At 40.8% G+C, this 115,343-nt stretch carries 86 protein-coding genes and 22 pseudogenes; 62 read left to right on the forward strand and 46 right to left on the reverse strand.

What is annotated here, in order from left to right; genetic code table 11:
- From dnaA to KA717_00025, 5 genes are all read left to right on the forward strand, one after another.
- Positions 1-1,368 carry a chromosomal replication initiator protein DnaA gene (dnaA, locus tag KA717_00005; GenBank protein UXE61458.1) on the forward strand — a complete coding sequence of 456 codons (1,368 nt, stop codon included), beginning with the start codon at positions 1-3 and terminating at the stop codon, positions 1,366-1,368.
- Positions 1,369-1,483: 115 nt separating this feature from the next.
- Positions 1,484-2,587 (forward strand): calcium/proton exchanger, encoded by a 1,104-nt coding sequence (gene cax, locus KA717_00010; protein ID UXE61459.1) that lies wholly within the window; start codon positions 1,484-1,486, stop codon positions 2,585-2,587.
- 183 nt (positions 2,588-2,770) lie between these two features.
- Entirely contained in the window at positions 2,771-2,962 is a 192-nt protein-coding gene (locus KA717_00015; protein ID UXE61460.1) for a hypothetical protein, read from the forward strand.
- 27 nt (positions 2,963-2,989) lie between these two features.
- A complete protein-coding gene (cobQ, locus tag KA717_00020; protein ID UXE61461.1) occupies positions 2,990-4,492 on the forward strand; it encodes a cobyric acid synthase CobQ in 1,503 nt (500 codons plus the stop codon).
- On the forward strand, positions 4,492-4,731 hold the full coding sequence (locus KA717_00025; protein UXE61462.1) for a (2Fe-2S)-binding protein: 240 nt from the start codon (positions 4,492-4,494) through the stop codon (positions 4,729-4,731). Before cobQ ends, KA717_00025 begins: the two co-directional genes overlap by 1 nt.
- 6 nt (positions 4,732-4,737) lie before the next feature.
- On the opposite strand, the gene KA717_00030 is transcribed toward KA717_00025, so the two are convergent.
- On the reverse strand, positions 4,738-5,832 hold the full coding sequence (locus tag KA717_00030) for a TIGR00303 family protein (protein UXE61463.1): 1,095 nt from the start codon (positions 5,830-5,832) through the stop codon (positions 4,738-4,740).
- 658 nt (positions 5,833-6,490) lie between these two features.
- Between KA717_00030 and KA717_00035 the strand changes: the two genes are divergently transcribed.
- The 5 genes from KA717_00035 (at position 6,491) to KA717_00055 (ending at position 14,500) form a co-directional block, all read left to right on the forward strand.
- The gene (locus KA717_00035; GenBank protein ID UXE61464.1) at positions 6,491-7,633 is read left to right on the forward strand and encodes a response regulator; all 1,143 of its coding nucleotides are present in this window, start codon (positions 6,491-6,493) and stop codon (positions 7,631-7,633) included.
- A gap of 9 nt (positions 7,634-7,642) precedes the next feature.
- Entirely contained in the window at positions 7,643-8,002 is a 360-nt protein-coding gene (locus KA717_00040) for a response regulator (GenBank protein ID UXE61465.1), read from the forward strand.
- 54 nt (positions 8,003-8,056) lie between these two features.
- The gene (locus tag KA717_00045; GenBank protein ID UXE61466.1) at positions 8,057-8,527 is read left to right on the forward strand and encodes a CheW domain-containing protein; all 471 of its coding nucleotides are present in this window, start codon (positions 8,057-8,059) and stop codon (positions 8,525-8,527) included.
- A 17-nt stretch (positions 8,528-8,544) separates the two neighbouring features.
- The gene (locus KA717_00050; protein UXE61467.1) at positions 8,545-11,544 is read left to right on the forward strand and encodes a methyl-accepting chemotaxis protein; all 3,000 of its coding nucleotides are present in this window, start codon (positions 8,545-8,547) and stop codon (positions 11,542-11,544) included.
- 130 nt (positions 11,545-11,674) lie between these two features.
- The gene (locus tag KA717_00055) at positions 11,675-14,500 is read left to right on the forward strand and encodes a hybrid sensor histidine kinase/response regulator (protein UXE61468.1); all 2,826 of its coding nucleotides are present in this window, start codon (positions 11,675-11,677) and stop codon (positions 14,498-14,500) included.
- A gap of 16 nt (positions 14,501-14,516) precedes the next feature.
- Here KA717_00055 and KA717_00060 read toward each other — a convergent pair whose 3' ends face one another.
- The 3 genes from KA717_00060 to KA717_00070 all read right to left on the reverse strand — a co-directional run bounded on the left by KA717_00060 (position 14,517) and on the right by KA717_00070 (position 17,216).
- Complete coding sequence (locus tag KA717_00060; protein UXE61469.1) at positions 14,517-15,839, reverse strand: S41 family peptidase; 1,323 nt, start codon at positions 15,837-15,839, stop codon at positions 14,517-14,519.
- 215 nt (positions 15,840-16,054) lie between these two features.
- Positions 16,055-16,519, reverse strand: a complete 465-nt coding sequence (locus tag KA717_00065; protein UXE61470.1) for an NUDIX hydrolase — start codon at positions 16,517-16,519, stop codon at positions 16,055-16,057.
- Positions 16,482-17,216, reverse strand: a complete 735-nt coding sequence (locus tag KA717_00070) for a hypothetical protein (GenBank protein ID UXE61471.1) — start codon at positions 17,214-17,216, stop codon at positions 16,482-16,484. Before KA717_00070 ends, KA717_00065 begins: the two co-directional genes overlap by 38 nt.
- 153 nt (positions 17,217-17,369) lie before the next feature.
- Here KA717_00070 and folD point away from each other — a divergent pair, with 153 nt between their 5' ends.
- From folD to KA717_00140, 14 genes and pseudogenes are all read left to right on the forward strand, one after another.
- Positions 17,370-18,245, forward strand: a complete 876-nt coding sequence (folD, locus tag KA717_00075; GenBank protein UXE61472.1) for a bifunctional methylenetetrahydrofolate dehydrogenase/methenyltetrahydrofolate cyclohydrolase FolD — start codon at positions 17,370-17,372, stop codon at positions 18,243-18,245.
- Positions 18,246-18,324: 79 nt separating this feature from the next.
- The gene (locus tag KA717_00080) at positions 18,325-18,915 is read left to right on the forward strand and encodes a Maf-like protein (protein ID UXE64927.1); all 591 of its coding nucleotides are present in this window, start codon (positions 18,325-18,327) and stop codon (positions 18,913-18,915) included.
- Positions 18,916-19,073: 158 nt separating this feature from the next.
- Positions 19,074-19,592: a hypothetical protein gene (locus KA717_00085; GenBank protein ID UXE61473.1), complete on the forward strand. Its 519-nt coding sequence runs from the start codon at positions 19,074-19,076 to the stop codon at positions 19,590-19,592.
- Positions 19,593-19,705: 113 nt separating this feature from the next.
- Positions 19,706-21,307, forward strand: a complete 1,602-nt coding sequence (gene murJ, locus KA717_00090) for a murein biosynthesis integral membrane protein MurJ (protein ID UXE61474.1) — start codon at positions 19,706-19,708, stop codon at positions 21,305-21,307.
- 27 nt (positions 21,308-21,334) lie between these two features.
- The gene (gene serS / locus KA717_00095) at positions 21,335-22,621 is read left to right on the forward strand and encodes a serine--tRNA ligase (protein ID UXE61475.1); all 1,287 of its coding nucleotides are present in this window, start codon (positions 21,335-21,337) and stop codon (positions 22,619-22,621) included.
- Between the two features lie 74 nt (positions 22,622-22,695).
- Positions 22,696-24,492, forward strand: a complete 1,797-nt coding sequence (locus KA717_00100) for an SWIM zinc finger family protein (protein ID UXE61476.1) — start codon at positions 22,696-22,698, stop codon at positions 24,490-24,492.
- A gap of 77 nt (positions 24,493-24,569) precedes the next feature.
- Positions 24,570-25,214: a 2OG-Fe(II) oxygenase gene (locus KA717_00105; protein ID UXE61477.1), complete on the forward strand. Its 645-nt coding sequence runs from the start codon at positions 24,570-24,572 to the stop codon at positions 25,212-25,214.
- Positions 25,215-25,432: 218 nt separating this feature from the next.
- A pseudogene (locus KA717_00110) lies at positions 25,433-25,636 on the forward strand (IS5/IS1182 family transposase).
- 340 nt (positions 25,637-25,976) lie between these two features.
- Positions 25,977-26,348: pseudogene (locus KA717_00115) on the forward strand (transposase).
- A gap of 140 nt (positions 26,349-26,488) precedes the next feature.
- On the forward strand, positions 26,489-26,950 hold the full coding sequence (locus KA717_00120) for a hypothetical protein (GenBank protein ID UXE61478.1): 462 nt from the start codon (positions 26,489-26,491) through the stop codon (positions 26,948-26,950).
- Between the two features lie 66 nt (positions 26,951-27,016).
- Positions 27,017-28,298, forward strand: a pseudogene (locus tag KA717_00125) (ISKra4 family transposase).
- Positions 28,299-28,358: 60 nt separating this feature from the next.
- Positions 28,359-29,471, forward strand: coding sequence for an IS630 family transposase (locus KA717_00130; GenBank protein UXE64928.1), 1,113 nt, complete (start codon positions 28,359-28,361; stop codon positions 29,469-29,471).
- A gap of 15 nt (positions 29,472-29,486) precedes the next feature.
- Positions 29,487-30,083, forward strand: a pseudogene (locus tag KA717_00135) (transposase).
- Between the two features lie 528 nt (positions 30,084-30,611).
- Positions 30,612-31,634 carry an IS110 family transposase gene (locus KA717_00140; GenBank protein ID UXE61479.1) on the forward strand — a complete coding sequence of 341 codons (1,023 nt, stop codon included), beginning with the start codon at positions 30,612-30,614 and terminating at the stop codon, positions 31,632-31,634.
- 67 nt (positions 31,635-31,701) lie between these two features.
- On the opposite strand, the gene KA717_00145 is transcribed toward KA717_00140, so the two are convergent.
- From KA717_00145 to KA717_00155, 3 genes are all read right to left on the reverse strand, one after another.
- Complete coding sequence (locus KA717_00145) at positions 31,702-32,772, reverse strand: TIR domain-containing protein (GenBank protein UXE61480.1); 1,071 nt, start codon at positions 32,770-32,772, stop codon at positions 31,702-31,704.
- Between the two features lie 218 nt (positions 32,773-32,990).
- Complete coding sequence (locus KA717_00150) at positions 32,991-33,170, reverse strand: DUF2949 domain-containing protein (GenBank protein ID UXE61481.1); 180 nt, start codon at positions 33,168-33,170, stop codon at positions 32,991-32,993.
- Positions 33,171-33,506: 336 nt separating this feature from the next.
- Positions 33,507-33,833, reverse strand: coding sequence for a DUF3155 domain-containing protein (locus tag KA717_00155; GenBank protein ID UXE61482.1), 327 nt, complete (start codon positions 33,831-33,833; stop codon positions 33,507-33,509).
- A 232-nt stretch (positions 33,834-34,065) separates the two neighbouring features.
- Here KA717_00155 and KA717_00160 point away from each other — a divergent pair, with 232 nt between their 5' ends.
- From KA717_00160 to KA717_00200, 9 genes and pseudogenes are all read left to right on the forward strand, one after another.
- Positions 34,066-35,406 carry an ATP-binding protein gene (locus tag KA717_00160; protein ID UXE61483.1) on the forward strand — a complete coding sequence of 447 codons (1,341 nt, stop codon included), beginning with the start codon at positions 34,066-34,068 and terminating at the stop codon, positions 35,404-35,406.
- 100 nt (positions 35,407-35,506) lie between these two features.
- Positions 35,507-36,697: an ABC transporter substrate-binding protein gene (locus KA717_00165; GenBank protein UXE61484.1), complete on the forward strand. Its 1,191-nt coding sequence runs from the start codon at positions 35,507-35,509 to the stop codon at positions 36,695-36,697.
- Positions 36,698-36,709: 12 nt separating this feature from the next.
- The gene (locus KA717_00170) at positions 36,710-37,660 is read left to right on the forward strand and encodes a branched-chain amino acid ABC transporter permease (protein UXE61485.1); all 951 of its coding nucleotides are present in this window, start codon (positions 36,710-36,712) and stop codon (positions 37,658-37,660) included.
- A 44-nt stretch (positions 37,661-37,704) separates the two neighbouring features.
- A complete protein-coding gene (locus tag KA717_00175) occupies positions 37,705-38,640 on the forward strand; it encodes a branched-chain amino acid ABC transporter permease (GenBank protein ID UXE61486.1) in 936 nt (311 codons plus the stop codon).
- Between the two features lie 38 nt (positions 38,641-38,678).
- Positions 38,679-39,104 carry a clan AA aspartic protease gene (locus KA717_00180; protein ID UXE61487.1) on the forward strand — a complete coding sequence of 142 codons (426 nt, stop codon included), beginning with the start codon at positions 38,679-38,681 and terminating at the stop codon, positions 39,102-39,104.
- Positions 39,101-39,877 carry an ABC transporter ATP-binding protein gene (locus tag KA717_00185; protein ID UXE61488.1) on the forward strand — a complete coding sequence of 259 codons (777 nt, stop codon included), beginning with the start codon at positions 39,101-39,103 and terminating at the stop codon, positions 39,875-39,877. Before KA717_00180 ends, KA717_00185 begins: the two co-directional genes overlap by 4 nt.
- 125 nt (positions 39,878-40,002) lie before the next feature.
- A pseudogene (locus KA717_00190) lies at positions 40,003-40,299 on the forward strand (transposase).
- Positions 40,300-40,586: 287 nt separating this feature from the next.
- Positions 40,587-42,072: pseudogene (locus tag KA717_00195) on the forward strand (IS1380 family transposase).
- Between the two features lie 216 nt (positions 42,073-42,288).
- Positions 42,289-43,265: pseudogene (locus tag KA717_00200) on the forward strand (IS5 family transposase).
- Between the two features lie 229 nt (positions 43,266-43,494).
- Here KA717_00200 and KA717_00205 read toward each other — a convergent pair.
- Positions 43,495-44,832: pseudogene (locus KA717_00205) on the reverse strand (IS5 family transposase).
- A gap of 124 nt (positions 44,833-44,956) precedes the next feature.
- Here KA717_00205 and KA717_00210 point away from each other — a divergent pair.
- The 3 pseudogenes from KA717_00210 (at position 44,957) to KA717_00220 (ending at position 46,745) form a co-directional block, all read left to right on the forward strand.
- A pseudogene (locus tag KA717_00210) lies at positions 44,957-45,340 on the forward strand (transposase).
- Between the two features lie 205 nt (positions 45,341-45,545).
- Positions 45,546-45,854, forward strand: a pseudogene (locus KA717_00215) (transposase).
- Positions 45,855-45,866: 12 nt separating this feature from the next.
- Positions 45,867-46,745 (forward strand): annotated as a pseudogene (locus KA717_00220) (ISAs1 family transposase).
- A gap of 11 nt (positions 46,746-46,756) precedes the next feature.
- Here the strand turns inward: KA717_00220 and KA717_00225 are convergent.
- From KA717_00225 to KA717_00240, 4 genes and pseudogenes are all read right to left on the reverse strand, one after another.
- A pseudogene (locus tag KA717_00225) lies at positions 46,757-46,996 on the reverse strand (transposase).
- Between the two features lie 113 nt (positions 46,997-47,109).
- Positions 47,110-47,768 (reverse strand): annotated as a pseudogene (locus KA717_00230) (IS630 family transposase).
- Positions 47,769-47,817: 49 nt separating this feature from the next.
- On the reverse strand, positions 47,818-48,888 hold the full coding sequence (locus KA717_00235; GenBank protein UXE61489.1) for an IS1634 family transposase: 1,071 nt from the start codon (positions 48,886-48,888) through the stop codon (positions 47,818-47,820).
- A 143-nt stretch (positions 48,889-49,031) separates the two neighbouring features.
- Positions 49,032-49,571 (reverse strand): annotated as a pseudogene (locus tag KA717_00240) (IS1 family transposase).
- 305 nt (positions 49,572-49,876) lie between these two features.
- Between KA717_00240 and KA717_00245 the strand changes: the two are divergent.
- Together KA717_00245 and KA717_00250 are read left to right on the forward strand one after the other, a co-directional pair.
- Positions 49,877-50,554 (forward strand): hypothetical protein, encoded by a 678-nt coding sequence (locus tag KA717_00245; protein ID UXE61490.1) that lies wholly within the window; start codon positions 49,877-49,879, stop codon positions 50,552-50,554.
- A gap of 74 nt (positions 50,555-50,628) precedes the next feature.
- Positions 50,629-51,099, forward strand: a complete 471-nt coding sequence (locus tag KA717_00250) for a helix-turn-helix domain-containing protein (GenBank protein ID UXE61491.1) — start codon at positions 50,629-50,631, stop codon at positions 51,097-51,099.
- Here the strand turns inward: KA717_00250 and KA717_00255 are convergent.
- A pseudogene (locus KA717_00255) lies at positions 51,066-52,391 on the reverse strand (IS4 family transposase). The gene KA717_00250 and the pseudogene KA717_00255 sit on opposite strands and share 34 nt — an antisense overlap.
- Before the next feature lie 103 nt (positions 52,392-52,494).
- Between KA717_00255 and KA717_00260 the strand changes: the two are divergent.
- On the forward strand, positions 52,495-52,899 hold the full coding sequence (locus KA717_00260; protein ID UXE61492.1) for a hypothetical protein: 405 nt from the start codon (positions 52,495-52,497) through the stop codon (positions 52,897-52,899).
- A gap of 674 nt (positions 52,900-53,573) precedes the next feature.
- Here KA717_00260 and KA717_00265 read toward each other — a convergent pair.
- From KA717_00265 to KA717_00280, 4 genes and pseudogenes are all read right to left on the reverse strand, one after another.
- A pseudogene (locus tag KA717_00265) lies at positions 53,574-54,713 on the reverse strand (IS5 family transposase).
- A gap of 210 nt (positions 54,714-54,923) precedes the next feature.
- Positions 54,924-55,127 (reverse strand): annotated as a pseudogene (locus KA717_00270) (IS5/IS1182 family transposase).
- A gap of 443 nt (positions 55,128-55,570) precedes the next feature.
- Positions 55,571-57,061, reverse strand: a complete 1,491-nt coding sequence (locus KA717_00275) for an AAA family ATPase (GenBank protein UXE61493.1) — start codon at positions 57,059-57,061, stop codon at positions 55,571-55,573.
- Positions 57,062-57,110: 49 nt separating this feature from the next.
- Positions 57,111-58,784, reverse strand: coding sequence for a serine/threonine-protein kinase (locus tag KA717_00280; GenBank protein UXE61494.1), 1,674 nt, complete (start codon positions 58,782-58,784; stop codon positions 57,111-57,113).
- A gap of 316 nt (positions 58,785-59,100) precedes the next feature.
- On the opposite strand from KA717_00280, the gene pheT reads away from it, so the two are divergent.
- On the forward strand, positions 59,101-61,527 hold the full coding sequence (gene pheT / locus KA717_00285) for a phenylalanine--tRNA ligase subunit beta (GenBank protein UXE61495.1): 2,427 nt from the start codon (positions 59,101-59,103) through the stop codon (positions 61,525-61,527).
- Here the strand turns inward: pheT and KA717_00290 are convergent.
- The 12 genes and pseudogenes from KA717_00290 to ruvX form a co-directional block, all read right to left on the reverse strand.
- Positions 61,516-62,049: a DUF29 domain-containing protein gene (locus tag KA717_00290; protein UXE61496.1), complete on the reverse strand. Its 534-nt coding sequence runs from the start codon at positions 62,047-62,049 to the stop codon at positions 61,516-61,518. The genes pheT and KA717_00290 overlap by 12 nt on opposite strands.
- An 88-nt stretch (positions 62,050-62,137) precedes the next feature.
- Complete coding sequence (locus KA717_00295; GenBank protein UXE61497.1) at positions 62,138-62,503, reverse strand: HNH endonuclease; 366 nt, start codon at positions 62,501-62,503, stop codon at positions 62,138-62,140.
- Complete coding sequence (locus KA717_00300) at positions 62,496-62,870, reverse strand: hypothetical protein (GenBank protein ID UXE61498.1); 375 nt, start codon at positions 62,868-62,870, stop codon at positions 62,496-62,498. The genes KA717_00295 and KA717_00300 overlap by 8 nt, the downstream gene beginning before the upstream one ends.
- Positions 62,839-63,318, reverse strand: coding sequence for a hypothetical protein (locus tag KA717_00305; protein UXE61499.1), 480 nt, complete (start codon positions 63,316-63,318; stop codon positions 62,839-62,841). The genes KA717_00300 and KA717_00305 overlap by 32 nt, the downstream gene beginning before the upstream one ends.
- Before the next feature lie 107 nt (positions 63,319-63,425).
- The gene (locus KA717_00310) at positions 63,426-63,602 is read right to left on the reverse strand and encodes a hypothetical protein (protein ID UXE61500.1); all 177 of its coding nucleotides are present in this window, start codon (positions 63,600-63,602) and stop codon (positions 63,426-63,428) included.
- Positions 63,603-63,842: 240 nt separating this feature from the next.
- Positions 63,843-64,160 (reverse strand): DUF4351 domain-containing protein, encoded by a 318-nt coding sequence (locus KA717_00315; protein UXE61501.1) that lies wholly within the window; start codon positions 64,158-64,160, stop codon positions 63,843-63,845.
- Between the two features lie 113 nt (positions 64,161-64,273).
- Positions 64,274-65,555: pseudogene (locus KA717_00320) on the reverse strand (ISKra4 family transposase).
- Between the two features lie 66 nt (positions 65,556-65,621).
- Entirely contained in the window at positions 65,622-66,101 is a 480-nt protein-coding gene (locus tag KA717_00325) for an Rpn family recombination-promoting nuclease/putative transposase (GenBank protein ID UXE61502.1), read from the reverse strand.
- A 110-nt stretch (positions 66,102-66,211) separates the two neighbouring features.
- Complete coding sequence (locus KA717_00330; GenBank protein ID UXE61503.1) at positions 66,212-67,036, reverse strand: DUF2887 domain-containing protein; 825 nt, start codon at positions 67,034-67,036, stop codon at positions 66,212-66,214.
- Between the two features lie 100 nt (positions 67,037-67,136).
- On the reverse strand, positions 67,137-67,490 hold the full coding sequence (locus KA717_00335; GenBank protein UXE61504.1) for a type II toxin-antitoxin system PemK/MazF family toxin: 354 nt from the start codon (positions 67,488-67,490) through the stop codon (positions 67,137-67,139).
- A gap of 1 nt (position 67,491) precedes the next feature.
- Entirely contained in the window at positions 67,492-67,746 is a 255-nt protein-coding gene (locus tag KA717_00340; protein ID UXE61505.1) for a ribbon-helix-helix domain-containing protein, read from the reverse strand.
- 218 nt (positions 67,747-67,964) lie between these two features.
- A complete protein-coding gene (ruvX, locus tag KA717_00345; protein ID UXE61506.1) occupies positions 67,965-68,393 on the reverse strand; it encodes a Holliday junction resolvase RuvX in 429 nt (142 codons plus the stop codon).
- A 193-nt stretch (positions 68,394-68,586) separates the two neighbouring features.
- Between ruvX and KA717_00350 the strand changes: the two genes are divergently transcribed.
- A complete protein-coding gene (locus tag KA717_00350; GenBank protein UXE61507.1) occupies positions 68,587-69,072 on the forward strand; it encodes a DUF3479 domain-containing protein in 486 nt (161 codons plus the stop codon).
- Here the strand turns inward: KA717_00350 and KA717_00355 are convergent.
- Positions 69,046-70,125 carry an IS1 family transposase gene (locus KA717_00355; GenBank protein UXE61508.1) on the reverse strand — a complete coding sequence of 360 codons (1,080 nt, stop codon included), beginning with the start codon at positions 70,123-70,125 and terminating at the stop codon, positions 69,046-69,048. The genes KA717_00350 and KA717_00355 overlap by 27 nt on opposite strands.
- 151 nt (positions 70,126-70,276) lie before the next feature.
- On the opposite strand from KA717_00355, the pseudogene KA717_00360 reads away from it, so the two are divergent.
- From KA717_00360 to KA717_00375, 4 genes and pseudogenes are all read left to right on the forward strand, one after another.
- Positions 70,277-73,573: pseudogene (locus KA717_00360) on the forward strand (cobaltochelatase subunit CobN).
- A gap of 244 nt (positions 73,574-73,817) precedes the next feature.
- Positions 73,818-74,945, forward strand: a complete 1,128-nt coding sequence (locus tag KA717_00365) for a hypothetical protein (protein ID UXE61509.1) — start codon at positions 73,818-73,820, stop codon at positions 74,943-74,945.
- Positions 74,946-74,966: 21 nt separating this feature from the next.
- Positions 74,967-76,073 (forward strand): hypothetical protein, encoded by a 1,107-nt coding sequence (locus KA717_00370; protein UXE61510.1) that lies wholly within the window; start codon positions 74,967-74,969, stop codon positions 76,071-76,073.
- 22 nt (positions 76,074-76,095) lie between these two features.
- Complete coding sequence (locus KA717_00375; GenBank protein UXE61511.1) at positions 76,096-77,328, forward strand: hypothetical protein; 1,233 nt, start codon at positions 76,096-76,098, stop codon at positions 77,326-77,328.
- Between the two features lie 10 nt (positions 77,329-77,338).
- Here KA717_00375 and KA717_00380 read toward each other — a convergent pair whose 3' ends face one another.
- On the reverse strand, positions 77,339-79,501 hold the full coding sequence (locus tag KA717_00380) for a hypothetical protein (GenBank protein UXE61512.1): 2,163 nt from the start codon (positions 79,499-79,501) through the stop codon (positions 77,339-77,341).
- Between the two features lie 132 nt (positions 79,502-79,633).
- Here KA717_00380 and ndk point away from each other — a divergent pair, with 132 nt between their 5' ends.
- A complete protein-coding gene (gene ndk, locus KA717_00385) occupies positions 79,634-80,083 on the forward strand; it encodes a nucleoside-diphosphate kinase (GenBank protein UXE61513.1) in 450 nt (149 codons plus the stop codon).
- 91 nt (positions 80,084-80,174) lie between these two features.
- Here ndk and folE read toward each other — a convergent pair whose 3' ends face one another.
- Together folE and accA are read right to left on the reverse strand one after the other, a co-directional pair.
- Positions 80,175-80,906: a GTP cyclohydrolase I FolE gene (gene folE, locus KA717_00390; protein ID UXE61514.1), complete on the reverse strand. Its 732-nt coding sequence runs from the start codon at positions 80,904-80,906 to the stop codon at positions 80,175-80,177.
- A gap of 363 nt (positions 80,907-81,269) precedes the next feature.
- Complete coding sequence (gene accA, locus KA717_00395) at positions 81,270-82,244, reverse strand: acetyl-CoA carboxylase carboxyl transferase subunit alpha (GenBank protein UXE61515.1); 975 nt, start codon at positions 82,242-82,244, stop codon at positions 81,270-81,272.
- 228 nt (positions 82,245-82,472) lie between these two features.
- Between accA and pgl the strand changes: the two genes are divergently transcribed.
- Both pgl and KA717_00405 read left to right on the forward strand, forming a co-directional pair.
- Positions 82,473-83,216, forward strand: a complete 744-nt coding sequence (gene pgl / locus KA717_00400) for a 6-phosphogluconolactonase (protein ID UXE61516.1) — start codon at positions 82,473-82,475, stop codon at positions 83,214-83,216.
- Between the two features lie 8 nt (positions 83,217-83,224).
- Positions 83,225-84,043: a Cof-type HAD-IIB family hydrolase gene (locus KA717_00405; protein UXE61517.1), complete on the forward strand. Its 819-nt coding sequence runs from the start codon at positions 83,225-83,227 to the stop codon at positions 84,041-84,043.
- A 40-nt stretch (positions 84,044-84,083) separates the two neighbouring features.
- Here the strand turns inward: KA717_00405 and era are convergent, their stop codons facing one another.
- The gene (era, locus tag KA717_00410; GenBank protein ID UXE61518.1) at positions 84,084-85,022 is read right to left on the reverse strand and encodes a GTPase Era; all 939 of its coding nucleotides are present in this window, start codon (positions 85,020-85,022) and stop codon (positions 84,084-84,086) included.
- Between the two features lie 118 nt (positions 85,023-85,140).
- Here era and KA717_00415 point away from each other — a divergent pair, with 118 nt between their 5' ends.
- The 4 genes from KA717_00415 to KA717_00430 all read left to right on the forward strand — a co-directional run bounded on the left by KA717_00415 (position 85,141) and on the right by KA717_00430 (position 87,871).
- Positions 85,141-86,277 carry an AAA family ATPase gene (locus KA717_00415; GenBank protein UXE61519.1) on the forward strand — a complete coding sequence of 379 codons (1,137 nt, stop codon included), beginning with the start codon at positions 85,141-85,143 and terminating at the stop codon, positions 86,275-86,277.
- Positions 86,278-86,961, forward strand: coding sequence for a hypothetical protein (locus tag KA717_00420; protein UXE61520.1), 684 nt, complete (start codon positions 86,278-86,280; stop codon positions 86,959-86,961).
- Positions 86,962-87,232: 271 nt separating this feature from the next.
- Entirely contained in the window at positions 87,233-87,520 is a 288-nt protein-coding gene (locus KA717_00425) for a hypothetical protein (protein UXE61521.1), read from the forward strand.
- A 129-nt stretch (positions 87,521-87,649) separates the two neighbouring features.
- The gene (locus tag KA717_00430; protein UXE61522.1) at positions 87,650-87,871 is read left to right on the forward strand and encodes a type II toxin-antitoxin system HicB family antitoxin; all 222 of its coding nucleotides are present in this window, start codon (positions 87,650-87,652) and stop codon (positions 87,869-87,871) included.
- 905 nt (positions 87,872-88,776) lie between these two features.
- Here the strand turns inward: KA717_00430 and KA717_00435 are convergent.
- The 3 genes and pseudogenes from KA717_00435 to KA717_00445 all read right to left on the reverse strand — a co-directional run bounded on the left by KA717_00435 (position 88,777) and on the right by KA717_00445 (position 92,159).
- Positions 88,777-89,226, reverse strand: coding sequence for a hypothetical protein (locus KA717_00435; protein ID UXE61523.1), 450 nt, complete (start codon positions 89,224-89,226; stop codon positions 88,777-88,779).
- Positions 89,227-89,265: 39 nt separating this feature from the next.
- Positions 89,266-90,351: an IS1 family transposase gene (locus tag KA717_00440; GenBank protein UXE61524.1), complete on the reverse strand. Its 1,086-nt coding sequence runs from the start codon at positions 90,349-90,351 to the stop codon at positions 89,266-89,268.
- A 470-nt stretch (positions 90,352-90,821) separates the two neighbouring features.
- Positions 90,822-92,159, reverse strand: a pseudogene (locus KA717_00445) (IS5 family transposase).
- Positions 92,160-92,630: 471 nt separating this feature from the next.
- Between KA717_00445 and KA717_00450 the strand changes: the two are divergent.
- From KA717_00450 to yidD, 3 genes are all read left to right on the forward strand, one after another.
- Positions 92,631-94,871 carry a hypothetical protein gene (locus KA717_00450; GenBank protein UXE61525.1) on the forward strand — a complete coding sequence of 747 codons (2,241 nt, stop codon included), beginning with the start codon at positions 92,631-92,633 and terminating at the stop codon, positions 94,869-94,871.
- Positions 94,872-94,970: 99 nt separating this feature from the next.
- Positions 94,971-95,531 carry a hypothetical protein gene (locus tag KA717_00455; protein UXE61526.1) on the forward strand — a complete coding sequence of 187 codons (561 nt, stop codon included), beginning with the start codon at positions 94,971-94,973 and terminating at the stop codon, positions 95,529-95,531.
- Between the two features lie 289 nt (positions 95,532-95,820).
- Entirely contained in the window at positions 95,821-96,045 is a 225-nt protein-coding gene (yidD, locus tag KA717_00460) for a membrane protein insertion efficiency factor YidD (GenBank protein ID UXE61527.1), read from the forward strand.
- A 31-nt stretch (positions 96,046-96,076) separates the two neighbouring features.
- Here the strand turns inward: yidD and KA717_00465 are convergent, their stop codons facing one another.
- From KA717_00465 to KA717_00475, 3 genes are all read right to left on the reverse strand, one after another.
- Positions 96,077-96,550, reverse strand: a complete 474-nt coding sequence (locus KA717_00465; GenBank protein ID UXE61528.1) for a low molecular weight phosphotyrosine protein phosphatase — start codon at positions 96,548-96,550, stop codon at positions 96,077-96,079.
- Positions 96,551-96,630: 80 nt separating this feature from the next.
- On the reverse strand, positions 96,631-97,539 hold the full coding sequence (locus KA717_00470; GenBank protein ID UXE61529.1) for an RluA family pseudouridine synthase: 909 nt from the start codon (positions 97,537-97,539) through the stop codon (positions 96,631-96,633).
- Complete coding sequence (locus tag KA717_00475) at positions 97,511-98,749, reverse strand: hypothetical protein (GenBank protein ID UXE61530.1); 1,239 nt, start codon at positions 98,747-98,749, stop codon at positions 97,511-97,513. Before KA717_00475 ends, KA717_00470 begins: the two co-directional genes overlap by 29 nt.
- A 74-nt stretch (positions 98,750-98,823) precedes the next feature.
- On the opposite strand from KA717_00475, the gene rpmF reads away from it, so the two are divergent.
- The 3 genes from rpmF to KA717_00490 all read left to right on the forward strand — a co-directional run bounded on the left by rpmF (position 98,824) and on the right by KA717_00490 (position 101,148).
- Positions 98,824-98,991 carry a 50S ribosomal protein L32 gene (gene rpmF / locus KA717_00480; protein ID UXE61531.1) on the forward strand — a complete coding sequence of 56 codons (168 nt, stop codon included), beginning with the start codon at positions 98,824-98,826 and terminating at the stop codon, positions 98,989-98,991.
- Positions 98,992-99,224: 233 nt separating this feature from the next.
- The gene (gene folP / locus KA717_00485; protein ID UXE64929.1) at positions 99,225-100,010 is read left to right on the forward strand and encodes a dihydropteroate synthase; all 786 of its coding nucleotides are present in this window, start codon (positions 99,225-99,227) and stop codon (positions 100,008-100,010) included.
- A 13-nt stretch (positions 100,011-100,023) separates the two neighbouring features.
- Entirely contained in the window at positions 100,024-101,148 is a 1,125-nt protein-coding gene (locus KA717_00490) for an aldo/keto reductase (protein ID UXE61532.1), read from the forward strand.
- 467 nt (positions 101,149-101,615) lie between these two features.
- On the opposite strand, the gene KA717_00495 is transcribed toward KA717_00490, so the two are convergent.
- The gene (locus KA717_00495) at positions 101,616-102,533 is read right to left on the reverse strand and encodes an RNA polymerase sigma factor, RpoD/SigA family (protein ID UXE64930.1); all 918 of its coding nucleotides are present in this window, start codon (positions 102,531-102,533) and stop codon (positions 101,616-101,618) included.
- Between the two features lie 751 nt (positions 102,534-103,284).
- Here KA717_00495 and priA point away from each other — a divergent pair.
- Positions 103,285-105,777 (forward strand): primosomal protein N', encoded by a 2,493-nt coding sequence (gene priA / locus KA717_00500; protein UXE61533.1) that lies wholly within the window; start codon positions 103,285-103,287, stop codon positions 105,775-105,777.
- A gap of 337 nt (positions 105,778-106,114) precedes the next feature.
- On the opposite strand, the gene KA717_00505 is transcribed toward priA, so the two are convergent.
- Entirely contained in the window at positions 106,115-107,614 is a 1,500-nt protein-coding gene (locus KA717_00505) for a hypothetical protein (protein UXE61534.1), read from the reverse strand.
- A gap of 183 nt (positions 107,615-107,797) precedes the next feature.
- Positions 107,798-108,052, reverse strand: a pseudogene (locus KA717_00510) (ISAs1 family transposase).
- 151 nt (positions 108,053-108,203) lie between these two features.
- Here KA717_00510 and KA717_00515 point away from each other — a divergent pair.
- Entirely contained in the window at positions 108,204-109,283 is a 1,080-nt protein-coding gene (locus KA717_00515) for an IS1 family transposase (protein UXE61535.1), read from the forward strand.
- Positions 109,284-109,573: 290 nt separating this feature from the next.
- Here KA717_00515 and KA717_00520 read toward each other — a convergent pair whose 3' ends face one another.
- Entirely contained in the window at positions 109,574-110,440 is an 867-nt protein-coding gene (locus KA717_00520) for a fructosamine kinase family protein (GenBank protein ID UXE61536.1), read from the reverse strand.
- Positions 110,441-110,637: 197 nt separating this feature from the next.
- A complete protein-coding gene (locus KA717_00525) occupies positions 110,638-111,771 on the reverse strand; it encodes an IS4 family transposase (protein UXE61537.1) in 1,134 nt (377 codons plus the stop codon).
- A 73-nt stretch (positions 111,772-111,844) separates the two neighbouring features.
- Here KA717_00525 and KA717_00530 point away from each other — a divergent pair, with 73 nt between their 5' ends.
- Positions 111,845-112,087 carry a hypothetical protein gene (locus KA717_00530; GenBank protein ID UXE61538.1) on the forward strand — a complete coding sequence of 81 codons (243 nt, stop codon included), beginning with the start codon at positions 111,845-111,847 and terminating at the stop codon, positions 112,085-112,087.
- A 49-nt stretch (positions 112,088-112,136) separates the two neighbouring features.
- Here the strand turns inward: KA717_00530 and KA717_00535 are convergent.
- Positions 112,137-113,418: pseudogene (locus tag KA717_00535) on the reverse strand (ISKra4 family transposase).
- 75 nt (positions 113,419-113,493) lie between these two features.
- Here KA717_00535 and KA717_00540 point away from each other — a divergent pair.
- Complete coding sequence (locus KA717_00540) at positions 113,494-114,351, forward strand: ISKra4 family transposase (protein ID UXE61539.1); 858 nt, start codon at positions 113,494-113,496, stop codon at positions 114,349-114,351.
- Positions 114,352-115,343 lie beyond the last annotated feature (992 nt).

A 115,343-nucleotide genomic window follows, 5' to 3' on the forward strand; every position in this document is an offset into this window, starting at 1 on the left:
ATGCTGATACCTCCTCCCCCATCCCTCTGGCCAGACGCGCTAGAATGTCTGCGATCGCGGTTAACGCCTCCAGCTTTTGACACCTGGATTCAAACGGCCAGTTTGCAAGCGGTTCAGGACAATTATGTTGTCATTCAAGCGGCCAATCCCTTTGTCTTAAATCATTTGCAAAAACACTATATTCCCCTATTAGTGGAAATTTTTAGTGATCTATTGGGCTGTGCAGTAGAGATTCAATTAACCACAGTGGATCGTGAAAATATTGCTATTGTCAATGGTAATGAAAAAAAACCTGGGGTAAACCGAGAAGATATTCTGAAAAATCCCCAATTAAACCCTAAATATACCTTTTCCCGCTTTGTCGTTGGCCCCACTAATCGCATGGCCCATGCTGCCTCCCTCGCAGTAGCCGAGTCTCCTGGGCGAGAATTTAATCCCCTTTTTCTCTGTGGTGGGGTGGGTTTAGGAAAAACTCATTTAATGCAGGCGATCGCTCATTACCGACTAGAAATGTTTCCTGATGCCAAAGTATTTTATATTTCGACGGAACAGTTTACTAATGATCTGATTACCGCTATTCGTCAGGACAGTATGGAACGGTTTCGGGAACATTATCGTTCGGCGGATTTTTTACTAATTGATGATATTCAATTTATTGAAGGCAAGGAATTTACCCAGGAAGAATTTTTCTATACCTTTAATACGCTGCACGAAGCCGGAAAACAGGTGGTGCTGGCCTCCGATCGCGCTCCAAAACGTATTCCTTCTTTACAGGATCGGCTGATTTCTCGCTTTTCGATGGGATTAATTGCCGATATTCAAGTCCCCGATCTGGAAACTCGCATGGCCATTTTACAAAAGAAGGCTGAGTATGAAAGTATGCGACTCCCGAAGGAAGTGATTGAATATATCGCTACCAATTACACCTCCAATATTCGAGAATTAGAAGGGGCCTTGATTCGCGCGATCGCCTATACCTCCTTGTCTGGTGTACCAATGACGGTTAAAAATATTGTGCCAGTCTTAAATCCGCCTGTGGAAAAAATTGCCGCGTCTCCCATCGCCATTCTACAAACCGTTTCCCAAGCCTACAATTTAAGCGTTGAAGATTTACAGGGCACTTCCCGTCGTCGAGAGATTAGTTTAGCCCGCCAGGTGGGCATGTACTTGATGCGTCAACATACGGATCTGAGTTTGCCCCGCATTGGCGAAGAATTTGGCGGTAAAGACCATACTACGGTGATGTACAGTTGCGACAAAATTACCCAACTGCAACAAAAAGATTGGGAATTAAGCCAAACCCTCTCCGAACTCAGCGATCGCATTAATATTGCCAGTCGTAAAATCAAACCAGAAATTGATCCCTAGTCAAAATTTAGGCTTAATGAGTCGAGACAAGACGATGGACTCCAGTGCGGTAAAATCAACTTAAAGCCAATAAATTTTAGTCTGAATCTTCCAGTTTATTTAACTTATTTAACCCTTGTTTAACCTCAATTTTGAAAAGATCATTGCCGCCCTACTGGTAATTTTTATCCCTCTGTCGATCGCGGCAGACTGGTTGCAATGGGGCAGTAGCTACGTTTTTATCTATTCGGCCTGTTCCATTATTCCCCTTTCCATTGTCCTTAGTACTGCTACCGAAAAAGTGGCAGTGGTGACCGGGCCATCCCTAGGCGGCTTAATTAATGCTATTTTTGGCAGTGCGACAGTTTTGATCATCGCCCTCATTGCCCTGCGGGAAGGCTTAGTTGATATTGTTAAAGCTAGTATTACCGGCAGTATTTTAAGTGACCTCTTACTTTTCCTCGGATTGGCGATGTTAACCGGTGGTCTGCGCTACAAAGAACAGGAATTTCAACCAATTTTAGCGCGAGTCAATGGTTTATCTATGACCCTAGCGGCCATTGCGATCGCCTTACCGACCTTAGTGATTAACACCTCTAATATGGTTAATGGAAAGGTGATTAGTCATTTATCGATCATCGTGGCAACAGTTTTAATTATTGTTTATGGCTTAACTTTATTATTCTCGTTAAAAACCCACAGTTATCTCTATGATGTGGGACTAGCCATTAAACGATCCCCTCATTCTCCTGCCGAAAAACCAGAAGAGGACGAACGCGATCGCCTTAGTTTCTGGATCATTATTTTACTGACTGCCACGATTGCTGTGGCCTTTGAATCCGATTTATTTGTCAATGTCATTGATTCTGTCACCGATGGTTTAGGTTTGACTCCGCTATTTACTGGGGTTATTTTGCTGCCTCTCATTAGTGATGTGGCCGGCATTGTCATTGTCATTCGCTTAGCTTTAAAAGATAAAATGGATCTAGTTGTTGCTACCGCAACGGGTGATAGCCTCTTAGTTTCTCTTTTTGTTGCACCGATTTTAGTCTTAGCCGGATTGATTATTCATCAAGGCATGGATTTGAATTTTAATCCGTTTGAAGTCGTTGCCTTAGCCGTTGCCGTTACTGTCACTAATTTAATTAGTTTTAGCGGACGATCTAATTGGTTGGATGGAACGCTACTATTAGCCACTTACACAATTTTAGGCGTTGCTTTTTTCTATCATCCTGCTTAATAGTATGGTTCTTCGGTATTTGTTATGCTAAATATGAGGTTATCTACTCCAAAACCTATGCCAAGAAAGGGAAACCCTTTCTTTACACTCAATTCATGCCAAATTAACTGACAGTTTTAACCGAAAACCTTATATAGCAAGGATTTTAGGAATTGATAAAATGACTGAGCATAGTAACTACCGATGAACCAAATAAAAACTTTAAAGCCAGAAGCTCGACGGATGGCTGTAAGGTTGAAAAAAGTTATTCGTATTGCCTCACAAATACAAGAAAATTTAAGTTCAAATCTGATCACTAAGGTCGAACTAGATCTTCGTTTAGCTGATGCCGAATCCGCCTTAGAATACTATCATGAAATAGTTGAGAAACAATAGAATCTCCAAATCCAAATTCAGATATTTATGAAAGCAATTATGGTAGTGGGGACGACCTCCAGTGCAGGCAAGTCTTTTCTCACAACAGCCCTTTGTCGTCTATTGGCCCAGCAAGGTTGGCAGGTAAGTCCATTTAAAGGGCAGAACATGGCCCTCAATGCCTACGTTACCTTAACCGGAGGCGAAATGGGCTATGCTCAGGCAGTTCAGGCTTGGGCAGCGGGCGCAACACCCAGAGTCGAAATGAATCCTATTTTACTTAAACCCCAGGGTGATATGACTTCCCAGGTCATTATTAAAGGGCAGGTTGTCGGCACCACTGGAGCCAGTGAATACTATGAAAAATATTTCGATCGCGGTTGGCAGGCCATTACTTCCTCTCTCGATCGCCTCAAGGAAGAGTTTGATGTCGTTGTCTGTGAGGGAGCGGGTAGTCCGGCGGAAATCAATCTCAAACATCGAGATTTGACCAATATGCGGGTTGCTAAATATCTCAAGGCAGCAACGGTGTTAATTGTGGATATTGATCGAGGTGGGGCCTTTGCTCATGTCGTTGGCACTCTTGCTCTTTTGGAGCCGGAAGAACGTCAACTGATTAAAGGAATTGTTATTAATAAATTTCGGGGCCAGCGATCGCTCCTAGAGTCAGGGATCACTTGGCTAGAAGATTATACTGGCATTCCCGTGCTAGGGGTTATCCCCTATACCAATACATTTTTTCCGGCGGAAGATTCCCTCAGCCTTTTTGAGCATTCTACCCGTCCCAAGGAATCAGATCTAGAAATTGCTATTATTCGACTGCCTCGGATTGCAAATTTTACCGATTTTGATCCCCTAGAGTCTGAACCGAATGTTTGTTTGCGCTACGTTAATCTCAATAGTTCTTTCGGCTATCCCGATGCAGTGATTTTGCCAGGCTCTAAGACCACGATCGCGGATTTAACGGCTCTACATGAGAGTGGCATGGCGGAAAAGCTTAAAAATTATGTGGCAGCAGGTGGAACAGTATTAGGATTGTGTGGTGGCTATCAAATGTTGGGCCGACAAGTACATGATCCCGATGGTTCAGAAGGAGGCAAAGAACGGTGTGCCGGTCTTAACTTTTTACCAATGGAAACCCTCATTTCCCGTGAGAAAATCACCCGACAACGCCAATCGATCTCTCTCTATCCTCAATCCGGTTTACCAGTTTTAGGTTATGAACTTCATCAAGGCATTACCCGTTTGATCCGCTCCTCTGATCAAGAAATTTTAAAAGATTTCCATCCTATTTTTGAAGATGATAATCTAGGAATTGTCAATACCAGTCAATCGATTTGGGGCTGTTATTTACACGGGATCTTTGATAACGGTTCTTGGCGACGGTCTTGGTTAAATGTTCTGCGTAAACGTCGCGGTTTACCCACGTTACCAACGGGTATTAGCAATTATCGAGAACAGCGTGAAGTGATGTTAGACAGTCTGGCTGAGTTAATTAAAGAGTTTGTCAATTTGTCTCCTTTAATTCAATACCTGGGAGAAGAAGATTAATGAGTGTCAATGTTCATTTTCTCCCTGATGATATTACCATTATTGCTGAAGCAGGAGAACCGATTTTAGACGTGGCGGAACGGGCCGGCGTATTTATTCCCACCGGCTGTTTGTTGGGTTCTTGTCATGCTTGTGAGGTGGAATTAGAGGATGGAACCCCTATCTGCGCCTGTTTAAGTGCTGTACCTAATGATGTCAAATCCCTTAGATTAACCCTTTATGCTGATCCGGTTTGGTAAACAAGACTAGGAATTAATTTTGTGGCTTGTATCTAATAAATTTTCAATTTGTTTAACCAATGTGTCATTGTCCCAGTTTTGATATAAATGGGCGGCGATCGCGGCGGCTCCAGCCCCAACCCCTTCCTTCACAAAGCCCTCTTCATAGATCTGTAATTGAGGATAACGAGAATGACTAAAATTGAGTTGAGTTGCCATTAAACAGACCGGCGCAAGTAATGTTGCTAAACTCACCGTATCTCCGGTTGGATCTTCTGCCACCCAGCGTGTAGTTCCGACGACAATTTTAGCCAGATTAACTAGAATTTTTCGTGTCTTTAAAATGGCCTGAATAAGGGCATAAACCGCTAACATTTGGGTTCCGCCTGCCAAGATCAACCCCACTGTTTGACTCGCCGCGATCGCCATTCCTGCACAGACAATTTGCATCGGATCGCCCACGGCGGCCACAATGTTGAAAGGATCGGATAAATCCTGGGCTTTTTGTAAACCTTGTTGAACAATGTCCCATTTTTGTTGATGGTTACACTGGGGATGACTACTATTCACCTTACCCAAAGCATCTATCCCCAAAGCGGTTAAAACGGCTAGAGCGGTGGTTGTTCCTCCGACCACACATTCACTTAAAATTAGATAACTTTCTGGACAATTCTGGGCTAATTGTTGACCCCACATTAAACCCTGCTCAAATAAATATTCCACTGTCGCCAATGGTAAGGCCTGACCAGTGGATAAACAGTTAGCGGCTAATCCTCCCAAATCAATACTGGGAACAGTCGGGGCGATCGCCAAACCCGTATTGAATAAATGGACTGGAATTTGTAACCTGTCCACTACGGCACGGGTAATCAGGACGGGAGAAACCCCAACTGTCAATGGTGGCAAAGGATAGGTAGGATTAGGTAAATAACCATTCATTAAAAATTCTGCATCGGCGATCGCGGTATATTGACGATCCTGGGGAGTCGCTCCTGCGGCTGAAATCCCAGGAATCAGACCAGTAGCCGTAAATCCTAATAGACAGACAAAATGGGGACAGCAACCTTGATACCGTTGTAGCCAGGCTTTTCCTAATGAGACTTGAGTATAAATCTTGATCATCTAAATGTCGTTAATAAATGATGATTCCTCAAAACACTGTAATCTAGAATACTCTTAAGGCTCTATAAATCCGTTAGTGTCTTTATTTATTCGCGCTCCAGATTTAGGCTTTCTGAAACCCTTATACAGTAAGGCTCGATTTTTTATCTTTGACCCAGCGTGAAAGATTCGTGACACTAACATAAATCTACTATTATGGGTAAAAACTATATCTAAGTGTCACTAACCCCGTCCTAAAGGTGCGGGGCCTGCCCAGACCAATCTAGGCGACGCAAGTAGCGACTACCGCGTCGAGACACAGCTTGGAACAGACTTCCGAATACTTCCCTAGTTCGGACTATCTCTAAGCCTTATTGGTAAGGTGTTGTCAGACAAGGCATCTTAGCTGTGTTGCGGGAAGGGACTTAGACAAGTTTGCTGGTTCTTGCCCTTATCGGGATTTTCAAAAACTTCCCGCAAGGGAAAACAAAGTAAAGCCGTCCTAGAAAGACGGGGTTTCAAACCCATTTTTTTCGATAACACAAATACGTCAGATAGTTAATAACACAAATACGTCAAGTAGTTATTTCAATACTTGGAACTAATTACTTTTTTTTTCAATAACCCCTAAATACGATAATTTATACAGTAAGGTAATCAAATATTGGTTGTGACGACTATGACCCCGCCCCAACTCAGCCCCCCGAACCTGGCCCAACCTGAGGGAAGCCTGTATAAGGTTCTGCAAAAACTGATTGTCAATCAAGCTTCTGGAAAGTTAATTATCCATAATCCCCAGGACAACTCTATCCATTGGCGTATTTACCTAGGTAATGGCAGAATTCACTTTGCAGGCAGCGAAACTGGTCATTCGGAACGTCTTAACTACTTATTAGGACGTTATGTACCGGACAAAAACTTTAGTTTGCCTGGCAACGTGGCAGATGATTATCAGTACCTTTGTGAACTATGGCAATCTGGAGAATTTAGTTTTCAACAAATCCGCTCGATTTTAGCAAAGTTTACCCAGGAAGCTTTGATTCAAATTCTTTCTCTAAAACAGTCTCTTTGTTATTTTGAAAATATCGTTGGATTAGAGCATCTTTTACTGTACCTTAATCTCAAAAAATTAATGCTGCCAGTAGAGCAGCAAATCAGACATTGGTTTACCTTACGAGAGGAAATAGGTTCTCCTTTTCAACGTCCTCGAATTGTCAATCAAGATAAAATACGTCAGTGGGGTGAACGCCATTTCCAAGCCGAAACCCAGAAATTAGGACAATTTCAGCGATTCCAAGAACTTCTTGAGCAGCAACAGTGTCTTTATTTCCTCGCAAGTCGTACCAATACAAGCACAATTAATTTAGCTGTCACCTTGCAACCTTTGATCAAAACAGGTTTGGTCGAAATGCAACCCTATGTTTTGACCCAAAGTGATGATCGTCCCGTTGTTGCTTGCGTTGATGATAGTCCTGCTATCCAACGAGTGGTTAAATTTACCTTAGAGGCTAGTGGGTATCGAGTGGTAAATATTAAGGAACCATTCAAAGCCCTAACAACCCTACTACATGCCAAGCCGGATCTAATTTTAATGGATATTAATATGCCTGAGATTGACGGATATCAGCTTTGTAGTTTGTGTAATAAATCTTCTGCCCTGAAGGATATTCCTATTATCATGCTCACAGGCAGAAGCGGAATTCTTGACCGGGTTAAAGCTAAAATGGTCGGGTCAGTCGGTTATATTTGTAAACCCTTTCTTCCCCAGGAATTAGTGCAAGCAATTAATTCCTATGTACCTGTAAATCTTCATTCCGCTTAGGGGTAATCCATGAAAAGAATTTTAGTCGTAGAAGATTCCAAGTCTGAACAGCTTTTGATCTCAGGGTTGTTGAAACCGTTGGGAGAGGTTGTTGCTTTCGACAATGGTGAAGCAGCTTTAGTTTGGCTAGAAGAAAATCCTAGTCCAGACTTGATTTTTTTAGATATTGTAATGCCCGATATCAGTGGTTACGATCTTTGTCGAAGGATTCGTAACAAGCTAGAGAATGTTCCTATCGTTTTTTGTTCTACCAAGAGCGAGGATTATGACAAGTTCTGGGCCTTGCGACAAGGAGGAAATGCCTACGTAACCAAACCCTATAGTCCTAGTGATCTTGTTAAAACCGCTAAGGATTATTTAACAAAATAAAGAAAAAATCTTGAGTCGATGACGTTTGGAACAGTAATCCCTCAATTTAAGCTTATGTTGGTAGATTTTTTTCAGGTTGAACTCGATCAATCTCTTGTCTTGGCAATTCCCTTAGAAAGAACAGCAGAAGTTTTGACAATGCAATGGTCTGAGCTTTGTCCCATTCCAGGAATCTGTCCAGAATTATTAGGGGTTAGTAATCAGCGGGGACGGTTGCTCTGGATGCTGGATTTAATGTATCTGTTAGGTCTGAAATTAAGTGAACAGCGTCTCGTTCGGACAGAAAAATTAACTTCAATTGTTTTAACCAGAGATAACCTACGGGTTGCCGCTTTTGTTTCCAAGCTCAAAGGTATTATTAGTCTCGATCAAAGTAATATTCAGTCTCATCATCATCCTTGTTTTATCGGTCAAGCTGCTGTAGAAACAGAAGCAAGATTAATCCCGATCTTGAATGTTGATGTGGTATTTCAAGCTTTGCAGGGAAACACTCTCAATTCATCATCCTTAGTCCCCTTAACTTAAGCTCCCTTAGCATAACTATGACTGCGATTCAATCTCTTCCATCTGAACAAGCTTTTCCAGCAGAAATCTTGGAATTGCAAGCCAATGTTGCCCAAAATCCTGAAGATTTGGTGGCTAGAATTACTCTGGCTAGTGCTTTAGAACAAGCTGGTTTTTTATCAGAGGCCGCTCTACAGTATCAAGCTATTCAATCCTTAGATACCGATCAAATTTTTACTGCAACGGCAGAGAAGGCGATCGCGGGCATTAATGCTAAGTTGGAGGAAGTTAAGCAGCCCTTATCCTCAGAGAGCTCTAGACACTCTTATCGTCAGGGCAATGGGGAGAATAAAGCCAATACTTTTCAAGGGAATGAAGCAGATGTCGTGCTCACGGCAGCAAACTCAGATTCAGAACGTTTTTATCCCGACGAAGTTCTCGTGTTGCAGACTGCTGCGGCAGAAAATCCTTCGGACTTGGTGGCTAAAATCACCTTAGCCAATGCCCTAGAGCAAGCTGGCTTTTTAGCAGATGCAGTCCTTACCTATCAACAAATCAAAGCTCTTGATGGTGAAGGTATCTTTAGTGGCACGGCCGACAAGGCCCTAGCCGATCTTCAAATCAAATTAGATCGGCTTGCCGAGGAAAAACAAGTTCGCCGTTCCTATCGTCAGGGACGCATTGATTCAGGCTCAGAAGAAGAACTAGCCGCCCTAGAAAGTCAATACGATGAGATGGTCGCGAAGGGGCAACAATCAACGCCCCTGAACTTAGTTCAAAGTCTTAAAAATCTACCGATCGCCTCGAAACAATTTGTTGCCTTTTTAAGTTGTAGTACTATTTCTGTTGTTGCCGTTGTGGGAGCCGGGATGGCAATCTCGCTATTAGCAGGACGAACCCAATTACGGAGTCAGGCTGAGGCTGAATTAGCCGTTACCCAGGGCAACTATGCCATTAAAATTAACCAAATGGGTTTTGGTTTTCGGGGACAATCCGATAACCCCGCGATTATTGCCGCCGCTCAATTCTATAGCCAGGGTCAACCTGTGCCTGAGTCTCTTCAGAAACAAATCAGGGGCATTCTGAAGAATGAAGTAACCTCGCGGGTCATTGAATACGCCACCCTAGTCGGGCCAGATAAAAAGATTATTGTGAATGCCAATACGAATCGTCAGGGACAAACCTTTGATCCAAATGGTCTGGTTAACTTAGTCTTAAAAAATCAGTCTAGTCGGCAGCTAAAAGCCAGTGCCACTGTTGACCCAAAAGAGGTGGAACAGGAATCGCCACCGATGCTGCCAGAATTTAGCAAACAAAATAACCTGATCCGCTACACCATTACACCCGTTCGTGATCCCAATACGCAGCAGATACTGGCTGCCCTAGTTTCGGGGGATATTGTCAATGGCAAGGAGCCTATTGTCAAAGGAACAATTGATGCTTTTGATGGCGGATATAGTGCCATTTACTTTGCTAATCCCAATGGTCAACTAGACCTAGCGACCTCAATACTCGGTGAGTCAGCCCGCACAGCCAATAATTCACCCCAATTCCTCAAAAATATTCCCCTGCCGGATCTATCTCTTGTTAAACAGGCCCAAAAAGACCCAGAGAACAATGTTACTGGACGGCTCAAAATTCAGAATCAAGACATGACAGTCGCTGTCAAGGCAATTCCCGATGCGGAGGGCAAACCCGTCGCTTTTCTAGTCAGAGGAACACCAGAGACGAATTTAGATACGCTATTAAAAGGAACCTTTTTGTTGCAATTGACGGTCGGGTCATTAACCTTAATCTTTTCTGCCTTAGTAGCCTTGGTTTTGAGCCGAACTTTGACCAAACCGTTAAAAGAACTTCAGGTCACGGCTCAACGTTTGGGGGCTGGAGAAACAGGGATTCGAGCTAATATTCAATCGGAAGATGAAGTAGGACAACTGGCCGCTACCTTCAATGAAATGGCAGATCGGGTCGAAACCTATACCCAATCGATTCAAGAAACCGCTCAACAACGTCAGCAAGAAGCAGAATCCCAACGCCGACAAAAAGAAGAGCTTCAGCAGGGGGTAATTCGGCTTCTCCTTGATATTGAAGAAGCTTCTAAAGGGGATTTAACGGTTAAGTCCCAGGTAGAAACGGGAGCGGTGGGTTCCATTGCCGATGCTTTTAATGCCACGATCGCCGGATTACGTCGTCTGGTAGAACAGGTATTAAAAGCGGCAAGTCAGGTGAATACTGGAGCACAACGGAACAGTAATTCGATTACCAACCTTTCCTATAAAGCTATTTCCCAAGCCCAATCCATTGAATCAGCCACCCAATCCGTAGCAGAAATGGCCCAATCCATTGAATCGGTTTCCGATACTGCCCAGAATGCAGCGGCGATCGCCAGACAGGGCAACGAAGCCGCTCAACAGGGTCAGGTAACGATGGATCAAACGGTAAACAGTATCTATAAAATTCGCGGTCGGGTTGCCGAAATTTCCAAAAAATCGAAACGCTTGGCAGAATCTTCCCAGGAAATTTCCAAAATTGTTAGTATTATCGCTGGCATTTCGGAAAAAACCAACTTACTCGCCTTTAACGCTTCCATTGAGGCAGCCAGGGCAGGTGAAAATGGTCAAGGTTTTCGGATCGTAGCCGATGAGGTACGACGACTAGCGGAAATGGTGACAGTGTCGGCTCAGGAAATTGAACAGGTTATTCTTCGGATCCAAGAAGAGACTGCCGAAATGACCAAGATGATGGAAGAAAGCACCTCAGAGGTGGTCACGGGGACTCAACTCGTTCAAAACACCAAAGAAACCCTACAAAATCTGACGCAAATTAGCCAGGAAATTGACTCTCTCTTAGCGTTAATTTCTAGTAATACTGAAAGCCAACGCTTAACGTCAAAAAATATCACTGAGACCATGCAGAAAATCGCCAACGTTTCTAAAGAAACCTCTGAACGCTCTCAAGTCGTGTCTGAATCCCTGCAAGACCTCGTTAATATCGCCTTAGAGTTACAGAATTCTGCGTCCCGCTTCAAGGTGGAATAATTGGGGTGAAACGTTGATAGTTAAAGTTTAATAGTACTTAAACTCTCTGGGCTAAAACCCTGCCATCTAAACAACCTGATCTCCAAACTGCCGGATCTCTAAACCCTGACCTTTAAACCCTGAAACCAAAATGCTAGATGCCGCAACATTAGAAGCAATTACCCAGGAAGCGCGACAGGCCTTTTTAGATGAGGATGCACCCGAATGCTTAAGTTTACTGACAACTGGGCTTCAGCAATTAGAAGGAGCATTATTAAATGCCAGTGCAGGGACACTCAGGCTCATCTATAAAGATTTAAGTCGGGCGGCTCATTCCCTTAAAGGGGGAGCTGGGATGGCAGCTTTGCCAACATTGCAGCAGCTTTGTCATGGCATGGAAGATCTATTTGATGCCTTGGAAAAGGGGCAAGGGTCGGATACAGCCACGGCTTTAGGACTTTTAAGTTTAGCCACCGAGGAGGTCCAGAATCTTATCGATTTGGCTATGACGGGACAGATTGATTCTGGAGATGGCCCACCCCCCGAAATCGCTGTCGCCCTAGCCGAATTTTTGACGACCTGTACTTCTCCAGGGGAGGAGGATATGAATATAGGGGAAGTCAGTGATTTTATTAAAACGGCCTTAAGCCTTGAATTGGAAGCTTGCTTAGAGAGAGTTGAAAAGGTTTTAGTCCCCAATACTAATCCAGGTTTGTTGAAAGAACGGTTTAAGGTATTGGCGGAAGAATGTACGCTATTAGGTCAGGCTTTGAGTTGTCCCTGGTTAGAGCAAGTCATTACCCATAGCCATCAGATACAATCCCAAGGCATTCTCTCCTTAGCAGAATTAACCCCTTTGGCGATCGCCGAACTGCGTCGATTACGTTTCCAATTTTTAGCGGGGCAGGAACCGAGCCTATCCGTTGAGTTCCAAAATCTCTTGTTCCATTCGGAGGGGATGCTAGAGCCGGTTGAGGGAATACCGACCATAGCAGAGAGTCCCAGGACGGTTCCATTAAAAACGATGCTTCCCGCCGACCAGCCCCTCATTCCCGTCTTCTCCCGACCGGTCTCCACTCCCTCAGAGATTACCGAAACTCTCTCTCCAATTCCCAATCCCGAATCCGTAATCGGACGACAGAATTTACGCATTCCCCTAGAACGGGTCACTCGCATGAGTAATACCATCAGTGAGTTACTCATTAACCATGAACGTCTTTTGATCTATGACAAACAGCTTCGTCAGGCCAGTCGTAATCTTAAACAACGCAGTCAACAATTGGTTCCTATCCGTGAACAAGTGGAATCCTTGTACGACGAATTAACCTTTTCGGAACAGACTAGCAGTAGTAGCAGTATTAAAACCAATAGGTTGAGTGAACTGGCGGAATTTGATGCCCTAGAATTTGATAGTTATACCAGCGTTCATACCATCTTGCAACGCTTTCAAGAATTGATGGTGCAGGTACAAGAAATTCAAGAGGATATTGATCTCGTAGAACGGGATCTTCAGGAAACCCTGATCCATGTCCGTCAATCTCTAGATAGCTTAGATGGGGATTTAACCCAATCTCGCCTCGTTCCCTTTGGAGCTTTAGCAAAATCCTTTATCCAACCCCTCGAAAAACTCAGCCAGCGTCACCAAAAGTCTGTCCGTTTGGAAATTGCGGGAGAGACTATTCTGGTCGAATTGGTCATTCTAGAACAATTGCGGACTCCTCTAACTCATTTGATCCGTAATGCGTTTGATCATGGTTTAGAATTTCCGAAGGAACGGCAAGCCTTAGGCAAGAACAAAGAGGGTACTATTACCCTAGCCGCCTCGATCGCCAGTAATCAGGTGATGTTAACCATTACCGATGATGGTCGAGGGGTTAATCTGGCTAAAATCCGTCAACGAGCGATCGCCCTAGGTTTAATTTCAGAGAACGATACGGTAGAGAATAGTCGAGAAAAGCTGCTGGATTGTATCTTCTCACCGGGTTTTTCTACCGTCACTAATGTTAGTGAATTATCTGGTCGAGGCTTAGGGCTAGACATTGTTACGCATCTGGTGGAAAGTCTGCGTGGAACGATCCGTTTGGAAACCCAGGAAGGGAAAGGTAGCCGCTTTATCATTCGTATCCCTTTAACCCTCAATATTCTGTCCGTTCTGCTGGTGCGATCGCAGCAGAAAGTTTTGGCCCTGCCCTCTCAAAGTGTCTTGCGGATGTTGCCCCTGGGAGACTTTCCCCTCACGGATGGCTTCATTGAATGGGAGAATCAACGTCTATTAGTCCATTCCCTTCACGAACTGTTAAGCTATTCGCCATTACATCGCCTAGAAAGCAAGCAAGTCCAACCCAACAATGTGGGCTTAATGGTGGTTGTTAATGGCCAGAACGCCGTTATTGCCATTGAGGAAGTGATCGATGAACGTCCTCTGGTGGTCAAAGCCCTAGATCCCATTACTCCCTTACCGGCCTTCCTAACGGGTTGTGCTGTCTTAGGAACAGGGGAAGTTGTCCCTATTTTAATTCCAGAAAACTTTGATAGTCTCTGGCAGCAACAGACGAGTAATGAGACTCGCAACCCTCCTCATCCCGATCCGGATTCCCGTAACCATCAACGTTCTATTTTGATTATTGACGATTCGATTACGGTACGGCGAACACTGCAACGTATTCTGACCCGCTCTGGTTATGAAATTATCCAATGTCGAGATGGAAAGGAGGCCTGGGAATTATTAAACCGACAAAACGAGAGCATTGATCTGGCCATTTGCGATCTGGAAATGCCGAATATGGATGGTTTCTCCCTGTTGCAACTGATTCGGACTCATGCCGTTTGGAAATCGTTACCGGTGGTCGTGTTAACTTCGCGGGAGAATGATTTACATCGTCAACGGGCGATGGGTTTGGGAGCAAACAATTATCTAACCAAACCCTTTCAACCGAATAAGTTACTAGAATTGGTGGGTACTTTTATTAAAGATTAATCAGAAACGCCTAACCTTATTCTGGTAAGGCACCGACGGGTTTCGGACTCGTTATCGGTTGGCTAAGATTAGAACTGTAATGTTGTAGTACCGCGATCGCCTTAATATATTGCGGATCCGCGTTGGTTCCTATCAAAGTCGGATCATTGCGAAGGCGTAACTGCTCATCGACTGATAGATCCAGATAGACATCGGGACTAATACCCTTGTGATTAATATCAGTACCACTGGGAGGATAATAACGGGCGATCGTCACCGCTAAACCAGAGCCATCGGATAAAGAATGAACGGATTGGACTAGTCCCTTGCCGTAGGTAGTGGTGCCGACAATGGTGGCTCGTCCGTTTTCCTTGAGGGCCCCTGTTAAAATTTCGCTGGCACTGGCCGATCCCTGATTCACTAAAATCACTAGGGGCAAATTGGTGATCTCTGTGCCATTGGCCGAAAAATGGCGATCACCGCCCTTGCGATCAATGGTGCTAACAATCTCACCTTTTTTGAGCCACATCCGCGCAATATCCACACTGGCAAACAGTAGTCCCCCTGGATTGCCTCGCAGATCAAGCACATAGCCTGAAATTTTCTTTTTGTTCAGATCCTCAATGGCCAACTTCATCTGTTCTGCTGAATGGGAACTGAACTCATCTAGGCGAATATAGCCAACCCGTAAAGGGCCTTCCTGATTAACAGTATAACTGACCGAATCTAATTCAATTTGGGCCCGTTTGAGGACAACATTAAATACACCTTTCCCCTGACGCGCAATTTGGAGATTCACCTCCGTTCCCACTTCACCTTGAATTTCCTGACTGGCCTGATCAAGATTCATCAGGGCTGCGGGCTTACCATTAATCCGCACAATGCGATCGTCAGGTTGAATTCCAGCCTTCATGGCAGGAGAATTTTTGATCGGTTCCAATACCTTTAAATCACTAGTACGTTTATCCAGCACTAAGCGCAAGCCAACCCCAGACATCTCTCCAGATGTTTGATTAGTCAGCATGGCAAAATTATCAGGGTCAAGAAAACGGGTATAGGGATCATCTAACTCCTTCAAGGCCTGGGCGATCGCCTTATAGGCCTGTTGCCGATTCTCATAATGTTGACTGAGTAAATCCTGACGTTTAGCCAACCAATCCGTGTGATTAAACCCCTTATCAACAAATTCATTATTGACGATTTGCCAGACCTCATCCACCACCGCTTTCGGACTATCCTCTAGGACATCCACAGCGCGAGTCGGGTGGGCTTGTTGCTTAACAATGGGCTGAACAGAACGCTCTGTTTTAGGCGTAGTACTCAAGGCGGGAGCCAGAAATGCTCCTAGACTCAAGGCCACCAGGGTCGCTTGAACACAAACTTGAGCAAAAGAAAAAGGGGATTTAATAGACTGGCTCATGGATAGATGAGGGAGGAACCCATAAAAAATTAGTATGACTAGAAAAGCGGCCAAGGGGAAAACACTAGTCTGCTTGAATCATAGCAAAACTAAACTGAAATTAGCAGAGGATTTGTTAAGTTTTGTCTAAGAGAAAATATTTCGCCTTCCTTCTATTAATTTAATCTAGCTTCTAAAAAATCGAGTAGAATTCTCTGGTGTTTTGGCCCCAGGGGACGAGTTTGTTGAGCCTGAGCAGAATAAACTTGACCTGCAATAATAGCTTCTTTGGATACTAAGGCAAAATCCCAACCTTCCTGTAAATTTAATTGCGTGAGAGGAACTGTTAAAGGGGCATAGAAAACATGACGAATTGCTGCCTCATCCTGATAACAGCTAAAATATTGAGGTTGAGTTAACTGGAAAGCAATTTCTTCCCGAATTTCCCGTTTAACAGCAATTTCAGGACTTTCATTTTGCTCTAGATGGCCACCAAACAACGTCCAATAACCTGGATAAAGAATCGTCGGAATATCATCTCGTAACTGTAATAAAAATTCTCCTTCCCGATAGAGAATCGCTAGGGCAACTTCAGGAATGGATTTATTTGCTAAGTTCTTTGTGGGGCAGGAAGCGTTCATCGGGATTAAATTTGACCTTCGATGATGGTTTTGGTGTACTTTGAACCGATATTTGGGGAGAAGATTTCGGTGACGGTTTAATCCCAGGGCTAGGATTAGGAACGGGAATCTTAACAGATGGAGCTCTGGGAGAAGGGCTAGGAGAAGGGCTAGGAGAAGGGGCTGGACTGGGGATCGAACTAGAAGACGGAACAGGTGTGGGACTGGGGGCCAGTTCAATGCTAGAAGACGGAGCCGGTTCGGGACTGGATATCTGAGCTTGTATGCCTGGACTGTGGGTCTGATTGGTAGCAGGTGGCGGCAGAATCACACTAGCGGTTTCTGGTTGCTGTTCAATTTCCAGCACATAGGACTCACCCAATTTGTCCTGACCGATAAAAATGGCTTGATAGGCCAATTCTCCTTTAACGGTTAGGGCCGTTCCTTTTTTCGGCAAGGGTTTATCCGTTTTTATCCAAACCGCTCCAGTCCCATCTTGCAGTTGGTAAGCTCCTCCCTCTAAAAACGGTGCGAGGTTGACCACAATGCCTTTAAGATAGACAACCCGTTGATTACTCAATTGGCTTAAGGTATTGATGCTAACGTATTCCTGGGAAGCCAGACCAAAGGGGTTTAAAGGGCTGCAACTTAACATTAAACCACTGAGCAATAAAGATAAGCTAATTCTGCGCCAAGGCTGATTGAGAAAAACGGTCATGATTCAGTTAAAAATACACCTCAATTAAGTTATCTTAGCGATAGACTGTCCACTCGATTAGATCTAGAAGATTTTGTCATAATTCTTGGGGTCTCTCAAGGGACTGCTTTTTGCTGTTTAATCTTAATGTCCCTTTCTCTGTCCTAGGTAGCCATGAGTCAAATTTTAGATGGTAAAGCCCTTGCCCAAAAACGTCAGCAAGTACTACAGGCTGAAATTCAGGATTTATGGCCACGCTTAGGTCGTCCACCAGGGTTAGCGGTTTTAATGGTGGGAGATAATCCGGCAAGTGCTGTCTATGTTCGCAATAAGGAAAAAGCCTGTGAAAAAATTGGGATGCGTTCCTTTGGTCAACATTTTCCGGCGACGACCACTCAGGCAGAATTAGAGGCCGCTATTCAAGCGTTAAATGAAGATCCTTTAGTGGATGGCATTTTGGTGCAGTTACCTTTGCCGCCTCATTTAGATGCAGTTAAATTGCTACTAACTATTGATCCCGATAAAGATGCCGATGGACTGCACCCTGTTAATTTAGGACGATTGGTGCGGGGTGAACCAGGACTACGCAGTTGTACACCGGCGGGGGTCATGGCCTTGCTGGCGGAGTATGAAATCGAGATTGCTGGTAAACGAGCGGTGGTGATGGGCCGCAGTATTCTGGTGGGTAAACCCTTGGCTTTAATGTTGTTGGAAAAAAATGCAACGGTCACGATCGCCCATTCCCGAACCCAAAATTTAGCGGAACTCACCCGTCAGGCGGATATTTTAGTCGGTGTGATCGGCAAACCAGCTTTGATCACGGCAGATATGGTCAAACCAGGGGCAATTGTTGTTGATGTGGGTATTAATCGGGTGGAACAGCCTGATGGTAAGGGCAAGATTGTCGGGGATGTGGATTTTGAAGCGGTAGCGGCGATCGCGAGTTATATTACCCCCGTGCCAGGCGGAATCGGCCCTATGACAGTAGCGATGTTGTTACAAAATACCGTGGCTAGTTATCGGGCTAGAGCGAACATACTCAAGGTGTAGGTGTGTTGCAAACCGGCTGTCAGGACATGACTTAACCCAAAATGCAGAACACCATCCTACACAAAAGAGAGTGCCCATGATGTTGCCGACCTTTGTTCTTGCCTCTGCTTCTCCTGCCCGTCGTCGTTTATTGCAATCCATTGGCATTGATCCAGTGGTACGTCACAGCAATTTTGATGAGTCCCAGATTGACCATGATGACACAATTACACTTGTGGAAGATCTAGCCCAGGCAAAAGCAGAAACCGTTGCTGTGCAGTTTGAGCAAGCCCTAATCCTTGGCTGTGATTCCTTGCTGCTGATTGAGGGCCAGTCCTACGGGAAACCGAATTCTCCTCAAACCGCGATCGCCCGTTGGCAACAAATGCGGGGAAAAGTAGGAACACTATATACCGGACACGTACTAATTGATCAAGGTCAAGGGAAAATCCTGCGTTGTTGTGGTGTTACCCAAGTGACTTTTGCCAACATTGATAATCAGATGATTACCGCCTATGTGGAAAGTGGCGAACCCTTGCAATGTGCCGGAGCCTTTGCCTTAGAAGGAAAGGGAGGACTATTTATTGAAAAAATTGAAGGTTGTCATAGTAATGTCATTGGTTTGAGTTTGCCCCTACTCCGTCAGATGTTGACTGATTTGGGCTATCGGGTCACGGATTTTTGGCAATAAGTATAAAAGCTTATTTTCCAGCCAAGCAAGTAAACAAATGTAACAAAGAAATGAGCGATTTGGGGAAAATTGTAAAGTTATTTGTCAAAGGAGATTTCCCCTCAAGAATTTTCTCAATAATGAAATTAGACCCATTCTTCATGGTCTAACGAGGAAATATGAACACGCTTACGAAACAACCTGTCGAAAGTTTAAATTGGCCAATGATTGTGGTGCTTACCTTAAGCTTTTGGCTCAGTGCTAGTCTCGTCATTGATTTAGTCGTTATTCCAGGACTATTTGCATCGGGGATGATGCAGGAAGCAGGGTTTTTGGTAGCAGGCTATTTTATTTTTGGTGTTTTTAATCATCTTGAATTGCTCTGTGCTGCCCTGATTCTTTCTGGATTTTTGTTCTTTTACCGTTCTCATCATTTTTCGGCCACCAAGGAAGGCTGGGCTATCTTTTTGGCTGTGTTGCTATTGGCGATCGCCTTAACCGATACTTATGGATTAACCCCCGCCCTCAGTAGTTTCGGTTTCGAGATGAATCTCTTTAATGGCAATCCCACTATGCCCTCTGGCATGATGACCATGCACGGATTTTATTGGAGTTTAGAATTGCTCAAGCTATTGCTAGGGACGACTTTACTCCGTTGGTGCTATCGCGATGTTCTGTTGAGTGAATTGCATAAATAAGATGGATGGTTAGGCGATCGCCGCTTTTAGGATTGCGCTACTGATGCTAGTTACCACAGGAAGTCCACCTCAATGTGACATAATATATCACGTTGTATCAGTTGTATGTCGCAGTGTCTAATTCCGGCAAAGCCACTCGCTCTTTAGCGGGAATCGCAGGGATTGTTGCCTTTGCAACCTTAATCAGCAAATTTTTTGGGCTAGTACGTGAACAGATCATTGCGGCGGCCTTTGGGGTGGGGGCAGTGGTCAATGCCTATTCCTATGCCTATGTCATTCCTGGATTTTTGTTGATCCTCCTCGGTGGCATTAATGGCCCCTTCCACAGTGCCTTAATCAGCGTTCTTTCTAAACGAGATAAATCCGAAGCGGGGCCACTAGTGGAAACCGTCACGACCCTAGTGAGTAGCATTTTACTGGTTGTAACCATTGTTTTAATTATCTTTGCGAGTACTTTTATTGATCTGCTCGCCCCAGGTCTAGATCCCCATTCCAAGGCGATCGCGGTTCAACAATTGCAGATCATGGCTCCCTTGGCATTACTCGCAGGATTAATTGGTATTGGTTTTGGAGCTTTAAACGCCGCCGATCAGTATTGGCTCCCTAGTATTAGTCCTCTACTGTCTAGCATTACTGTCATTTTGCCCTTGGGAATTGCCCTAGCCTATCTCGGCCCCAAATTGAATACGCCCCAATATGCTCTCCTCGGTTCCTTATTATTAGCGGGGGGAACAATGGCGGGCGGCGTTTTACAATGGTTGGCCCAGATTGCGGCTCAGGGTAAAGCAGGAATGGGAAAACTGCGACTTCGTTTCAACTGGAGGACTTCAGGGGTGAGTGATGTCATGAAGGTGATGATTCCCGCTACCCTCTCTTCGGGAATGCTCTATATCAACGTTTCTACTAACCTCTTTTTTGCCTCTTTTATTGAAAACGCGGCGGCATCCATGCGTTATGCCAACTTTATCGCGCTGACTCCTCTGGGGATTATTTCTAACATGATTTTAGTCCCTTTCATGCCAATTTTTTCCCGATTAGCCGCCCCTGAAGACTGGCCAGAACTGAAGCTAAGAATCCGTCAAGGTTTATTGTTAACTGCCTTAACCATGTTGCCCTTGACTGCTATTTTTATGGGACTCTCTGGGCCTATTGTCCGTATTATTTATCAACGTGGAGCCTTTAATGCCGATGCCTCTCGTGATGTCATCCCCGTTTTAATGGTCTATGGCGCAGGGATGTTTTTCTATTTGGGACGAGATGTTTTGGTTCGGGTTTTTTACGCCTTAGAAGACGGCAATCTTCCTTTTCGAGTCAGTGCCGTCAATATTTTTCTCAATGGCTTACTTGATTTTCTGTTTTACAAACCCTTGGGTACATCCGGTTTAGTCTTGGCGACCGTTGGCGTTAACGTTGTTTCTATGCTTATTTTTCTGGTAATTCTGAATCGTCGTCTCAATGGCTTACCCTTTGGAGAATGGTCAATATCCCTTTTGAGTTTGACAGGAATCAGCGCGATCGCGGGACTTGCGGGTTGGGGAGTCAGTGGACAACTCGAAAAAATGCTGGGGACGGGTAATTTAGTTTTAGAATTATTACAGTTGGTCTTATCTTGTACTGTTGTTGTGGGAATTTTTGGTATCTTCGCTATGCAATTGAAGTTGTCAGAAGTGGACATATTAACAGAACGTATCACCAAAAAATTCAAAAAATCCTAGAATTTCCCCAAGGAGGAAAATTTATCCGTGTTAGATATTAAACAAATTCGTGATAATCTCAGTTTAATTGAAGAAAAATTAAATAATCGTAACAGTACGGCAGAATATGGTGAAACACTACAAACCATTTTAAAATTAGACCAACAGCAACGGGAATTAGAAGTAACCCGCACTCAGTTAAATGCTCGGAGTAACGAAATCGGAAAATTAGTCGGTCAAAAAAGTCGTCAAGAAGGAAGTTCAGAAGAAGTTGCCGCACTAAAAATAGAAGGTCAAGAGATTAAAAATCAGGTTGGTGAATTAGACCCCCAGGAAAAAGAACTTAAAACGCAATTAAGAAATTTACTCTTACAATTACCCAATTTACCGAGTGATTCTACTCCCATTGGGAAAGATGAAAGAGAAAATGTAGAAATTCGTCGTTGGGGCGATGAATATTTGCCGACTAATGTTAATATTTTGCCCCACTGGGAAATTGGAGAAAAGCTCGGTATTCTTGACACGAAAAAAGCGGTTAAAGTTGCCCAAAGTCGTTTTGTGAGCTTGATCGGAGCGGGAGCCGCCCTAGAAAGAGCCTTAATTAATTTCATGTTAGATAGCCAAATCAATGCGGGTTATCTGGAAGTTTTACCCCCTATTTTAGTGAATAGTGATTCTCTAGAAGGCACATCCCAACTCCCTAAATTTGCTGAAGATCTTTTTCAATGTAAAGATGATAATTTATGGTTGATTCCTACAGCAGAAGTTCCCGTCACTAATCTTTATCGAGATGAAGTTTTGGAAGCCGATCAATTGCCCATTAAACATTGCGCCTATACCCCGTGTTTTCGTCGAGAAGCAGGGAGCTATGGACGGGATACGAAGGGATTAATTCGGCTACATCAATTTAATAAAGTTGAATTAGTCAAACTGGTTAAACCTGAAAATTCAGCCGCAGAACACGAAGCTCTAGTTCAAAATGCAGAAGCGATTTTACAAGCTTTAAAATTACCCTATCGCGTCATTGAATTATGTACGGGAGATTTAGGCTTCGGGGCGGCAAAATGTTATGACCTAGAAGTTTGGTTGCCATCTTCAGAAAGCTATCGAGAAATTTCCAGTTGTTCTAATTTCCATGATTTTCAAGCTCGTCGTGCTAATATTCGCTACAAGGAAAAAGGTAAAAAAGGAACCCAATTTGTCCATACCTTAAATGGTTCGGGTTTAGCGGTGGGTCGCACCATGGCCGCTATTTTAGAAAACTATCAACAGTCAGATGGTACGGTAAAGGTTCCAGAGGTTTTGCAACCTTATCTAAAACGCGAAACCTTATAAACGGCGATCGCCCCTCAATGCCGAGTTAACCGTAATCCTCTAAAATTAAACTATCTTCAAACTCTTCTCTGGCCATGACCCTTCCCTACTTCAGTGAAGCCATTCTGCAACGCAACGCTAATCCTAAATCCTATCAGCGCGGCGAACAATATTATTTACAAAGGGCTGTGGAGTCTCTGACCCAGCGCGGCCAACTGCTATTGGCAATGGTTGGAGGCAGTGAAGATAATCTCTATCAAGTGACCATCGAGTTTGAGGAAGATGATATTGCCTCGGCCTACTGTACCTGTCCCTATGATTATGACGGTTGGTGTAAGCACATCGTTGCAACTTTACTCACTGCCCTACGTCAGCCCGCTAGAGTAGAGGAACGTCCTACCCTAGAGCAACTTTTAGAGTGTCTTAAACCAGAGCAAATTCCAGATTTACTTCGGGAAATAGCAGTAGATAATCCAGAAATACTCGACAAAATTGATCGGTGGGTCAGTCGTCTATCGGTGGTTCCTACCCCATCCCAGCCGGAATTGTCATCAGTACCGTCAGCCCCAATTCCCAAAATTGATGTGGTTCCTTACCGTCGTCAAGTGCGTCAAATTTTACGGGATGCTATTCGCAATTTGGAGGATGGTTGGGAAGAAGATCCGATTCCTCAAGAACTCTATGAGTTGATTGAAGAAGTCCCAATGTTTTTGGCAAGGGGAGATGGCCAGAATGCGATCGCCATTTTAGAAGCAATTACCGCAGCCTGTGCAGAAAACTGGGACGATGTTGACCAATACGGTGCCGATAATGACGATGTGGTGGCCAGGCTTAATGAAATTTGGGCAGAAGCTTTCCTCCTCACAGAATTGACTCCTTCCCAGAAGACTAAACTGCAAGCGAATCTCAAACAATGGGAAAAAACTTGGCGGGCGGATTTTTCGATGAGTTTGGCAGCATTGCACCAAGGATGGGACGATCCTGATCTCAAGCGGATTTTAAGGGGTGACATTAGAACAACAACAGTTGAACAAGAGGAAGTTCCCGATTATGCGCCCGATCTAGTTCTCATTCGCTTAAAAATTTTAGAAAGTCAACGAAGATATACCGAATATCTCTATCTAGCTGAAGCAGAAGGACAAAATGAAGCTTTTCTGACCATGTTGGCCCGTTTGGATCGCATTGATGCTGTGATGGAAGCGGCTGACACAAAATTGCAAACCATGGAACAGGCTTTGGCGGTGGCCAAGGTGTTGTTAGTGCAGGGAGCACCTGAACAAGCACTTCAGATTGCTCAACGTGGTTTAATTTTGCCAGGTAATTGTACCTACCAATTGGCCAATTGGGTGAGTGAAATGGCTGAGGAGTTAGACCAACCTGACATTGCTCTAGCGGCTAAAATTAAGGCATTCCAAGCACAGCCCAACTTTACTGACTACCATAAAATCGAGAAAATGGCTGGGGAAGATTGGCCTGTCCTCAAAGAAGATTTACTGGATTTTCTCCGCCTCGACAGCAATGACTGGTTTAGTAGCGTCATGGAAGCGAAAGTGAATATTTTTCTGCAAGAAGGATTAGTAGAAGATGCGATCGCCATTGTTACGGAGATGAGTTCTTACCAGTCAACTTTAATCCATCAGGTTATGGATGCAGCGATTGTGGATAACCCGGAATGGGTCATTGCCAATGCTAAACCTCGCGCGGAAAAGATTATGGATGCTAAAAAAGCAGAATATTATGATCAGGCGGCTCAATGGCTCCAAAAGGCGAGAAATGCCTACTATCAAGCAGGAAAACAAGCAGAATGGTCAGCCTATCATAGCGAACTGATGCGAGTTCATAGTCGCAAACCTAAACTAATGGGATTTTTGAAGGAAGCCAAGCTTTATTGATCTAGTAAAAATTTAGTAAACGTCCTGTAAAAATTCTGTAAAAATCAAAGAAAGTTAATCCTTAAAGATTCTAGCCCTTGAGTTATTTTCAGCAATATTCCCAGGTTTTCTCCCCGACCTACCTCAGTCAATTAAAAGGACAAATCCTAAATTGTTCCTATTTTGCAATCAATAATCTCAATCGGGATTTTGTCAAAACGAAAGGCTTTTCTATTGTTTTTCGGCGATCGCACTTATCCTGCGTTGAACAGAATTTTCCTTACTTTAAGCCCTACTTACAGCGTGCGATGTTGCCAGAGTGTAACGCTTTTTATCTTAATCCCTTACTACTCCAAACTGGCTCCCAGGTCGATCCCCATATTGACCGCTCTCTGCGTTCCTATTGTAAAACTATTGCCCCGCCTTTAATGGTTAGTGTTCTCTATGTTGACGTTCCTAATAATTTAATCGGTGGAGAACTCATTCTGCGATCACCTAAACGTCAAGTTGGAAAAATTGCTCCCCAAGTGAATACTCTAGTCTTTTTTCAAGGGGATTTAACCCACTCCGTGAATCCGGTTACTCAAGGACGCGATCGCCTAAGTCTTGTTTGTGAACAATATTGTTTAGATGAATTGGAACTAGCGGAGATTCCAGAATTTCGATTAGAATCGAGGGTAAATCCATCCAACAATAAAATTAAACGGTTAACTCAATCAAACCGAAAACAAAAAAGCCATTAATTAGGGCTTGCTGAAAACCTTACTTTACGAGTAATCCGCTACGCTGAAAATCGAGTTGACGTTGGGGAAAAATGATCAGGCGATCGCTTTACTTAGGGCTTGCTGAAAAAAGCTGAAACCTTTACGGAGAAAAATAGTAGGCGAATTAAGAACCGCTAGAATGCACGAAAATAGGGTAGAATGCCTCAAAACCATTGCATTAAGAAGAGAGAAAGCAGATGTACCGAAAGCAACAGTACTCAATTGAAACACCAGAAAACTTGAAAAATCTGTTCGGCGGGCAGTTAGACGAAGAAAATCGTTGGATAGAAATGTCAAAAATGATTCCCTGGGAAGAATATGAGGAAGAATATGCAAAAAACTTCACAGAAAAAAAAGGAGCCCCAGCCAAATCATTTAGAATGGCATTAGGAGCATTAATTAGGGCTTGCTGAATAAGTATAGAACCCTTGCCAGATAATGCTTTCAAGCATTTTAAAAACGATCAGGTGCAAGGTTATGGCCTTTGGAGGCTCAAAGCCCATGCACGTCGTTGGAAAACTGGGGGTTGAAATTGGAAACTACTCTCTGAAGTCACCATTTTTCGCCTCCTGTGGCATCTAGGTTCGTTTTGTGGACTTTTTCAGCAGACCCTAATTAGGGCTTGCTGAAAAAAGCTGAAACCTTTACGGAGAAAAATAGTAGGCGAATTAAGAACCGCTAGAATGCACGAAAATAGGGTAGAATGCCTCAAAACCATTGCATTAAGAAGAGAGAAAGCAGATGTACCGAAAGCAACAGTACTCAATTGAAACACCAGAAAACTTGAAAAATCTGTTCGGCGGGCAGTTAGACGAAGAAAATCGTTGGATAGAAATGTCAAAAATGATTCCCTGGGAAGAATATGAGGAAGAATATGCAAAAAACTTCACAGAAAAAAAAGGAGCCCCAGCCAAATCATTTAGAATGGCATTAGGAGCATTAATTATCAAAGAAATTTCAGGAAAAAGTGACAGAGAAACAGTAGAACAAATAAAAGAGAACCCTTATTTACAGTACTTTATAGGAATGGAAAGCTATAGTAGCAAAGAAGCATTTAATGCGTCAATGATGGTTCATTTTCATAAAAAAATAGGAATGGAATTAATTAATAAATAAAATTAATAAACTGGACAGTGGGAAGTTCTCGAGCAGGGTAAGTGAGAAAAGAAAATCGGACATGCGATACCCAAGAGTGCCGTTATGTCCGAAACTGGCTGATATAGAAAATCGATAGCCAGTGCTATCTATCAATTATGCAACTATGTCAGCGACTAGAGCAAATCCTAGAGAATCTCCGTCCCGCCTTTAGCCGAGAAGCAACGTACCAATGGTTTATCCTATTAGCCTGGGGAGTAGTGCTCAACAGCCAACCGAGCGCAATAACAAGCTATGTCAATGCCTTAGGGTTAACAGAGAGCTACTACCATCAGGCACTACATTGGTTTGAATCCAAGGCATTTAACGTCAAAGGACTGACCTTGGGATGGTCGAAGTGGGTAAGTCAGCATGAAAATCTATATCGAATCACTAAGTACAGGACAAAAGGCTTGAAAAGTATACGAGAAAGGGGTTTCATGGAAGATGAACGTAATGTAAGAAAACCCATGAACCAATATAACGCATTGAAACAAGCCCTAAAACCCCATTTGGGATGGCATGGTGCCAGACTCTCCTTCCTAGCCTTGTTCTTACTCGCCCTCCTCAAAGGGGTGTGACCTTTAGTTGATGAAGGAAAAGAAAAGTGTTAACATGAGATGAAAAGTGACAAAGAGGAAACAATGATGACAGCAAAACTAATTAATGTAGAGGGTTCAAAGATAAAAATAGAACTAACATTAGAACTAAGTCGTTCAATGTTGGATACAGAAATAAATATTCAAAAAGGCTTAAACGAAGTAGGTTGCATCGCCAGCAAAGAAGCCTTGAAATATTTAGATACAGATGGTTCACCCTTAAAAATCGGTGAAGAAATCTGGAAGAGTAAGGGAGAGCAACCGAAAGAATATCAAACACCTTATGGTGAGGTTATAGTGAATCGTCATGTATATCAGCGTTCACCTTTGAGGAAAAACGTATTGCCCCTTAGAAAGAGAAGCAAGGATAATCATAACATCAACGCCATTATTGGCAAAACAGGTATCCTCAAAAATGTCAGGGATGGCAGGCAAAGAGGTGAAAAATGATTTATTAGAAAATCATGGTAGAAAAGTAGCGCTATCCTATATCCAAAGATTGAGTGAAGCAGTAGGAAGTGTGGTACAGGCAAAAGAAGAAGCGTGGAGTTATGCCCCGCCCAAGGAGGATAGCCAAATTGCAACAGTGGGAATAGGATTAGATGGAACCTGTATGCTGATGTGTGAGGATGGCTACCGTGAAGCAATGGTGGGAACCGTTTCCCTATACGATAGTGAAGGCGAACGTCAACATACAATCTATCTAGGTGCGGCACCAGAGTATGGAAAAAAGAGTTTTCTAGAAAGATTAGAAAGAGAAATTGAGCGAGCGAAAAACCGTTATCCAGAGGCAACATTGGTCGGGATAGCAGACGGGGCAGAATCAAATTGGAAGTTTTTAGAAAAGCAAACGGAAGAACAGATATTAGATTTCTATCATGCCTCTGGTTACTTAGGTGCCTTGGCAGAAGCGTTGCATCCGAATACCGTGTCAAAACAAAAAGAATGGTTGACTGAAAATTGTCGAGAACTCAAGCATGAAAAAGGAAAAGCAGGAGAACTGCTAAATCTGATGAAAGAAGTCAAAGAAGAAAAAAGTCATTCTAAGAATCTTACCGAGAAACTACAAGCGGCGATTACTTATTACGAGAATCATCAGCATCAAATGGATTATGCTGAATACATAGAGAAAAAGTATCCGATTGGTTCAGGTGTTACGGAAGCAGCTTGTAAGACGTTGGTCAAACAACGATTATGTTGTTCAGGGATGCGATGGAAGGAAAAAGGAGCAGGAATTATTTTGAGCCTACGAGCTTTGGTATTGACCAAGGAACGATGGAGTCAATTTTGGGCAAAACTTGATCAATATGGGTTCCCTGTAGAACCCTGATTACAACAGCTTTTATCAACTAAAGGTCGCACCCATATAGACTTACTTTTTTGTATGACTATGCTGACGTTAAACTTCTTAGACCAAAAGACTAAGAAAGAGCTACAAAAAGCCCTTAAAACGGAAGAGCACGCAGTTACAAGAGAGAGAATATTGATTATGTTACTGAGAAATGAAGGAAAAACGTATGATGAAATATCAGGATTATTAGGATGTTGCAAACGACAAGTGTGGTACTGGTGTAATAATGGAAATCCGAAAGAGATAGAAAGCTTAAGAGACAAAAGAAAAAAAGGAAATCACAGGAAAGTAACAGAAGAATACATAGAGAAATTGACGGAGATAATAATCAAAGAGCCTGAAGAGTTTGGATATGAATTTGGACGTTGGACAGTAGCAAGACTATCAACTCATATGGAAAAAGAAACGGGTATATTGTTAGGAAATACACAACTTAGAAATATGCTTAAAAAAAAGCGATTTGTCTACATCTGGGCAAAATATAGTCTAGAAGATAAAAAAGATGAGCAAAAAAGAGAGGAATTTAGAAAGAAAGTTGAAGAGTACAAGAAGCTTTTGAAAGAAAAGCCAGAATCAATCCAGATATGGTTTTGGGATGAAAGTGGCTTCAGCTTAAGAGTAATACGGAGAAAACATTGGACAAAAAAAGGAAAGCGTAAAAAAGTGAGGGGAGATAGAAGAAAAGGAAGAGTCAATGTAATGGGTGGTATTAGATATACTGACAAAAAACGGTGGGTTGATTTGATTCCCACTGGTAACTCTCAGAACTTCAAGAGTGTATTATTAAAATTTTACAAAGACATACAAAGAGAATGGATAGAACAAGGAAATAAAAAAGAAGACTTTGAAAAGAATGGTCCGAAGATTGTGATTATTTTAGATAATGCGAGCTTCCACAAAAAGCAAGAAATTCTAGACGAGAGCACGGAAGAAATGCCAAACATTATTTTGGAGTTTTTACCCCCCTATAGTCCCGATTATAATTTAATGGAATTGGTATGGCATTCAGCAAAAGAATATATTGCAAATAAATTATTCAAATCAATTGAAGAATTAGAATCTCTCATCCATAAACTTCTTAATGAAGGTGGATTGACAATATGTTGGGGACGTAAAATCAAAAACAAGGGCTCAAGTATTATTGCAAGTTAAACTGATGACAGCTTAACGATAGGAAAAGTGTATGAGCAACAGTTAGAAATGTATGAAAAAAAGACAAATAAAGTAGAAAACAGAATCGTGAGTGTAAGCCAACCTCACGTGCGTCCAATAGTGCGTGGAAAAGCGGGAAAAGCAGTAGAGTTTGGAGCTAAAATATCGGCAAGTAATGTGAATGGCTTTGTCTTCTTAGACAAATTAAGTTGGGATAATTACAACGAATCGGGAGATTTACAAGCGCGAATAGAAGAATATAAAAGGGAAACAGGATGTTATCCGGAATCGGTTCATGTGGATAAAATCTATCGAACAAAAGCGAATCGAGCTTATTGTAAAGAAAGGGATATAAGAATGAGTGGTCCCCGATTGGGAAGACCGCCGAAAGAGGTGAGCAAAGAAAAAAAGAAAGAGGCACGCTCAGATGAAAGAGTGCGTAATGCCATTGAGGGTAAATTCGGACAGGGAAAGAGGAAATTTAGTCTTGGTCGAGTGATGGCCAAACTACCTGAGACCTCGGAAACGGTAATTGCGATGAACTTTTTGGTAATGAATCTTTCTACTCTACTTCAGAAGACAAAAAAGAAAACAAAAAGTAAAAAGTTGTAGAGTCGTTTTTCTTGTGAAAAATGGTGTTAATTTTCCTCTCTTTTGTGAGGAGTGATTTGTGTTGACCTTTTTAGACAGAAAGGAACAATAGATTAAACAAAATCTGTATTTTGATTTGTTTCCATAAGGATAAGTTATCTATGCTTTTTCAGTCCATACTTCCCTAACCCACATTTCTTTCGTTTTTTGACTTTTTCAGCAAGCCCCAATTATAAACTGCAAAATAGTTGATCGCCGTCTCAACTCTCATTAAAAAGTGATCGCGCTTTAACCCAACCCAACCTTGTATGTTGGGAATGGAGGATAGGAGCTATCCTAATCTCAAGAAGAACAAGAAAAAGAGTGACTCTGAACCCAACCTAAAGCAAAAAGCTTGCTTCGTAGATAAAGAGCCTCTTATTTGTTCTTCGGAATGTCACCTTCCGCAGACTGGACAGTATCAACGTGGCTTTTCTCAAAAAACCTAGTATTTGCAAGGATAGCGCGGCAGAGTGACAACTATTTTTCTGACTCACAAGGAGTTAAACCATGAGCGAAAAAGAAGCCATTCTCGGCATAGATATTAGTAAAGAAAAATTCTCAGCCGCCTTACTCAAAGGAGAGAAAAAAAGTCAGGTTAAAGAATTTGCCAATAACCTTGAAGGGTTCGAGCAACTCAAAAAATGGTTGGAGCAAAACCAACTTGAAAAAGTTCATGCCTGCTTAGAAGCCACCAGTACCTACGGCCATTCAGTAGCAACTTATTTACACAGTTTAGATCACATTGTCAGTATTGTTAATCCTGCCCGAATTAAAGGATTTGCTCAACGTCGCTTGAGTCGAACAAAAAATGATCAAGCCGATGCCACAACTATTGCACGATTCTGTTTGGCACTTAAACCACAAGCCTGGACACCCCCAAGTCCAGAAATGGCGCAATTACAGTCCTATAGTCGTCGTTTAAGAGCTTTAGAGCAGATGGCAACTCAAGAAAAAAATCGTTTAAAAACAACAGTTGATGAGAGTCTCATAGAAGATATTGAAGCTCATCTTGTGTTTCTAGAAACTCAAATTGACAATGTAAAAAAGCGACAAAAAGAATTGTTGAACGAATATAGTTCTCTAAAAAGTCAAGCAGATTTATTGACTTCGATTGTAGGAATTGGTGAGCCGACAGCAATGACCATTCTGGCAGAAATTGGCGATATTAATCAGTTTTCTTCTGCTCGTCAATTAGCCGCATTTGCGGGTTTAACCCCTCAAGAGCATCAATCGGGAACCTCTGTTAAAGGGAAAACTCGGTTGTGTAAAATTGGTAATCCTCATTTACGTAAGGCTCTTTATTTTCCTGCCTTGAGTTCTATGCGTCATTGTTCTCCCATGAAGGATTTGCGAGAACGGTTTTTAGAGGCAGGAAAAAACAAGATGCAGATAGTTGGGGTCGTGATGCACAAACTCATTCGGATTGTTTACGGGGTTCTCAAGTCAGGGAAACCCTTTGACCAGACTAAGTTGGCTCTTCCTAACGTTGTTTTAGAGGAGGAAACTGATTTTTTGCCTGCTTCCCCTTGACACTTAACACAGTATCTACGAAGCGGTGATCGCACTTATTTCTCTCGAACGGGAGTGAAATCGATTATTAGCCATTTTCAATTTTCTCAATTAATGAATTTGCCAATTCATTTGTAGAACATCTCCTGAGATCAATATACGCAACATTTGAGGACAACCCCACGATTGTCACATCATCAATCTTTACTGGAAGTAAATACGTTTCTGTGCGTTTTCCTCTCGCATCCTTGCCTATCTCAAGTTCAAAGTTAGTCCAGTCTTTTTCTCGGTAATGCTCGGATAAGAAGATAACCATATACTGTGCATCATTGGCATATACATCTGATAATTTGATTCTAAGGTCTGTTCCCCATAGCTGGTGTTGAACATCAAAATCATAAAAGACAGTGTAACCAGCATTATTTAGTATGTCTTTGAACTCCTCTACAATAGCTCTATCTTCACCTGCAAACGAAACCGCAACGTCCCATGGGCAACCAGTACACCTTAACTTTATAGATTGTCCTATCTCGTCAAGATCAATTAAACTTAAATATAACCCGAAAGATGGATCTTCAATAGATATACTTTCAGAATCACGATTAACATAAATTGCATCGTCAAGACCTCTCTCTTCAATTACTGATGGCAAATATTTAAGACAATTATGGAATGATGTTGTCTTCTTCGCCCTTTCTTTTATGTCATCTATTTGAGACAACAACCTCTGCTGAATTTCTTGAAACTGAATTTCTCCCTTGCCAATAATACTGACAATCTTAATTATATCAAAATAAGTATGGTGAACTGACCTGGCTTGCTGCTTACCCTTACATAGGCCAACAAGCTTATTATGATATTTAGCTCTATATATTCTTAGAACTCCGTCTTTTATTTCATCCATTTGGCAAGATATAATTTTGCACTCAGGTTCCGTTTTTAAAACCTTATTTCTTATACAAGCAACTCGACAGATCACCTGAATAGCAGAAGGTATGCCATCTGAAGCTAAAACAAACTGATTGCGCGATTCGTCAGATATTTTAATATTTAAACATTTCTCTCCAAGTTCAATAATTCTTGTGCAAAATTTATCATCCTGTCGCTTCATATCATAAACATCATTCCTAATTCCTAATTCAGAATCAATGTCGAGCATTTGTTTACTAGAACTTGCAATTCCTATTATGAAAAAGCGAATATTTTGCTCATTCCATCTTTTTAATTTGGTAGTGTTCTAAATCTGTAGATAAGTCATTCCCTGATAGCTTAATTCACTACAATTCAAAAAATCAATCCACAGGTTTGCAACATTACCAAACGTTTCTCTAATTTGCGATCCCCTAACTATCAGGAGGGTCAGATTTTCGCTAACCTCTAAAATCGGTCTAACCAGTCTAACATCTGGGCTAATTGTTCAATGTCCACTAAGCCATACTGCCAAAGTAGCATCGGCAACTCAGAAGGGGCTTGCTGAATTTGACGAACTGCTAAATGGATTTGATCCGTGGTGAGATTGAGATCATCAATGAGGAAGGCGATAAATTTCTCCAGCATGGCTATGGTAATTCAATAATTCTTAACGAGGAATTCGACGGGGACTAGCACGATCAATCACAGGAACCGGAATAACTTCAAGTTCCGACTGGGCTTGCTCCTGAGACAATTGCCGTACCACGAATACGATGGCGACAGCTAAAATTGCACAGATGGCACTAAACATCATGATCGAAGTCCTTTTGTAAAGTTATGTAAACAATATTAATCTTTCTCGGCCGCGATCGCAACCCCGACTATGAAGAAAAAATTAAGAAAAAACCCACGTGGACACAGGGTCTAGGTGGGATACAAGGACTTTATTTGGTTTAATTTTAAATATTAGTACGTTAATCCTTAACGAACACTGGAGGCTCCAACCGGCGTTTTGGCCACAGGAGTCGGAGGTTGATATTCCCGTAAACTGGGGAAGAGAAAATGATTCTCTTCAACATACTGAGCACCAAACAAACCCTTCTCGGCCCAGAAATATCTGTCCGTAGTGTGCTCATTTCGTTTTACAATTAACAGGGCAGGAGGCTCGATCCCTAACGTTTGGATATATTTGCGAGCGGCCGTAACAGGCTTATCTTCACCGCTCTCTATACTATGTTGGGGTACGAGTTCTAGGATTTTGCGTCCTTCTTGCCGACGGCGGCTTTTCCGTTTCCGTTTCCGTGCCAACCCAGTTACCTCCTATTTCAGGGATATGGTGTAATCATAGTTACAAAAGCTGTGATGATCATAACCCTTCTCTTCAGGAAAATCAACTTCATCCAAGGAGGGGATCAAAGAAGCAGATATTTCACCAATCGCTTACAGAATAAGGCTTTTGGGAGGTTAACCTCTAGCAAATCTCGCCAATCAAGCTTTAAAAAAATTATTAATTTGTTACAAATAGGGAACCTAAGGGTTAATGTCCTCTCCTCAGCTTCTGTCCTACGCTCCTAGTTCAGCCTTCGTTAGTCTCTGTCAATCTCAAGTGCGGCTTTTGCAACAAGGACTACAGGTAGATTCTTGCGAAGTTTACATAACCCGATCGCCCCAGATGGCAGAAGAGGCAGAATGGGTTCCTGTCGTCAGTTACGCTCAATCCCCTCAGGCTTTTGTTTCTGAGGCTGGGTTCACTAGATTACCACAGCAGGGGAACTCTAATCATTTTTCTGAGTTAGATTGGCATATTTCTTCCTTAACAGAGCGGGAAATGATCACGGGAATGTTACAACCCCTGAGAACTCAGTCACCCCTTGCGGGTCTATCCGCCATTCAACCCTTGGTTTTACCCTTGCTCTATCAAGAGACGATGGTGGGGGTGTTAGTCATTGGTCGAGATACGGCTCTATGGCAATCCCAGGAATTACAGCAGCTTGATCAGATTGCCCAAACCATGGCGATCGCCTGCATTTTAGATCAACGACAAGCTTGGTACGAACAACAATTACAACAGCAGCAAAGCCGTCAACAATGGGAACGGGATCATTGGGATGATCTACTCCACCAATTACGCAATCCCTTAACAGCCCTCCGCACCTTTGGCAAGCTTCTGCTCAAACGCTTAGGCAGTGATCCCAAAAGTCAAACGGTCGTAGAAGGGATAGTACGAGAAGGGGAGCATTTACAGGAATTATTACAAAGCTTTGAAAGTCAAGTTCAAAAAGCTATTCCTTTAGGGATCAATCCTGGTTCAGGGCTAGAGGTTTGGCCAGAAAAGCTATCCTCTGCTATCTCGCCGTTACTCTTACCGAGTCCCCAACTGCCCCTTTCCTCCCTGCTCCTGCAACCGATTCTGACCAATGTTTTACTAGCCGAAACGCCGATCGCCCAGGAACGTCAGATTTGTTTAAATATTGACCTATTAGAGGATCTGCCCCCAGTTTTAGGGAATGCCCAGGCTCTGCGCGAAGTTCTGAGTAATTTGATCGATAATGCCTTGAAATATACCCCCAGCTTAGGAGAAGTTACCGTTCGTCTTGGCATTGAACATCCCACCGATCCCCAACAATGGCAGGGCATTGAAATTGCGGATACCGGTTATGGCATCCCCAGGGAGGATCAAGATCATATTTTTGAACGTCATTATCGAGGGGTGAAGGCCCAGGGAGAAATCCCTGGTACAGGTTTAGGATTGGCGATCGCCCAGGAATTGGTGACATCAATGCAAGGAGAACTACATTTAATCAGCCCCAACCCCAGCAGCCACGATCCCCGTTATCCCGGGTCTATCTTCCAACTATGGCTCAGAATTGCCCGAACCTAGGCAAGGTGTGATAATATCACGGTGATTTTTCTATCTCAGACTCATGCATCAAAAATCATTCCTGCTTCCTCTTTTTGCAGCGTTAACGGCCTTAGGGTTAGTGACGGCCTGTGGCTCAAATAATGCTCCTACCGCCAATAGTCCCAGTTTAGGAACCGCAGCCAATAATACGGCCTCCCCCACTGACAATAATACGAATGCGATTCCCATCGGCATTGGCGTTTCCCAAACTAGCAACGTTGCACTACTCGGACAAGAACAGGTGAGCGGAGCTAAAATTGCAGAAGAAATGCTCAATGCCCAGGGAGGAGTCAATGGTACGCCCATTAAACTGGTTTTTCAGGATACAGCCGGAGATGAGCAATCTGCCATTAACGCTTTTAACACCCTGATTACTCAAGATAAAGTGGTGGGTATTGTTGGCCCCAGTTCCTCTCAACAGGCTTTTGCCGCCGATCCGATCGCCGAACGCAATAAAGTCCCTGTGCTGGCCCCTTCCAACACGGCCAAAGGCATTCCTCAGATTGGAGAATATATTAGTCGGGTTTCTTCCCCTGTTTCCATTGTTGCCCCGATCGCTGTGGCTGAAGCCCTTAAAATTAATCCTCAGATCAAAAAAGTTGCCGTTTTCTTTGCCCAAAATGATGCCTATAGTAAATCGGAAACGGAAATCTTTCAAAAAACCGTTAAAGATAAAAAATTAGATTTGGTTACGGTGCAGAAATTCCAAACAACTGATACAGACTTTCAATCCCAAGCAACCAATGCCATTAATCTTAAACCAGACTTAATTATTATTTCAGGATTAGCAGCCGATGGCGGCAATGTGATTAAGCAACTGCGTGAATTAGGTTATAAAGGCTTAATTATTGGTGGGAATGGTTTAAACACCTCAAATATGTTTCCCGTCTGTCAGAAAAACTGTGATGGGGTGATTATTGCCCAGTCCTATAGTCCCGATCTCAATAATCCCATTAACCAAAAATTTCGCGCTGCCTATAAAGCCAAAAATCAAAAAGAACCGCCTCAATTTGCAGCCCAAGCTTTTACTGGTGTTCAGGTCTTTGTCGAGTCTCTCAATGCGATCGATAAACAAACTAAAGTAAGTTCCTTGCCTTTACCAGAATTGAGAACCAAACTGAACGAGCAAATTCTCAAGGGAACCTACGAAACGCCTATTGGAGAAATTTCTTTTGATCCAGAGGGGGAAGTTAAACAGAAACAATTCTTTGTCGCTCAAATTAAAATGAATCCCGATGGCAAAGATGGCAAATTTGTTTTTCTTAAATAAGATTAGGCCCTAATGGATTTTACCGTTTTCTTCCAACAGTTTCTAAATGGACTCTCCATCGGTAGTGTCTATGCAATTTTCGCCCTGGGCTATACGCTGATTTTTTCCATTTTAGGTATTATTAACTTTGCTCACGGGGCTATTTTTACCCTAGGAGCCTATTTTGTCTATTTTTTAATTGGCGGCAGTTCGGGTTTTAACGGTTGGTTAGCTAATTCTAAATTGCCCTTTGCCCTGCCCTTTGCGATCGCCTTAATCTTAGGGAGTATTTTAGCGGGAATAACCGCCTTAATTGTGGAAAGACTGGCTTTTAGACCCTTGAGAAACAAAAAAGCTGATCCCCTATTAACTTTAGTTTCTAGCCTAGGAGCCGCCGTTTTTATTGTCAATCTTATTCAACTTGTTTTTGGGGCAGAAATTTATACCTTTCCAGAGAATATCTATGGCAATTTACCGGCGGCGATTAACTTTGGTTCAACCGATAAACCGATTTTAATTAGAACTGCCCAAATTGTGATTTTTCTTGTCTCTGGTTTGACGGTGGCGATTCTGACCTATGTCATTAACTATACGAAAATTGGTAAAGCCTTACAGGCCGTGGCTGAAGATCCAATGACGGCCAGTTTATTAGGCATTAATCCCGAACAGTATATTGTTTTAACGTTCTTTCTGAGTGGTTTTCTCGGTGGTATGGCAGGAGCCTTAGTGGGAACCAGTGTCAGCATTGCTGGCCCCTATTTTGGCATTACCTTTGGACTGAAAGGTTTAGGCGTGATTGTGTTAGGTGGATTAGGCAATATTCCAGGTGCAGTCATGGGAGGATTGGTAATTGGATTAGCCGAATCCTTTGTACCGAGTGAATATTCCGGCTATCGAGAAGCAATTTCTTTTACCCTTTTATTTTTAATGTTATTGATTCGGCCCCAGGGTTTATTTGGCCGTTCCCAAACGGCTAAGGTTTAACGTCTTTTTCTTTAAAATTCTCTATTTTTACCAGAGCCAATCAGATGACAGATTTTCTGAATAGCTATAGTTCCTTAATTATCTCCATGTTATCCGGGGCAATTTTAGGATTGTCAGTGTATTTTCCTCTGATGGCGGGGCAATTATCCCTCGCGAGTCCAGGTTTTTATGCCCTAGGGGGTTATATTGCCGCTATTCTTTCGACCAAAGTATTGCCCTTTTCAGGTGAGCTTTTTCCAATACCTTGGTTGGCCTTAGAATTAGTCATTACAGCCATTATTTCCGTCATTTTAGCGATTTTATTAGGCATTCCTGTTCTACGCTTACGGGGAATTTATTTGGCGATCGCCACCATTGCCTTTGTAGAAATTTTACGAATTATCGCGCTTAACCTGGAGATTACGGGGGGAGCCGTCGGTATTTTTGCCATTCCCCAACCTTTTCATTCTCAATTGAGTTATCTCTGGTTAATGTTACCACTTTTAGGCTTAACAATGTTGTTTCTTTACCGCTTAGAAAAAGTTAGGGTAGGACGGGCCTTAAGCGCGATTCGAGAAGATGAATTGGCCAGTGGTGCGATGGGCATTAACCCAACCTATTATAAGGTTTTATCTTTTACCCTGGGATGTGTGTTAGCCGGTTTAGTGGGTGTTATTAACGCTCATTTTTTAAATACCTGGAATGCCCGTCAGGGAACCTTTGATGCCAGTATCATTTTCCTGGCTTTTGTTCTAATTGGTGGTTCTCGAACCTTTATTGGGCCAGTATTAGGGGGTATCATTTTAACCGCTTTACCTGAAGTGCTGAGGGCGATCGCGGGTCTATCTAGTTTACCCGTTGGCTTGGCGACTTTTTTAAGAGATGGTCGTCTGCTCATTTTTGGTTTTTTGATTGTCGTCGGTAGTATTTTCTATCCCCAGGGAATGATCACGCCGGAATTATTAAAAAGTTTAGGGCTTAAATTCAGTTTTAAAAAATAGCTTTATAATTTTTATGTTATCCTCAGAGGCACAAAATAATGGGTCTTGTTTATAGTGATATACAACTCAAAAATCCCAGTCAAACTGGCTTGGCAGCGATCGCCGTTCAAGCCTTAGTCGATTCTGGATCCGTCCATTTATGTATTCCCGAACATATTCAAATTCAATTACAGTTAGCGATCGTGGATCACAAAGAGGTGATTTTAGCCGATGGGAGTCGCCGTTTAATCCCCTATGTTGGGCCGATTGAAATTCATTTTAAAAATCGGGTCGGTTTCGCTGGAGCTTTAGTGCTAGGAGATCAGGTTTTATTAGGAGCTATCCTGCTAGAAGACATGGATTTAGTGATTATTCCCTCGACTAGACAATTAGATGTGAACCAGAATAGTCCTAATATTGCTTTATCGATCGCCAAGGGCTTGCTCCCTTCTTCTTCTACTTTCCCCCATCCTAAAAATCTATGATCCAGGATGCTCAAACCATACTAGAAGTGGATAAAATCACCCGTCGTTTTGGGGGATTGGTTGCCGTTAATGAAGTTTCTTTTACAGTACAAGAGCAGGAAATTTTTGGTTTAATTGGCCCCAATGGAGCCGGAAAAACGACTTTATTTAATTTGATGACGGGTTTAATTCCAGCCTCTGCTGGTAAAATGTATTGTCAAGGGGAATTATTAAATCAATGTCAACCTCATCAAATTGCAGCTAAAGGCATTGCTCGTACCTTTCAAAATTTACGGCTTTTTGCTAATCTTTCCGTCTTAGAAAATGTTAAAATTGCCTGCCATCTCCACTATCAAGCTAATCTTTGCCAATCTATTTTGGGTTTACCCCCCACTGCCCAAGCAGAAAAACAAGTCCAACAAAGTGCATTACAATTGTTAGCCTTGATGGGTTTAGAAACCCAAGCTGATCAGTTAGCCGCTAATCTGGCCTATGGCGATCAACGACGTTTAGAAATTGCTAGGGCCTTGGCTTTGAATCCGCGTATTTTGTTGCTGGATGAACCAGCGGCGGGGATGAATCCCTCTGAAAAGGGAGTTTTAACGGACTTGATTCGCCAAATTCGCAACGATTTTAAACTAACAATTATTATTATTGAACATCATGTTCCCCTAGTCATGGGATTATGCGATCGCATTGCGGTGTTAGATTTTGGACAACTTATTGCTCTGGGACAACCGGAAGTGGTGAGAAAAGATCCCGCCGTGATTGAAGCCTATCTAGGAGATGAATAAGTAGGGCTTGCCAAAAAAGGCTAAAACCCTTATAGAGAAAAGAGTATAGCCATAAAAACAACGTCAAAGATGCAGGAAAATAAGCTAGAATGAGTCGGAAACCTTGCATCCCTCCCCTCAACAGTATGTATCGCAAAGAACAGTACACAGAAAAAACACTGGAAAACTTCAAAAACCTGTTTGAGGGGAAATTGGACGAAGAAAATCGTTGGATAAAAATGTCAAAAATGATTCCCTGGGAGGAATTTGAAGGAGAATATGCTAAAAATTTCAAAGAAGAAAAAGGAGCACCAGCAAAGTCATTTAGAATAGCATTAGGGGCATTAATCATTAAATAAAGGTTAGGAATAAGTGATAGAGAAACAGTAGAGCAAATAAAAGAAAATCCGTATTTACAATACTTTATCGGAATAGAGAGCTACAGTAGCGAGGAGCCGTTTGAACCCGCATTTCTCGCAAAAAGAATGAGTACGAAACCCAGAAACCTTACAGAGTATGGGTTTTGACGGTTTGCTCGCCTTGAAAAAAAAATGACAGTGTGTGATCAGGATTCAACCTAAGAACATCATCAATTAGACATTGAAAAAAGAACAAATTTAAAGCGTATATTTTTGGGCTAATTAATTAATAAATCATTAATTTTAAGCAGAAAAGAGTTAAAAGCTTGCTATAATTTAGTCATTAGAATTATTTAAATTATGTCAAGCTTATGACTCCTAGTTCAGCCCAGTCTCCAGTCAATTACTTAAATTTTGGAAAGCTCAATGGAAGACAAGTAATCGCTAATTTTGAGGGAGGTAGAATCACCTCAGATGCTGGAATTGTGTTGATAGCAGAGTTAGATAAAAAGCTACAAATAACGGCTCGCTTCTCAGAATGTTTTCAAGATTACCGAAATTCATCTTATGTGGATTATTCAGTGAACCAATTACTGGCACAAAGAGTTTATGGCATTATTCTAGGCTATGAGGATGTAAACGACCATGATAAATTACGCTACGACCCCGCCTTAGCGATAGCCTTAGAAAGACTAAATTTTATCAACTCAAACGAAGCAGATTTAGCGGGAAAAAGTACAATTAATCGACTAGAGTATCGTCCAGAAACAGTTATCGAGCAAGAGAAAAGTCGGTACCATAAAATCGAGCATAACCCCAAAGAAATTGAAAAGACTTTTGTGGACATATTTCTAGAATCCTACAAAAAGGCACCGAGACAAATTATTTTAGATATGGATGTAATCGATGACCAAGTGTATGGCTCTCAAGAAGGTGCGTTTTTCAACACGCATTATCAAGGAGTTTGTTATGCGCCTTTATATATTTTCTGTGGGCATCATTTATTAGTAGCGAAACTTCGCTCATAAACATGTCGATCCAGCCGGCGGAGCTTTAGAAGAATTACAGAGAATCATCGGAATTATTAGAGCAGAATAGAAAGAGACTCAAATCATAGTTAGAGGTGATAGTGCATATGCTCGTGAAGATATCATGAAATTCTGTGAAGAGCAAGCTTGTGTTGATTATGTGATAGCGATGGCAAGTAATAGCCAATTAAAACTACGAGCGATGGCTACAATTGAGAAAGCAAAAAGTGATTATGAACAAAGACTGGAACCTGTGACTAAATTAATGGAGACACTATTTTCTCCTGAGGATAAATTAGAAGAAGTCGGTGAATTAGTCCCAGAATCGACTTTTTATCGCTCCCTTTGCTACAAAACTCAAGAATCTTGGAGTTGTTCAAGAAGAGTGGTCACTAAAGTTTGTTATGGTAGTGGCGGATTAAAAATTCGTCATGTCGTCACATCTTTACCCGCTTCAAAAATTCCTCCCTCAAAACTTTATACAGAGAAATATTGTCCGAGGGGCGAGATGGAAAATCGGATAAAAGAACAACAATTAGATTTATTCGCAGACCGCACTTCAACCCAGACATTTGAGAGTAATCAATTAAGACTATGGCTATCCTCAATAGCTTATGTTTTGATGCAAGCTTTCCGTCAAAATTGTTTATCTAAAACGGCTTTTGCGAAAGCAACGGTAGGAACAATTCGCCTTAATTTTCTGAAATTAGGTGCGAGAATTACTGTGAGCGTCAGAAGAATTTTAATCGCCATCGCCAGTTCTTGTCCTTATCAAGATATTTTGGCGATTGCTTATTCTCGAATCCAAGGAATGCCTGCTCCTGGATAAGTCGAATAGTTTTCAAAGAGAACAAAATAATCTTGCCAAGGGCTGCTCATCAATTCAGCCCATTTTGTCATGAGAATTTTGACTAACTAATTAGGGCTTGCTGAAAAAAGCTGAAACCTTTACGGAGAAAAATAGTAGGCGAATTAAGAACCGCTAGAATGCACGAAAATAGGGTAGAATGCCTCAAAACCATTGCATTAAGAAGAGAGAAAGCAGATGTACCGAAAGCAACAGTACTCAATTGAAACACCAGAAAACTTGAAAAATCTGTTCGGCGGGCAGTTAGACGAAGAAAATCGTTGGATAGAAATGTCAAAAATGATTCTTTGGGAAGAATATGAGGAAGAATATGCAAAAAACTTCACAGAAAAAAAAGGAGCCCCAGCCAAATCATTTAGAATGGCATTAGGAGCATTAATTATCAAAGAAATTTCAGGAAAAAGTGACAGAGAAACAGTAGAACAAATAAAAGAGAACCCTTATTTACAGTACTTTATAGGAATGGAAAGCTATAGTAGCAAAGAAGCATTTAATGCGTCAATGATGGTTCATTTTCGTAAAAAAATAGGAATGGAATTAATAAATAAAATTAATAAAGAAATAGAAAAAAAGCGACGGGTGTAGCGTCAGAAAAAAAAGAAAATGAAGGAAAGTTATTGTTAGATGCGACTTGTACACCAGCAGATATAAAATATCCAACGGATATAGGAATATTGAATGATGCCAGAGAAAAAACAGAAAAAATAATAGATAAGCTGTATGAAGAAATAAAAGAGAAAAGGAAAGAAAAGCCGAGGACTTATAGGGAAGTGGCAAGAAAAGAGTACTTAGCCATAGCAAAAAAACGTCGTGTGTCAAAAAAAGAAAGAAGAAAAGGAACAAAAAAACAACTAGGATATATAAAAAGAAACTTGTCTGATATAGAAAAAATGATAGAAGAGGGAGCAAAGTTAGAAAAACTAACGAAAAAAGAGCAAGAAGAGCTTGTAACGATAGGAAAAGTGTATGAGCAACAGTTAGAAATGTATGAAAAAAAGACAAATAAAGTAGAAAACAGAATTGTGAGTGTAAGCCAACCTCACGTGCGTCCAATAGTGCGTGGAAAAGCGGGAAAAGCAGTAGAGTTTGGAGCTAAAATATCGGCAAGTAATGTGAATGGCTTTGTCTTCTTAGACAAATTAAGTTGGGATAATTAGGGCTTGCTGAAAAAGTCAAAAAACGAAAGAAATGTGGGTTAGGGAAGTATGGACTGAAAAAGCATAGATAACTTATCCTTATGGAAACAAATCAAAATACAGATTTTGTTTAATCTATTGTTCCTTTCTGTCTAAAAAGGTCAACACAAATCACTCCTCACAAAAGAGAGGAAAATTAACACCATTTTTCACAAGAAAAACGACTCTACAACTTTTTACTTTTTGTCTTCTGAAGTAGAGTAGAAAGATTCATTACCAAAAAGTTCATCGCAATTACCGTTTCCGAGGTCTCAGGTAGTTTGGCCATCACTCGACCAAGACTAAATTTCCTCTTTCCCTGTCCGAATTTACCCTCAATGGCATTACGCACTCTTTCATCTGAGCGTGCCTCTTTCTTTTTTTCTTTGCTCACCTCTTTCGGCGGTCTTCCCAATCGGGGACCACTCATTCTTATATCCCTTTCTTTACAATAAGCTCGATTCGCTTTTGTTCGATAGATTTTATCCACATGAACCGATTCCGGATAACATCCTGTTTCCCTTTTATATTCTTCTATTCGCGCTTGTAAATCTCCCGATTCGTTGTAATTATCCCAACTTAATTTGTCTAAGAAGACAAAGCCATTCACATTACTTGCCGATATTTTAGCTCCAAACTCTACTGCTTTTCCCGCTTTTCCACGCACTATTGGACGCACGTGAGGTTGGCTTACACTCACAATTCTGTTTTCTACTTTATTTGTCTTTTTTTCATACATTTCTAACTGTTGCTCATACACTTTTCCTATCGTTACAAGCTCTTCTTGCTCTTTTTTCGTTAGTTTTTCTAACTTTGCTCCCTCTTCTATCATTTTTTCTATATCAGACAAGTTTCTTTTTATATATCCTAGTTGTTTTTTTGTTCCTTTTCTTCTTTCTTTTTTTGACACACGACGTTTTTTTGCTATGGCTAAGTACTCTTTTCTTGCCACTTCCCTATAAGTCCTCGGCTTTTCTTTCCTTTTCTCTTTTATTTCTTCATACAGCTTATCTATTATTTTTTCTGTTTTTTCTCTGGCATCATTCAATATTCCTATATCCGTTGGATATTTTATATCTGCTGGTGTACAAGTCGCATCTAACAATAACTTTCCTTCATTTTCTTTTTTTTCTGACGCTACACCCGTCGCTTTTTTTCTATTTCTTTATTAATTTTATTTATTAATTCCATTCCTATTTTTTTACGAAAATGAACCATCATTGACGCATTAAATGCTTCTTTGCTACTATAGCTTTCCATTCCTATAAAGTACTGTAAATAAGGGTTCTCTTTTATTTGTTCTACTGTTTCTCTGTCACTTTTTCCTGAAATTTCTTTGATAATTAATGCTCCTAATGCCATTCTAAATGATTTGGCTGGGGCTCCTTTTTTTTCTGTGAAGTTTTTTGCATATTCTTCCTCATATTCTTCCCAGGGAATCATTTTTGACATTTCTATCCAACGATTTTCTTCGTCTAACTGCCCGCCGAAACAGATTTTTCAAGTTTTCTGGTGTTTCAATTGAGTACTGTTGCTTTCGGTACATCTGCTTTCTCTCTTCTTAATGCAATGGTTTTGAGGCATTCTACCCTATTTTCGTGCATTCTAGCGGTTCTTAATTCGCCTACTATTTTTCTCCGTAAAGGTTTCAGCTTTTTTCAGCAAGCCCTAATTACAACGAATCGGGAGATTTACAAGCGCGAATAGAAGAATATAAAAGGGAAACAGGATGTTATCCGGAATCGGTTCATGTGGATAAAATCTATCGAACAAAAGCGAATCGAGCTTATTGTAAAGAAAGGGATATAAGAATGAGTGGTCCCCGATTGGGAAGACCGCCGAAAGAGGTGAGCAAAGAAAAAAAGAAAGAGGCACGCTCAGATGAAAGAGTGCGTAATGCCATTGAGGGTAAATTCGGACAGGGAAAGAGGAAATTTAGTCTTGGTCGAGTGATGGCCAAACTACCTGAGACCTCGGAAACGGTAATTGCGATGAACTTTTTGGTAATGAATCTTTCTACTCTACTTCAGAAGACAAAAAGTAAAAAGTTGTAGAGTCGTTTTTCTTGTGAAAAATGGTGTTAATTTTCCTCTCTTTTGTGAGGAGTGATTTGTGTTGACCTTTTTAGACAGAAAGGAACAATAGATTAAACAAAATCTGTATTTTGATTTGTTTCCATAAGGATAAGTTATCTATGCTTTTTCAGTCCATACTTCCCTAACCCACATTTCTTTCGTTTTTTGACTTTTTCAGCAAGCCCTAAATACTCACAAACTTGCCTCACTATATGAAGCATTTGAGCCTTCCACGGCTCGTCGTCTAGTCGAACGGTTGGAAATTCACCATACCCCAAAACATGGCAGTTGGCTTAATATTGCTGAAAACGAGCTGTCCGCAATGACTCGGCAATGCCTAGCTCGTCGAATTCCAGATCGGGAAACTTTAGAGCAAGAAACAACGGCTTGGTACACTCAGCGCAATCATTCCCAAAAGTCGGTAGATTGGCAATTCACGACGGCTGAGGCTCGTATCCGTCTCAAGCGTCTTTATCCACAAATAGAAAATTGACAGACCACTAGTCTGAATCCAGAGCAATTTCAAGACTGTTTTCTGCATTGGGTCAAAAGTATAGCGGAGGTAAGTGAAGGGGAAGTGATAGCGATTGACGGCAAAACCCTTCGCCACTCCTATGATAATGCCAACGGAAAGGGCGCAATTCAGATGGTAAGTGCATGGGCAACAGCAAATCGTCTAGTACTAGGACAGTGCAAGGTGGAAAGCAAATCGAATGAAATCACGGCGATACCCAAACTCCTGAAAATGCTAGAGGTCAAAGGTTGTATCGTAACGATTGATGCCATGGGAACTCAGACAAAGATTGCCCAACAGATAGTAGGGCGAGGGGGAGATTATGTTTTGGCATTGAAAGGCAATCAAGGTAATCTATGTGAGGATGTTGAACAATTATTTGCTCATGCTCAATCGGTTAATTTTGCGGGAATTAAGCATGATTTTCATCAAACAATAGACAAGGGACATGGACGGATTGAAATTCGCCGTTGCTGGACGATGGAACAAACAGAATTTTTGCTGGGTGCGGAGAAATGGGCAAAGTTGACGAGCATCTGTATGATTAAAGCGGAGAGACGATTGAAAGACAAAACAGAGTATGAGACTCGCTACTATATCAGTAGCCTGCCGAGTAATGCTCAAAAATTATCCCAATCTGTTCGTAGTCATTGGCTGATAGAAAACTCTTTACATTGGGTTCTAGACTTGGCCTTCAACGAGGATGCTTGTCGCATTCGTAAGGATTTTGCTCCTGAGAATTTAGCCGTCTTACGCCATATCGCTCTTAACTTGCTCACAAAGGAAAATACTCTGAAACTTGGTATCAAGAATAAACGGCTACGCGCTGGTTGGGACGAGGACTATCTCCTTAAGGTTTTACTCGGATAAGATGCGTTTGCCCTGTTGGCTTCTTGGGGTTCAAAGGTCTCATATAAGGCATAGGAAACATGGGTATTCAGGTTGTCGTAAATAAGTGTTATCTTTTCGGCTTCTGGATGATAAATATCGACCAGAGATTTCAGTTGATGAGCATAATCTTTTTTAGTACGACGTTCGGTTACTTCTACGTGTCGCCATCCAGCTAGGGGTTCAGAAAACATAAACAAATTGCTCACCCCATTCCGTTCATATTCGTAGTCAGGCGTTGCTGACTTGAGGTATGAATCTCTAAAGATGCAATTTTTAAAACATTGACTCACACTGGTTTCTAGATGTATGCAAAATTCTATTTCATACCCTGATTAAGCAACGCCTCGTAGTCATACCTTTCTACCTGTCCTGGTTCGGCAACTAAGGGCGTTTTGTTCTCCTTGACCAATTGTTTGTTGGTTTCGTCAAAGCAAACTACGGGATGCTTGGGGTCATAAGGACGTTTGTAAATATCCAGCACATTTTCCATGCAACAGACGAATTCTGCATTGGCTTCGGGGGGAATCACCCAACATTCCTTTAACCAAGGCTTTAGTTCGTTTTTTTTAGAGTTTGACGCACTGTTTCATGGGAAATGCCTTCTACATGACCCAACTCCACCATCTTGTCTGCTAACAATCCCAATGTCCATGCCCCTCTTCCTTCTGGTGCTTCTGTGCAGGCAATTGCAATCAAACAGGCTTCTTTTTCTCCATCTAACAATCGTGGTCTTGCCTTTAAGGGCGTTCGACGCGATAGAGCTGATTCTACGCTTTCTTCTACAAACTTTTGTCGTACTTTTTCTATAGTGCTAACACTGATATCCAGCGCTTCACTGATTTCTTTATCTCTTAATCCTCCTTTTTCCTGATTTATGTCTGCTTTTAGCAGAATACGAGCATGGTTGACTCTATACGCAGGAGATTTTCCTTTGGTTGTTATACTTTCCAATTCTTTTCTTTCTTCTTGCTCCAGAGCAACTATGTATTTTTTTTTAGCCATGATTTCTCTTGAATGTTTAGGTCTTCCCCATTCTCACACTTTTTACCCATCAAATCAAGGATGACTGACTAATAGTCTGAACCTCAACTTGACTGAGTTGATGATAAGTCAAGGTTTTTGGCCAGAGTTGAGCCTCAGTAAGAGCATCGGCCTCACAAGCAAAATTCTGTCCACAAAGTTTCTGCCATTCTTTTTTGACAACTTTATCGGCTTTCTCAATTTTTTGACTTATAGCTTTATTATCGGACTGGAGACGTTGAGCACTTTCGACCACAAGCCATCGTTGCTGTTCACCCCCATATTCCGAAGCCCTCACTTGCCAACGATAACCGTCCTGTTCACCCTGCTGCCATTGGTCTTCTGATATATTTGCCAAAGTCTCAGTGGCTTCTTTCAGAGGGACACGACTTAACCATTGAATTGACCTCGCCATGCCCACATTTTCCGCCGTATAAAAAGCTCCATCCATCACCGATAAACCTTCCATATTCAACGTTTCTTGACAGTCTTTGATTATCTGGGGAAACACCTTTTTATCCGATTCATTGCCATCTCCTAATTGCATAAAGAGAGGGACACCACCATCTCCACTACATATCATATTTAACATAAACTGTTTTAGGTCTGGTCGTTTATCTCTGGAATAACCAAATTTTATTTTTATGGCTTTTGTCTGCTCGTCTTCCTCATCTTCTATCCTTTCCTTATACTTCCCTTGTACAGACATTGAGGTTGAGTCTAAATGCTTTGACTTTTGTTCTATTCCAAAGATTGCTGCCGCTTTTAGGACTATTTTCGTGAACCGGTTTTTTACCCCCACTCCAAATACCTTATCCAATGACCTTCCTAGCTTGTCATCATTTAAATCTTCTGCTTTTATTCCTTCTCCTAATAGGTATTCTAATGCTTTTCCTTTAAAAAACTCACTCAACAAATATAACGGAGCATTGATACATCCTAAGCAGTTTAATATCATTGCTTTTACTATTGTACCTACACTGAGCTTTTCTTGAGGATGAGTTCCCACTTCCTCATCGATAATTTCTACTAAACCCATTTCATCTATAATTCCCGCTACGATTCCTAAGTGGTCGAGGTCTTTAATATTTAGGTTATTCATTTTTACTGTTGATTCTATCTAAGACAAGACTCCATTTTAGAACTTTATTGACATTTTTTATCCTTGCCCGAAATCAATGCACAAGTACCGATACTAGCTCGCGTGAACTAGTGCTCCTCTTCGACAACCTGCGGAATGTGGGTTTCAACATGATTAGTTTGTCCCGTCTCTTTACCGACTGCTCGATGACGTTTACTGGGAATAACTTTCTCAGAAGATACCCAAAAATCCGTGTAAGCAACGGCACATTGTCGGTAAACAGCAGGCAAACTTGCCCAAAGTTTTTTGGCTGATGCACGGCTTCTGTCCCCAATATAACAACCAACAATTTCTCTTGTTGTTCTGTCTATAGCTAACCAGACATAAAACTTATTTTCTTTGGAGAAAACAAATGACCAAAGCTCATCACATTCGATAGTTAATTTTCCTCGCGCTTTTTCTGAAACGCTTATCTGACGAGGTACCGCAGCAAATTTATCATTAACATAATTCTGTAACCATGACCAACTTACTCCTGTGACTCTTTCAATTCCCCGTAGAGAAATTCGCTCTAGTAGGAGCCTATCAATTAATTGTTTTGTCTGTTCTGAAACTCTCTTCTGACTAGAGTTAATAACAAACTGGCGACCACAGTCTTTACATAGATTTTTGGGCTTACCATTATGGGCGGAACCATTCTTAATAGTGTGATAAGAGCCACAACTTGGGCAAGGCTGTTTAAAATTAGTCTTTGAGGGACAATATTTCTCTGCCAATTGCTGTTCTACTGTCAATTGATTTAAGACAAAAAATAATAGCGCAAAAATGTTAGTCATAAAAACGTTGATTTAGGGGATAGATTTGAGAAAAATTTATATTAGTTGATATTCTACATCATCCCTGCCATATAAGCTATTTAGACTACCACTACTCAGCAATTCCAAATTCAAATGGTATAAATAGAGACAGAAAAACTTTGACCTATAGGAAGTTATGAATAAAGAGAAAAATGTCTACTGATTTTGCAGAGAGAAAGATGGAAGTAAACGACCTAAGTTTTGACGGAATCGTTCACTGTTTAAACGAGGTCATTGGGAAGATAGATGACCCCCGTTCGGTTAGTAATGCAACGAAATATAGTCTAAGAGAGGCGATACTGGGGGCATTTGCCGCCTTTTTTATGCAAAATGAGTCATTTTTAGAGTACCAACGTCAGCTTAACAGCCGTTGTGGGCGAGATAATGCTCAGAGCTTGTTTGGACTAGAAAAAATACCAACAGTAGAACAGATTCGCAACATTGTGGATGGGGTAGCAGCGAGTAGTCTATTCCCTTTGTTTGGGTTAATTTACCAAGCATTGAGGAGCATGGGATTCTTGAAAGCCTATGAAATATTGAGGGGAAATCTTCTAGTAGCAATGGATGGGACAAATTACTACAGTTCGGAAAAAGTAAATTGTCCATGCTGTTCAACCAAAACGTCAAAACAGGGAAAAGTCACCTACTTCCATCAGGCATTATTGCCCGTGATTGTTTCCCCAGACCATGAATCAGTTTTTTCCTTACCCCCTGAATTTATTACCCCTCAAGACGGGTCTGAAAAGCAAGATTGTGAGCAAAATGCGGCGAAACGTTGGATAAGTAACCATGCTAGTAGTCTAAGGCGTAAGTTAAGATACTATTATTAGGCAACCGATAAAAAGATAAATATAGGTATATAGGAGAAAAAGTCACGCCCCGATTAGCCCCCAAAGAGTTAAAGTTGGAAGCAAAAGAACGAGAACATCTAGAAAAACTGATAAATCGTCATACAACAGAGCAGCAAATTGCCTTAAGGGCAAAAATAGTGCTTCTGGCAGATGAGGGAGAAAATAATCGAGAAATTGCTAGAAAATTAAAAATCAGCCGAAAAATGGCAAGTCAATGGAGAGAAAGATGGATAGCAGGACAGAAAAGTGAAATAGAAATAACAGAAAGAATCAAAGATGCTGAACGTAGTGGAGCACCCGCCAAGTTTAAACGCGAACAAATCTTGAAGTTGTTCAAATTAGCCTGTGATGACCCAAAGAATTATGAGCGTCCGATAAGTCACTGGACAGGACGAGAATTAGCCGAGGAATTAGTAAAGCAAGGAATAGTGGAAAGTATATCTCCTCGACAGGTAGGAAGATTATGGGAAGAAGCAGATATTCATCCGTGTCAACTTAAAGGAATGGGTTCCCAAATTTGTTGATTGAGAGCGGCCTTTTCTCGATGTCGCTTTCTCTCAGCTTTGACCAAACCAAATAACTTAGCACGTTCAGCCAGATAGGTTACTGTATCAGGCTTTTCTCCTCTAGCAATAGCCTTCGCTACATAGTATAGACTCCGAAACACCATCTCTACTGAGATTTTTTCTTTCGGTTGATTTAGAGCAATCGCCACTTCCCCTACCAATTGATTTAAGACCGTATAGAAAATCAAAGTGCAAATAATCTGGATTTGGACACCATTCTTATTACCTACCCATAAATAGGCTAGTCCTAAAAGTCTTTTCGTTAATAAAAAGGCTTCTTCGATTGTCCATCGTCTTCGATATAAATCACAGACCTCTTCGGCGGACAGTTGTTCGGGAGACAACACATTTGTTAAATACTGATACCAGATTGTTCCCCATAATACTGAGACTAATCTCACCGGATGCTTGCAAGGATTAGAACGGTAATTTCCCATAATGATAATCTCATCTCTGTAATGACTACCTTGAGACAATACTTGTTTGGTTTTGTAAGATGTACCCGCTCTAAATCTGGTTAGAAAAAACTTTTTAGCTTCTGTTAACAAATCAAACCACACAAAGCTAAAAAATCCCATATCTACGAGAATTAAACCATTTTCTGGTAATTTAGCTGCCAATTCTTCACACCATATTTTATCATTTGATTTATCATTTTCTGTGTACCATAAAGTAACGGGTCTTTGGGTAAAGGCTTCCACTACCATCATTATTTTACCCCCCAATTTACTCTTTTCTTCTTTACTTATTTTCATATTTTTCCTTATCTGCTCTAGCGTTTAGCCATCTGCTATCCACACTGCACTAAACTTTTCTCTTATTTTTTCCCATTTTTCTCCTACTTGGAGCTTCTTCCCTTTTTCGGCTGCTTTTTCTAACACTTCTTTTAGTAATATTGCAAATATTTCGGCTGGCACATTCATCATTCTTTTTGATACTGCCTGTTTGCTTACTTTTAATGATGCTACCCATAGCAATCCTTCTTCCTCTAACAGTCTTACCGCTTCACTTATACCCGCTATTTGACGATACACTATACTTAACACTAATGCCACCATTACTGGTAAATTTAATACCCTATCTCTCATCATTTTCTCATGAGTTCCCTGTAAATATTTTAATGGTGTAAACATTGTGGGTTCTAGTAATTCAAACAACTCTTTTGTTATTTCAGGGATTTCTACCCCTGGCTGATTTGTCTTACGACGTAAGTCTGGGTTTCCTTTTCTCCGAGGATGTTGTCTTGCCATTTGTTTTTTGCTCACTTTTTTATATACTAACCTTTTTTTCAGCCTACTCTTACTTCCGCCTGCTTTTAGGCTAATCTTTTGTGAGTAGGCATTTTGGCTTAAGTTGACACCAATGGCAGATATTAAACCCCATCAGTCAGGATACTGGCTGAATCCCCCCCCTGACCCAAATTTTGGGGAAAAAGTGAATGATATCTGCCAAGCCTATGAGAGTGCAATTTTAGGAGAGGAAAAGGGAGAAAAGACTATTTCTCTAGATGAAATGACGGGAATTCAAGCATTAGAGCGGAAAGCACCAGACCTTCCGATGTCTCAGGGGAAGATTCAAGGTCGAGAATTTGAATATATTCGTCACGGCACTCAAACGTTAATAGCCAGTTTTGATGTGGCCAAGGGTCAAGTAATCTGCTCTACAGTCGGAAATACTCGCACAGAGGCAGACTATTTAGGGCTTGCTGAAAAAGTCCACAAAACGAACCTAGATGCCACAGGAGGCGAAAAATGGTGACTTCAGAGAGTGACTTCAGAGAGTAGTTTCCAATTTCAACCCCCAGTTTTCCAACGACGTGCATGGGCTTTGAGCCTCCAAAGGCCATAACCTTGCACCTGATCGTTTTTAAAATGCTTGAAAGCATTATCTGGCAAGGGTTCTATACTTATTCAGCAAGCCCTATTTAAATGATTACCTTTTTTGACTCTTTCATTTACCTCGTTAAGTATTTCTACTTATTGCAAAGGTGAGATGCTCCCGATGAACTTTTTGGTAATGAATCTTTCTACTCTACTTCAGAAGACAAAAAGTAAAAAGTTGTAGAGTCGTTTTTCTTGTGAAAAATGGTGTTAATTTTCCTCTCTTTTGTGAGGAGTGATTTGTGTTGACCTTTTTAGACAGAAAGGAACAATAGATTAAACAAAATCTGTATTTTGATTTGTTTCCATAAGGATAAGTTATCTAGGGCTTGCTGAAAAAGTCAAAAAACGAAAGAAATGTGGGTTAGGGAAGTATGGACTGAAAAAGCATAGATAACTTATCCTTATGGAAACAAATCAAAATACAGATTTTGTTTAATCTATTGTTCCTTTCTGTCTAAAAAGGTCAACACAAATCACTCCTCACAAAAGAGAGGAAAATTAACACCATTTTTCACAAGAAAAACGACTCTACAACTTTTTACTTTTTGTCTTCTGAAGTAGAGTAGAAAGATGCATTACCAAAAAGTTCATCGCAATTACCGTTTCCGAGGTCTCAGGTAGTTTGGCCATCACTCGACCAAGACTAAATTTCCTCTTTCCCTGTCCGAATTTACCCTCAATGGCATTACGCACTCTTTCATCTGAGCGTGCCTCTTTCTTTTTTTCTTTGCTCACCTCTTTCGGCGGTCTTCCCAATCGGGGACCACTCATTCTTATATCCCTTTCTTTACAATAAGCTCGATTCGCTTTTGTTCGATAGATTTTATCCACATGAACCGATTCCGGATAACATCCTGTTTCCCTTTTATATTCTTCTATTCGCGCTTGTAAATCTCCCGATTCGTTGTAATTATCCCAACTTAATTTGTCTAAGAAGACAAAGCCATTCACATTACTTGCCGATATTTTAGCTCCAAACTCTACTGCTTTTCCCGCTTTTCCACGCACTATTGGACGCACGTGAGGTTGGCTTACACTCACAATTCTGTTTTCTACTTTATTTGTCTTTTTTTCATACATTTCTAACTGTTGCTCATACACTTTTCCTATCGTTACAAGCTCTTCTTGCTCTTTTTTCGTTAGTTTTTCTAACTTTGCTCCCTCTTCTATCATTTTTTCTATATCAGACAAGTTTCTTTTTATATATCCTAGTTGTTTTTTTGTTCCTTTTCTTCTTTCTTTTTTTGACACACGACGTTTTTTTGCTATGGCTAAGTACTCTTTTCTTGCCACTTCCCTATAAGTCCTCGGCTTTTCTTTCCTTTTCTCTTTTATTTCTTCATACAGCTTATCTATTATTTTTTCTGTTTTTTCTCTGGCATCATTCAATATTCCTATATCCGTTGGATATTTTATATCTGCTGGTGTACAAGTCGCATCTAACAATAACTTTCCTTCATTTTCTTTTTTTTCTGACGCTACACCCGTCGCTTTTTTTTCTATTTCTTTATTAATTTTATTTATTAATTCCATTCCTATTTTTTTACGAAAATGAACCATCATTGACGCATTAAATGCTTCTTTGCTACTATAGCTTTCCATTCCTATAAAGTACTGTAAATAAGGGTTCTCTTTTATTTGTTCTACTGTTTCTCTGTCACTTTTTCCTGAAATTTCTTTGATAATTAGGGCTTGCTGAATAAGTATAGAACCTTTGCCGGATAATGCTTTCAAGCATTTTAAAAACGATCAGGTGCAAGGTTATGGCCTTTGGAGGCTCAAAGCCCATGCACGTCGTTGGAAAACTGGGGGTTGAAATTGGAAACAACTCTCTGAAGTCACCATTTTTCGCGTCCTGTGGCATCTAGGTTCGTTTTGTGGACTTTTTCAGCAGACCCTAATTAATGCTCCTAATGCCATTCTAAATGATTTGGCTGGGGCTCCTTTTTTTTCTGTGAAGTTTTTTGCATATTCTTCCTCATATTCTTCCCAGGGAATCATTTTTGACATTTCTATCCAACGATTTTCTTCGTCTAACTGCCCGCCGAACAGATTTTTCAAGTTTTCTGGTGTTTCAATTGAGTACTGTTGCTTTCGGTACATCTGCTTTCTCTCTTCTTAATGCAATGGTTTTGAGGCATTCTACCCTATTTTCGTGCATTCTAGCGGTTCTTAATTCGCCTACTATTTTTCTCCGTAAAGGTTTCAGCTTTTTTCAGCAAGCCCTATCTATGCTTTTTCAGTCCATACTTCCCTAACCCACACTTCTTTCGTTTTTTGACTTTTTCAGCAAGCCCTATTTATTTTCTTATAATTGGTACGGAATATGGGTAGAAAGATTCTGATTACACCAGCTTTTATCAACTAAAGGTCGTACACTCCCTAATCCTCAACTTTCTGGGATATTATCAAAACGAATTAGTCTGATGAATGGTTTTGACTATCTTCATTTTTTGGTCTATTTGTGGGATAACTTTTGCTACTCCTCCGCTTAGACTAACAAAAGAGAAGTATCAATTGGGTCAATTTAGAAAATCAGTAGTAGTTTAATTGCCAGAAATATTTTGCATTTCAGTGTCCAACGTCATCACATAAGGTTTCTCCTGATCCGTAAAAGTTTCTGCTTGTTGCCATTGCTGTTCCAACAGAGCAACCGTTGCATCAGAAATATCTCCACTACGTTGCCAAAGGCGATCGCGGAGAGTGGATAAATTGGCTTGACAATGAATAATTTTTAGGGAAATATTCTGAGCTTGGGCGGCTTGAATGATGGTAGAACGCCAGCAAGAGCGGTCATATTTTGCATCTAAAATAACCGTAAATCCTTGGGGAGCTAACAACAAACCCAGTTCAGCTAAACGACCATAGGTTCTTTCATTCATTGCTGCACTGTATAAACTAGCATCGCCTTTGGTTTTCAACGAAATTCCTGCTAAATGTTTACGAACGGCATCGGAACGAATCTGAATGGCATTAAGTTGAGGCGCGAGATGATTAGCCACCGTACTTTTACCCGAACCCGATAGACCTGACATTAAAATAATTTTGCCCACAGGAATTTGGGTATAATGCCAAGCCAGTTGATAATAATCCTTGGCTAAGGCGATCGCCGTTGCCTTTTCAGTTTCAGAAATATGAGGATCATCACTTAACATCGAAGTCACTTTCGCCCTGACGTAGGCTTGACGACAGAGATAAAAAGGCAATACCTGTACTCCTTCCCAATCCCCTGTTTGTTCTAAATAAGTATTTAAAAAAATATTACCTAAATCTGATCTTCCCTTGGCCTCCAAATCCATAATAGTAAAGGCCACATCATACATCACATCTACCAAGCGGAAAGGTTCATTGAACTCAATGCGATCAAACAGTTGAATCTGATGATGCCAATAACAAATATTGCTTAAATGTAAATCACCATGACATTCTCGGATTTTATGGGTTAAACGTCTTTGTTCAAATAAAGCGACTCTTTGGGTAAGAAAATTATCCGTAAATTGGCGTGTCTGTTGATATCTTTCTAAGGTTTGAACCGAGCCAATATATTTTTCTGTCATCTGATAATTTTCATCCACTGACTGCTTAATAATTGCAATTTGACCAAAATTATCAATGTAATCGCTGGTTTTTGCCTTTTGGTGAAAGTCCGCTACCTTTAACCCCAACTCTCGCAGATATTCAGGTTTTAGTTCTCCTTCAGTAAAAAGATTAACCAAGAGACTGGACTGGGGAAATTCCGCCATTCTTAGTACATATTCAACAATATTTTCCTCACTGCCTAAAATAAAACGATCGCCAACCTGACTGATCGGTAAAACGGCTTGATAAATCTCCGGCGCGATCGGTTGATTCATCGCTAATTCCTGAAGCAGAAAATGATGCCGCTTCTCTAAAGTAGAATAATCTAAAAAGCCAAAATTAACCGTTTTTTTCAACTTATAGGCATAATCTCCCGTCAAAAATACCACTGAACAATGAGTCTGCATAACACCAATTTTTCCCTGTATCGGATGGGGATAAAAATCAGGTTTTTGCATGATCGCCAGCAGCGACTCAAAGTAGTTAAAATGCTCAATGCTCATTGAGTTACCACATCCCCCGTTTTCCATTCGGCATCACTGTACGCCAATTGGTTTTGGCTAGGGAAAGTTGCTCTGGAGAAATATGGGTAGAACTTAAATCCACTCCACAGAAATTGGCTCCCCGCAAACTGGCATACTTAAAGTTAGCCCCTCGCAAATCTGCCCCCCGTAAATCTGCCCCTTCTAAATTGGCATAACCAAAATAAGCATCACTTAAATTTGCCTCCTTGAGCGAGGTTTGCACTAAGATTGCTTTACCAAAGTCCGCACGGGTTAAATCTGCATTTTGAAAATTAGCACGACTTAAATCCGATTGATAACAATTGATCCCAGGAATAAAACACTTGACAAAGACAAGTCCCTGAAGATCCTGATCCGTAAAATCTCGTTTTCCTTTCTCATAGGCACTCAGCACCTCTTTAGTTGTCCATTGAACCGGCTGATTAAGGTTGACATTTTCGTTACCCCGACGATTATTGCGACTGCCCTTAACTGAGATATTTAAAGCCACACTTCCCTGACCGCCCCCACCGGCCGAAGCCGCACGAGGAGCCGCCGGATTAACCCCCCCATTGGATTGGGGAGAGGGGGAACTTTTCAGTCTCGTTTGAATGTCCGAGGGTTGAGAACGATTGACCGTTTTAATGCCAGTGTTCATCTGACTGAAGGAAGTAGAAATGTTGGAACGGATACCGGTGGCTGTATTAAGAGCAGTGGAGTCAGGGGAATCCTTAACGAGTGGAGCCGTAACCAAAGACTGTTTCATCCCTTCTTCATAGGGCAAGGCATTCATAGCATCCAGAACTTGTTGGGCCGATTTATAGCGGTGACGAACCGATATCTCTAGCATCGTTCTAATCACTTTGGCAAAGGACTCACCAACGGTGACATAACGCTCCCATTCCATTTCTCCCGTTTGATGATTACAGTCAATTTCTTTCGGGGTTCTCCCTGTTAAGAGATAAATACAGGTTATCCCTAGGGCGTAAATGTCACTGGCATAAACAGGACGCATGGCCATCTGCTCTGGTGGTGCGAATCCGGTAGTTCCGATCGCAAAGGCGGTTAGGGCCGTTTGAGCCGAGGTATTAGCCGCCAATACAGAATTGACCTTATTTTTAACGGCACCAAAATCAATCAGAACGAGTTGCTGATCGGTCTGACGACGAATGAGGTTAGCAGGTTTAATATCTCGATGAATGACTTCCTGGGAATGGATATAGGTCAGAATTGGGAGAATTTCCGTTAAAAACTGTTTCACCCCGCCTTCGCTAAAGGTGCCATTGCGTTTCACTTCTTGATGGAGATTATGGCCTTTTACGTATTCTTGAACCAAGTAAAACTGTTGACTATCTTCAAAATAATCAAGCAATCGAGGGATCTGGGGGTGATTACCTACCTTGCCGAGGGTCTGAGCTTCCCGTTCAAACAGTTGCTTCGCCATCCGAAAAACATTGGGATCATCCGTAGAAGGGCGCAATTGTTTAACCACACAGATCGGTGTGCCGGGTAATCCCACATCGGCGGCTGCAAAAGTCGCGCCAAATCCTCCTTTCCCCAGCAGACCCAGGGTCTGATAACGTCCATTCAAACGCAATTTACCCCCACAGGCCTGGCAAATTTGAACGTTATTGGGGTTCTTGGGATGAGGGCAAGAGGGATTTACGCAATAGCTCATTCCGTTTCACCGATAGGTTGACATTGAGAGTAAGGATATTTTTCTGAATCTGACTGGTCATAGGGGTTCTTCGCCTAACTTTATTGTCTCTCTTTTTCTCTAAAATGTCTTAACAGAGGCAATATTGAATACCCTGAAAGCCAAAAACTCCCTCAGAGATTCAAGCGATCGCTGGGATAGACTCAAATAGGAACAATTGGTCGAGATCCCGCTCCCTGAAGGAGAATGTCTCTTTTTGATGGGTGAGGGAGACAGGAATAATCACCATTAACGATACAATAACTAGACGATAAGTTGCTGAAAAGGCTGAAAGTCCATGCGTATCTCTGTTAACTGGTTACAAGAACTGGTCAAAGTCAACCTGACCCCGATCGCCTTGGCAGACTTGTTAACGATCGCCGGTCTCGAAGTGGAAGAAATTGAAGATCGCCGTCAATGGGCCCAGGGGGTGGTCGTTGGCCGAGTGGTGGAAAGAATACAACATCCCAATGCCGATAAGTTAAGTGTTTGCCAAGTGGATATTGGTCAACCTGAATTGCAAACAATTGTCTGTGGTGCCAGCAATGTTCAGGCTGATCTCCTAGTTCCGGTGGCCACAATTGGAGCCTATTTACCGATCGTTGACCTTAAGATCCGCCCAACCAAATTACGGGGCGTGCGATCGGAGGGCATGATCTGTTCCCTGGCGGAATTGGGTCTAGAAAAAAATTCCAGTGGTATTCATATTTTTACAGAGAATCTTCCCCTCGGCAGTGAGGTGGGGCCGTTATTAGGGCTAGATGACGTAATTCTAGAAATTAGCCCAACCGCTAATCGTGCCGATGCCATGAGTATGGTGGGCATTGCCAGGGAAGTGGCCGCCCTGACTGGAGCTACCTTAAATTTACCCAGTGTTCCTAGCCTCGAAGTAGCCGATCAAAGTTTAACGGTGGCAATTGAAGCGGAAAAAGCTTGTCCGGCCTACATTGGCACGGTGATCGAAGGAGTGACCATTGCCCCTTCCCCCGATTGGCTACAACGCCGTTTACAGGCTGCTGGTGTTCGTCCCATTAATAACGTAGTTGATATCACCAATTATATTTTGTTGGAATGGGGGCAACCACTCCATGCTTTTGATCGCGATCGCCTACAGCAATTAACCGATGCAACAGCTTTAGAACTAGGGGTTCGTTTTGCTGAAGAAGGTGAAACCCTAGCCACCCTAGATGGCCAAACCCGCAATCTGGTGCCCAATAATCTTTTAATTACGGCGAATAACCTTCCCGTGGCCCTCGCCGGTGTGATGGGAGGATCAACCACAGAAGTTCATGATGGCACGCAGAATATTATTCTCGAATCGGCTCTCTTTGACTCAGTGGTGATTCGTCGCTCTAGCAAAAGTCAAAGTCTTCGCAGTGAGTCCTCAACCCGCTATGAACGGGGGGTTAATCACCGAGAACTAGAAACGGCTTTACAACGGGCGATCGCGTTAATAACGACCCTAGCGGGCGGTACTGTCACCCGTCAAGGCAGGGCCGATTATCGTCCTGATGTGGCGGATCCGGCTATTGAATTACGGTTAGAGCGAGTCCGATCTGTTCTAGGGCCAGTCAAAACTGAGACGGGAAAAGGAGAAATTGCGGCGATCGATGTGGAACGTATTTTGACGGATTTAAGTTGTCAATTAACCTCTGTCTCTGAAGAGCCTCAAGTCTGGACGGTGATGGTTCCCTCCTATCGCTATCGAGATATTGAACGAGAAATTGATCTCATTGAAGAAGTGGCTCGCCTTTATGGTTATGACCGTTTTTATGAGCAATTGCCTGATAAAACTGAACCAGGCGGTCTTTCCCTGGAATATCAATTAGAACGGCAAATCCGTGAAAGCTTTCGGGCAGTGGGATTAACGGAAGTGGTGCAATATTCCCTAGTCAAACCCCAGGGGCTAGAAGTGGTGTTGGCGAATCCTCTCTTTGCCGAATATTCAGCCCTACGAACCAATTTATTAGATGCCCTCATTGATGCCTTTGCCTATAACCAATCCCAGGGCAATGGTGCGTTAAACGCTTTTGAAATTGGTCGTATTTTCTGGCAGAACGGAGAAGGGATTCAGGAAGCAGACGCGATCGCCGGAATTTTGGGGGGAGAATTTTTCCCCTTGGGCCAGTGGACTCAGGGTGGCAAACCGGCGGTTATGACCTGGTACGAAGCGAAGGGCTTACTGGAAAATGTTCTCGCTCGTTTAGGTTTAAGTGTTGAGTATCAACCGGATAGTAAAGATACCCGCCTTCATCCTGGACGCACGGCTTCTCTTTGGTTAAAGGGTCAATATCTGGGCATTTTTGGTCAATTGCATCCCCAATTGCGACAGGAACGAAGTTTACCCGATGCGGTCTATGCCTTTGAATTTAAAATGTCTGTCCTTCTCAATACGCTGCAACAGGATTCCTTAACCACTCCCCATTTTGTCCCCTATTCCACCTATCCTGCCGTAGCACGGGATTTAGCTTTTTATGCTCCCATTAAACTGGCGGTTAGGGACTTAACGCAATCCATGAATCAAGCCGGTGGTGATTTGTTAGACGATATTCAACTCTTCGATGATTACCAAGGGGATTCTGTCCCGTCTGGCCAAAGGAGTTTGGCTTTTAGTCTGGTTTATCGAGCCAGCGATCGCACGTTAACTGATGCAGAAGTGGATCCTGTCCATAACCAAATTCGGGAAGCTTTAAGTTCTCAGTTTGCCGTTACTTTAAGGAGTTAAGGGGTTGGGGTGATCGTCATGGTTAAACTCTACTCCTTCAAAATCTTCATCTAAAATTTGTTCTACGGTAAACGGACAATCCAGGGGATATTCTTTTTCTAAGGGAACTCTTACCCCAAATTTAGCCCGCTTGCCTTCCTTAATGGCTAGTTTACGAGAACTCGGATAAACTTTGGCGATCGCCGTTTCTAAATGGGATTTGAGGGAAGGTATTTCTTCCAAATCGTAGAGAATTCGTTGACGATGTTCACTAACGGAATCCAACCAACTACTTTTCATCATTTCAGGGGCATCTTGCTGAATTTTGAGTTTGAGTAAGTGGGCAATCAGAATAATTAAATTGCTTTCCAGCGATCGCTTATTTGATTTACCCAAATCCGTTAATTCCTCAATTAAATGTTCAATATCCAGTTGCTCAAATTGTTGGCTTTTAAGTTGATTAATGGTTTGCTCAAGCCATAACTCAAAATCATTTTCATAAAGCAAAGTAGATTTAGTTTGCTCTGGAACAAAAATAGTCATTAGTTAATACCTCTCAACATAGTGCTTAGAAAGCGATCACTGCTCACTATTGAATAAAAAGATAAAACGCGATTATATAAAGTAACTATCATTTGTCTTTGTTTCCTTTTTTTCTATTACAAGGAGAACAGACCAATCTTAAATTCGTTGTATCAACGGCAAGCTCAGGGTTTGTAGAAATAGGCTTAATATGATCTATTTCAAGATATTCAACACTGTGAGCAACAAAAGAACAATCTGAACATTTTCCTTGTTGCCATTCATATTGTCGTTGTTTCCATTCTTTCCCCGCGATAGAATCTCTCCAGCTATTAAAAATATTACGAGCTTCGTAGCGTTTATTAATGCTCGCGGCCCTTTCATCAAGTCTAGTTAAACTTCGATGCAGCTCCTTTTTTGACTTTTTGTACTTCTCAAATAGCTCTTGGAAGTTATCTACAGAATTATTATTCATATCGGCCTTTTATCTCCAATGAACGTCGTTCTAGTTTAGCTAATTTTCGATTTACTTCCAGCGTCGTAGCTAATATCTGTTGTGCTAGTTGACCTAATTCAGAGGATGTTTCTTCTCCAAACGCTACTGGCACGACATTATCAAGAGTAGGAAGTAATATGTCTTTGATTTTTTCCAGATTAGTCCTTGTGACTGCTTGAATTCTCTTGTTTTGGAGATATTCATTAATCGCTACAATCACTTCTTGGATATTATAAGCATTAGCTCTATGAATTTTCTGAGCTGACTGCATCGCAGTAGTAAGTCGTTTGGCTTGGTATTTTGTTAGTCCAAGTTCACATAGCTGTTTGCGAGTAATCAAATCCATTCTTAGTCTCCTCATAAGCTTCAATGAGTGCTTCCAGCCATGGATCGGGCTTAAAACCTAGATTTTTAGCTATATTACAAAGTTTTACTATAAATTCCATCAATTTACTTTCCTGATCCTTGACACTTTTCTTTACATCGGCTATTTCTTTGACGTGATTTAGCTCAATTTCCTTAATTTTATCTTTGCGTTTTGTTGCTACAGCCTGCTGTGCCGCTTGTTTCCGTTGTCTATCCAGCAAAACCTCACCTGCAAAGTCGGCTAAAACGAGGGAAAGAACAGCTATATCACGTTCAGTGACATCATCTACTCCGTACTGATACTTATAATAATCGAGGGTAGATTGAAGATCGGCAAAATCAACCTTTAATTCTTCGTATGCCCTCTGTGCATCAGCTTTTGTCCACCCCAACTTTTGAGCAAAAGCAATAGCCTCTGTCTTTTTCATACTCAAAATTGTAATTCCTTATCACAAGTCTAAGTTTAACATTTTAGCGATCGCCGCTTACCCTTAAATAAAAAGATAAAAAGCGAGCCTATACTGATGTGTCGTAATTATAAGACAGTTTGGGAATTGAGATGTTGATCAACTAACGTAGAAAACTGGTGAATATCCACCTCGCTATAGACTTGAGCTTGTGCCTGAGAATCAACTCGCTCCATCAAGGCTTGAAACGCAGCTTGATCGTTTCGATGCTCTAAAACATACTTTTTCAACTCTCGCATTGTCATTGTTTGAAAATTAGACTTCATTGACAAACCTCCAATTCCCATTTTGGTAAATTTCGATCAAAATTTCTTCACCTGAAAGAATGATAACATGACCCGTTCTCTGATCTAAACGTACCAGATCAACAGAGAGATACAGATTGGTTAAATTTTGACATAACTGAAAGCATCGTAAGGCCTGTTGGGTTGTTGGCAATCTATTGACCTCCTTTTTCATACAATAGCGATCGCCCGAAAAAAGCTTTAGGATGAACTTCCACAATGACCTAACCAGTTTTCCAAATCGCTTATCTCCACAAAATCAAGTAACGCTTCTCCCAAATCTCCTAACTCGGCGATCGTCAACGCTTTAATCTGTTGGTTAACTTCTGGAGCCAAAGTTCCATATTTTCGGGTTAACTGACGCAAAATCAGATCAGCTTCTCCCGCACGAAGCCCTTCCTGAAGCCCTTCTTGAAGACCTTCTTTAAGCCCAGCTTGGAGTCCCTCCTGCCGTCCGACTTCCACAACCTCTTGATAAAAACGGGATTGGGTAATGTCTGCTGTTTTTAGGTTTAACATTCTTAAAATCTCCTGAGTACCTAAATGGGGAAATTTATTAACCAGTATAGTCTCAATTAAGTTTAACCTTTGTTGGAAAGGGTGCGACCTTTAGTTGATAAAAGCTGTTGTAATCAGGGTTCTACAGGGAACCCATATTGATCAAGTTTTGCCCAAAATTGACTCCATCGTTCCTTGGTCAATACCAAAGCTCGTAGGCTCAAAATAATTCCTGCTCCTTTTTCCTTCCATCGCATCCCTGAACAACATAATCGTTGTTTGACCAACGTCTTACAAGCTGCTTCCGTAACACCTGAACCAATCGGATACTTTTTCTCTATGTATTCAGCATAATCCATTTGATGCTGATGATTCTCGTAATAAGTAATCGCCGCTTGTAGTTTCTCGGTAAGATTCTTAGAATGACTTTTTTCTTCTTTGACTTCTTTCATCAGATTTAGCAGTTCTCCTGCTTTTCCTTTTTCATGCTTGAGTTCTCGACAATTTTCAGTCAACCATTCTTTTTGTTTTGACACGGTATTCGGATGCAACGCTTCTGCCAAGGCACCTAAGTAACCAGAGGCATGATAGAAATCTAATATCTGTTCTTCCGTTTGCTTTTCTAAAAACTTCCAATTTGATTCTGCCCCGTCTGCTATCCCGACCAATGTTGCCTCTGGATAACGGTTTTTCGCTCGCTCAATTTCTCTTTCTAATCTTTCTAGAAAACTCTTTTTTCCATACTCTGGTGCCGCACCTAGATAGATTGTAGGTTGACGTTCGCCTTCACTATCGTATAGGGAAACGGTTCCCACCATTGCTTCACGGTAGCCATCCTCACACATCAGCATACAGGTTCCATCTAATCCTATTCCCACTGTTGCAATTTGGCTATCCTCCTTGGGCGGGGCATAACTCCACGCTTCTTCTTTTGCCTGTACCACACTTCCTACTGCTTCACTCAATCTTTGGATATAGGATAGCGCTACTTTTCTACCATGATTTTCTAATAAATCATTTTTCACCTCTTTGCCTGCCATCCCTGACATTTTTGAGGATACCTGTTTTGCCAATAATGGCGTTGATGTTATGATTATCCTTGCTTCTCTTTCTAAGGGGCAATACGTTTTTCCTCAAAGGTGAACGCTGATATACATGACGATTCACTATAACCTCACCATAAGGTGTTTGATATTCTTTCGGTTGCTCTCCCTTACTCTTCCAGATTTCTTCACCGATTTTTAAGGGTGAACCATCTGTATCTAAATATTTCAAGGCTTCTTTGCTGGCGATGCAACCTACTTCGTTTAAGCCTTTTTGAATATTTATTTCTGTATCCAACATTGAACGACTGAGTTCTAATGTTAGTTCTATTTTTATCTTTGAACCCTCTACATTAATTAGTTTTGCTGTCATCATTGTTTCCTCTTTGTCACTTTTCATCCCATGTTAACACTTTTCTTTTCCTTCATCAACTAAAGGTCACACCCGTTGGAAAGTCGTTTGTGTCTCAGACTCCTCTAGGATATGCCGACCCAGGTGAAAAGCTTCAGCTTCTTCAAGAACTAAAAGTTTGAGTAACGCCAAGTTGGGGCTAATGTCGGCACGCGGCAAAAGATCTTCTAGGTATAAACACTTGACTTGCTCCCGTAGCAAAACTTGATAGGGAACGCTTTCACCGAGGTATTGTTGTCGGTTATGCAGAATCAATAAACCTTGCCAGGGACGCTTTTCTGGATACTGCTGAAGATAAAGAAAAATTTCGGCAAAATATCGTCCATAAAAAACCGCATCTGATTGCATTTGTGCTTCGAGAAAAATCAAGGGAATATTCCAATTTTCCGACTGGGGAATAAACAATCCGTCCAGTCTAAATTCTCGTTCCTTGATAACAGGAGCAATGTAATCAAATTCGCAATCAGAGGGAATATTAGGGATTAATTCCGCAATTATCCCCGGCATTGTTAAAAATAGTTGATAGAACCACTTATCAGTTTTCATTGTTTATTTGTAATAGCGATCGCCCCTTACCCCTGAATAAAAAGATAAAACGCGATCGCCCTAAAAAAGCTTTAGGATGAACTTCCACAATGACCTAACCAGTTTTCCAAATCGCTTATCTCCACAAAATCAAGTAACGCTTCTCCCAAATCTCCTAACTCGGCGATCGTTAACGCTTTAATCTGTTGGTTAACTTCCGGAGTTAAAGTTCCATATTTTCGAGTTAACTGACGTAAAATTAGATCAGCCTCTCCAGCAAGAAGCCCAGCTTGAAGTCCCTCCTGCCTTCCGACTTCCACAACTTCTTGATAAAAACGGGATTGGGTAATGTCTGTTGTTTTGAGGTCTAACATTCTTAAAATCTCCTGAGTACCCAAATGGGGAAATTTATTAACCAGTATAGTCTCAATTAAGTTTAACCTTTGTTGAAAGGTCGTTTGTGTCTCAGACTCCTCTAGGATATGCCGACCCAGGTGAAAAGCTTCAGCTTCTTCAAGAACTAAAAGTTTGAGTAACGCCAAGTTGGGGCTAATGTCGGCACGCGGCAAAAGGTCTTCCAGGTATAAACACTTGACTTGCTCCCGTAGCAAAACTTGATAGGGAACGCTTTCACCGAGGTATTGTTGTCGGTTATGCAGAATCAATAAACCTTGCCAGGGACGCTTTTCTGGATACTGCTGAAGATAAAGAAAAATTTCGGCAAAATATCGTCCATAAAAACCCGCATCTGATTGCATTTGTGCTTCGAGAAAAATTAAGGGAATATTCCAATTTTCTGACTGGGGAATAAACAATCCGTCCAGTCTAAATTCTTGTTCTTTGACAACAGGAGCAATGTAATCAAATTCGCAATCAGGGGGAATATTAGGGATTAATTCCGCAATTATCCCTGGCATTGTTAAAAATAGTTGATAGAACCACTTATCAGTTTTCATTATTTTATTTGTAATAGCGATCGCCCCTTACCCCTGAATAAAAAGATAAAACGCGATCGCCCTAAAAAATAGCAATTGCAATTTGAATACCTTGCTGCACCCGTTGTAAAGATTCCAGAGAAACGGAACCATAGGGGCCATGCTCTAGGTAAATCTTGCGGACAGCAGAAATATTGTCACATAAAACCAAAGAATCCTTGCTCAACCCACCCTCTCCAGCTTTGATTAGAATACGAGTAGGTGTTTCTCCACCCGATAAGTCACTGGTCAAGGGAACGACTAAAACACTACTAGAAAACTGATTTCTGATATTGAGAGAAATCACTAAAGCGGGGCGTTTTTTTGTATCTCCTAACGTTTTTAAAGCTCGAATTAAATAAATTTCTCCCTGACGAGGATAAGGACTCTCTTCCATTTTAAAGTCCTTCTGCTTCCAAAATTTCTTCCATTTGGTTTTGGGCAAGTTCTCCCCAGTCCTGCTCAAATTGTTGCTCAGTCGGTTTTAGGTTTTGGTAAAAAGTGCGTAACTGTTCTTCGATTCGCTGATGATGCCATAGTCGCAAACCTTCTTCAACGGCGGCTGAACGATTTTCTGTGAGCAGATCAATCTCTTTAAGTAGCTTGGCATCAACGGTAATAGATATTCTTTGCTTTGTACTTAATTGCGTCATAGCAAGGACAAAAATCATATTCTGGGTATGATAAATCATCATATCAAACATCCAACAGTTCGCCCCTTACCCTTGAATAAAAAGATAAAACGCGATCGCCCCTTACTGTGAAGAAAAACGACTTTGTACTAATTTTACCTAAAACCAGATCTTGACATCCTTTCCCCTCCATTTCCCCAGTCTCCCAGTCTCCCCATCTCCCCATCTCCCTAGTCCCCCTACCTCCCCAGCCTCCGTTGATCCAACCATTGTTGCAAAATAATCTGAGCAGCCTGTTGATCAATTAAGCCCTTGTTCCAAGTCGAAAACCGTTTTTGTGCCTTTAATTGGTTTTCTGCTTCCACAGAAGTTAATCGTTCATCCACATATTCAACGGGCAAGGGCAATATCTTGCTAAGACGATGGACAAATTTTTGCACCTGTTTAGCCTGAAACCCTAAATTACCATCCATTGTATAGGGCAAACCCACCACCAAAACTTGCACCGATCGCAAAGTAACTAAAGACTGTAACTGCTCCACATCCTGCTGAAAAGAGGTGCGTTCAATTGTGGTAATACCAGCCGCAATTAAACCCGTTCCATCGCATCCCGCCACGCCGATCCGTTTTTTGCCAATATCCAATCCGAGGGCTGAAACGATTTCCATTGACCTGAATTTGCACTATCTTTGCAACGTTAACGACTTTGACGGTGTTGATCATAGCAGATGCCAAGAGAGCAAAAGGGTTGCGTTAGACTAGAGGAGTTAGCGCAATGCTAAGTACAGCGTGATTTTTGCCCATGTTGTCAAGATTTTGTCAGAATTTTTCTAGGGATGGATTGAGACTATGCCTCGTATTGTGATCATTACCGGCTTTGAAACCTTTAATGCGGGTCTCTATCGTCAGGCTGCCCAATTAGCCCAGAGTCGCTGTCCAGATTTAGAAATATTGATCTTCAGCGATCGCCAACTAACAACGGCAGAGAATACCATTGCTGAAGCATTGCAAGGAGCGCAGGTCTTTTTTGCGAGTTTAATTTTTGACTATGATCAGGTGATGTGGCGACGGGAAAGGGTTGAAAATATTCCCATTCGTTTAGTCTTTGAATCGGCCCTAGAATTAATGAGTTTAACGCAGTTAGGCCAGTTTAAAATTGGCGATAAACCGAAAGGAATGCCTAAACCGATTCAGTTTATTTTAAGCAAATTTTCCAGTGGCAAAGAAGAGGATAAACTAGCCGGTTATTTAAGCTTTTTAAAAACTGGGCGGCACTGGTATCGTCTAGCTAGAAGCTACAAACGTTGCAATACGAGAGGTTCAAGAAATCAGGCGAATTTGGAGTAAGTCCTCCCAAGTTAACCCTTTTTCAATTATACCGAGAGCTACAGCAGGAACTTTTTTCGTCGTAAAATGGCTGCGAACAAAGTTATGAACCATCCAGAAAATATCTAGGACTCGCTGTAATCCCACAACAGATTTAGCATAAGTATTTGTACGACGACGAAAGGCGGCTAAATAGCGTCGGATAGCACTATTAAATGCCTCAACGTGGTTGGCATGGACGTCCTTTTCTTCTGGTTTTTCTGTTGTCTCTGGATGTTCTGGTTTCGGAGTTTCTACTTTCTTTAGTTTACCCTCAGAATCTCGACGTTTACTACTCTTATTTTTTAGTCTTACTACAAGACCCTTCGGTAATACTTTGGTGGGACGACCTCGCTTTCCAGTCCTTAATACTTCGTGACAAATATTAAATAGCAGTTGACTATATCGCTTTTCTCCATCTGTAAATAACTGGAGAGATTCTGCACTCCTTTCAAATAATTCCGCTACCGTCATCATTGCTTCTAGAAATAATTTCTGCTCTTTTCGACCACATTTTAAATGCCAAATAAAGCGGCTAGCCCTGTCCATGAGCACGATTGTCCACCCCTCAGAGGCACTTGCTTCTTTATTTTTTCCAACTTTTGTGTATAGTTCATCCCCTTCTATTACTAATTTAACAAATTCATTCACTAAGGCGTATAAAAATAATGTCTCTTGTAATCCTGATAATTTCTTTTCCCAATTCAATATTGTTGTTTTCGCGTAGCCGAATGCTCGAGCTGCTGCATTTAATCCTATTCCTTCCATTCTGGCTTTTAATACTTTTACAATTTCACTTAATGGGGTTTCTAAGCCAGCGATTACGCTACCATAAGTCTCAGCAAAACAAGAACTACATTCTTGACAAATGAACATTTTACGTTCCCCGTTACCTTTCGTTTGATAATGAGAATGTATTTTTACGTTTTCACTATAGCAATGAGGACAGTTTTTCTTGAATAAGGCATCCTCTTTTTCTTGGCACAAGCCAACATCATTCAGGATTTTCATAGAGCTTTTCTTTAATATTGACATTGTTTTCTGTTTCCTTTTTCTTTGATATAATGACAATAATAATAGTATAATAAAAACGGGCCGATGTCTAGTCTTAAACTATTTTTCTATTTTCTCAAAGCCTTACACCATAACTTTTTCCAACTTTGATCAGACGATACCAGTTCCAACTGGGCCGAAATTATTAAAATTTATTCCCGCTAAAAAAGTTCAAGATCTTCGCAATTGGCTCATCATTTATGGTTATTGGAATGCGGGAGGAACTGAAAATGTAGCAGCAATGGCTTGGATCTTGGCGGAAAAATATTTGGGTTTAAAAGTAGGGGCTATTCCAGATCCCATCGAAACGCCCAATATGGGGCTATTGCATCCCGATTATAGTGGTTATTTTCGCACGCCCCAGGACTATTTAAACTGGTATCAAGAGCAGCATTTGACAGCCACCCAACCCATTATTGCTATTTTACTTTACCGAAAACACGTTATTAGTCAACAAGCCTATATTAACCAGTTAATTCGTGCCTTTGAAGCGGCTGGTTTATTACCATTACCGATTTTTATTAACGGTGTTGAAGCCCATGTCATTGTCAGGGATTGGCTCACCACGGATTATGAACAGCAACAACGTCATTTAGGATTCAAATTAACGCCGTCTCTTAGCCAGGAGGCTGTCAAAGTAGATGCCATTATTTCTACCATTGGTTTTCCCCTGGTGGGTGGGCCGGCCGGATCAATGGAAGCAGGACGACAGGTAGAAGTGGCCAAAGGCATTTTGAGCGCGAAAAATATTCCCTATTTGATTGCCGCACCTCTGCTGATTCAAGATATTCATTCCTGGACAAGACAGGGCATTGGGGGTTTGCAAAGTGTGGTTTTATACGCCTTACCAGAATTAGATGGGGCGATCGATACGGTTCCCCTGGGCGGCTTAGTGGGAGAGAATATTTATCTCATTTCTGAACGGGTTAAACGATTGACCGGGCGGGTTAAACAGTGGATTAATTTACGAAAAAAAGCAACCGGCGATCGCAAAATTGCCATTATCCTATACGGTTTTCCCCCTGGTTATGGAGCCACAGGAACCGCCGCTCTTTTAAATGTGCCTCGTAGTTTAATGAAATTATTAAAAGCTCTTAAAGATCAAGGCTATCAAGTGGGAGATTTACCGGAATCGGGAGAAGATATCATTGCTTGGGTAAAATCGGCGGATGAAAGTATTAATCGAGCAGAAATTGAAGCTAAAAGTGTTCAGGTGAGAACCCTAGAAGATTGGTTAGGCTATTTGTTAATCAAACGTATTGAAAAACAGTGGCAATCTTTAACTGAGACAGGGATTAAAACCTATGGAGACGAATTTTATCTTGGTGGTATAACGCTAGGAAATCTTTGGATTGGGGTACAACCACCTTTAGGCTTATCCGGCGATCCGATGCGTTTAATGTTTGAAAAAGATTTAACTCCGCATCCTCAATATGCTGCTTTTTATCAATGGTTAGCAAAGGATTTTCAAGCTGATGCTCTTATTCATTTTGGAATGCACGGTACCGTCGAATGGCTACCGGGTTCTCCCTTGGGTAATACAAGCTATTCCTGGCCCGATATTTTGTTAGGAAATCTGCCCAATCTTTATATCTATGCAGCGAATAATCCCTCGGAATCCATGTTAGCGAAACGTCGCGGTTATGGGGTCTTAATTTCTCATAATGTTCCTCCCTATGGACGAACCGGTTTATACAAAGAATTAATGACTTTACGGGATTTAATCAGTGAATATCGAGAAGAGCCTGAGAAAAATGCGGTTTTAGCACCCATTATTTGTCAAAAAATTGTCGATGCTGGTTTAGAGAAAGATTGTCCCTTTACGGAAGGTAAAAAATTGGGTATTGAATTTACCTACGAAAATGCCCGTTTATTTAGCCAACACAGTTTACAGGAATATTTTCTGCAAATTTATGATTATTTACAAATCGTTGAACAACGTCTTTTTTCGTCGGGTTTACATACGCTAGGGGAACCCCCTAATGCTGAACAATTAGAGAGTTATTTAGAAGCCTATTTTGGGGAGCAATTATCGCCAACAGAAAGAACTGCTATTGCCACCCGTAACCAAAGCGATGACTATTTACTCTCCTTTGCCAATGGTCGCAGTGAAACCTTAAAAGCTGCTTTTCAGATTCGGGATTTACTTCAACAAAATACCGACGAATTAACAAATTTATTGCGGGGTTTAAATGGCGAATATATTCTACCTGCTCCAGGGGGAGATTTACTCAGAGATGGGGCGGGGGTTTTACCCACTGGCCGTAATATCCACGCACTAGATCCCTACCGAATGCCTTCTCCTGCTGCCTATGAAAGGGGCCGAGAAATTGCTCAAAAAATTATTGCTAAACATCTCGAAGAAACGGGGAGTTATCCTGAAACGGTTGCGGTGATGTTGTGGGGTTTAGATGCGATTAAAACCAAGGGGGAATCCTTGGGAATTCTCTTAGAATTAGTGGGGGCTGAACCGTTAAAGGAAGGCACGGGTCGCATTGTTCGTTATCAATTAAAATCGTTAGCTGAACTTGATCATCCCCGCATTGATGTGTTAGCCAATCTATCGGGTATTTTCCGCGATACTTTTGTCAATATTTTGGAATTATTAGATGATCTCTTTCAACGGGCGGCCCAAAGGGATGAACCCCTTGAACAAAATTTTATTCGTAAACACGCGATCGCCCTTCAGGAACAGGGCATAGAAAATGCAACGGCCCGACTTTTTTCTAATCCCGCCGGAGATTTTGGTTCTTTAGTTAATGATCAAGTGGTAGATGGGAATTGGGAAAAGGATACGGAATTGGCGAATACCTGGCAGAAACGCAATCAATTTAGTTATGGTCGCCAGGATAAGGGTCAAGCTCGACCTGAAGTATTACAACAATTATTAAAAACCAGCGATCGCATTGTGCAGCAAATTGATTCAGTGGAGTACGGTTTAACCGATATTCAGGAATATTATGGCAATACGGGTGGTTTAAAATTAGCGGCGGAAACTCAGCAGGGAAAAAAAGTAACGGCTAACTTTATCGAAAGTTTTTCAAAGGACACAACACCCCGAAAATTAGAAGAGGTTTTGCGTTTAGAATATCGGAGTAAATTACTTAATCCCAAATGGGCTGAGGCAATGGTAGCTCAAGGTTCAGGGGGAGCCTACGAAATTTCCCAACGTTTAACCGCTTTAATTGGTTGGAGTGGTACGGTCAATTTTACGGATAATTGGGTTTATGATCAGGCGGCAGCAACCTATGCCTTGGATGCAGAAATGGCTAAACGTTTACAAGCAGCCAATCCTGAAGCTTTTCGTAATATTATCGGTCGAATGTTGGAAGCTAATGGTCGCGGTTTTTGGCAAGCAGATGAGGCAAAATTAGAGAAATTACGTCAACTCTATTCGTTGACAGAAGAGGAACTGGAGGGGATCACTTAATTTGATGTCTTCTAATCTCAAAATTGTGTTATCATGCCAGGAGTATCCACTCTATATTAACAATTAGCCTATTTTTCAATCGTTAATTAGACTTTCTTCCCTTCACTCTATGTCCCTTCATCAAATTCATTAAAACCCTATGAATGCGACTCTGACCACTCCTTCCAAACTTGATATACTTAAAGATACACGAGTAAATTGTTATTCTGTAATTATAAAAATAACAATAGATGAGTATTTAAGTATGACATCAAAGTCTTTTGAAAACAAGGGAGGAATCGAGGGACAAAGAGATAGTCTCAAAACCAGTACAGCCAAGAGGATTCGTAAGCGTATGATTACAGACTTAGAAGCTGGTGCAGTTTTGCCGCCCATCGTTATTGGTACAATTGTTAAAGATCAAGGATTTTTGGAGCAACTTAAGCAGGGGGATTTTAGTGAAGATTCTTTTCGGGAATCAATTCGTAATATTCCAGATGATGATATTTTTATTATTGATGGTATCCAAAGAACAACAGCTATTCAAGAAGCTGTTCAGGTAAATCCTAGAATTAAAGGACAAGAACTAAGAATAGAATATTGGTTAGCATCTGAGGTTAATGCAATTACTTATAGAATGCTAGTTTTAAATACAGGTCAACTTCCCTGGAACCTTCGACGACAGGTCGAGGTTGTTTATAGACCAATGATTAAAGAGCTAAAGGCACGAAATGGCAAAATAACAATTTTCATGGAGACAGATAATGCTCCTGCTAGTCGCCGTTATAATCCGTGTGAGTTCCATGCAGACGACATCGTGGAAATGTACCTTTCTTTCGGTGCAAAAAAGGAAAAAGTTGATGTTCAGGAAAAGTTGGCAGATCAGTTTACAAAACAAGATTTTATTGAAGCCGCTGCTAACTCCGATTTTAATCATCGATTTTATCAAGTGATTGACTATTTGCTGAAGTTTGATATTGTGTTTGGAAAATATGACGGTTCCGAAAAAATTGGGAGTAAAGAAACAAAAGAATTTTTAAAGAAAGGAAAAGATCTTTTCAGAAGCCAACCGGCTTGCCTCGGATTTGTTACTGCATTTTCTCAAGAAATTATGGGAATGCCTGGTGAAGAATATTCCTATGAAGATCAACAAAAAAAATGGAAACAGATAACACAAAATGCGGATCAACTTCTTAACAAATTGGAACAGAAAAATTCTCAAGAAATAGGAGAGTTTTTGAATTTTGATGTCTTAAATGAGTTAATTAGTAAAAAAACAAGTAAAATGGCAGGTTATTACCAGCGAGAGTTTTATTTAGCAGCTTTTAAGTTACTCATTGACCGAAACTTTGATGTATTTGACATGACCGTCTGCTGGAGGAAGTTTTCTTAAGTATCAAACTACAAAAAAATTATGTCAAGAAACATGGTAGAGGCAAATCGCTACATTTTTAATACCCTCAAAGATTTTATTGATGATCATCCTGAATTTGATCGAACAGTTGATTATTTTGGTGAAAAGTATATTAGATTTATTCAAACAAATGATCAAGAAAAAGAATGGCTTAAAGAACTAAACGTAATAACTGATAAACGTTTAACTTCTGTGCTAAAATTTGCTATTTTTGAATTTGATAGTAAATTTTACTTTATCTCAGTTAGTCTCAATGAGCAAAATATTGATTTGTCTTCACTAGAAGAATATGGATTATTAGATTTTGATAATAATTCTGGTATTTTTACAGCATTAATCTACGGATTAAAGGTTGGAGTGAAGGAAGATGTTGATCCTTATAAAATCTTGGATGAAGTTTTTTATGAGATCGAAGAAAATAAAAAGGAAGGTTTTGAATATATAAAAATCGCAGATTTTTTTGAATCAATCAAAATTTATCAAATTACAAAAAATTGTCCATTTGTTTATGATAACCTTGAATTTACGGAAAAAGATATTGATGAAATATTATTGTTTAGGCTTGCATTATTGCTATTGGTTAAAAATGATGCTGTAAGAATTTTAAAATTTAGTCCTGAAACTCTAGAGTGCTTTGTTAAACTATGTGAAGAAGGAAGCACAAAAATTTCGTATGAAAATTTGTTATACAGTTTTGTTTCTTTTTCGTGGAAGCATTGTTTTTTAGATGTTTATCGCTGCTTAGACTTAGAAAGACTGTTTTCAATTCCTAAGTTAAAAAAATTTTATGATACAATCCTTGAAAAGAAAGATTTATTAAATTTTCAAGATTTTGCTACTCTTTGTGAAGAAGAAATATCATTAAAATTGCGCGAAGAAGAGACATTAGAAAAACTGCTGAATGGAGAAGAAAAAATTACTAAGAGATTAGGAAGTTGTGAAAATTCCTATAAATTTATTTATAAACTTAGGAACTCTATTGTTCATTTCAGAGCTTCTCAAGAAACAATGGTACCAAACGATGATGATGATAGATGGAATATTATTATCAACGTTTGTTTAGAACTAGTTTTGAGCTTGTATAAAAAATATGAAGATTATTTATAAATAATAAATCTAAAGAACACTTATGAAATATTCAGTTATTCGGAATTCAAACTATGACTTTGCCGACCAAGGCTATGGTGCTGTTTATCCCAATATTCATAAATATCCTGCTACCATGCCTCCCCAAATTGGCATTGCTTTATTAAAAGAGTTAAATATTACTCAAGGCAAACTTCTCGATCCCTATTGCGGTTCAGGGTCTTCCTTTGCCAGTGCCTTAGAATGTGGATTGACGGAAATGTACGGGTTTGATATTAATCCCTTAGCCGTTTTAATTTCTAGGGTAAAATTTACTAAGATTGACTTAGAAGCATTACAAATAACCAAACAACAATTAAGAGAGAAAATCGATGAATATCTAAAAAAAGAAAATTTCTTGGAAAAGTTCCCTTTGCCTAAAATCACTAATATCAACTTTTGGTTTTCTCAAGAAGTGATTAACAAATTAAATCTTTTAAGATATTTTATTAACCAAATTAGTGATAAAAATCTCTATAACTTCTTTCTGATTCCTTTTTCAGAAACGGTGCGCGAATGTTCCTATACTCGCAATAATGAATTTAAACTCTATAAAATGAAGGCGGCGGATATTCTTAAATTTAATCCTGATGTTTTAGGCGTTTATTTTAAAAGGCTCAACGATGTCATCAATATTTATGAAACGATTTATTTACCAAAACTGACTGAAAATACCCAAATAAATGTGAACTATTCTCAATTTAATTATGCCGAAGATAGCTTTGATCTGGTTTTAACCAGTCCTCCCTACGGAGATAGTAGAACAACTGTTGCCTATGGTCAATTTTCAACCCTTGCTAATGAATGGATCGGTATAGATTACGCTCGTAAAGTTGATAAAATGCTGATGGGAGGTAGCCAAACAAAAAGTTTATACAACCAAGGTTTAATAACAGACTATATCCAGGCGATCGCCGTCAATAATGAAAAAAGAGCCTTAGAAGTATCCGCATTTTATCTTGATCTTGAAAAATCCATTGATCAAGTGGCTAAAAGTGTTAAAAAAGGAGGAAAAATTATTTATGTGGTGGGGAACAGAACGGTTAAAAATATACAACTACCAACGGATCAATTCATTGCTGAAAAATTTGAGCAAAATGGCTTTAGACATCTGATTACCTACGAACGTCTCTTGAGCAATAAAGCCATGCCTTCTAAAAACTCACCGACCAATGAGAGTGGTCATACAGTTAATACCATGTTATACGAATATATTGTGATCAGTGAGAAATCTTAAAAGAGAAGAATTAGGGATTTTTAAAAGGCATTAAATCTAGATCCGACTCACAATAAATTTGCCACATTTGCTGATAGGCTTTTTCCATTGCTTGGGTAAATTGCTGAGCATTCCACAGAGGAGAATGTTGTTTGGCTATCTGTAATTTAGATTTAATCGTCGCTCTCAATGCTACATCTTGCCCCAATCGAATGCCCCAATCAATATATTCCTGATCCGACCAAGCAATTCCTTCTTGGATACCCACCTGCATCAGAAAATCATAACTGTTTCGTGCCGCAAATTGTTCTCCTACTTTAGTCACCAACGGAATTTCCATCCATAGAGTTTCTAACGTTGTCGTAGCTCCGTTGTAGGGATAAGTATCTAACACCACATCCGCGATCGCTAAATTAGCACGATGGGTAAGTTCATCGGGATCACTGGGTAAAAACTGAATCTGTTGAGTTTCAAGACCCACTTCTAGGGCAATAACATCGAGCAATTGACGAATATTTTCGTTATCCCCACCCCCTTTAATCAGAAAAATACTATTCGGAACTGCCTGAATAATTCTTAATTGTTGCCGTAGAATATCGGGATGACACTTAAGTTTATTTTGCACACTCAAATAAATAATCGTATCAGGATTAAGTCCTAATTTTTCCCGACTGAGGGTAGGGTTGCCGATCTCAAAACCATCCACAGCAATATAGGTTTGGGGCAATAACCAGAGTTTTTCTCGATAATCAGTCTGGGCATTTTTGGGTAACACAAATTTATCAGCAATAAAGTAATCGATCGCTGGTAAACCAGAGGCATCTAAACCTAACCAGGTCACTTGAATGGGAGCCACCTTTAAGGCTAAAACTTGTGCAGTGAGATTATTGGTAAGACTATCTAAATCCACTAAAATGTCAATCTCATCTGCCTGAATTTGAGCGGCGATCGCCTGGGGATCCCTGGTAAAATGATAATAACCGTGAGCATTCGGCTTAACCCAGGTTGTCGTTAAATCATCTTCTGGTTGACCTAGTAAATAAAAATAGAGTTGAAAATTCTGTTGATCGTGATAGTGAAATAACCAACGACTGAGCCAGCCAACGGAATGCTGATAAAGTGTATGGGCAATATAGCCAATTTTGAGGAATTTTTGCGATGCTCCAATCGTTTTTATCTTGGTTAGCGGAAAAGTTGTTCGTGCCTGAATATTGTCTTGAAAAATCTGGGCAATTTTATTGAGAAACAGACGATTTTGAGCCGGTTGATCCCGTAAATAGAAAAGAGGATAGCCAACACCCCAAAACCGATCAATTAAATAATTCTCTAAAATAATCTTCGGTTGGGTTAATAATTGATTAAGGGTACTTTCAAAACGTTTTAGGATAGGAGCGATCGCTAACCAGGAACTGCCTCGCAAAAGAACGGTTAAAACACGGGAGAAAAAATAAGATTGAAGGGCAATAGAATAATTATGATCTGGTTCTAAGCTGTGATAAAGTTGCCAAGCTGTGTCAATTAGAGATTGAGACTGTCGATTGCGTTGGTAATAATTAATAAGCTCATTTAAAATATAGACGTTATTTGGAGAAAACTGCAAGCAAACTTGGGCAATATCAGCAGCATAGGTCGGCATTAATTGATCATAGGCCATCTGATTGGCAAACTCCATGACGGCATTAATACCCTGCTCAATTTCAACCAGGTAAGGTAAACTAACGGCTAAGAAATCTACGGCGATCGCCGTTGGGAACTGTAATAAGGCTAAGATGATTTTTAATAATTGTGATTGCTCTAATCTTGCCTGAACTTCTGGTTTTATGGTTTCTAAAAGTGGAATAATTGGCCACTCTTCTAAGTGTTCTGGTTTGAAATAATTGAGACAAATTTCGAGTTCAATTAAATGGAGAATATTATTAATCTCTTCTGGGGCCAAAGCTTGAATTTGTTGTCGAATTTGCCACGCCCATTGCGTCACCCCCTGTTTTTCCAGTTGTTGAGCTTCTCCTACCAATAGCTCGATTAATTCAGTCAGAGCATCCGGTTCACCGTTAAGTAACCCTTGAGTTAAACCAGCCAGCCAAACTTCCTGGGCAGCATCTTCTTGACCTTGCCCTAGATAGGCTAACCCTAAATGCCAATAGTGGGATAACGTTTCTGGTTCCTGCTCAATCAAGCTCTCATCGGTTTGCATCTTCTCTTGATCCGGCTGAATAATCTCGCTATTTTGTGGTTCCAAGGTTAACAATCTCCTCGCCTTGATGATTCCTAATTATGCTAATCTGTGCTTTGTGACAAATTGTAACATCTGCAACAGGAGGCAGCTTTGGAACGTACTTTTCTGATGGTCAAACCCGACGGTGTACAGCGCAATCTAGTCGGAGAAATTATTCGTCGTTTTGAAACCAAGGGCTATAAATTGGTGGGACTAAAATTGATGTCCGTCTCCCAAGAGTTGGCTGAAAAACATTATGATGCCCTCAAGGATAAACCGTTTTTTCCTGGTTTAGTGAGTTTTATTTGTTCTTCTCCCGTTGTCGCGATGGTTTGGGAAGGGGACAATGTGGTTGCCACCTCTCGACAAATGATTGGAGCCACAAATCCTCATGCCGCCGTGCCAGGTACGATTCGCGGTGATTTTGGCGTTTCTGTGGGTCGCAATATCATTCATGGTTCTGATGCCATTGAAACGGCTACACGAGAAATTGGCCTCTGGTTTAGTGAAGCAGAATTAACTGCTTGGAATGCGGCGATCACTAGTTGGCTCTACGAGTAAAAAGATTACCTTGAATATCTAAAAAAAGACCCGATCCTAATCATAGAAATCGGGTTTTTCTTTACTTTTTAAACATTTTAGCCATTAAAGTCTAGTAAAAATTAGGGCGATGACTGAGTAAATTCAAGAATTCTTCACGGGTTTTTTGTTCCTCTTGGAAAACACCAATCATGGCACTGGTGACAGTCCAGGAACCTGGTTTTTGGACACCGCGCATCACCATACACATATGGGTCGCTTCCATTACCACCGCTACTCCCTGGGGATCAAGAATTTCCTTGACTGCTTCAGCAATTTGTCGGGTGAGACGTTCTTGTACCTGTAAACGACGAGAGTACATTTCCACAATCCGAGCTAATTTGCTTAAACCCACCACTTTTTGATTGGGAATATAAGCAACATGAGCCTTGCCCATGAAGGGAAGCATATGATGTTCACAAAGACTAAAAAAGTCAATATCTCGAACTAAGACCATTTCATTATGGCCTTCATTAAAAATAGCCCCATTGACCAACTTTTCGAGGGATTGATTATAACCCTGGGTCAAAAACTGCATCGCCTCGGCTACTCGTTTTGGCGTTTTTAATAAACCCTCCCGTTCAGGATCTTCGCCCACTGATTCCAATAAGCTTTTGACCGCTCCCATCATTTTTTCTTTATTGGCATCATTTGCTATCACTTCCGGGTGAATTTGAACGGGTTGTCCGTTATGGGTATTGCGGTCTGGACGAGGGACAACTAGCTCCGTTAATTTAGGACTGGACACATCGTTACTGTTAATCATGCCATTACTGGAAAGGTCAGGGGAAGAGGCAACTGTCATAATCAAGGTCGTGAGTTGTAAGTAGGGGTTTAGAGAATACTGGCATTGAACATAATCGTCATTTCCTCAATTCAATTGGGCCAAATTCTGCGGCGATCGCTTACTAGCTCCAGTGACTAGAACCTTGAAAGGTTGCAAAGAAGAATTCATAAAACAATGGTGGCCACTCTCTAAGATTGCTGGCAATGCGAGAAACTAACCCCTGGGAATGGGGATGTTTTTTCACCCTTGGCAGCCAAGAAGATTAGAACTTGGTTAAGAAATGTAACATCTCAATACCATCGGCATTATATCATTTCTGTATGCGGTCAACTGGTGAAGAAAAAAGATCCCCAGGAAAAACGTCTCTGCTGTAAATTCGACTTAATTTTCCAGAAACTGCCCCATTTGCCGAAATTTCTGATAGCGCAATTCCCGCCGTTGATGGGGAGTCATTTGTAATAGGGTTTTCAAATGGTCTAGGATTGACTGTTTCAGTAGGGCTGAGGCATTGAGCGGATTAGAGTGGGCGGCTCCGGATGGTTCGGGCACAATATCATCGATAATTCCCAAGTCTTTGAGATCTTTGGAGGTAATCTTGAGGGCGATCGCCGCTTTATCGGATTTTTTTGCATCTTTCCAGAGAATGGCGGCACAGGCTTCAGGCGTTGCAACGGTATAGACGGCGTGTTCAAGCATTAAAACCCGATCGCCGACTCCAATTCCCAAGGCCCCGCCAGATCCGCCTTCACCAATCACCGTACAAATGATGGGAACTTCAAAACTAAACATTTGCCGCAGATTATAGGCGATCGCTTCTCCCTGACCCAGTTTTTCCGCATCTACGCCTGCCCAGGCTCCAGGGGTATCAATAAAGGTAATGATGGGCATTCCAAACTGTTCCGCGTGTTCCATCAAGCGTAGGGCTTTACGGTAGCCATTAGGGGCTGGCATTCCAAAATTGCGGGCCACATTGTCCTTCGTATCCCGTCCCTTTTGATGCCCCATGATCACCACCGGCTGACCGTCTAATCTCGCGACTCCACCGACTAGGGCAGGATCATCATAACCACCGCGATCGCCGTGCATTTCAAACCAATCATCTGTGATGGCTTGGATATAGTCGAGGGTACTGGGACGACGAGGATGACGGGCTAACTGAAGTTGTTGGGAGGGATTAAGATTGCCAAAGATTTCCTTGCGTAATTGCTCGGCTCGGCTTTCTAACTGGGACAGTTGTTCGGAAACATCAACATTTTCTTCCTTAGCCAATTCTCGGATCTGGTTAATTTTCTCTTCTAATTCGTACAAAGGCTTTTCAAAGTCTAAGAGGAAAATTCGGCGTTCACTAGTGCTCATTATGGTTCGGACGGACTAAATTAAAGGATTAATCTGTTTTTCTCTAACCCTTAATTGTACGCTCCCTTGGCTAGTCAGGAGCGATCGCGGGAATGTTAAAATTTAGCCATGTTCGGTAAGGTGTGCAAATTTAGCCGAAAACTTTTCTGAAGATGATGCAACGTGGTTGCTCGTTCGTGATCTGGTATCTTGCTCCTATTCAAACAGTGTATTAACACGGTAATTCCTATGTCAATAAATCACCAACCTACCGTTGAAATTCTAGCAGACAAAGAAAGCTTGATTGAACGTATCCTAGCAATTGTGATCGCAAAATTAGAAGCCGCGATCGCACTACGGGGTCAGGCTACTATTGCCCTCTCCGGTGGTAGTACTCCCAAGCCGCTCTATGAAGCCTTGGCCAAACAATCCCTTCCCTGGCCTCAGATACAGGTATTTTGGGGAGATGAACGCTATGTTCCCAGTGACCATCCCGATAGTAATCAAAGAATGACTCGTCATGCTTGGCTAGATCATATCGAAATGCCCCCCAGCAATATTCATCCCATGCCCACTGAAGCGGGAGATGCGGATCGAGATGCCGAAGATTACGAAAATGAATTAGCGAAATTTTTTCATTTAGCGGCAGGAGAATTTCCGCAGTTTGATTTGATTCTTTTAGGTTTAGGGGATGACGCTCACACTGCCTCTCTTTTTCCCCAGACTGCGGCTCTTAAAGTTCGCGATCGCCTAATTACGGTGGGGAATAAAGATGGTCAACCCCGTTTAACTTTTACCGTGTCTCTCATTAATCAAGCCGCTTGTGTTATTTTTCTCGTAGCTGGAGCGAGTAAACAACCGGCTCTGGCCGAAATTTTTGCCCCAGAAGCAGATCCGTTTACCTATCCGGCTCGTTTGATTCAACCCCAGGGAGAATTGATCTGGCTTTTGGATCAAGCAGCTGGAGAAAATTTGCCTAGCAGTATTAATTAGGAATTATTGTGGATATTCGCCTACTAGTTCTGGATATTGACGGTACGATCGCCCCTCGTTCTAATCAGGTCAGTGAACGAGTTCAAGCTTGTCTGCAACGGGTACAACAAAAAGGGATTAGAGTCGCCCTAGCAACGGGGAGAATGTTTCATTCGGCTTTACCCTTCCATCAAGCGATCAATTCTGATTTGCCGATGGTTGCCTATAACGGAGCCTGGGTAAAAGATCCCTTTTCAGGAACCTTGCACCGTGAATTTAGCTTACCAACGGAGATCGCCCTAGAGGTATTAGATCATTTTGAAAGTCCTCTTTTTAAGGAGCATTTAGAAGTCCATTGTTATTACGAAGATCGACTTTATGTGCGTGAAATTACCTCGGAAACCCAACGTTACGTGAATCGTTCGGGCGTAAAACCCCATCCAGTCGGTGATCTACGTCCCATTATCGAAAAATCGACGATTAAGTTATTAGCGATTAGTTCTAACCAGACAATGATGCAAAGGCTGAGACAATCTCTCGGCGATCGCTATTCTTCTGATCAGGTGTATTTCACCCAATCAACGGAATCCTATCTGGAGGTCACTCATCCCCAATCGAACAAAGGGTTAGCCACTCAATATTTGGTGGAAGAATTATTAGGATTAAACGCTCAACAGGTGATGGCGATCGGAGACAATTTTAATGATCGAGAATTATTAACCTATGCAGGTATCGGTATTGCCATGGGAGATGCTCCACCGGAAATTCAATCTTTAGCGGATTGGGTCACTGCTGATGCCGAAGCGGATGGTGTGGCGATCGCCCTAGAGAAATTTTTACTGTACTGATCAACAGATTCAGAAGACGATCTTGGCTGTTAATTTTTCCCTAATCATCAATGCGATAGCCATATTCAAGGAGGTGCTGATTAGACTGTCGCCATTGGGGTTCTACCTTAACAAATAGTTTTAAAAAAACATCGCCAGCAATCAATTTTTGGATCTGTTGTCGGGCGGCTGTGCCAATTTCCTTGAGCATGGTTCCCTGTTTCCCGATCAAAATGCCTTTTTGAGAAGCACGTTCAACGGTAATGGCAGCAAAAACGTTAGTTCGTTGGGGCGTTTCCTCAATTTTTTCGATCACAATGGCAACGGAATGAGGCACTTCCTGGCGAGTTTGTAAAAGAATTTGTTCACGGATTAACTCAGCCATAATAAAGCGTTCTGGTTGGTCGGTGATATAGTCTGGTGGATAGTAGTAGGGGCCAACCTCAAGGCGTTCTAATATTAAGGATTGTAATAAGGGTAAACCTTCTCCTGTTAAAGCCGAAAATTTACAAAGCGGCCAATGTTGAATATCGGCTAAATTCCCATAACTTTGATCAATAGTTTCTGCCTTTTCTGTCTGTTGATCCGCCTTATTTAATCCCAAAATGACCGGCGTTTGCCGTTGCGCTAATAGTTCCACAATATAGCGATCGCCGCCACCGAGGGGGGTAGTACTATCGACAATGAACAGAATTAAATCAACGGTATCAATCGCATTTTCCGCATTTTTAACTAAAACACGACCCAATTGATGATGGGGTTTATGGATGCCAGGCGTATCCACCAAAATGAGTTGGGCTGTTTCTGTGGTTAAAATACCGCGCAAACGGTTACGGGTCGTCTGGGCAACGGGAGAGGTAATAGCAATTTTTTCACCCACTAACTGATTCATTAAGGTAGATTTGCCCACATTGGGACGGCCAATAATGCCCACAAATCCCGATTTAAAGCCAGGGGGAGCCGTAGGAATCGGGACATAGTTATCTAAAATATTATTCATCGACAAAAGTTAGAATTTTGGGTTAAGATAATCAGTAATGACGTTTATTGTCATTCTATCAATTAAGTTAACACATAAAATTCAACATTTGTATTCTTTCTGTAATGGTCTTTAAAAAATGCTAATCAGAGATTTAACGATTCAAGGATATCGCTGTTTTGAAGATTTTTCTATGGACGGTTTAACCCGTGTCAATCTTTTGGTGGGGAATAATAATAGTGGTAAAACTAGCTTTTTAGAAGCCGTTTATCTATTAGTAAATCAACCTACCTTTAACAGTAAAAATTTAGGCAAAATTCTTAAAGAACTTTTTGAAAATCGAAACGAGTTTAGTCAACATATTGAAAATTATGAAAGTTATGAAGGAGAATCTACTTATGTTCAAAAAAAATATTTTATAGATCGTCTTTTCTATGGATATGGCCGCAATAACCTTGATGAATCTTCTATTTTTAGTCATCATGACCATATTATAAGTACAAAAATAACTAAAAATGAATATGATGAAGAACATATTAGCTTATGGTATTCAAACAATCGACTTATGTTTGAAATGGACACAGACAAAAAACGAGTAATAGAAACTTGTTTTAAATTTAATTTTCACGGATTAATCAATGAATTTGCTTATCAGTTGGATGAATCTTTTTCTGAAGATTACATTAAACACAAAACTTTTTTTTATGAAGAAATTCAATCTTCTCTTTTTCTTTCAAATTATCAAATTAATCTGGAAAAAGTTTCGAGTGTTTGGGACGAAATCGAACTTACCCCTAAAGAGGATATTGTAATAGAAGCCCTCAGAATTATTTTACCTACTGTTGATCGTATTGGTTTTAGTGTCAATGAGGGGTTTAATAATATCAGGCTAAAAGTAAAGGATCATCAAAAGCCAATTCCGTTAAGCAGTATGGGCTATGGAATGAATCGGATTTTAAACTTAGCAATTGCTCTAGTCAGCACCGAAAAAGGTGTTTTATTAATTGATGAAATTGAAACAGGCTTACATTACGAAGCCCAACTTGATATGTGGCGATTAGTTCTTAAAACGGCTCAAGATTTAGATGTTCAAGTATTTGCAACTACCCACAGTTGGGATTGTATTGCCGCTTTTAAAGAAGCATTGCAAGAATTAGAAGATCAATCCGTTGCTAAATTATTTAGATTAGATAGCAAATACGGTAAACTTCGCGCTGTAGAATATGATGCTGAAGAAATTCGTATTGCGGTTAATCAGGGAGTTGAGGTTCGCTAAATGTCTAATAATAAACCTTCTGGCGAAAATCAAGTTGAACAGTTATTGATTGTAGAAGGCTCAAACGATCAGCACGTTGTTTGGGCTTTAGCCAAAAGACATCAACTTCCCCAAACCTTTTCTGTAGAAATACCAGAAGAAAATAATAAGAGAGGTGGAATTAGTCTGGTTTTAGATCGCTTACGAGTAGAACTGAAAAGAAATAAGCTGAAAACTCTCGGAATTGTGATTGATGCGGATCGAAATATAGATTCACAATGGCAAAGAATTAAAGATATTTTAGTCAAATCAGGCTATCCAATTATTCCCGATCATCCTCAGCCAGAAGGATGGATTCAAGTTTTATCGGATGGAGTAGGACGGCCGAAAATTGGTGTCTGGTTAATGCCCAATAATCAATTACCTGGTATTTTAGAAGACTTTGTTAAGGCTCTTATTCCTGAAAATGATTTACTTTTGGCAAAAGCGGAAGCAATTATTCAAGAAATAGAACAGGAACAATTAAATCGGTATAGTCAAGTTGACCATGCAAAAGCCTTAATTCATACCTGGTTAGCTTGGCAAAAAGAACCAGGACAACCGATGGGTCAAGCCATTACAGCAAAAGCTTTACAATCGGATAGTGCGATCGCCGCTAAATTTGTGATTTGGCTAAATCAATTATTTAATCCAATAGACCAATAAAGCTTATTTTCAGATTCTTAGTATTTTTACAAGAAATAATTCCTAACGCGATCGCCTATTTTTCGATATTTCTCTGTTCTTCAACGGGAACGTGCTATAAGTAATAAATTTTCATAGATTCTATTCTAAGCTATTAAGAATAGTGATGGTGGAAATGGCGATAATCGTCATCTAAATCAAAGGTTTGGCTCATAAGCTTAAATGCCTTTTTGTTCGTAAGGGAGACAACAGTTATAATCATTCTATCGTAATTAACAATTAACTTTTTCCCATGAGTCAACAACTAACCTTAGAACTCAGTGATGAGATTTACAATGCTTTACAATATCAAGCTGATGCGATCGGCTTATCTGTCACTGATTGGATAATCACAAAACTCGGCAACTCTGATAGCGTTGAAAAAACGCCAAATAATACGCAACAAGAACAGGCAAGGCAACGTTTTAAAAGTCATGCAGATAGTATGAGTCTAGGCTATGCCACTAGTATAGATAATGAATCGATTGATAATGATATGATTTCTTCCTTCGATCAAGATTCTCCAGAAAGCCAAATTTAGGAAGTTTTTACTTTAAAGAATCTAAATCAGTGCTACTCAGAAGATGAACCAATTTACAATTTAACTCATATTAAAGAAAATAATCTCGACTATAGGTTAAAATAAATAATTAACATTGAGGGTGTAGTTATGAGAAGCTTAAGTGATTATACAATTGTTTTGAGACCTGATGATAATGGCACTTTTGTTGCTCGTATTCCAGCAATTAAAGGTTGCCATGCCTGGGGAGAAACGCCTGAACAGGCAAGGGAAGAACTTAACAATGTTTTTGCAATGATTTGTGAAGAATATCTTGAAGCAGGACAACCTTTGCCCAATGACGTTGAGTTGATTATTGCCCATGCCAGCTAAAGCTAAGACGTTAGAAAAAGTTGCTAAAATAATGAGAAATTTAGTTTGGTCTTTGTTGAGTTAATTTATAAAGAGGCGATCATATTAACCTACATGATCGCATTACAAAAAATTAGTTAGTTATTGTTTTTATAAATAGATTCGTTAAGTCAAATCACGGAGCGGCGATCGCGCTAATTATTTAAATCAGCTTACTTTGCATCAGATAAGGCTGTCGTTGCATATTGTAAGGAAAAATTTAGCAGGTCATTTTGATCCTGTTCTGTCCAGGTTTCGCTTTCTTCAATTGCTGAGGAAGGTTGATCAACGAGTTCATTAAGAATTAGGGCGTTGCTTAATCAGGGTATGAAATAGAATTTTGCATACATCTAGAAACCAGTGTGAGTCAATGTTTTAAAAATTGCATCTTTAGAGATTCATACCTCAAGTCAGCAACGCCAGAATTAGTTTGGCTAATCTTAGTCGTTCGGTTGGCGGTAAGTTGCGAACGGTTTGGGTATAAATTTCTTGGACTGATGTTCTCATAATGAATTGTTTTTCAATTAAGCGTGTTTCAAAAAATGATTGCATATTACAAAAAATAGTAAAAAGTTGGATTAACGAAAGGCAATCCAACCTAAGAAGCGGCGATCGCACTACCTCAACAGTTTGTCCTACAATCAGATTCGGAGCTTGAATTTCAATTCTATTTCCTGGCAGGACTTTTGCCGTCGTGTACAAAGTTGATTTGACCATTTTTAGCCCTTTATTTTAGTATTTTTATTGTAGTTTAATGTTAGCGATCGCAATGAACTACCCCGCTGCAAGCAGACGGGGTATGGAAGATGTTTTGCTCGCAAACCGACGGTTTCCATTGCAACTTTAAATTTTTCGCTGCAAGCAGCGGGGAATTAACCCAAGAAAGATTAAAAATGGTTTAAAAGTTGTTTTTCGGCCTGCAACGGGTCTTTTATGTTTAATTGATTTCGTGCTTTTTCTATAATTTGTTGGGTTTTATATGCACCAGATATCTGACAAAAAAGAGTGAACAAGTTCAGGCCAATGATTTGGGCTGTATCTGGATATTTAAGTGTTAAGTCTAACCTAACATATGTGAGAATTGATATGAAGATCGGCATAAGTGCTGCCCAGTGTACATAAACCCAAGTGCCAGATTTCCCAAACAACACACCATCCCAATTTCTTAATTTCGTAACACTAATTATGCCTCCAACATAGGGAATAAAAAGCCAAAATAGCCAGTGCGCCCATATTCTAGCTTTCGCAGCATAGAGCAACTTTATTCTACTACCTCTTGAGATATCTGATTGGGGTGGAATTGTTTTCTCAACTCTTTCTTTTTGAGGCACTGGCATCGTCTAGCTAGAAGCTACAAACGTTGCAATACGGGAGGTTCAAGAAATCAGGCGAATTTGGAGTAAGTCCTCCCAAGTTAACCCTTTTTCAATTATACCGAGAGCTACAGCAGGAACTTCTCTAGTCGTAAAATGGCTGCGAACAAAGTTATAAACCATCCAGAAAATATCTAGGACTCGCTGTAATCCCACAACAGATTTAGCATAAGTATTTGTACGACGACGAAAGGCAGCTAAATAGCGTCGGATAGCACTATTAAATGCCTCAACGTGGTTGGCATGAACGTCCTTTTCTTCTGGTTTTTCTGTTGTCTCTGGATGTTCAGTTTTCGGGGTTTCTACTTTCTCTAGTTTACCCGCAGAATCTCGACGTTTACTACTCTTATTTTTTAATCTTACTACCATACCCTTCGGTAATACTCTGGCGGGACGACCCCGTTTTCCAGTCTTCAATACTTCGTGACAAATATTAAATAGCAGTTGACTATATCGCTTTTCTCCATCTGTAAATAGCTGGAGAGATTCTGTGCTTCTTTCAAATAATTCCGCTATGGTCATCATTGCCTCTAGAAATAATTTCTGCTCTTTTTTACCACATTTTAAATGCCAAATAAAGCGGCTAGCCCTTTCCATGATTACAATTGTCCAACCCTCAGAGGCACTTGCCTCTTCATTTTTTCTAACTTTTGTGTATAGTTCATCCCCTTCTATTACTAATTTAACAAATTCATTCACTAAGGCGTATAAAAATAATGTCTCTTGTAATGCCGATAACTTCTTTTCCCAATTCAATATTGTTGTTTTCGCGTAGCCGAATACTCGGGTTGCTGCATTTAATCCCATGCCTTCCATTCTAGCTTTTAATACTTTTACAATTTCACTTAATGGTGTTTCTAAGCCAGCGATTACGCTACCATGAGTTTCAGCAAAACAAGACCTACATTCTTGACAGATGAACATTTTACGTTCCCCGTTACCTTTCGTTTGATAATGAGAATGGATTTTTACTTTTTCACTATAGCAATGGGGGCAGTTTTTCTTGAATAAGGCTTCCTTTTCCTCTTCCTCTTGGTATAAGCCAACATCATTTAGGGCTTCTATTGAGCTTTTGTTCAATGTTAACATTGTTTTCTATTTCCCTTTTCTTAGATATTAATGACAATAATAATAGTATAATAAAAGCGGGACTATGTCTAGTCTTAAATTATTTTTCTATTTTCTCAAAGCCTTACACCATAACTTTTTCAGCTTTGATCAGACGATACCAGTACCTGAAAGCGAGATCGCATCTTTAAAATAAGTTTTTGTTCACTGAATCGGCGATCGCCTTTAAAATCCGTATTCAACAGATAATGGCATAAATAAATAGGGCTTGCTGAAAAAGTCAAAAAACGAAAGAAATGTGGGTTAGGGAAGTATGGACTGAAAAAGCATAGATAACTTATCCTTATGGAAACAAATCAAAATACAGATTTTGTTTAATCTATTGTTCCTTTCTGTCTAAAAAGGTCAACACAAATCACTCCTCACAAAAGAGAGGAAAATTAACACCATTTTTCACAAGAAAAACGACTCTACAACTTTTTACTTTTTGTCTTCTGAAGTAGAGTAGAAAGATTCATTACCAAAAAGTTCATCGCAATTACCGTTTCCGAGGTCTCAGGTAGTTTGGCCATCACTCGACCAAGACTAAATTTCCTCTTTCCCTGTCCGAATTTACCCTCAATGGCATTACGCACTCTTTCATCTGAGCGTGCCTCTTTCTTTTTTTCTTTGCTCACCTCTTTCGGCGGTCTTCCCAATCGGGGACCACTCATTCTTATATCCCTTTCTTTACAATAAGCTCGATTCGCTTTTGTTCGATAGATTTTATCCACATGAACCGATTCCGGATAACATCCTGTTTCCCTTTTATATTCTTCTATTCGCGCTTGTAAATCTCCCGATTCGTTGTAATTATCCCAACTTAATTTGTCTAAGAAGACAAAGCCATTCACATTACTTGCCGATATTTTAGCTCCAAACTCTACTGCTTTTCCCGCTTTTCCACGCACTATTGAACGCACGTGAGGTTGGCTTACACTCACAATTCTGTTTTCTACTTTATTTGTCTTTTTTTCATACATTTCTAACTGTTGCTCATACACTTTTCCTATCGTTACAAGCTCTTCTTGCTCTTTTTTCGTTAGTTTTTCTAACTTTGCTCCCTCTTCTATCATTTTTTCTATATCAGACAAGTTTCTTTTTATATATCCTAGTTGTTTTTTTGTTCCTTTTCTTCTTTCTTTTTTTGACACACGACGTTTTTTTGCTATGGCTAAGTACTCTTTTCTTGCCACTTCCCTATAAGTCCTCGGCTTTTCTTTCCTTTTCTCTTTTATTTCTTCATACAGCTTATCTATTATTTTTTCTGTTTTTTCTCTGGCATCATTCAATATTCCTATATCCGTTGGATATTTTATATCTGCTGGTGTACAAGTCGCATCTAACAATAACTTTCCTTCATTTTCTTTTTTTTCTGACGCTACACCCGTCGCTTTTTTTTCTATTTCTTTATTAATTTTATTTATTAATTCCATTCCTATTTTTTTACGAAAATGAACCATCATTGACGCATTAAATGCTTCTTTGCTACTATAGCTTTCCATTCCTATAAAGTACTGTAAATAAGGGTTCTCTTTTATTTGTTCTACTGTTTCTCTGTCACTTTTTCCTGAAATTTCTTTGATAATTAATGCTCCTAATGCCATTCTAAATGATTTGGCTGGGGCTCCTTTTTTTTCTGTGAAGTTTTTTGCATATTCTTCCTCATATTCTTCCCAAAGAATCATTTTTGACATTTCTATCCAACGATTTTCTTCGTCTAACTGCCCGCCGAACAGATTTTTCAAGTTTTCTGGTGTTTCAATTGAGTACTGTTGCTTTCGGTACATCTGCTTTCTCTCTTCTTAATGCAATGGTTTTGAGGCATTCTACCCTATTTTCGTGCATTCTAGCGGTTCTTAATTCGCCTACTATTTTTCTCCGTAAAGGTTTCAGCTTTTTTCAGCAAGCCCTAAATATCCTTAACAGATGGCTACCCGCAGGTTATTTCTACCTGTAAATAGTTCGTTATAGTTCTAATCTTTAGGGAAGTTTACCCGCGATCGCTGTCACTGTCAGGATTTTCGCTTGATTGGAAGTTCGCCATGATTTTAGAAAATGCTTGATGATATATCTTGATTGCATAACAATCCTTGATAAGTAATACTTTGTTAATAAAATTTAATGTTTGCTTTCTCAGTGGTATTTACCTAGTAAACCAGTATATGCTATATTCATAAAAGTTGAAGCTAGACTATCAACTTAAGTATATTCGCCACCCTTAAAAATCATCTCCCCTCAGAAACTATCAACAGAATATCATGCTTGATTTTTTTAGACTTTTTACTCCTGAGCTTGCATTTTTCACCTTGGTATTTATTGTTACACCAAGTATCGTAGCAGGATTTTCTCGCATTTCTCTATATTTATATTTGCGTGGAATGATCAATGCAATCGGAAAAAACCCAAGTCAGGGCAAAATTGATGAAATCAAAAAAGAATTTAATGAGGCTAGTAAAAAACTTGATAATGTTAATACTGTAGCTATTTTAGAAAAGTTCTATAGCGAAGAGAAATTCACTTTATTTGGATTCATAAAACTTCCCTGTGAGCAATGGGATTATTTTTGTAAGTCGTTGCCCAACCTTTTAATTGCATTTGGATTACTAGGAACATTTGTGGGAATTACGTTTAATCTGAAGGATATTAGCTCAATTATTAACCAGAATAGCACTGATGCCACCCTAATTGTTAGTGGTCTTAAAGGCCCGTTACAAAGTATGGGAATTGCTTTCATCAGTAGTTTAATGGCTATTATATTTAGTACAACTATAACTATTATCAACTTTATTTTTAATACTGAAATTGCTAAAAATGAATTATTTTCTCGTTTGGAAAACTACTTAGATAATCCCGTTCTTTCTGAAAATTCCGAAGATAGAGTATCTCGGCTTCTTAAAAAAATCTTGAAGGATATTCTCTATACTTCTAGCAAAGATGAAGAGCGACCTAAAAGTATTGAAGATTTGCTGAGTAAAGTCTTAAAAGAAGCAGCTATTCCAATTACTAAGAGTATTAAGGATTTTAAAGATTCAGTTACTTCTTTTCAATCTCAAGTTGGGATTTTTTCTGAGAATACGAAATCTATTAAAGAATCCTTCTCAAAATTAGATATTGGAGCAAAAAGTTTTGAGAAATCTGCTATTGATCTTGAGAAAGCTGTAACTGGAATACAGCAACATCAGAATAATTTGTGGGAATGGAGAAATAAGTTAGCAGACACTCAAACAAGTTTTGCAACAACGACCAAATATTTGGGGGATAACATTAAAGATTTAGTAGAAAACAATAAGAAAGCTACTGATTTAGCCGAAAATGTTTATAATCAACTTAAAAAATCGGCAAGTCAATTTGAAGATAGTTCCCTTTATTTTATGGAAGCCTCTGAAACAATAAAAGATAGTAAATTTGCCGATAAACTATTACAAGCTTCTGATAATTTGGCTGATACTCAGACTAAGTTTGCAGAATCTTCTCTCGTTTTATCTAATTCTACTCGGTCTATAGCAACTCTAATTAGTGATTTTCAAAATGCGATCACCCAAGTTGTTAAAGTGGGAGAAGATATTCAAAAGCTTAATAAAGTATCATCAGAAATATTAATTGTCAATCAGGAGAATGCTACTGAAACAAAAGATAGCTTTAAAGCTATTGAATTGGATTTAATTAAGTTAATTGATTCGGTCAAAGAATACCAATATAAATCAATTTTGGGATTCCAAAAAGTAGGAAATATTCTGATTAGTAGTGTTAGTGAAAAGTTAGGCACTAACTCCATTAGTTTACAGGAAGTTTCCCAAACGGTTCGGGAATATTCGTCAAACTTGAATGCAATGAAGCAAAGCTTAGAAGCTTTAACAGCTAATATCTCGCAAGTTGATAGTCAATCAGAGCTAAAATTACAAACTCTTTCTGCTTTAACTAAAGAAATTACGGCACTTCATCAGCAATCAGTCCAAATGATTGAACTTAATCAACAACAGCTTGCCTTAGAAAATGGTCAACTAAATCAAATAAAAACAGAGCTTTCAAGCTTGATTGACCAAGTTAATAATCAATCTTCACTTAACTTACAAAGTCTATCAGATTTGACTAGCGAGATCACAATGGTTCGCCAGCAGTCAGTCCAAATGATTGAACTTAACCAACAACAGCTTATGACAGAAAGTGAAGAATTAAAACAGGTTAAAATAGAACTTTCTGATCTGATTGAAAACTTGAAAATTTATCAACAAAATTTGAACCTAAAACCTGAAATTGTTTCATTGGGCGATCGCCTAGCAAATAGTATCACAGAACAATTAGGTAATAACTCTCGTGTATTAGGTGAGTTCGTTGTTAAAGAAGGGGCTAAAAATAAACAAGATATTCTTAGTCTCTATCAAAATATAGAGCAGTCCTTTTTAAATTTACGAGAGATTAATACAAAACTAACTAATTTGGTTGAGTTAGCTAATCAGTCACCTGACAACCCTAAAAATCGTTTCAAAAAATCTACTTAGTTTCTGTTAACTTCATTATTTTATATCCAAATGTCTCGTAACAATCGTTATCGTAAAGACTCTGAATCTCTGAATGTTTTTCCTGCATTTACAGATTTAATGTCTAATGCCTTTATGATTCTTAGTTTATTCCTCTTGCTTGCCTTGATTCAATCGGCTGAACTTAATCGTAAATTACAAAATGCCGAACCAATTAAAATTGATGAAAAATCAGGGCAATTCACATTTGATTTGGGTAAAGCAGTTTTAAGCAAACCTCTAAAAACGCATATTAAAAGCCAGGTAATTCCTGATATTGTAAAAGTTATTAAAGAAAAAGGAGGAACTATAGAATTTATTCAGGTTATTGGTTATACTGACGGCAAGAAAAATGATGGAACGAGTAATTTAGATAACAAGCTAGATAAAATTACAATGAAACAGAATTTTATTAAGTCTCTAGACCCCGGCTCTAACGCAGATTTAGGGCTAATGAGAGCTTTGGCTGTTATTCAAGAAATTCAAAAAGCTAATCTTGGCATCAAATTTCAAGCCTATTCAGCAGGGCAACTGTATGATAAAGATGGCAAATTTGATCCTAATGGCAATGAAGATAAAGAGAGACGGCGTATAGAGATTCGCTTTATTCCATATCCACCGCCACCTAGTCAAAAAAAGTAAGCTATCTTTGACTCCTCAAACTTTTCTTCAAGAAGTATTAATTTTGCTCCGCGATCGCAAATTTAGCGTAGATCAAAGAAACTGGACAACATTTTGTGCTGATCAAGAAATTAATTTAGCTCAATTTTAGACTATTAAACTAGAATGATTTAATCAGCTTGAACAAGCAATTGATAGTGAAAAAGTAGAATTATTACAGCAAATCTTTTGTTGTAACCCTTTTAATGCAACCGGTTACTCAGACAACTAGATTCGCTAGTACAACAAACAACAAACTCAAAATTATCCTATGAAATACGTCCTGCTCGGATTGATTAAAGGCTATCGTCGTTTTATTTCTCCCTTGTTTCTTCCCTCCTGTCGTTTTCAGCCCACCTGTTCCCAATATGCCTTGGACGCGATCGCCGCTTTTGGTCCATTGCGAGGGGGATGGTTAGCTCTAAAACGCATTTTACGTTGCCATCCTTTGCACCCAGGCGGGTATGATCCCGTGCCGCACTCTCACGATCATTAGTTCTTGAAAATCCGTGAAAAATTGTCATGGTTTAAAGTTGGGCTTTTACCTCATCTAACAAACTAGTACAAGCATCCAATAACAAATCAATAACCCGATCAAATCCCGCCTGTCCTCCATAGTAGGGATCGGGAACTTCTTTAAGCTGATGATGACGAGCATAATCACACATTAATTTCACTTTATCTCCGTAGCGTCCTTCCCGATCTAGGGCCATAATCTGGCGATAATTGTCCTTATCCATTGCTAAAATCAAATCAAATTCGGCAAAATCTGATCGCTCAAATTGTCTAGCACGACCATTAGCCGGTAAATTGCGCTGTTTTAAACGGGCAGCCATGCGATGATCAGGAGAAGAACCAATGTGATAACTAGAGGTTCCAGCCGAATCACACTGAATTTTGTCAGCCAGTCCTGCTTCCGCAATTAAAGCATTCATAATATTTTCCGCCGCCGGCGATCGACAGATATTACCTAAACAAACAAAAAGCAACTTATAGGTCATGGGACAAAAGACAAATTCTCTAAGTTTTAACTCATTTTTATTATGCCATTAATGCTAAAAAGCACAAACAAAATTGATCATTAGTCGGTTAATATTAAAGGCGGTGGACAGATAAACTCAAGTCGTTGTTGGCTGCGAGGATGATCAAAGCTCAATTGATAGGCGTGGAGATGGTAGCCACAATCACTGGGAATAGCAGGATTTTCGGAATCTGAAATCGCTTTGGCAACACCTCCCATATCATAAAGGGAATCACCTAAAAGCGGATAGCCAATTGAGGCCAAATGAATGCGAATTTGGTGGGGACGACCGGTTAGGATTTGAACCTTTAAAAGGGTATTGTCTTGCCTTCTTTTTAATACCCAACAATCACTTTGAGAGGCTTTTCCGTCGGGTACTGCGCTGTAAAGATAGCCTAAAACAGGATGGGGAATTTTACCGATCGCCTGATCAATGTGAAAATGGTCAGGTAAGTTACTGGGGCCAATTAAGGCACGATAAATTTTTTGAATACGGCGATCGCGCATTTGTTGACTAAGATTAACACGAGCTAGGGGCGATCGCGCAATCACCATGATGCCAGAGGTTCCCCGTCCTAAACGATGAATGGGAATGGGATTTTCCTGGGGATAACGCTGTTGCAGAAGGTGCAATAAAGTATGTTCTAAAAAACCGCCCCCTGCTAACACGGGCAAACCAGACGGTTTAGCAATAACCCAAAGATCTTCATCTTCGTAAAGCACGTTAAAATAGAGAGGAACAGACGGTTCTTGCCAGGGAGGACGATGATAACTTAAAGGCTGACCTTTTTTTAAAATATATTCTGGATTTACTATCGTTTGATTGACCAAGATTTGGCCCGCTAAAATACGTTTCTGCCAGGTTTCTTGACTGGAATGGGGATAACGCTGGCTATAGTAATCCAATAAACGTTGTCCTTCCCCTCGACGATCAACGGTGTCATGGTAAATCCAACCTTGATTGATCATATTGTTTTTGCCAATCCTGAATTCTTGCCTGGGCGTGATGATAAAGTTCGGCTTGATCCTGGGGAACTAATTCCGCCGCCGCGATCGCATCCTGTAAATTTCCCACCACCGCTCGACCCTGGGCAATTTCGAGGATAATCTGGCTCCAAAGGCTAATCTGATTTTGGGCTTGGGGAAACACCGGAGAATCAGGGGGAATTTTACGCAGTTCGGCGATCGCTCGGATAAAAACGGAAGCCTGTTGCCATTGCAGATAACTTTTGGCCCGCTCTAATTGGGGAACCGTTGGGATGACGACGGAAGAAATAGGCCTCTTCACTGTTTCAGATTTAGATCGCTCTATTCCCACCAGCCAGCGACTAGTTAAGCCAATCACCCCTAACAAGATCACTAAAAGAGCCAGACCTCCCAGCAAACCAACGATCCACACTGAAGATTTGGTCACTAAAGGAGATGAAATGAGCGGCTCTAAAACAGTCTTAGTCGTTTTAGTGGTAGATTTACGCCTCGAACCCCAAGCCAATGGTAAAATCCCCGATGACGGTAGAATCGTCGACACGCGATCCTGATGACTTCTACTCAGAATAATCAAAGCCTCACCGCTATGACGATCTTCGAGTTTGTCCCTGAGATACATTTCTAACAAATCTAAGGTTAAGGACTGATGGTAATAGCTCATTGCTTCTAAAAAAAGTTTTCCTAGTTCCTGTTGCCCCCCTAAACGGCTGTTAAACTTGGCCACTAGGTTAATGCCGAGGGATTTAGCCTGTAAAAGTCCCTGGTTACTGATGGGATTATCCAGATTTAGGGGAGTTACATCTAGTAACAGTAAAGGGGTTGAGGCATGATGGTGGGGTAAAAAACTATCGAATAGCGATCGCAACGGAATGGCCGTTTGTTGTAAGTTGTCTGGCTCGGCATCAATGGGCAGTAAATAGTCTTCACCATTGAATTGAGTCGCATAACCCTGAAAAAAAATCACTTGAGTGCGTCGCTGTAGGGTCTTGCGTAAATTATTCCCGTTCGGATAGACAATACGCCTTTTTCCGAAGGAACGGAGATCGCTAAAGAGTAAAGCTTGTTTTTCTGAAAGTTTAAGCCGACGGTGCAAAAAATTTTGTAAATCCCAGAGACAAGATTCTGACCCGCCCAGGGGTGGAAAAAATCGATAGTGATGAATGCCAATGGTGACAAATAGGTAATTTTCCATTGTGCAATACTGTGCAATGACTAACGCGACACCGTAGAATAGGAAGGCTGTTCATATCTCATAATCTTAAACCGATGGCTGTTCCTAAGAAGAAAACCTCTAAATCAAAACGTGACCAACGTCGTGCCAACTGGAGACGGCAAGCTGCTCTAGAAGCGAAAAAAGCGATCTCGTTAGGTAAATCCATTTTAACGGGACGTTCTAATAGTTTCGTTTATCCGACGGATGAAGACGAAGAATAAAACATTGCTGCGGGTGGGATGATGGGCCTTGGTTTGCCCGTCTACTCCCAGTTCGTTTTTTATGATCGGTCTTATCATTCTTCTTTCGCAGCGACTTTCTGCTATACCGAGAAGTATTTTGTATAAGAATTTACATTTTAGTCCGATTTTCTAGATAACCTGTGGATAACCCCTTGACAATAACCTTGCAAATTCGAGACGGTCACTTTCAATGGGGAAATCGCACCTATATCATGGGGATTTTAAATCGAACTCCCGATAGTTTTAGCGATGGTGGTCAATTTATTCGTTTAGACAATGCTCTGCATCAGGCCGAGAACATGATAGCAGCAGGAGCCGATCTTTTAGATATTGGTGGCCAATCGACTCGTCCAGGAGCCTTTACCATTTCCCTGGCTGAAGAGTTAGAGCGCACCATTCCCCTAATTCAGCAAATACGTTCCCATTCCCCCATCCCCATCTCCATTGATACCACTCGATCGGAAGTAGCCAAAGCTGCGATCTCCGCCGGAGCCGATCTGGTAAATGATGTTTCTGGTGGCACTTTTGACCCTGAGATGTTAGCGACGATTGCCCAACTGCAAGTTCCAGTTATTCTCATGCACCTGCGAGGCACACCGGCAACCATGCAACAATTCACCCATTATCAAGACTTAATCGGTGAAATAATCAGCTTTTTTCAACAACAAATTCAAACTGCTTTAAGTTTAGGCATTGCGCCCCATCGGATTATTCTTGACCCTGGTATCGGCTTTGCTAAAACCGCAGAACAAAGTCTAGAACTCCTGCAACAACTTGGTCAGTTTCGTGAGTTGGGTTTTCCCCTTTTAGTCGGCCCCTCCCGCAAAAGTTTTATTGGTCACATCCTGCAACAACCTGACCCTCAAAAACGCATCTGGGGTACTGCCGCCACCTGTTGTGCCGCGATCGCCGGTGGAGCAGACATTTTGCGAGTCCATGATGTCACGGAAATGGCTCAAGTTTGTCAAATGGCCGATGCCATCTGGCGGAAACCATGAGGAATTGACACCCATGCGTTATCGCTCCTTTGGTAAAACTGGCCTACCGTTATCGGTCTTTTCTCTGGGAACCATGCGTTGCCTACAGTCAGAATTGATGATGGCCACCACCGTCCAAACCGCGATCGCTGCTGGCATTAACCATATTGAAACCGCCAGGGATTATGGGCAAAGTGAGCTTTATTTGGGCAAAGTCTTAAAACAGATTCCGCGAGAAAAATATTATCTCACCAGCAAAATCTGTCCCACCGCCACCGCCCAAGCCATGACAGAGGCCATTGATCAATCTCTGCAACGTTTACAAGTGGATTATTTAGACAATTTAGCCCTTCATGGTTTAAATACTGAGCAACATTTTCAGCTAATTACTGACCCGACAGGCTGTTGGGCTGCCATCGAACAGGCCCTTAAGCAAGGCAAAATTAAACACATCGGCTTCTCCACCCACGCTCCCCTAGAACTCGTCTTAAAACTCATTAACACCGACAAGTTTGAATTTATTAACCTTCACTACTACTACTTTTTCCCCCGTCACGCTCCCGCGATCGCCCTGGCACACCAGAAAAACCTGGGTATTTTTATCATCTCCCCTGCCGATAAGGGAGGCCAACTCTATACTCCTCCTGAACGCCTCCAACAACTCTGTTCCCCCCTCACTCCCCTCGCTCTTAACTATCGCTTTCTCCTCAGCGATCGCCGTATTACGACTTTGAGTGTGGGGCCAGCCTGTCCCCAGGAATTGACTGAACCGTTACAAATGGCCGATCAGGATCATCCCTTAACAAGCTTAGAAACAAGTATTTTTGAGCGACTGGAACAGCAACTAGAGCAAAACCTAGGCAGCGATCGCTGTCATCAATGCTATCAATGCTTACCCTGTCCCGAAAACATTAATATTCCCGAAATCCTGCGCCTTCGTAATCAGGCGATCGCCTACGATATGATTGCCTTTGGCCAATATCGCTATCAAATGTTCGAGCAAGCCGGTCACTGGTTTCCTGGTCGCCGGGGCGATCGTTGTAGCGATTGTGGGGATTGTTTACCCCGTTGTCCCCATCACCTCAATATTCCCGACCTATTACGGGATAGCCATAACCGTTTAAAGGGATCCCCCCGTCGCCGTCTCTGGGAAAATTAAGGCGTAATGGTTACACTAAAAACGAAGCCATCATCCTGTAAACTATTTCCCTCTAAATAGGGCTTGCTGAATAAGTATAGAACCCTTGCCAGATAATGCTTTCAAGCATTTTAAAAACGATCATGTGCAAGGTTATGGCCTTTGGAGGCTCAAAGCCCATGCACGTCGTTGGAAAACTGGGGGTTGAAATTGGAAACAACTCTCTGAAGTCACCATTTTTCGCCTCCTGTGGCATCTAGGTTCGTTTTGTGGACTTTTTCAGCAGACCCTATTTACACATGACTTTGATGTTATACAAGCTTTTCAGTCTGATTTTTGTGTAATTAATTTTGTACAACTACTTAAAATGGCTTTCTCTTCAGGAATTCTTGCTGTAAAATTTTCGTTGATTACATCTGACGCGAGCTCGAAAGCCCTATCGTACCGTTTCACAGGATAATCTATCAACGAATTATTTACAGGTAGAATTAATTTAACCAACCCTTAAGGCGACGAGCAACCTGGGGACGGCGTAACTTTCGCATGGCCTTGCTTTGAATTTGACGAACCCTTTCCCGTGAGAGATTAAACATAACTCCAACCTCTTCAAGGGTATAGCTTTGGCTACTAATCAATCCATAGCGCAAACAGATTACTTCTTTTTCCCGTTCCGTTAAAACATCGCTTAATACTTCACCAATCTCCTGACGCATCATCATTTCATTCATGCAGTCTTCTGGGAGTTGGAGATCTTGATCTTCCAATAAATCGACGAGTTCTGTATCTTCTCCCTTACCAACTCGATGGTTGAGAGAGAGGGATTGTCGCCGTAGTTGTAAAAGTTGACGTAGGTGATAGGGAGAGATTTCTAAGGCCGCCGCTAACTCATTTTCTGTGGGATTGCGATTCAGATCTTGTTTGAGCGATCGCTGAATTTTTTTCAGTTTATTCAGCTTTTCGACCACATGAATGGGCAGACGAATGGTGCGTGAATCATTGGCAATGGTACGAGTAATCGCCTGACGAATCCACCAGTAAGCATAGGTCGAGAACTTATAACCCTTGTTTGGGTCAAACTTTTCTGTCGCACGGTTTAATCCGATCGCCCCTTCTTGGATCAGATCGAGAAAAGGAACACCCCGATTCAAATAACGTTTAGCGATCGAGACCACTAAGCGCAAATTAGAACGAATCATCTTGCGTTTAGCAATACGTCCCTTGTGGAGCAAACTTTCCAACTGTTTTTCATGACTAAAATTAAGAGACTCTGACCATTCCTTTTTAGTGGGAGATCGCTGTAAAGTTGCCGATAATTCCAACCGCTTTTCTTCTGCTTTCATCAATAATTGAACCTGTTGGGCCAACTCCACCTCTTCCTCTGGTTTAAGCAAAGGATAACGGGCCATCTCCTTAAAAAAAGTGCCAATGGTATCATCTGAAAGGGTTTTGCTATATCCCGACCCATTGCTATAGCCCAATTCATTGACCAGATCAGAAAAATCCACGGTAATGTTAGTGGCTTCTAATGCTTGGGAGGACAGTTCTAAATTCCCCTCTAAGTCCATCATTACAGTGCTATGGTTCTCGTCGTTGTACATAAAGATTTATGGTCTTATTTAGAAGATAATAGAGCGGAATCAGAAAAAGAGGAAAAGCCAGAGCCACTATCGCTGCGGGGAACTTGTCCTGATTGTTACATTAAATTTTACTAAAGAGTTTTTCTTAAGTTTTTTTTAAGATCTTTTGTAATGTTGGTTTGCAATAGGGACTTTCTGGATACAAAGCAGGTTAAATTGAGAAAAACAGACTTGAAGTTCGAGCTAGGACGGTTCAATGGGCTGTTGTAGGACAGTATTTTGTTATCCTAGCGTCAAAAGAATTGGGAGAGCTTTTTGAGAACGATTTACTAAACAGTATGATTATCTTGGCTCTAAGATAGCAGAATTCATGGAAATTGTTGTTTGACAGATTACAAAATTCAATTCTGGCGATGATTTTTAGTTATATTGTGATAAAACTATGATGATTCATTATCGAAAAAAACTTTGGCCTCCCAGGGATCTCTATTCTTTTAGCGATCGCGGCCAGTGACTTTCAAAAAAAAGAGAAGATAGGGTTATACTGTTCTAGCCCTTGTGTTCCTTGGCATTTAGCCCTATGCCTTTGTTAATGACTGCTGGTTTGGTTGCTGAACAATCCTCTCTCTATCCGCGACCACCGCAACAATGGATTTTAGTTTTGATCGATTGTCCTGGGATTCAAGGACTATATACCTATGCTATCCCCAGCAACTTAACCATTCAAGTCGGTGATATCCTCAGTGTTCCCTTTGGTAGCCATTTGGTCGGTGGCATTGCGATCGCCTTTACGACAGATTTACCCATCGATCTGACGGTGGAGCAAATCAAGACAGTCGAAGAAATTATTGTTCAGGGCTTTTTTACGGTCGAATTCTGGCAATTATTACATCGAGTCGCTGACTATTACGCTACTGATTTATTAGACGTTATTCGTGCAGCCTTGCCCCCTGGTATCTTAAGCAAATCTCAACGTCGCATTCGCTTAAATCGAGAGCAAATTCCCCCAGGAGCCGAGTTATTTTGTTCTGCATCAGGTCAAATTGTTTTGCAATATCTCCAGGCGAGTAAGAGCGGTGATTATAGTTATCGCCATCTCCAGCAAAAATTTAGAACTAAAGTTGCATCCGGGGTTCGAGATTTACTGAAACGAGGTTGGGTAGAAAGCTATTTAGAGGCTCCCAAATATGCCCGACCTCAACAGAAAAAAGCGGTCACTTTATTAGCAACTAGCAGTCATTTAGAATTAACAGAAAAGCAACAGCAAGTTTTAACCAGTTTGCAACATCAGGGGGGAGAATGTTGGCTCAGTGAGTTAACCAAATTAGCCCATTGTGCCGAAAGCGTGATTGTTAAGTTAGCTGAAAAAGGTTATGTCAATATTGAATATCAAGAATGTCTGCGTCTTTTAGCCCAGCCGGATATTAATCGAGATGGTCAACGCTTGCTCACTCCCGATCAAAAAGCTGCCCTGGACTATCTACAAGGCTTACAGGGTTTTCATCAGGTGCTTTTACATGGAGTAACTGGTTCTGGCAAAACCGAAGTCTATCTCCAGGCGATCGCCCCTATTTTATCCCAGGGAAAATCCATCTTAGTCCTAGTACCTGAAATTGGTTTAACCCCCCAACTAACGGATCGCTTTCGGGCTAGATTTGGCAACAAAATTGTGGTTTATCACAGTGCGCTATCGGAAGGTGAACGCTATGATACCTGGCGACAGATGTTTAATCATCCTGGACAAATTGTTATTGGCACTCGTTCCGCCGTTTTTGCCCCTCTCATAAACTTGGGCTTAATTATTCTTGATGAAGAACATGATACTAGTTTCAAACAAAGTCAAAAATCCCCCTATTATCACGCCCGTACTGTCGCTCAATGGCGAGCCGAACTTGAAGATTGTCCATTGATTTTGGGATCAGCAACCCCTTCTTTAGAAACCTGGATACAGACCGATCCCAGTCAACCATCCAAAAACGCTCAAACCCATTATTTAAGCTTGCCTGAACGGGTACAATCTAGACCTCTGCCTCCAATTACGTTAGTCGATATGCGACAGGAATTAAAAACGGGTAATCGTTCGATTTTTAGTCGTACTTTGCAAACGGCACTAAAGCAATTACAGCCTCAACATCAACGGGCAATTTTATTTATCAGCCATCGCGGTCATAGCACCTTTGTCTCCTGTCGTAGTTGTGGTTACGTTTTAGAATGCCCCCATTGCGACGTTTCTCTTTCCTACCACTACACTCAAGAAGACGCGCAGCAATTACTCCGTTGTCACTATTGCAACTATAGCCAAGCCCATCCTCGTCATTGTCCTGATTGTCATTCCCCTTACCTAAAATTTTTTGGCAGTGGTACACAGAAAGTAACGGCATCCTTAACAGCAGAATTTCCCGAACTGCGTTGGTTGCGCTTTGATAGTGATACTACTCGTCAAAAGGGAGAACATCGTCGTCTTTTGGAACGTTTTCGTCAGGGAGAGGCGGATATTTTGGTGGGAACACAGATGTTAACCAAAGGCTTGGATATTGAGTCTGTCACCCTGGTAGGCGTGATCGCCGCCGATAGTTTACTGCACTTTGCTGATTATCGTTCTGCCGAGCGAACTTTTCAAACCTTAACCCAGGTGGCAGGGCGAGCGGGACGGGGAGATGATCCCGGTCAGGTTATTATCCAAACCTATAGTCCCCATCATCCAGTGATTCAAGCGGTTCAAACCCATAATTATCACCGTTTTATTGAGCAGGAATTACCCCAACGTCGAGGCTTAAATTATCCCCCCTATGGTCGTTTAGTTTTAATTCGTCTGAGTAGTTTAGAGCCAGAATTAGTAGAAAAATCGGCGATCGCGATCGCGGCGGAATGTCAACAGAAATTAGGAGCAATAGCAGAAATTTTAGGGCCAGCCCCAGCAACTATTATGCGGGTAGCTCAACGCTACCGTTGGCAGATTGTAATTAAATTTCCTAGTCAATCTCAACTCTGTCCCGATCTTCGTTATTTAAAGCAATATTGTCCGACGGGTGTGAGTTTTAGCATTGATGTTGACCCACTGTTTATTGAATAGGGATTAATGGCGATCGCGGTGGTTAAAATTTCTTGAAGAAGGATTCGCATTCTTCTTAAGTAAAGACCTCGACCAATTAGGAATAGTAGCAGGGATCATAGATGAAATGGGTTTAGTAGAAATTGTAGAAATTATGGTTCTTCGGTATTTATTATGCCAAATATGAGTTGATTTACTCCAGAACCCATTCCAAAAAAGGTTTCCTTATTTTTACACTCAATTCATGCCAAATTAACCAATAATTTTAATCAAAATCCTTATCCAGCAAGGGTTTTAGGAGTCTATAAAATAACTCAGCATAGTACCTACCAATGAACCTAAAATGACTACTCAAAAGTCAAGAAACCTGCAAAGGTTCATTTAACTCATTACCGAAATCAGCAACATGGGGAATGGGTTCATTATGTTTTCTAGAACCAAGCCAAACTTCTAGCCCACCTCGTCGATTATCAAAGTATTGCCATTGACCATTGCGTCGGATAGCAACCCTTGGTGCGAAAGGATTGGGAACTCCAATAAATAGTCCATATTTTGTTGAAATCATATTTCTGCCACCAATATTAAACCGATTCCCAAAACCGTTTTTAGTGACAGGCAACCAACTTTCACCATCCCAGGTTCGCCAAACTTCAAAACCAGATTGATTATTGACCATCGTATCAATGCCGACACAATCTAAAGCCGGATGTTGACCTTTTACCAAGTCAGCAGACCAATATAACAACAAACTGAGAATATTACAGGTGCAGAGATATAACCAATCCTCATGAACGGCCATTCTCCAAAAATAACCATTAAATAAGTTATTAAAGCCAGGGGTTAAAGAACTCAATGGCCGGATTCTTCCTTTGGGCGTGTCTCTAGCTAAACCGACAATTAAATCCCAACTACCGTCTGCATTAATCCGAATAACTTCGGAACCGGCAGGGCCAATATTATTTTTAACATCGAAGCCACCATTCATAATTCCTGTTCCCACAAAAAGCGCGTCTTTAAAGACTTCCATACTAAAAGCACATTGATTTTTTGGCCCCCGATAGGCTCCTTTATCAACCACTAGCGTCCAATGAAAAGGGGGTTTCCCTTCACCATCAGTGCGCCAGACCTGAAAACCTTGGCAATTAACCGTTCCAGCGTATAGATAATCATTAAAGACACACATCATCCAAACACCTTCATTGGTCTCATCTCCAAACCCTGGCGAACTAGCCGGAACCCAATTTCCATTAGCTGGATCTCGGCTAACATAAATAACGGGAACTGAGGAAAAATTGCAATCTCCCTTCGTTCCGGTTGGTGAAGTAAATAGTCCACCTTTAAAGGGAATGAGGAGGCGGGTTGTGGTTACGGGTAGGCCCAGAATTCCCCAATCAGAAACTTTGGTAAAGTTTTTACCATCCTCTGAGCGAATGATAATTGGCCCAGGAGCCAAACCTGGTGCCCAAGTAGCCACATATAAAGCAGGTTCAGAATCAGATTCGCCTTGAAAAACAGCCATACCTCGATAGCCCACTTCCCTGGCTACCATAAAGTCCTTGCTCCCCATAATCATGGGAGACTGAAAGACCATTTCCCAATGACCAGTTTCAGGGTCGTAGCACCATAGTTGGGCACGCCGATCCATCTTATATAATTCGGCTGGTGTATCAGGGCCTTCTACTAATTTGACTGGTAGGCCCTTTTCTTTATAAAAATCCACCACCTGAAGCGTGATTTGAGTCATGCGGGTAGTCCCCACATACAATTTATTTTTGAACCATCCCATCGAATGGGGATAGGAATTATGAGGATCTCCAAAACCACCTTCCGCAATTCTGCGAAAATTTTCCGCTTTCAATCCACGAGGGGCTGCCGGGTCAAAGGGTCTTCTGGGGGACATATAATAAGAAACTCAAAGGTATTATAAGAGCCAGTTTAAGTCTAGACTGCACAACTTAGCACTGATATCGTCTGAGTAAATCCGCAAAGGGTTATAGCGTAAAGCTTAGAGAAAACGAAAAAAGAGCAGGGCAAACGCATCTTATCCGAGTAAAACCTTAAGGAGATAGTCCTCGTCCCAACCAGCGCGTAGCCGTTTATTCTTGATACCAAGTTTCAGAGTATTTTCCTTTGTGAGCAAGTTAAGAGCGATATGGCGTAAGACGGCTAAATTCTCAGGAGCAAAATCCTTACGAATGCGACAAGCATCCTCATTGAAGGCCAAGTCTAGAACCCAATGTAAAGAGTTTTCTATCAACCAATGACTACGAACAGATTGGGATAATTTTTGAGCATTACTCGGAACTGGTATCGTCTGATCAAAGTTGGAAAAAGTTATGGTGTAAAGCTTTGAGAAAATAGAAAAATAGTTTAAGACTAGACATCGGCCCGTTTTTATTATACTATTATTATTGTCATTATATCAAAGAAGAAGGAAACAGAAAACAATGTCAATATTAAAGAAAAGCTCTATGGAAGTCCTAAATGATGTTGGCTTGTGCCAAGAGAAAGAGGATGCCTTATTCAAGAAAAACTGTCCTCATTGCTATAGTGAAAACGTAAAAATACATTCTCATTATCAAACGAAAGGTAACGGGGAACGTAAAATGTTCATTTGTCAAGAATGTAGTTCTTGTTTTGCTGAGACTTATGGTAGCGTAATCGCTGGCTTAGAAACCCCATTAAGTGAAATTGTAAAAGTATTAAAAGCCAGAATGGAAGGAATAGGATTGAATGCAGCAGCCCGAGTATTCGGCTACGCGAAAACAACAATATTGAATTGGGAAAAGAAATTATCAGGATTACAAGAGACATTATTTTTATACGCCTTAGTGAATGAATTTGTTAAATTAGTAATAGAAGGGGATGAACTATACACAAAAGTTGGAAAAAATAAAGAAGCAAGTGCCTCTGAGGGGTGGACAATCGTTCTCATGGACAGGGCTAGCCGCTTTATTTGGCATTTAAAATGTGGTCGAAAAGAGCAGAAATTATTTCTAGAAGCAATGATGACGGTAGCGGAATTATTTGAAAGGAGTGCAGAATCTCTCCAGTTATTTACAGATGGAGAAAAGCGATATAGTCAACTGCTATTTGATATTTGTCACGAAGTATTAAGGACTGGAAAGCGAGGTCGTCCCACCAAAGTATTACCGAAGGGTATGGTGGTAAGACTAAAAAATAAGAGTAGTAAACGTCGAGATTCTGAGGGTAAACTAAAGAAAGTAGAAACTCCGAAACCAGAACATCCAGAGACAACAGAAAAACCAGAAGAAAAGGACGTCCATGCCAACCACGTTGAGGCATTTAATAGTGCTATCCGACGCTATTTATCTGCCTTTCGTCGTCGTACAAATACTTATGCTAAATCTGTTGTGGGATTACAGCGAGTCCTAGATATTTTCTGGATGGTTCATAACTTTGTTCGTAGCCATTTTACTACGAGAAAAGTTCCTGCTGTAGCTCTCGGTATAATTGAAAAAGGGTTAACTTGGGAGGACTTACTCCAAATTCGCCTGATTTCTTGAACCTCTTGTATTGCAACGTTTGTAGCTTCTAGCTAGACGATACCAGTGCCTCTTGTTCTTTTAGCTCTTTTATTTTAGGTAGGGTCTGCTGAAAAAGTCCACAAAACGAACCTAGATGCCACAGGGCGCGAAAAATGGTGACTTCAGAGATCAGTTTCCAGTTTTACCTCACATTTTTCCAGCAAAGTACATGGATTTTGAGCTTCCAAATGTCATAACCTTGCACCTGATCGTTTCCAAAATGGCTGAAAGTATTTTCTAGCAAGGCTTTCATACTTATTCAGCAAGCCCTATCTATTAAAAAGCTGGTTAATCATCTGATTGGCTTGGGCTGCGTAACTACCACCAAATAAATTAAAATGATTAAGAATATGATAAAGATTGTAGAGAATTTTACGCTGTTGATAGCCTTCTGCTAAGGGAGAAACTTCTGTATAACCTTGATAAAAGGCTGTCGGAAAACCTCCAAATAATTCAGTCATGGCTAAATCTACTTCGCGATCGCCGTAGTAAGTGGCGGGGTCAAAAATTACCGGTTCTCCACTCTCTAGAATGGCCGCATTGCCAGACCAAAGATCACCATGCACTAGGGCCGGTTGAGGCTGTCTATTGCCTAATAAATCCCGAACTTTTGTCACCACTTTAATGGTGTCTGGAAAATGGCCACCGCGACGTTGCGCTAACTTTAATTGATAGCCAATGCGATGTTCCGCAAAAAAATCAGCCCAATTCTCAGACCAGGTATTTATTTGGGGCGTAGAACCAATGGTATTGTTTCGCTCCCAGCCAAAACGCTGATTTTGACCCTGACTGTGCATTCTGGCCAATTGACGACCCAGGGATCGCCAACTTGTAGCATTACCTTTACCCAAATTAAGCCAACTTAACACCAGATAACTATGCCGCTCATTCACTCCCCAACAAATGGGTTCAGGAACTTGAATTGTCCGAGTCGCTGCCATCTGTTGTAAGGCGATCGCTTCTGACTCAAACATGGTTAATTGATCAGCCTGGTTGAGCTTAATAAAATAACTTTGTCCCTCAGCCTGGAGCCGATAACCTTGATTAATACAACCACCACCGACAGAATGACGTTGTTCAATCCGAAAGGTTTTTCCGGTGACTTGGCTAATTTGAGCGGCAATCTCAGTCCACATGAATCTTAATTTAAGTCATACTAGTTAGGGTAAATCTTAGCAAAATTTACGAGACTGTTAAACCCTTTATTTTCGCGCCTATTTTATATTAATGAAAAAGGACATAGTACTGTTATGTCCCTACAAATTATTTTATTTTAATTGGATAAACGCGATCGCCAATTACTGTGGTAGGGGCGCATGGCGTGCCATCCGTGTCAACTTAAAGGAATGGGTTCCCAAATTTGTTGATTGAGAGCGGCCTTTTCTCGATGTCGCTTTCTCTCAGCTTTGACCAAACCAAATAACTTAGCACGTTCAGCCAGATAGGTTACTGTATCAGGCTTTTCTCCTCTAGCAATAGCCTTCGCTACATAGTATAGACTCCGAAACACCATCTCTACTGAGATTTTTTCTTTCGGTTGATTTAGAGCAATCGCCACTTCCCCTACCAATTGATTTAAGACCGTATAGAAAATCAAAGTGCAAATAATCTGGATTTGGACACCATTCTTATTCCCTACCCATAAATAGGCTAGTCCTAAAAGTCTTTTCGTTAATAAAAAGGCTTCTTCGATTGTCCATCGTCTTCGATATAAATCACAGACCTCTTCGGCGGACAGTTGTTCGGGAGACAACACATTTGTTAAATACTGATACCAGATTGTTCCCCATAATACTGAGACTAATCTCACCGGATGCTTGCAAGGATTAGAACGGTAATTTCCCATAATGATAATCTCATCTCTGTAATGACTACCTTGAGACAATACTTGTTTGGTTTTGTAAGATGTACCCGCTCTAAATCTGGTTAGAAAAAACTTTTTAGCTTCTGTTAACAAATCAAACCACACAAAGCTAAAAAATCCCATATCTACGAGAATTAAACCATTTTCTGGTAATTTAGCTGCCAATTCTTCACACCATATTTTATCATTTGATTTATCATTTTCTGTGTACCATAAAGTAACGGGTCTTTGGGTAAAGGCTTCCACTACCATCATTATTTTACCCCCCAATTTACTCTTTTCTTCTTTACTTATTTTCATATTTTTCCTTATCTGCTCTAGCGTTGAGCCATCTGCTATCCACACTGCACTAAACTTTTCTCTTATTTTTTCCCATTTTTCTCCTACTTGGAGCTTCTTCCCTTTTTCGGCTGCTTTTTCTAACACTTCTTTTAGTAATATTGCAAATATTTCGGCTGGCACATTCATCATTCTTTTTGATACTGCCTGTTTGCTTACTTTTAATGATGCTACCCATAGCAATCCCTCTTCCTCTAACAGTCTTACCGCTTCACTTATACCCGCTATTTGACGATACACTATACTTAACACTAATGCCACCATTACTGGTAAATTTAATAGGGTACATCCCGGATAAAGTAGTACATAGAATCTGGGGTAAAATGGAAAAAAACTGATGAGCGAAAAAAGTATGTTACCGATTCCCCCAGAAGAAAAAGCACTGTTAAAACAGCATCTCACCGAATCAGCCCGTATCCTGCGCAAATATACGGAACCAGAGAAACAGAAGGACTTTGGAAGCATCGAAGTAGAAGTCAGAACCCAGATGTTAGAAATTGTGGGGCCAACAATGGGGGAGTTTTTTTTTCAGAAGGGGGAAAAAAACGGTCTGGAAACAAGCGAAAAATCAAAACCCTAGTCGGAGAAGTGGAAAGGGTGCGACCTTTAGTTGATAAAAGCTGTTGTAATCAGGGTTCTACAGGGAACCCATATTGATCAAGTTTTGCCCAAAATTGACTCCATCGTTCCTTGGTCAATACCAAAGCTCGTAGGCTCAAAATAATTCCTGCTCCTTTTTCCTTCCATCGCATCCCTGAACAACATAATCGTTGTTTGACCAACGTCTTACAAGCTGCTTCCGTAACACCTGAACCAATCGGATACTTTTTCTCTAAGTATTCAGCATAATCCATTTGATGCTGATGATTCTCGTAATAAGTAATCGCCGCTTGTAGTTTCTCGGTAAGATTCTTAGAATGACTTTTTTCTTCTTTGACTTCTTTCATCAGATTTAGCAGTTCTCCTGCTTTTCCTTTTTCATGCTTGAGTTCTCGACAATTTTCAGTCAACCATTCTTTTTGTTTTGACACGGTATTCGGATGCAACGCTTCTGCCAAGGCACCTAAGTAACCAGAGGCATGATAGAAATCTAATATCTGTTCTTCCGTTTGCTTTTCTAAAAACTTCCAATTTGATTCTGCCCCGTCTGCTATCCCGACCAATGTTGCCTCTGGATAACGGTTTTTCGCTCGCTCAATTTCTCTTTCTAATCTTTCTAGAAAACTCTTTTTTCCATACTCTGGTGCCGCACCTAGATAGATTGTAGGTTGACGTTCGCCTTCACTATCGTATAGGGAAACGGTTCCCACCATTGCTTCACGGTAGCCATCCTCACACATCAGCATACAGGTTCCATCTAATCCTATTCCCACTGTTGCAATTTGGCTATCCTCCTTGGGCGGGGCATAACTCCACGCTTCTTCTTTTGCCTGTACCACACTTCCTACTGCTTCACTCAATCTTTGGATATAGGATAGCGCTACTTTTCTACCATGATTTTCTAATAAATCATTTTTCACCTCTTTGCCTGCCATCCCTGACATTTTTGAGGATACCTGTTTTGCCAATAATGGCGTTGATGTTATGATTATCCTTGCTTCTCTTTCTAAGGGGCAATACGTTTTTCCTCAAAGGTGAACGCTGATATACATGACGATTCACTATAACCTCACCATAAGGTGTTTGATATTCTTTCGGTTGCTCTCCCTTACTCTTCCAGATTTCTTCACCGATTTTTAAGGGTGAACCATCTGTATCTAAATATTTCAAGGCTTCTTTGCTGGCGATGCAACCTACTTCGTTTAAGCCTTTTTGAATATTTATTTCTGTATCCAACATTGAACGACTGAGTTCTAATGTTAGTTCTATTTTTATCTTTGAACCCTCTACATTAATTAGTTTTGCTGTCATCATTGTTTCCTCTTTGTCACTTTTCATCTCATGTTAACACTTTTCTTTTCCTTCATCAACTAAAGGTCGCACCCAGTGGAAATAAGCCAAAAACAAGCCAGAAAACTAAAGGTGTCGCCAAAAATCGTCTTAAGTCCAGGTTTAGAGAAATGCTGTCTAAGAGCCAGTGCGAAAACATCCTACCAACAAGCAGAAGAAGATATAGAGGAGTTGATGGGGATAAAAGTAGGACATAGCAGTTTACATCGCTTGGTAGAACGGACAGAACTGCCCTTAGCTCAAGCTCAGTCAGAGAGTGCGGGGGTCAGTATAGATGGGGGAAAGATTTGTCTGCGGGGCGAGGAGAAGGAAGGGGGACAGTGGCGAGATTATAAACTGGTGAGTCTTCATGGCAATGTCTGTGAAGCCTTTTTCCAAGACCCAGAGGGCTTAAAGAATTGGAGCAATGTTCAACCTTTGTCCCCAATAGTGACCTTTTTGGGAGATGGTCATCCCGCAATCTGGAATGCGGTAGAGAGTTTCGCCACTCAATCGTGGCTGATACGACGAGAGGTGTTGGATTGGTATCATCTCAAGGAGAATCTGTTCAAAGTGGGTGGCTCTCTCAAACGGCTAGAAGCAGTGGAGCATTTACTGTGGCGGGGTTTTGTGAACAAGGCAATAGATGCGTTTGATGGAGTCAAAAGCAAGAGGGCAAAGAATTTTCAAGCCTATTTGACGAAGCATTATCAGCGTATCCCTGATTACCAATACTATCAACAGCTTGGTATTGTGATTGGTTCTGGTGATGTGGAGTCTAAGATTAAACAGGTGGGAGCTAGGGTTAAATTGTCGGGAGCACGTTGGCATCTTCATAATGTTTCTCGTATTCTTCGGCTACGATGTGCTTATCTCAATCACTCTCCTCTTTTGAGTGTCAATGTATTATCTTAAGTGGGATGCACCCCTTACTTTTTTTAAATAATAGCCTTTTCTTCTCTTAGATGACTGCTTCTTTTTTACACTATATTTCTCTCTTTTTGTCTGTATTTTTTGTAACAAATAAGATGCGATTACCCTGGGGGTGGGGGTCTTCTCCTTTTAGTTCATACCCACATTTGCTGCATTTACTTGGCTTTTCTTCCTGTACTGTCTCGCATTCTTCCACTGCGTACAGCTTCCGCTCTGTCTTTCCTCTTGCCACTGTCAGCTTTAATGGCTTTCTCTTCGCTTTCCCTTTTTTGTCCGCGTTGACTCCAAATCCATTCTTCGATGGCGGCATTGATGAGTTTTTCGAGTTCTTGTTTAGTCTCTCTTCTAGCTCTTCTATTCTTTGTTTTGTTTCTTTTCTTTCAGCAAAATCTTCAACACCTGCTTGATGCTCTCTGGTGTTATTTCTAAGTCTCTCAATGGGACTTTTATCCCGCCTAGCTCAATTTCTTCAATCATGCTTTCCAACCTACCTTATATTCTCCTCTGTGATCCTTAATTTTTGTTAACCCTTTGGACGGTTACAACGATTTAGGTTAAACTAAACGCTTTCCTTGCGAAAACCGTTCGTCTTCAGAACGGAACGTGAGACTTTCACCTCATTCCGCTCCTCTCGTATTTGTCCTTTTTCATAGGTACTAGACGATTTCCGAGGGTCATTAGACCTGTCATATCTCGTTTTGTTGTCATGGCAATGTTTGTGTAATGCTTGTCGGTTTTCGGTCTTATGGCTGCCCCCAAGAGATTGAGGGATTATGTGGTCTAATTTTATGAGGTCGTCCCCTATGAATAGTTGTCCACAATAAGCACATTTACCTTTTTGCTTCTTCAAAAGTTTCACAAGTTTGGAGGGAACTCCCGGTAACTGTTTGCCCCTTGTTCCCCAATACTTCAAATCACCGTCGAATGGACTCTTTGTGCTTTTCACTTTAACATACGAGCCAGTTTTGACTTGT

Origin of the sequence: Woronichinia naegeliana WA131, from assembly GCA_025370055.1 — a bacterium.
Taxonomy (GTDB): domain Bacteria; phylum Cyanobacteriota; class Cyanobacteriia; order Cyanobacteriales; family Microcystaceae; genus Woronichinia; species Woronichinia naegeliana.

What these genes read in the sequence shown, in the direction of transcription:
- dnaA (UXE61458.1), top strand. Translation starts at nt 1, where the DNA reads ATGCTGATACCTCCTCCCCCATCCCTCTGGCCAGACGCGCTAGAATGT.
- KA717_00015 (UXE61460.1), top strand. Translation starts at nt 2,771, where the DNA reads ATGAACCAAATAAAAACTTTAAAGCCAGAAGCTCGACGGATGGCTGTA.
- cobQ (UXE61461.1), top strand. Translation starts at nt 2,990, where the DNA reads ATGAAAGCAATTATGGTAGTGGGGACGACCTCCAGTGCAGGCAAGTCT.
- KA717_00025 (UXE61462.1), top strand. Translation starts at nt 4,492, where the DNA reads ATGAGTGTCAATGTTCATTTTCTCCCTGATGATATTACCATTATTGCT.
- KA717_00030 (UXE61463.1), bottom strand. Translation starts at nt 5,832, where the DNA reads ATGATCAAGATTTATACTCAAGTCTCATTAGGAAAAGCCTGGCTACAA.
- KA717_00035 (UXE61464.1), top strand. Translation starts at nt 6,491, where the DNA reads ATGACCCCGCCCCAACTCAGCCCCCCGAACCTGGCCCAACCTGAGGGA.
- KA717_00040 (UXE61465.1), top strand. Translation starts at nt 7,643, where the DNA reads ATGAAAAGAATTTTAGTCGTAGAAGATTCCAAGTCTGAACAGCTTTTG.
- KA717_00045 (UXE61466.1), top strand. Translation starts at nt 8,057, where the DNA reads ATGTTGGTAGATTTTTTTCAGGTTGAACTCGATCAATCTCTTGTCTTG.
- KA717_00050 (UXE61467.1), top strand. Translation starts at nt 8,545, where the DNA reads ATGACTGCGATTCAATCTCTTCCATCTGAACAAGCTTTTCCAGCAGAA.
- KA717_00055 (UXE61468.1), top strand. Translation starts at nt 11,675, where the DNA reads ATGCTAGATGCCGCAACATTAGAAGCAATTACCCAGGAAGCGCGACAG.
- KA717_00065 (UXE61470.1), bottom strand. Translation starts at nt 16,519, where the DNA reads ATGAACGCTTCCTGCCCCACAAAGAACTTAGCAAATAAATCCATTCCT.
- KA717_00070 (UXE61471.1), bottom strand. Translation starts at nt 17,216, where the DNA reads ATGACCGTTTTTCTCAATCAGCCTTGGCGCAGAATTAGCTTATCTTTA.
- folD (UXE61472.1), top strand. Translation starts at nt 17,370, where the DNA reads ATGAGTCAAATTTTAGATGGTAAAGCCCTTGCCCAAAAACGTCAGCAA.
- KA717_00080 (UXE64927.1), top strand. Translation starts at nt 18,325, where the DNA reads ATGTTGCCGACCTTTGTTCTTGCCTCTGCTTCTCCTGCCCGTCGTCGT.
- KA717_00085 (UXE61473.1), top strand. Translation starts at nt 19,074, where the DNA reads ATGAACACGCTTACGAAACAACCTGTCGAAAGTTTAAATTGGCCAATG.
- KA717_00100 (UXE61476.1), top strand. Translation starts at nt 22,696, where the DNA reads ATGACCCTTCCCTACTTCAGTGAAGCCATTCTGCAACGCAACGCTAAT.
- KA717_00120 (UXE61478.1), top strand. Translation starts at nt 26,489, where the DNA reads ATGCAACTATGTCAGCGACTAGAGCAAATCCTAGAGAATCTCCGTCCC.
- KA717_00130 (UXE64928.1), top strand. Translation starts at nt 28,359, where the DNA reads ATGCTGACGTTAAACTTCTTAGACCAAAAGACTAAGAAAGAGCTACAA.
- KA717_00140 (UXE61479.1), top strand. Translation starts at nt 30,612, where the DNA reads ATGAGCGAAAAAGAAGCCATTCTCGGCATAGATATTAGTAAAGAAAAA.
- KA717_00145 (UXE61480.1), bottom strand. Translation starts at nt 32,772, where the DNA reads ATGCTCGACATTGATTCTGAATTAGGAATTAGGAATGATGTTTATGAT.
- KA717_00150 (UXE61481.1), bottom strand. Translation starts at nt 33,170, where the DNA reads ATGCTGGAGAAATTTATCGCCTTCCTCATTGATGATCTCAATCTCACC.
- KA717_00160 (UXE61483.1), top strand. Translation starts at nt 34,066, where the DNA reads ATGTCCTCTCCTCAGCTTCTGTCCTACGCTCCTAGTTCAGCCTTCGTT.
- KA717_00170 (UXE61485.1), top strand. Translation starts at nt 36,710, where the DNA reads ATGGATTTTACCGTTTTCTTCCAACAGTTTCTAAATGGACTCTCCATC.
- KA717_00175 (UXE61486.1), top strand. Translation starts at nt 37,705, where the DNA reads ATGACAGATTTTCTGAATAGCTATAGTTCCTTAATTATCTCCATGTTA.
- KA717_00180 (UXE61487.1), top strand. Translation starts at nt 38,679, where the DNA reads ATGGGTCTTGTTTATAGTGATATACAACTCAAAAATCCCAGTCAAACT.
- KA717_00185 (UXE61488.1), top strand. Translation starts at nt 39,101, where the DNA reads ATGATCCAGGATGCTCAAACCATACTAGAAGTGGATAAAATCACCCGT.
- KA717_00235 (UXE61489.1), bottom strand. Translation starts at nt 48,888, where the DNA reads ATGAATAACCTAAATATTAAAGACCTCGACCACTTAGGAATCGTAGCG.
- KA717_00245 (UXE61490.1), top strand. Translation starts at nt 49,877, where the DNA reads ATGTCTACTGATTTTGCAGAGAGAAAGATGGAAGTAAACGACCTAAGT.
- KA717_00275 (UXE61493.1), bottom strand. Translation starts at nt 57,061, where the DNA reads ATGCAAAAACCTGATTTTTATCCCCATCCGATACAGGGAAAAATTGGT.
- KA717_00280 (UXE61494.1), bottom strand. Translation starts at nt 58,784, where the DNA reads ATGAGCTATTGCGTAAATCCCTCTTGCCCTCATCCCAAGAACCCCAAT.
- pheT (UXE61495.1), top strand. Translation starts at nt 59,101, where the DNA reads ATGCGTATCTCTGTTAACTGGTTACAAGAACTGGTCAAAGTCAACCTG.
- KA717_00290 (UXE61496.1), bottom strand. Translation starts at nt 62,049, where the DNA reads ATGACTATTTTTGTTCCAGAGCAAACTAAATCTACTTTGCTTTATGAA.
- KA717_00295 (UXE61497.1), bottom strand. Translation starts at nt 62,503, where the DNA reads ATGAATAATAATTCTGTAGATAACTTCCAAGAGCTATTTGAGAAGTAC.
- KA717_00300 (UXE61498.1), bottom strand. Translation starts at nt 62,870, where the DNA reads ATGGATTTGATTACTCGCAAACAGCTATGTGAACTTGGACTAACAAAA.
- KA717_00305 (UXE61499.1), bottom strand. Translation starts at nt 63,318, where the DNA reads ATGAAAAAGACAGAGGCTATTGCTTTTGCTCAAAAGTTGGGGTGGACA.
- KA717_00310 (UXE61500.1), bottom strand. Translation starts at nt 63,602, where the DNA reads ATGACAATGCGAGAGTTGAAAAAGTATGTTTTAGAGCATCGAAACGAT.
- KA717_00315 (UXE61501.1), bottom strand. Translation starts at nt 64,160, where the DNA reads ATGTTAAACCTAAAAACAGCAGACATTACCCAATCCCGTTTTTATCAA.
- KA717_00325 (UXE61502.1), bottom strand. Translation starts at nt 66,101, where the DNA reads ATGCCGGGGATAATTGCGGAATTAATCCCTAATATTCCCTCTGATTGC.
- KA717_00330 (UXE61503.1), bottom strand. Translation starts at nt 67,036, where the DNA reads ATGCCAGGGATAATTGCGGAATTAATCCCTAATATTCCCCCTGATTGC.
- KA717_00335 (UXE61504.1), bottom strand. Translation starts at nt 67,490, where the DNA reads ATGGAAGAGAGTCCTTATCCTCGTCAGGGAGAAATTTATTTAATTCGA.
- KA717_00340 (UXE61505.1), bottom strand. Translation starts at nt 67,746, where the DNA reads ATGACGCAATTAAGTACAAAGCAAAGAATATCTATTACCGTTGATGCC.
- ruvX (UXE61506.1), bottom strand. Translation starts at nt 68,393, where the DNA reads ATGGAAATCGTTTCAGCCCTCGGATTGGATATTGGCAAAAAACGGATC.
- KA717_00355 (UXE61508.1), bottom strand. Translation starts at nt 70,125, where the DNA reads ATGTCAATATTAAAGAAAAGCTCTATGAAAATCCTGAATGATGTTGGC.
- KA717_00365 (UXE61509.1), top strand. Translation starts at nt 73,818, where the DNA reads ATGACATCAAAGTCTTTTGAAAACAAGGGAGGAATCGAGGGACAAAGA.
- KA717_00370 (UXE61510.1), top strand. Translation starts at nt 74,967, where the DNA reads ATGTCAAGAAACATGGTAGAGGCAAATCGCTACATTTTTAATACCCTC.
- KA717_00375 (UXE61511.1), top strand. Translation starts at nt 76,096, where the DNA reads ATGAAATATTCAGTTATTCGGAATTCAAACTATGACTTTGCCGACCAA.
- KA717_00380 (UXE61512.1), bottom strand. Translation starts at nt 79,501, where the DNA reads ATGCAAACCGATGAGAGCTTGATTGAGCAGGAACCAGAAACGTTATCC.
- folE (UXE61514.1), bottom strand. Translation starts at nt 80,906, where the DNA reads ATGACAGTTGCCTCTTCCCCTGACCTTTCCAGTAATGGCATGATTAAC.
- accA (UXE61515.1), bottom strand. Translation starts at nt 82,244, where the DNA reads ATGAGCACTAGTGAACGCCGAATTTTCCTCTTAGACTTTGAAAAGCCT.
- pgl (UXE61516.1), top strand. Translation starts at nt 82,473, where the DNA reads ATGTCAATAAATCACCAACCTACCGTTGAAATTCTAGCAGACAAAGAA.
- era (UXE61518.1), bottom strand. Translation starts at nt 85,022, where the DNA reads ATGAATAATATTTTAGATAACTATGTCCCGATTCCTACGGCTCCCCCT.
- KA717_00415 (UXE61519.1), top strand. Translation starts at nt 85,141, where the DNA reads ATGCTAATCAGAGATTTAACGATTCAAGGATATCGCTGTTTTGAAGAT.
- KA717_00420 (UXE61520.1), top strand. Translation starts at nt 86,278, where the DNA reads ATGTCTAATAATAAACCTTCTGGCGAAAATCAAGTTGAACAGTTATTG.
- KA717_00425 (UXE61521.1), top strand. Translation starts at nt 87,233, where the DNA reads ATGAGTCAACAACTAACCTTAGAACTCAGTGATGAGATTTACAATGCT.
- KA717_00430 (UXE61522.1), top strand. Translation starts at nt 87,650, where the DNA reads ATGAGAAGCTTAAGTGATTATACAATTGTTTTGAGACCTGATGATAAT.
- KA717_00435 (UXE61523.1), bottom strand. Translation starts at nt 89,226, where the DNA reads ATGCCAGTGCCTCAAAAAGAAAGAGTTGAGAAAACAATTCCACCCCAA.
- KA717_00440 (UXE61524.1), bottom strand. Translation starts at nt 90,351, where the DNA reads ATGTTAACATTGAACAAAAGCTCAATAGAAGCCCTAAATGATGTTGGC.
- KA717_00450 (UXE61525.1), top strand. Translation starts at nt 92,631, where the DNA reads ATGCTTGATTTTTTTAGACTTTTTACTCCTGAGCTTGCATTTTTCACC.
- KA717_00455 (UXE61526.1), top strand. Translation starts at nt 94,971, where the DNA reads ATGTCTAATGCCTTTATGATTCTTAGTTTATTCCTCTTGCTTGCCTTG.
- yidD (UXE61527.1), top strand. Translation starts at nt 95,821, where the DNA reads ATGAAATACGTCCTGCTCGGATTGATTAAAGGCTATCGTCGTTTTATT.
- KA717_00465 (UXE61528.1), bottom strand. Translation starts at nt 96,550, where the DNA reads ATGACCTATAAGTTGCTTTTTGTTTGTTTAGGTAATATCTGTCGATCG.
- KA717_00470 (UXE61529.1), bottom strand. Translation starts at nt 97,539, where the DNA reads ATGATCAATCAAGGTTGGATTTACCATGACACCGTTGATCGTCGAGGG.
- KA717_00475 (UXE61530.1), bottom strand. Translation starts at nt 98,749, where the DNA reads ATGGAAAATTACCTATTTGTCACCATTGGCATTCATCACTATCGATTT.
- rpmF (UXE61531.1), top strand. Translation starts at nt 98,824, where the DNA reads ATGGCTGTTCCTAAGAAGAAAACCTCTAAATCAAAACGTGACCAACGT.
- folP (UXE64929.1), top strand. Translation starts at nt 99,225, where the DNA reads ATGGGGATTTTAAATCGAACTCCCGATAGTTTTAGCGATGGTGGTCAA.
- KA717_00490 (UXE61532.1), top strand. Translation starts at nt 100,024, where the DNA reads ATGCGTTATCGCTCCTTTGGTAAAACTGGCCTACCGTTATCGGTCTTT.
- KA717_00495 (UXE64930.1), bottom strand. Translation starts at nt 102,533, where the DNA reads ATGGCCCGTTATCCTTTGCTTAAACCAGAGGAAGAGGTGGAGTTGGCC.
- priA (UXE61533.1), top strand. Translation starts at nt 103,285, where the DNA reads ATGCCTTTGTTAATGACTGCTGGTTTGGTTGCTGAACAATCCTCTCTC.
- KA717_00515 (UXE61535.1), top strand. Translation starts at nt 108,204, where the DNA reads ATGTCAATATTAAAGAAAAGCTCTATGGAAGTCCTAAATGATGTTGGC.
- KA717_00520 (UXE61536.1), bottom strand. Translation starts at nt 110,440, where the DNA reads ATGTGGACTGAGATTGCCGCTCAAATTAGCCAAGTCACCGGAAAAACC.
- KA717_00525 (UXE61537.1), bottom strand. Translation starts at nt 111,771, where the DNA reads ATGGTGGCATTAGTGTTAAGTATAGTGTATCGTCAAATAGCGGGTATA.
- KA717_00530 (UXE61538.1), top strand. Translation starts at nt 111,845, where the DNA reads ATGAGCGAAAAAAGTATGTTACCGATTCCCCCAGAAGAAAAAGCACTG.